The organism is Pseudomonas sp. PDM24, from assembly GCF_019218905.1.
Taxonomy (GTDB): Bacteria; Pseudomonadota; Gammaproteobacteria; order Pseudomonadales; family Pseudomonadaceae; genus Aquipseudomonas.
Window position 1 is genome coordinate 113,183 of record NZ_JAHUWR010000009.1, and the last position, 115,343, is coordinate 228,525.

The following is a 115,343-nucleotide window of genomic DNA, read 5'->3' on the forward strand; positions in this document are numbered from 1 at the left end:
GAAAGCTGAAGAGTCCGTCGAGAACGCTCGCCGTCAGGTCGCTGACCTGGTTAACGCCGACCCGCGTGAAATCGTCTGGACCTCCGGTGCCACCGAGTCCGACAACCTGGCAATCAAGGGGGCGGCGCATTTCTACGCCACCAAAGGCAAGCACCTGATCACCACCAAGATTGAGCACAAGGCTGTCCTCGACACCATGCGCCAACTGGAACGTGAAGGTTTCGAAGTGACCTACCTCGATCCTCGCGAAGATGGTCTGGTCACTCCAGAGATGGTCGAAGCTGCCCTGCGCGACGACACTATCCTGGTGTCGATCATGCACGTGAACAACGAAATCGGCACCATCAACGACATCGCTGCCATCGGCGAACTGTGCCGCTCCAAGGGCATTCTGTTCCACGTCGACGCCGCTCAGTCCACCGGCAAGGTCGAGATCGACCTGTCGAAGCTGAAAGTCGACATGATGTCGTTCTCTGCCCACAAAACCTACGGCCCTAAAGGCATCGGCGCGCTGTACGTCAGCCGCAAGCCGCGTGTTCGCATCGAAGCGACCATGCACGGCGGCGGTCACGAGCGCGGCATGCGTTCCGGCACCCTGGCGACCCACCAGATCGTCGGCATGGGCGAAGCTTTCCGTGTGGCCAAGGAAGACATGGCTGCCGAGAACGTACGCATCAAAGCCCTGAGCGACCGCTTCTTCAAGCAGGTCGAAGGCCTGGAAGAGCTGTACGTCAACGGCAGCATGACCGCCCGCGTACCGCATAACCTGAACCTGAGCTTCAACTACGTTGAGGGCGAGTCGCTGATCATGGCGCTCAAGGATCTGGCGGTTTCGTCCGGTTCGGCCTGCACCTCGGCATCGCTTGAGCCTTCGTACGTACTGCGCGCCCTGGGCCGCAACGACGAACTGGCACACAGTTCGATTCGCTTCACCTTCGGCCGTTTCACCACCGAAGAAGAAATCGACTACGCCGCGCAGAAAGTCTGCGAGGCCGTTACCAAGCTGCGCACTCTCTCGCCGCTGTGGGACATGTACAAAGATGGCGTCGACATTTCGAAAATCGAGTGGGCGGCGCACTGATATTCAAGTCGCCGCAACCGGGCCCTGCCAATCCACGATTTGCAGGGCTTCAAGAGCGACTCCTGATGAGTGAGGATTAAGAATCATGGCTTACAGCGAAAAGGTCATCGACCACTACGAGAACCCGCGCAACGTCGGCAAGATGAACGCGGAAGATCCTGATGTCGGCACCGGCATGGTCGGCGCTCCGGCGTGCGGCGACGTGATGCGCTTGCAGATCAAGGTCAACGAACAAGGCATCATCGAAGACGCCAAGTTCAAGACCTACGGTTGCGGTTCGGCGATCGCCTCCAGCTCCCTGGCGACCGAGTGGATGAAAGGCAAGACTCTGGATGAAGCAGAGACCATCAAGAACACTCAGCTGGCCGAAGAACTGGCGCTGCCGCCAGTGAAAATTCACTGCTCCGTACTTGCTGAAGACGCTATCAAAGCGGCCGTTCGCGACTACAAGCAGAAGAAAGGCTTGATCTGACTTTCAAGATTTGGCGACGAGTAAGGAGTCACCGATGGCTATCAGCATGACAGAAGCGGCTGCTCAACACGTGCGACGCTCCCTCAACGGGCGCGGCAAAGGTGAAGGGATTCGCCTGGGTGTTCGCACCACAGGCTGTTCCGGCCTTGCCTACGTGCTGGAGTTTGTCGACGAGGTGGTTGCAGAGGATCAGGTGTTCGAAAGTCACGGCGAGAAAGTGATCATCGACCCGAAAAGCCTGGCCTACCTGGACGGCACCGAACTCGATTTCGTCAAGGAAGGGTTGAACGAAGGCTTCAAGTTCAACAATCCCAACGTGCGCGGTGAATGTGGCTGCGGCGAAAGCTTCAACATCTGAGGCTGCGCGTGGGTACTCCTTGTCATTTCGCTTTATTTGAGCTGAAACCGAGCTTCCGTCTGGATCTCGATCAGTTGGCCACGCGCTACCGTGAGTTGGCGCGCGGTGTTCATCCGGACCGCTTTGCTGACGCTTCCGAGCGTGAGCAGCGGCTGGCGCTCGAGCAATCCGCGAGCCTCAACGAGGCCTACCAGACGCTCAAAAGTCCCCCCAAACGCGCGCGATACCTGCTCGCCATGGGTGGTCGCGAGCTGCCGCTGGAGGTCACGGTGCATGATCCGGAGTTTCTTCTGCAGCAGATGGAGTTGCGTGAAGAACTCGAAGACCTGCAAGACAGCGCCGACCTGGCGGGTGTTGCAGTGTTCAAGCGTCGCCTGAAAACCGCGCAGGATGAACTGAACGAAAGCTTCGCAGCCTGTTGGGATGATGCAGCGCAACGTGAACAGGCCGAACGCCTGATGCGGCGCATGCAGTTCCTCGACAAGCTCACCTACGAAGTGCGCCAGTTAGAAGAGCGCCTCGACGATTAACCCAGTGCCGCTCCGGTCGCACGCCTGATATACAGATAAGTCCTGATCACGATGGCCCTACTGCAGATCGCCGAACCCGGCCAAAGTCCTCAACCGCACCAGCGTCGTCTGGCTGTGGGGATCGACTTGGGCACTACCAATTCGCTGGTCGCTGCGTTGCGCAGTGGTCTTTCCGAGCCTCTGGCCGACGCGCAAGGGCAGGTCATTCTGCCGTCTGCCGTGCGCTATCACGCCGATCGCGTCGAAGTCGGCGAGTCGGCCAAACTGGCCGCCGCGTCCGATCCTTTGAACACGGTGCTGTCGGTCAAGCGCTTGATGGGTCGTGGTTTGTCCGACGTCAAGCAATTGGGCGATCAACTGCCGTACCGTTTTGTCGACGGCGAGTCGCACATGCCGTTCATCGACACGGTGCAAGGTCCGAAAAGCCCGGTCGAAGTCTCCGCCGATATCCTCAAGGTGCTGCGTCAGCGCGCTGAAGCGACCTTGGGTGGCGAGCTGGTTGGCGCGGTGATCACCGTTCCAGCCTATTTCGATGATGCTCAGCGTCAAGCCACCAAGGATGCGGCCAAGCTGGCCGGTCTGAACGTGCTGCGTCTGCTCAATGAGCCAACCGCCGCCGCTGTCGCCTACGGTCTGGATCAGCACGCCGAAGGCTTGGTCGCGATTTATGACCTGGGCGGCGGTACGTTCGATATTTCGATTCTGCGCCTGACCGGCGGTGTGTTTGAAGTGCTGGCCACCGGCGGCGACAGCGCCCTGGGTGGCGATGACTTTGACCATGCTATCGCTGGCTGGATCATCGAGAGCGCCGGTCTGTCGGCCGACCTCGATCCGGGTACGCAACGTAATCTGCTGCAAACCGCGTGCGCAGCCAAAGAAGCCCTGACCAATTGCTCGTCCGTCGAAGTCGCTTATGGCGACTGGAAGGCCGAGCTGACCCGAGACGCCTTCAATGCGTTGATCGAGCCGATGGTTGCTCGCAGCTTGAAAGCCTGCCGTCGCGCGGTGCGTGATTCCGGTATCGAGCTGGAAGACGTACACGCTGTGGTCATGGTCGGCGGCTCGACGCGTGTGCCTCGCGTCCGCGAAGCTGTTGCGCAGGCCTTCGGTCGCGAGCCGTTGACCGAAATCGATCCGGATCAAGTCGTGGCCATCGGTGCCGCGATTCAGGCCGATACCCTGGCCGGCAACAAGCGTGACGGCGGCGAACTGCTGTTGCTCGACGTGATTCCGTTGTCCCTGGGGCTGGAAACCATGGGCGGTCTGATGGAGAAGGTGATTCCGCGCAACACCACCATCCCCGTCGCCCGGGCCCAGGACTTCACCACGTATAAAGATGGCCAGTCGGCCATGGCTATCCACGTATTGCAGGGTGAGCGCGAGCTGATCAGCGATTGCCGCTCCCTGGCCCGTTTCGAATTGCGCGGTATTCCGGCGATGGTGGCCGGTGCGGCGAAGATTCGCGTGACCTTCCAGGTCGACGCCGACGGTCTGCTCAGTGTCTCGGCCCGCGAATTGGGTTCGGGCGTCGAAGCCAGCATCCAGGTCAAACCGTCCTACGGCCTGACCGACGGCGAAATTGCCAAAATGCTTAAAGATTCGTTCCAGCACGCCAACGATGACAAGGTCGCTCGGGTATTGCGTGAGCAGCAGGTCGATGCCCAGCGCCTGATCGAGGCGGTGCAGGGCGCTCTGGAAGTTGACGGCGAACGCCTGCTCGACGCCGAAGAGCGCATGGTCATCGAATTGCAGATGCAGGAACTGACCGAATTGATGAAAGGCACCGATGGTTACGCCATCGAGCAGCAGACCAAGCGTCTGTCGCAAGTGACCGATGCCTTTGCTGCCCGCCGCCTGGACTCTACGGTGAAAGCCGCTCTGGCGGGGCGCAACCTGAATGAAATCGAGGATAACTGATGCCGCAGGTCATTTTTCTGCCACACGAGAAGTTCTGCCCGGAAGGCATGGTTGTAGAGGCTGAGCCTGGTATTTCCATTCTCGAACTGGCCCATGAACATCATATCGAGATGGAAAGCGCCTGTGGCGGCGTCTGCGCCTGCACCACTTGTCACTGCATCGTTCGCGAAGGTTTCGATTCGCTGGAAGAGGCCGATGAGCTGGAAGAAGACTTTCTTGATCGGGCATGGGGTCTGGAGGCGCAATCTCGTCTAGCCTGTCAGGCGATCGTCGGGACAGAAGACCTGACCATCGAGATTCCGAAATATTCGCTCAACCATGCAGCCGAAGCGCCGCACTGATTCAAGGAACCGACATGAGTCTGAAATGGGTTGATGTGCTTGAAATCGCGATCCAGCTGGCTGAGTCCAGGCCGGAAGTGGATCCGCGTTATGTGAACTTCGTCGATCTGCACCAATGGGTGCTGGCATTGCCGGAGTTCAGTGATGATCCGACCCGCGGTGGCGAGAAGGTGCTTGAAGCCATTCAGGCCGCCTGGATCGAAGAAGCAGACTGATTCTGCACCGTACGTCGTTAGGCAATACCAAAGAACCCGCGTATAATTCGCGGGTTTAATTTTTCGCAAATTACCGTTTCTGGAGTTACACCATGGCTGTTCAACGTACTTTCTCCATCATCAAGCCTGACGCTGTTGCAAAAAACGTTATCGGCGAGATCACCACTCGTTTCGAAAAAGCTGGCCTGCGCGTTGTAGCTTCGAAACTGAAGCAACTGTCCAAAGCTGAAGCTGAAGGCTTCTACGCTGAGCACAGCGCTCGTGGTTTCTTCAACGACCTGGTTGCTTTCATGATCTCCGGTCCGGTTGTCGTTCAGGTTCTGGAAGGCGAAAACGCTATCGCTCTGAACCGTGAGCTGATGGGCGCTACCAACCCTAAAGAAGCTGCTGCCGGCACCATCCGTGCTGACTTCGCTGATTCCATCGACGCCAACGCTGTACACGGTTCGGACTCCGAAGCCGCTGCTGCTCGCGAAATCTCGTACTTCTTCGCAGCTACTGAAGTAACCACTCGCTAAGCATTGGCTTAAGAGTGAAGGTGAATCCATGACTACATCGACTGTAAAAACCAACCTGCTGGGTCTGACTCAACAGGAAATGGAAAAATTCTTCGACTCAATCGGGGAGAAGCGTTTCCGTGCCGGTCAGGTAATGAAATGGATTCACCACCTTGGCGTTGATGATTTCGACGCCATGACGAACGTCAGCAAGGCCTTGCGCGACAAGCTCAAGGCCATTGCTGAAGTCCGCGGCCCCGAAGTGGTCAGCGAGGACATCTCCACCGATGGCACCCGTAAATGGGTAGTACGCGTGGCGTCCGGTAGCTGCGTCGAGACCGTGTACATTCCCCAGGGCAAACGCGGCACTCTGTGCGTTTCGTCCCAGGCAGGCTGTGCCCTGGATTGCAGTTTCTGCTCCACCGGCAAGCAAGGTTTCAACAGCAACCTCACCGCCGCCGAAGTGATCGGTCAGGTGTGGATTGCCAATAAATCGTTCGGCAGCATCCCGGCGACCGCCGACCGTGCCATCACCAACGTGGTGATGATGGGCATGGGTGAGCCGCTGCTGAACTTCGACAACGTCGTGGCCGCCATGCATCTGATGATGGATGACCTGGGCTACGGGATATCCAAGCGCCGTGTGACCCTGTCGACTTCGGGTGTGGTGCCGATGATCGATGAGCTGTCCAAGCACATCGACGTGTCCCTGGCGTTGTCGCTGCACGCACCGAATGACGCATTGCGTAACCAATTGGTGCCGATCAACAAGAAATATCCGCTTAAGATGCTGCTCGAGTCGTGCCAGCGCTACATGTCGTCCCTGGGCGAAAAGCGCGTGCTGACCATCGAGTACACCTTGCTCAAGGACATCAACGACAAGGTTGAACACGCCGTTGAGATGATTGAGCTACTCAAGAACATCCCGTGCAAGATCAACCTGATTCCGTTCAACCCGTTCCCGCATTCCGGTTACGAGCGTCCGAGCAACAATGCGATTCGTCGTTTCCAGGATCAGCTTCACCATGCAGGCTTCAACGTCACCGTACGCACCACCCGCGGTGAAGACATCGATGCCGCGTGTGGCCAATTGGTAGGGCAGGTGCTGGATCGCACCCGTCGCAGCGAACGTTATATCGCCGTGCGCGAGTTGAGCGCCGAAAACGATATCGCAACGAACGCCGCGAACAATAATTAAGAGAGGATCTCTATGTCCCTGCGCTTCGCGCTGCTTGTGCTGTTGGCCAGCCTCTGTGCTGGTTGTGTCCTGTCGGGCGATTTCAACCCGATGAAGACCAGCAAGGGCCGTGATGAAGCGCGTGCTGCCTACGTGCAGCTGGGCTTGGGTTATTTGCAACAGGGCATGACCGAGCGCGCCAAAGTCCCGTTGAAGAAGGCTTTGGATCTGGATAGCTCGGATCCTGACGCCAATGCTGCCCTGGGGCTGGTGTTCCAGGCTGAGATGGAGCCGGAACTGGCCGATCAGCATTTTCGCAAGGCGCTGTCTTCTCGTCCCGCCGATGCGCGAATCCTGAACAACTACGGCAGTTTTCTTTTCGAAGAGAAACGTTACAAAGAAGCGTATGAACGCTTCGAACAGGCCGCCGCCGATACTTTGTATCCTGAGCGTTCACGGGTTTTCGAAAACCTGGGCATGACTGCTTCAAAGCTAGGCCAGCGTGATCTGGCCCGCCAGCAACTGGAAAAAGCCCTGCGTCTGAATCGCCAACAGCCACGTGCATTGCTGGAAATGGCTGAGTTGTCTTACGAAGACAGGCATTATGTGCCCGCGCGTGACTATTACGACCGTTTTAGCCTGCTTACCGAGCAAAATGCACGTAGTCTATTGCTCGGCGTTCGGCTGGCAAAAGTGTTCGAAGATCGCGACAAGGCCGCCAGTTTCGGCCTGCAATTAAAACGACTCTATCCCGGTACGCCGGAATATCAGCAATACCTGTCGGAGCAATGATGAAAGCGGCGCATCCCGAAGTTGTAGCAGCGAATCGCGTTAACCCCGGTGAGACTTTGCGCCAGGCCCGCGAAAGCAATGGCTGGTCGCTGGCCGAAGTGGCCCTCAAGCTCAACCTCACCGTCAATTCCCTGAGCAATCTGGAAGCCGGCGCTTTCGACAAGCTGCCTGGTCACACCTTTGCTCGTGGCTATATTCGCGCGTATGCCAAATTGCTCGGCATGGACCAAACCGTTCTGGTCCAGCAGTTCGACCAATCCACCGGCACCGACTCCCATGGCAGCAACGTCCACAGCCTGGGGCGTATCGAAGAGCCGGTTCGGGTTTCCCACACCATTTTGCGAATTGTCAGCCTGCTGTTGCTGCTTGCGGTGATTGGCGGTGGTTTTATCTGGTGGCAGGATCAAACTTCACTGCGTACCAAAGACCTGATTGGCCTGGCGCCGGAACACGTTGAAGTCGAAGGCGCTGACGGCACCACCCAGATCCATCCACTGGACGAGCCGGAAGATCAGGCCGTTGCACAAGGTCAGGCTGAAGGGGAAACACCGCTTGCGCTGCCTCAGGCCGAGACTTCGACCGAGGAGCCAGTCAGTGCCGAAACGAGCGCACCGGTTCCAGCGCCAGTCGCTTCAGCAGTAGCGCCTGCGGCTGCGGCCCACAGCACTGCTCCGGTTGTCGCGACACCGGCGACACCGGCCCCGGCTGTTCCCGCTGTACCGGCACCGGTTATCTCTGCTCCAATTGCTCCGACCGCCTCGGCTCCAGCTCCGGCAGCTCCGGCAGCTCCGGTGGCCGGCCAAGGCCAGGTTCAACTGCAATTCACCGCCGATTGCTGGACGCAAGTGACCGATGGCACCGGCAAGGTGCTGTTGAGTGGTCTGAAGCGTAAAGGCGAAAATGTTTCCGTTAGCGGCAAGCCGCCCTTTTCCGTGCGTCTGGGCTTCGCCCGTGGTGCGCAGGTCAGCTACAACGGGCAGGTGGTTGATGTCGCTCCGTTCACCAGTGGCGAGACTGCTCGCCTGAAGTTGGGTCAATAGTCATGCACGGCGAATCTCCAATCAAACGTCGCGAATCCCGCAAGATCTGGGTCGGCAACGTGCCCGTGGGCGGCGATGCGCCTATCGCTGTGCAGAGCATGACCAACAGCGACACCAATGACGTGGCCGCTACCGTGGCCCAGATCAATCGTCTGGAAGCCGCTGGCGTCGATATCGTGCGGGTTTCCGTGCCGGACATGGACGCCGCAGAAGCCTTCGGCAAGATCAAGCAATTGGTCAAAGTGCCGTTGGTGGCCGACATCCATTTCGACTACAAGATCGCTTTGCGCGTCGCCGAACTGGGCGTGGATTGCCTGCGGATCAACCCGGGCAACATCGGTCGTGAAGACCGCGTGCGTGCGGTGGTCGATGCCGCCCGTGATCGCGGGATTCCGATCCGCATCGGCGTCAACGCCGGTTCCCTGGAAAAAGACCTGCAAAAGAAATATGGCGAGCCGACGCCCGCTGCGCTGGTCGAGTCCGCCTTGCGTCACGTCGAACACCTCGAACGCCTGAATTTCCAGGACTTCAAGGTCAGCGTGAAAGCCTCCGACGTGTTCATGGCCGTCGCCGCCTACCGCTTGCTGGCCAAGGAAATCGTTCAGCCGCTGCACCTGGGCATCACTGAAGCCGGTGGTTTGCGCTCAGGCACAGTGAAATCCGCCGTGGGCCTCGGTATGCTGCTCGCCGAAGGGATTGGCGATACTATTCGCATCTCGTTGGCGGCCGACCCGGTCGAGGAAGTGAAAGTCGGCTACGACATTCTCAAATCCCTGCACCTGCGTTCCCGTGGCATTAACTTCATCGCTTGCCCGAGCTGCTCGCGGCAGAACTTCGATGTGGTCAAAACCATGAACGAGCTGGAAGGGCGCCTCGAAGACCTGCTGGTGCCGCTGGATGTCGCGGTAATCGGTTGCGTGGTCAACGGACCGGGCGAAGCCAAGGAAGCCCATATCGGCTTGACCGGCGGCACGCCAAACCTGATTTACATCGACGGCAAGCCGGCGCAGAAACTGACTAATGACAATCTGGTGGATGAGCTTGAACGCTTGATCCGTCAGAAAGCGGCCGAAAAGGTCGAAGCCGACGCAGCGGTAATCGCTCGCGGCTGAGCCTGACTAAAGAGCCGAACGAATTTAAGGATTTATAGTGAGCAAGTCTCTGCAAGCCATTCGTGGCATGAACGACATCCTGCCCGAACAGACTCCCCTGTGGCGTCATTTCGAAGGCACCGTCTCGCGTTTGCTGGATAACTACGGTTACAAGCAGATCCGCATGCCGATCGTCGAGTTCACCGAGCTGTTCAAGCGCTCCATCGGTGAAGTGACCGACATCGTCGAAAAAGAGATGTACACCTTCGAAGATCGCAACGGCGATTCCCTGACCCTGCGCCCTGAAGGCACAGCGGCCTGCGTGCGTGCGGTGCTCGAGCACGGCATCACCGGCGGCGGTCAGGTGCAGAAGCTCTGGTACATCGGCCCGATGTTCCGTCACGAACGTCCACAGAAAGGTCGTTATCGCCAGTTCCACCAGATCGGTTGCGAAGTCTTCAACCTCGACGGTCCGGACATCGACGCCGAGCTGATCGTGCTGACCTGGCGCCTGTGGGGCGAGCTGGGTATCCGTGATGCGGTCAAGCTCGAACTCAACAGCCTGGGCACCAGCGAGTCCCGTGGTCGTTATCGTGAAGCACTGGTCGACTACCTGTCCGCTCGCCTGGATCAACTGGACGAAGACAGCCAGCGCCGTCTGAAGACCAACCCGCTGCGGGTTCTGGATACCAAGAATCCCGACACTCAAGCGGCGTTGGCCGACGCGCCAAAAATGGCCGACTACCTCGACGAAGAATCCCGCGTGCACTTCGAGGGCCTCAAGGCTCGCCTGGACGCCGCCGGCATTCCTTATGTGATCAACCCGAAGCTGGTTCGCGGGCTGGATTACTACAGCAAGACCGTTTTCGAATGGGTCACCGACAAGTTGGGCGCCCAGGGCACCGTATGTGCCGGTGGTCGTTACGACGGTCTGGTGGAGCAGATGGGCGGCAAGCCGACCACGGGCGTTGGCTTCGCCATGGGCATCGAGCGTCTGGTGCTGCTGCTTGAAACCCTGGAGCAGATTCCCGAAGAAATCTCCCGTCAGGTCGATGTCTACCTCTGCGCCTTCGGTGAAGCCGCCGAGCTGGCCGGCTTGGCCCTGAGCGAGCGTGTTCGTGATCAATTGCCCAACCTGCGCCTGCAAGTCAATGCCGGCGCCGGAAGCTTCAAAAGCCAGTTCAAGAAAGCCGACAAGAGCGGTGCGCTGTACGCATTGATCCTAGGTGACGACGAAATGGCCCAGCAAGTGGTAGGTTTCAAACCCCTGCGTGGCCAGGGCGAACAACAAAGCATTGCCTGGGATGCGCTTGCTGCACACCTGGCCACCTGCGTCGTGCAGGGTTGAAGCTGTCAAACAGCCGATTTAGCGATTAAGGAGTATTGGGGTGTCGAGTACCGAAGACGAACATCTGGCGGAGTTGAAGGACTGGTGGACACGCAACGGCAAGCCCCTGGTCACTGGCGGCCTGTTGGCGCTGGTCATCGTATTCGGCTGGCAGGCCTTTCAGAAGTATCAGAGCAATCAGTCGCAAGGCGCCTCGATTCTCTATCAGCAATTGCTCGAAACCACGCTGACGCCTGACGGCAAGCCTGATGCTGCACGTGTTTCGGATCTGGCCGGCAAGCTCAACAGCGAGTTCGGCGGCACCGCTTACGCGCAATACGGCAGCCTGTTCGTGGCGAAAGTTGCAGTCGACAGCGGCAAGCTGGACGACGCAGCCAGCGAGCTGAAAGCCATTGTTGCCAAACCGGCCAACCCGGCACTCGGCGAAATTGCCCGTCAGCGTCTGGCGCAGGTGCTGGCCGCGCAGAACAAGGTCGATGAAGCCCTGAAACTGCTCGAAGGCGATGCCGACAAAGCCTTCCTGGCCACTCGCGAAGAACTCAAAGGCGACCTGCTGGTGCAGCTGGGTCGTACCGACGAAGCGAACACTGCGTATCAAAAAGCCAAGGCGGCACTGTCGGATGAAGCGGCGGTCGGTGGCCTACAAATCAAGCTGGACGACCTGGCCAAAGGGGATGCGTGACGTGATTCGTTGGAAACATGCAGCATTGCTGGCTCTGGCCATATTGGCCGCGGGTTGCAGCAGCAACAGCAAAAAAGAATTGCCTCCGGCTGAGTTGACCGACTTCAAAGAAGAAGTGGTTCTGCAAAAGCAGTGGAGTCGTTCGATCGGTGACGGTCAGGGCGAAACCTACAACATGCTGGTTCCGGCGATCGATGGCGATACCATCTATGCCGCCGACGTCACCGGTGTGGTGATGGCGATGGATCGCAGCAATGGCGACGTCAAATGGAAGAAAGATCTCGAACTGCCTGTCTCCGGCGCCGTTGGCGTGGGTTACGGTCTGGTCATGATCGGCACGCTCAAGGGTGAAATCGTTGCCCTGGATGCCAGCAGCGGTGAAGAAAAATGGCGCGCTCGCGTGACCAGTGAAGTGCTCGCGCCGCCGGCCACCAACGGTGACGTTGTTGTGGTTCAGACCCAGGATGACCGTCTGATCGGTCTGGATGCCGCTACCGGCAACCAGCGCTGGTTGTATGACAGCACGCCAGCGGTTCTGACCCTGCGCGGCACCAGCGCACCGATCGTCACCAACCGCCTCGCGGTGGCTGGCCTGTCGACTGGTAAAGTGGTCGCCCTGGACGTTTCCAACGGCGTGCCGGTGTGGGAGCAGCGCGTAGCGATTCCACAAGGTCGGTCGGAGCTGGAGCGTGTGGTCGATATCGACGGTGGCTTGCTGCTGTCCGGCGGTACGCTGTATGTCGCCAGCTACCAGGGGCGCGTCGCGGCACTGGATCTGGAAAGCGGTCGTCAGCTCTGGCAGCGTGATGCTTCCAGCTATGCCGGCGTTGCTCAGGGTTTTGGCAGCGTCTACGTGAGCCTGTCTGCGGGCACCGTTGAAGGCGTTGACGAACGTTCCACCACTGCCTTGTGGAGCAACGATTCGCTGGCCCGCCGTCAATTGTCGGCTCCGGAAGTATTCTCCAGCTATGTTGCAGTCGGTGATATGGAAGGTTACCTGCACCTGCTGAGTCAGGTGGACGGTCGTTTCGTCGGCCGCGAGCGCATCGACAGCGACGGCCTGCGTGCCCGTCCGCTGGTGGTGGGTGACACGATTTATCTGTATGGCAACAGCGGCAAACTGGAAGCCCTGACCATCAAGTAAGAACTATGCTTGGGGTTAACCCCCCAGGCGGCTTCACCTGTGGGAGCGGGCTTGCTCGCGAAGGGCGTCAACGATGACGCGTACAGCCTGAATAAACGCGGTGCTGCTACGTTTTTTCGCGAGCAAGCCCGCTCCCACAGTGCTGCCCCGAGCACCAGCCGCTGCCTCGCAGCGGCTTTTGTATTTTCTGAAATAACGAAGTGGAGAGCCGCATGGTTCCCGTAATCGCCCTGGTGGGCCGACCGAACGTCGGCAAGTCCACCTTGTTCAACCGCCTGACCAGGACTCGCGACGCCATCGTCGGCGACTTGTCCGGTCTGACCCGTGATCGCCAGTACGGTGAGGCCAAGTGGCAAGGGCGTTCCTACATTCTGGTCGACACCGGCGGTATCTCCGGTGACGAGCACGGTATGGACGAAAAAATGGCCGAGCAGTCGCTGCTGGCCATTGAAGAAGCGGATGTCGTTCTATTCCTGGTAGATGCCAAGGCCGGTTTCACCGCGGCCGACCAGATGATCGCCGAGCACTTGCGCAAGCGTAACAAGCGTTCCTACGTGGTCGCCAACAAGGTCGACAACATCGACCCTGAAATGGCCCGCGCCGAATTCGCCCCGTTGGGCATGGGCCACGCGATCCCGATCGCCGGCGCTCATGGTCGTGGCATCACCCAGATGCTGGAAATCGCCCTGAGCGACTTCCCGAAAGACGACGAAGAGCCGGAAGAAGGCGAAGAAGAGATCGTTGCCGAAGGTGAGGAAGCCAAGCGCATTCCTGGCCCAAGCGAAAAAGACGGTATCAAGATCGCCATCATCGGCCGCCCGAACGTTGGCAAGTCGACCCTGGTCAACCGCATGCTCGGTGAAGACCGGGTTATCGTTTATGACCAGCCCGGCACCACCCGCGACAGCATCTACATCCCGTTCGAACGTAACGACGAGAAGTACACGCTGATCGATACCGCCGGTGTGCGCAAGCGCGGCAAGATCCACGAAGAAGTTGAAAAGTTCTCCGTGGTCAAAACCCTGCAAGCGATCAAAGACGCCAACGTGGTGATCTTCGTGATGGACGCCCGCGAAGGCGTGGTGGACCACGACCTCAACCTGCTGGGCTTTGCCCTTGAAGCCGGTCGTGCGCTGGTTATTGCGATCAACAAGTGGGACGGCATGACGCCGAGCGAGCGCGACTTCGTGAAGGTCGAGCTGCAACGTCGACTGTTCTTCGTCGACTTCGCCGATATCCACTTCATCTCGGCCCTGCACGGCACTGGCGTAGGCAACCTCTACGCGTCGGTACAGAACTCGTTCAAGTCCGCGGTCACCCGCTGGCCGACCAACCGCCTGACCCAGATTCTGGAAGATGCGGTCGGCGAGCACGCGCCACCGATGGTCAACAACCGCCGGATCAAGCTGCGTTACGCCCACTTGGGTGGTGCCAACCCGCCGATCATCGTGATTCACGGTAACCAGATCGAGAAGGTGCCGAAGTCTTACGTGCGTTACCTGGAAAACACCTATCGTCGTGTCTTGAAGCTGGTCGGTACGCCGATCCGTATCGAGTTCAAGGGCGGCGAGAACCCGTACGAAGGTAACAAGAACTCGCTCACCGACCGCCAGGTCAACAAGAAGCGTCGGATGATGTCGCACCACAAGAAAGCCGACAAAAAGCGCCGCGACAAGCGCTGATTTGAGGCTGCCTGGCTTCCGTAGGAGCGAGGCTTGCCCGCGAAAGCCACACCGCGGTGTGCCAGGTAGAACGCATTATCGTTCTTCGCGGGCAAGCCTCGCTCCTACGGGACCGGGTTCGAAAAAGGGCGCTTAAGGCGCCCTTTTTTTATGGGCGCCGTTTGGGCTATTCTCGAGCTCTCCCGTGCCGTCGTAGAGCCGGGTGTAGAGCCAGGGAATCACCGATGATCACCAGTAAGCTGCCGAATGTCGGCATCACTATCTTCACGCAGATGTCCCAGCTTGCGGCGCAAACCGGGGCGATCAATCTGTCTCAGGGGTTTCCCGATTTTGACGGCCCGCAAGCCCTGCGTGATGCAGTCGGTCGGCACATCGCCAGTGGCCACAACCAGTATTCGCCGATGACTGGCTTGCCGGTGTTGCGTCAGCAGATTGCGGCGAAGATCGTTCGCAGCTACGGCGCCCATGTCGATGCCGACAGCGAAGTGACGGTCACGCCCGGCGCGACACAGGCGATCTTCTGCGCCATTCAGGCGGTGATCCACAGCGGTGACGAAGTCATCGTGTTTGATCCGGCCTACGACAGTTATGAACCTTCGGTGGAGCTGGCCGGTGGCCGTTGCGTGCATGTGCAACTGGGCCTCAACGATTTCAGCATCGACTTCCAGAAGCTTGCCAATGCGTTAAGCCCGCGTACGCGGATGATCATTCTTAACAGCCCGCACAACCCCAGCGGCGCGTTGATCAGTCGTGCCGAGCTGGATCAACTGGCGGCGTTGATTCGCGACCGCGATATCTATGTGATCAGCGACGAGGTCTACGAACACCTGGTATTCGATGGCGTATCTCACGTCAGCGTACTGGCCCACGAAGAGCTCTATCAGCGCGCATTCGTGGTCAGTTCGTTCGGCAAGACCTACCACGTCACCGGCTGGAAAACCGGTTATGTCGTGGCACCTCCAGCCCTCACCGCGGAGCTGCGCAAGGTTCACCAATACGTCAGTTTCTGCGGCGTGACGCCACTGCAATACGCGTTGGCCGATTACATGGCCGAGCATCCGGAGCACGTCGAAGAGTTGCCGGGCTTCTATCAGGCCAAGCGCGATCTGTTCTGCGATCTGCTGTCGCCGTCGCGCTTCAGTTTCACCCGCGTGGCCGGTACTTACTTCCAGTTGGTCGATTACTCGCAGATTCGCCCGGACCTCAATGACGTCGAGATGGCGCTGTGGATGACCCGCGAACATGGCGTCGCGAGCATCCCGATCTCGGTGTTCTACCAGACGCCACCCGAAGGCCAGCGCCTGGTGCGTCTGTGCTTTGCCAAACGCGAGGAGACCCTGCGTGAAGCAGCGGCAAAACTATGCGTGATCTGAGTGCTCTGCCCAATCTGAATGTCGCGCTGATCCAGACCACCCTGGCCTGGCATGATCGTCAGGCCAATCTGGAGCATTTCGAGCCTTTGCTGGAACAGGCTCGCGGCGCTGACCTGATCATCCTGCCGGAGATGTTCACCACCGGTTTCTCCATGGAATCGGAAACCCTCGCCGAGCCGGAAAATGGCCCCACCAGTAAATGGCTGCGGGTTCAGGCGGCGAAACTGGATGCGGTGATCACCGGCAGCATCATCGTCCAGGTGGCTGATGGCAGTCATCGCAACCGTTTGTTGTGGGCGCGACCGGACGGGGAGGTGTGGCATTACGACAAGCGTCACCTGTTCCGCATGGCGGGCGAGCACAACCATTTCACCCCGGGCGAGCGTCAGGTGCAGTTCGAATTGAAGGGCTGGCGAGTGCGGCCGTTGATTTGCTACGACTTGCGTTTCCCGGTCTGGAGCCGCGACCCTCAAGACACCGACTTGTTGCTGTACACCGCCAATTGGCCGGGCGCCCGGCGCCAGCACTGGAACCGTTTGCTACCGGCACGGGCGATTGAAAACCTCTGCTATGTGGCGGCGGTGAACCGCATCGGTACCGATGGCAAAGGCTTTGCGTATACCGGTGACAGTCAGGTGCTGGATTTTCAGGGTGAAACGTTGCTTGGCGCAGGCGATGCTGATGGTGTGTTCAAGGTCGTTCTGGACGCGGCGGAACTGGCGGCTTATCGCACGCGGTTTCCGGCAAATCTGGATGCGGATACCTTCGAGTTCACCTGAGACTTTCGCTGTCTGACCGTTCGTCTTCGCGAGCAAGCCCGCTCCCACACTTGATCGGTGTGAACACATATTTTGTGTACACCAAAAATCCACTGTGGGAGCGGGCTTGCTCGCGAAGAGGCCAGAAAAGGCAACACAAAAATCCCAAGCAAACAAAAAGGCCCCGAGGTTCTCACCCCGGGGCCTTTTGCATTGCAGCGCTGACTTACGCCGCTTTCGCTTCCGGCTGGCTCAGGGAGCGGTTCAGCGCGCTGAACAGGGCCTTGAAGCTGGCGGTGGTGATGTTTTCATCGATGCCGACGCCGTGCACCGCACGCTCGCCGTTTACGCGCAGTTCAATGTAGGCCGCAGCCTTGGCATTGGTGCCCGCGCCGATGGCGTGTTCGTTGTAGTCCATGATTTCCACCGGGATCGGCAGACCGGCCACCAGCGCTTCCAGAGCGCCGTTGCCCTTGCCACGCCAGTGCAGGTTGGTTTCGCCCTGGCCTTTGCTGGAGACTTCCACTTCCACCGCGCTGTGACCGTTTTCTTCCTGCAAGCGATGGCTGACCAGCGCGTACGGGGTGTTGGCCTGCAAGTACTCGCTGTGCAGCAACGCGTGGATCTGCTGGGCCGTCATTTCAAGGCCCAGGCGATCGGTTTCACGCTGCACGACCTGGCTGAACTCGATCTGCATGCGGCGCGGCAAGTTGATGCCGTATTCCTGTTCCAGCAGGTAAGCGATACCGCCTTTGCCCGACTGGCTGTTGACGCGAATCACCGCCTCGTAGCTGCGGCCGATGTCGGCCGGGTCGATCGGCAAGTACGGCACTTCCCACAGGGCGTCCGGTTGCTGCTGGGCGAAGCCCTTGCGGATCGCATCCTGGTGCGAGCCGGAGAAGGCGGTGTGAACCAGATCGCCGACATACGGGTGACGTGGGTGCACAGGAATCTGGTTGCACTCTTCGACGACTTTGCGCACGCCATCGATGTCAGAGAAGTCCAGCTCAGGGTCGACGCCCTGGGTGTAGAGGTTCAATGCCACGGTCACCAGATCGACGTTACCGGTCCGCTCGCCGTTGCCGAACAGGCAGCCTTCGACACGGTCGGCACCGGCCATCAGGCCCAGCTCGGTGGCGGCTACGCCAGTGCCACGGTCGTTGTGGGTGTGCAGGCTGATGATCACGCTGTCACGACGGTTGATGTGGCGGCCGAACCATTCGATCTGGTCGGCATAGATGTTCGGGGTGGCGCATTCGACGGTGGCAGGCAGGTTGAGGATCACCTTGTGCTCAGGCGTCGGGTTCCAGACTTCGATGACTGCGTCGCAGACTTCTTTGGCGAACTCGAGCTCGGTGGCGCTGAAGGTTTCTGGCGAGTACTCGAAAGTCCACTCGGTTTCCGGCTGCTGGGTGGCGTATTTGACGAACAGCTTGGCGGCGTTTACGGCGATGGCCTTGACCCCGTCCTTGTCCTGATTAAAGACAATGCGGCGGAAGGAAGGGGAGGTCGCGTTGTACAGGTGAACGATGGCTTTCTTGGCACCGCGCAGGGATTCGAAGGTGCGTGCGATCAAGTCTTCACGGCCCTGGGTCAGCACCTGGATGGTGGTGTCGTCCGGGATGTGGCCGTCTTCGATCAGCGTACGCACGAAGTCGAAGTCGGTTTGCGAAGCGGCCGGGAACGAGGCTTCGATTTCTTTCACGCCGACTTGCACCAGGGTCTTCCAGAAACGCAGCTTCTTGACCGCGTCCATCGGCTCGATCAGCGACTGGTTGCCGTCACGAAGGTCCGAGCTGCACCAGATCGGCGCGGCGGTGATGGTCTTCGATGGCCAGGTGCGGTCCGGGATATCGATGGTCGGGAACGCGCGGTATTTCGAAGACGGGTCTTTGAGCATGCTCATCGGGAAATCCTTATTGTGTGGGCCGAAAAAAGGCGGCCTGCCGGTGGATCAAAAGTTGGGATAAAGCGTAAGACGAGGCACCGCGATTCAGCCTGGCAGTCGTGCACTGACGAGGCACAGGCTGCGGTGCTGGCGAAGCTGAATGAGGGTGTGAGAGGTTTTCATGCCTTCAACCCTAACCGCGGGAGGAAAGGATGGCAAGCAGTCGAAAAAAATTGAGAGGAATACTCGAAAAGTCGTATTTATTGAGATTTTGTTGCGGTGAATGGCAGAGATTGTATTGATGTTTGCGCGAGGTTTGAGCGATGCGCAATTGAAGGTTGGCGGTTGCAGTTCACCCGGCGCAGCTATTCTTGAAACCTCAACCAGGCGACCAGGAGGCAGGAGTTGGCAATGAGGCGGAATAAGTGGGGCCAATGAGGCCGCCTTCGCGAGCAAGCCCGCTCCCACATTTGATCGGTGTGAACACATGTTCTGTGCATGCCGAAAATCTAATGTGGGAGCGGGCTTGCCCGCGAAGAGGCCGGTAGCCTCAACAACTATTTAAGGCTGAAACGCCCCAATAAAAATCGCCGGATCCACCCGCGCATCGTTCAGGCTGATGTTCCAGTGCATATGCGGCCCGGTCGCGCGCCCTGTAGCGCCGACTTTGCCGACCACGTCACCGCGCGCCAATTGCTGGCCGACCTTCACATCGATCTTCGACATATGACAGAACATGCTGATAAAGCCCTGGCCGTGGTCGACGAATACCGTATTGCCATTGAAGAAGTAGTTACCGATCAGGATCACCTTGCCGGCGGCCGGGGTTTTGATCGGCGTACCGGCGGGCACTGCGAAGTCGAGGCCCGCGTGGGGATTGCGTTCTTCACCATTGAAAAAGCGGCGCACGCCGAACTTGCTCGACAGCGGCCCATTGACCGGTTTGTCCAGCAGCAGATTGCTCGGGGTGTTCGGGCTGAAGCTGCGGTAGGCCTGGATCTGCTCCGCCAGTTCGCCCTCGATGCGCTTGAGATTCTCCGGGTTCGGATTGACCTGCTGGGTATTTTTCAGAGTGATGTGCTGTTCCGGGTATTTCTTGCTGGCAACGATGAAGTTCAGGTTACGACCGCCGCTGCTGATTTGTTGTGTACCCGGTTTTACAGTCAGCGGCACGCCGACGATGGCCAGCCAGTTGTTCTGTTCCTTGACCACCAATACCGGTTTGCCTTGATAACTGGCTTTGGGTGCCTGGGCGAAGGCGCCCAAATCCACCACCGCCACGCCACCCGGCACCGGTTTGTTCAACAGGCGGGTGATGTAACTGTCGGCGTGGGCGTTAAAGGTCAGGCACAGCAACAGCAGCGGAGCTAAAAAACGCGGCATGGATCAATCCAGTAAAGAAAGGGTGACAGGCGTCAGGTGATTGTCTTCGACTCGTACTTGCAGTTCGCCTTCACCCAATTTGGCTTTCAGGCGCTGGCCAGTGTGGGTTTGCGCGGCGCTGCGAATCGCATTGCCGCGCTCGTCCAGCAGAATGCTGTAGCCACGAGCGAGGGTCGCCAAGGGGCTGACCACGTGCAGCGTCTGCATCTGACTTTGCAGTTGCAGGCGGCGAGACTTGAGCCCTTCACGCATGGCCCGGGGCAGACGCTCGGCGAGGCTGTCGAGGCGTTGGCGAAGCATCGCCAATTGTCGCCCCGGATGTTGCCCGGCGAGGCGGGTTTCCAGGCGGATCAGGCGTTCGCGACGGGTATTGAGGCTGCGTTCGAACGCACGGCGCATGCGCATGTCCAGATCATCCAGACGTTGTGCCTGCTGACGCAGTCGTTCGCCGGGATGGCGCAGTCGGCGTGAAATACCTTCCAGGCGCAGCCGATCGCGCATCAGGCGGTCACGCATGCGCATTACCAGGCGCCGGTGCAGGCTTTCGACGCGTCGCACCAGATCGCTGGAGTCCGGCGCGAGCAGTTCGGCCGCGGCGGACGGTGTCGGGGCGCGGACATCGGCGACGAAGTCACTGATCGAGACGTCGGTTTCGTGGCCGACGGCGCTGACAATCGGCGTCACGCAGGCATCCACGGCGCGGGCTACGGCTTCTTCGTTGAAACACCAGAGGTCTTCCAGCGAACCGCCGCCACGGGCCAGGATCAACGCGTCGAAACCGCGGGCATCCGCCAGTTTCAGTGCACGGACAATCTGTGCGGTGGCTTCGCGGCCTTGCACGGCGGTGGGGATCAGCGTCAGTTGGATCTGCGGCGCGCGGCGGCGGAACACACTGATAATGTCGCGGATCACCGCGCCGGTGGGCGAGCTGATGATGCCGATGCGTTGTGGGTGCGCCGGCAACGGCACTTTGCGTTCGGCGCTGAACAGGCCTTCAGCGCTGAGCTTTTCCTTCAAGGCATCGAAGGCCAGGCGCAGGGCGCCATCACCGGCCGGCTCCACGGTGTCGAGGATCAGTTGGTAGTCACCACGGCCTTCAAACAGCGAAACCTTGCCGCGAACCTTGACCGCCAAGCCGTCCTTCAACGCCTGGCGAACCCGCACGGCGTTCTGTCGAAACAGCGCGCAACGCACTTGGGCGCCGCTGTCTTTGAGGGTGAAATACACATGGCCGGACGCCGGGCGGGCGAGGTTGGAAATTTCGCCTTCGACCCAGATGTTGCTGAACACGTCTTCGAGCAACACCCGCGCGCGGCCGTTGAGCTGGCTGACAGTCAGGACTTCCCGGTCCAGGCCGAGTCTTGCAAAGGGATCTTTAATCATGGGGCGCAGTTTAAAGGCATTCGGCAAACAATCTCCATGCTCCACGCAAATCCCTTTTGTGGGAGCGGGCTTGCTCGCGAAAGCGGTTTAACATTCAACATTAATGTCGACTGTCACGCCGCCTTCGCGAGCAAGCCCGCTCCCACAGGGATTTGTGCAGGTATTGATAAATTGCTGGACCAGCGCCGTGGGATTTTGCCGGCAGGCGAGGGCGACGGTGCTGTGGCAGTCCGGGTCGGCCAAGGGCAGAAAGTGGATATCCGGCGGCGCGATGTCCTGCATCGATTCCGGTAACAGCGCGATGCCGAACCCGGCCTGGATCAATTGCAGTTGCGTGGTTTTGCGTGACACCACTCGAGCCGCCTGGGGAAAGAACCCCTGGCGCATGCACAACTCGGCGGACAAATAGCTCAGGCCGCCACGCTGTGGATGAGGGATGGAAATAAACGCTTCATTCTTCAACTGCGCCAGATCGATGCCTTGCGCGGACTTATCCACAGCCAGCCGATGATTCGGTGGCACCGCCAGCAACAAGCGCTCGCTGTACAGCGGAACAATCTGCACCCCTTCACGCTGACGCAGCACCGGCAGGCGCAACAGACCCACATCGAGACGACCTTCGGCCAATTCTTCCAGTTGCGCCTCGGAGGACAGCTTGACGATGTCCATGGACACGCCAGCGTGCCGATCCAGATAGTCGCTGATGCCTCGCAACAGCCGACCGCTCATAGGCACAGTGCTGGAGTGACTCAGGCGCAACACGCCCAGTTGACCGCTGCCCACTTGGGTGGCCATCTCGCTGGCCTTGGTCAGTTCGTTCAGCAGGTTTCTGGCCCGAGGCAAAAAAGCTTCACCTGCCGCCGTCAAACGGGGCTGGCGCGCGGTGCGTTCGAACAGCGGCGTTTGCAGCCGGGTTTCCATGTCCTTGATCTGCCGGCTCAGGGCGGATTGAGCAATAAATAGTCGTTCGGCCGCAGCGCTGAAGCTGCCGCTCTCGGCGATTTCCACGAAGTAACGCAATTGGCGGGTTGAAAGCACAAGGTATGCCTTTTCGAGATGGGTAGTGGACGTTGAAGATATTAGTCGCAACGCTGGGTGCTGGCTAAAGTCATCGCAGGAATAAAAAGGAAGCCGTATCGATGAATGTGCTGGAGTTGTTGAACCAATGGCCGTGGGGTTCGGTGGATTGGCTGGTGATTGGATTAGGCGTTGCCTTGGCCTACATCGTGTTCGGCATCGCCGGTTTTGGTACCGCCCTGGTGGCCGGCCCGATTCTGATCCTGTTCATGCCGCTGTCGAAAATCGTGCCGCTGCTGGTGTTGCTGGATTTCGTCGCGGCGTTCGGCAATCTGCTGCCCTCGCGACGGGATGTGGCGAGGCCCGAATTGTTGCGACTGCTGCCGTGCATGGCGGCGGGCTGCACGTTGGGGGTTATTTTCCTGCTGAACCTGAAGTCTGATGTGTTGCTGCTGTTGATGGGGCTGTTTATCAGCACCTATGCGATTTACAGCCTGTGGATTAAAACCCGTCCGGCGCAATTGTCCGCCGGGTGGGCGGTGCCGATGGGCACCGTGGGCGGGATGTTCGGGGCGCTGTTTGGCAGTGGCGGCTTCTTATATGCAATCTATCTGAACAGTCGCTTGTCCAAGGATGCGGCCCGGGCAACCCAGAGTGCCCTGATCAGTTGCAGCACTGTGGTGCGTTTGAGTCTGTTTGCCATCGCCGGTGTGTATGCCGAGCTACCCTTGTTGGTATTGGCGCTGTGTTTGTTGCCGGCGATGGCGCTGGGGTTGTGGATCGGCCGGCGGTTGACCATGAAATTGTCCCGCGAAGCATTCGTGCGGCTGGTGACCTGGCTGGTGCTGGCCAGCGGGATTGCCTTGATCGGGCGTTATTTGAGTACTTGACCGGATTTCGTCAGGGATTAAGCTGCCGGCCGCCCTGACGCTATCGCGGGCAAGCCTCGCTCCTACAAGGGATTGGTGTCGTTCCATAAATTTCCCTGTAGGAGCGAGGCTTGCCCGCGAAGGCGTCATCCGGCACGCCGTAGAAATATCCATTTGACGCAGTAGGCTTGCACCATGAATTCCCAAAGCATCATCGTCCCGAAAATCTCCACCCTGCCGGTACACGAACCCCGGGCCCGGGCGGTCGTGCGTTGGCTGGTGCGCAAGAACATCATTAAAGAAGAGCTGACCACCTGTGGTCGCACCGGCAATCGCATGGCCCACGCCATCGCCGACGGAGCCCGCGCCGTGGTCCTGCACCCTGACGCGCTGCCGTTCGGCGAGCCGGTCAATGGCCTGGAAATCATCACCAAACGCTGCATCTACACACCGGCCAAGGGGTTCCTCGAAGAAGCCGGCTGCGCCGAGTGCCGCAAGGAGATCGGCGAAGCATTGTTCGAAAGCCTGGAAGAGTGGATGCCGGGGCGCACCGATAACTTCACGTGCCCTGAGTGCGGACATGAAGATGACATCAACGGGTTTCTGTTCTTGCAGGAATGCGGCTTTTCCAACCTGGGTTTCATCTTCAACAACTGGCTCGAGGCCGGGTTCAAGCAAAGCTTCATCGACGAATTTGCCGATTGGCTGGATCAACCCGTGAGCTGGGTCAAAGTCGAACTTTAAACCTGCGCCGGTCCCGTACTGTAGGAGCGAGGCTTGCCCGCGAAGGCATCGACTCGGTGTATCTGCTGTACCGCGGCGATGCCTTCGCGGGCAAGCCTCGCTCCTACGGGATTTGTGTGCCAAAACCTCCGTCGATCACCGCGTCGATAATAGACAGAGTTTTACATTGAACCCGAGGGGGTGTCTGACTATAATGGCGCGCTTCCATTTTCCCGCTCGGGAGCCCCCGCGATGCTGCGTATCAGCCAAGAAGCTCTGACCTTCGACGACATTCTTTTAGTGCCCGGTTATTCCGAGGTTCTTCCTAACGAAGTCAGTCTCAAGACCCGCCTTACCCGTGGCATCGAGCTGAATATTCCACTGGTTTCTGCTGCCATGGACACCGTTACTGAAGCCCGCTTGGCAATTGCCATGGCTCAGGAAGGTGGCATCGGCATCATCCACAAGAACATGACCATCGAGCAGCAAGCTGCCGAAGTGCGTAAGGTCAAGCGGTACGAGGCCGGCGTGGTCAAGGACCCGATCACCATCGAGGCTGACGCCACGGTTCGTGAACTGTTCGAACTCACCCGCCTGCACAACATCTCCGGCGTACCGGTACTGCACGATGGCGACCTGGTCGGCATCGTCACTTCCCGTGACGTGCGTTTCGAAAACCGCATGGACGCCTCCGTCCGTGAAGTGATGACGCCTAAAGAGCGTCTGGTCACGGTCAAGGAAGGCGCCAACAAGAACGATGTGCGCGAACTGCTGCACAAGCACCGCATCGAGCGTGTGCTGATCGTCGACGACAAATTCGCCCTCAAAGGCATGATGACCGTCAACGACATCGAAAAAGCCAAGGCTTACCCGCTGGCCAGCAAGGACGATCAAGGTCGTCTGCGCGTTGGCGCTGCAGTCGGTACCGGTAAAGACACCGGTGACCGCGTAGCTGCCCTGGTTCACGCTGGCGTTGACGTGGTAGTGGTCGACACTGCTCACGGTCACTCCAAGGGCGTGATCGACCGCGTTCGCTGGGTCAAGCAGAACTTCCCTGAAGTGCAGGTCATCGGCGGCAACATCGCCACCGGCGCTGCCGCCAAGGCCCTGGCCGAAGCCGGCGCTGACGCAGTCAAGGTCGGTATCGGCCCTGGCTCGATCTGCACCACCCGTATCGTCGCCGGTGTCGGCGTCCCGCAAATCAGTGCCATCGCCAACGTCGCCGCTGCCCTCGAAGGCACTGGCGTTCCGTTGATCGCCGACGGCGGCATCCGGTTCTCCGGTGACCTGTCCAAGGCCATCGTTGCCGGTGCTTCCTGCGTGATGATGGGCTCGATGTTCGCCGGTACCGAAGAAGCGCCAGGCGAGATCGAACTGTTCCAGGGCCGTTCGTACAAGGCTTACCGTGGTATGGGTTCGCTGGGCGCCATGTCCCAGGCTCAAGGTTCCTCCGACCGTTACTTCCAGGACTCCTCGGCAGGCGCCGAGAAACTGGTTCCGGAAGGCATCGAAGGGCGTGTTCCGTACAAGGGCACCCTGAGCGCCATCATCCATCAACTGATGGGCGGCCTGCGTTCTTCCATGGGCTACACCGGTAGCGCCGATATCGAAGAAATGCGCACCAAGCCTGAGTTCGTGCGGATCACCGGCGCTGGCATGGCCGAGTCCCACGTTCACGACGTGCAAATCACTAAAGAAGCGCCAAACTACCGCGTAGGTTGAGGCTTCCAGCAAATCGTTAAGCAACCGGGGCTGTTCTATTCAGCCCCGAGTTGTTTCTGAATCACGACTGTTTCTGAATTATCTAGACGAGACTGAATCATGGCCCTCGACATTCACGCTCACCGCATCCTGATCCTCGACTTCGGTTCCCAGTACACCCAGCTGATCGCTCGCCGCGTGCGTGAAATCGGCGTGTACTGCGAACTGCATCCGTTCGACATGGACGACGAAGCGATTCGCGAATTCGCTCCAAAAGGCGTCATTCTCGCCGGCGGCCCCGAGTCCGTGCACGTAGCCGACAGCCCGCGCTGCCCGCAAGCGGTGTTTGACCTGGGCGTACCGGTCTTCGGTATCTGCTACGGCATGCAAACCATGGCTGAACAGCTGGGTGGCAAGGTCGAAGGTTCCGAGCTGCGTGAGTTCGGTTATGCCCGCGTTGACGTGGTCGGCAAGAGCCGTCTGCTCGATGGCATCGAAGACCATATCGACGCCGATGGCCTGTTCGGCCTCGACGTGTGGATGAGCCACGGTGACAAGGTCACCAAGATGCCGGAAGACTTCCACATCCTGGCCAGCACCCCGAGCTGCCCGATTGCCGGCATGTTCAACGATGCTCGCGGCTACTACGGCGTGCAATTCCACCCGGAAGTGACCCACACCAAGCAGGGCGGTCGCATCCTCTCGCGCTTCATCCTCGACATCTGCGGCTGCGAAGCCCTGTGGACACCTTCGAAGATTGCTGAAGATGCTATCGCCCAGGTCCGCGCCCAGGTTGGCACCGACAACGTATTGCTCGGCCTGTCCGGCGGCGTTGACTCCTCGGTGGTTGCCGCGCTGCTGCACAAGGCTATCGGCGACCAATTGACCTGCGTCTTCGTCGACAACGGCCTGCTGCGCCTGCACGAAGGCGAGCAAGTGATGGCCATGTTCGCCGAGAACATGGGCGTCAAGGTGATTCGCGCCAACGCTGAAGACCAGTTCCTCGACAATCTGGCAGGCGAAAGCGACCCAGAGAAGAAGCGCAAGATCATCGGCCGTACCTTCATCGACGTGTTTGATGCCCAGTCCAACAAACTGGATAACATCAAGTACCTCGCCCAAGGCACCATTTACCCGGACGTGATCGAGTCGGCTGGCGCCAAAAGCGGCAAGGCTCACGTGATCAAGTCGCACCACAACGTGGGCGGCCTGCCGGAAGAAATGAACCTCAAGCTGGTTGAACCCCTGCGCGAGCTGTTCAAGGACGAAGTCCGTCGTCTGGGCCTGGAACTGGGCCTGCCGTACGACATGGTCTACCGTCACCCGTTCCCGGGCCCGGGCCTGGGTGTGCGGATCCTCGGTGAAGTGAAGAAGGAATACGCCGACCTGCTGCGTCGCGCCGACCACATCTTCATCGAAGAACTGCGCAAAGCTGACTGGTACCACAAGGTCAGCCAGGCATTCGTGGTGTTCCAGCCGGTGAAATCGGTGGGCGTGGTGGGCGATGGCCGTCGTTACGCCTGGGTCGTGGCCCTGCGTGCCGTGGAAACCATCGACTTCATGACCGCACGTTGGGCGCATCTGCCTTACGAACTGCTGGAAACTGTTTCCGGCCGGATCATCAATGAAATCGAAGGCATCTCCCGCGTCACTTACGACGTGTCGAGCAAGCCGCCGGCGACGATTGAGTGGGAGTGATGCCCCCGGCCTCAGGGCCGATCGGCTGAAACAAAAAACGCCTGGTGCTTATGTACCAGGCGTTTTTTTTTGAGTTTTTCATAGTGCTCTGGAGCGAACAGCCACTCAGTCATGCTGACTGGATTTTTGTTTTTGGTTGGAAAGCACCGAAGCAAGAGCCGTTGTTCTCAATAGATCGCAAAGGCTGGCGTAGGTGTTAGAGAAACTGTGATCGAATCAAATCCGTATCGAACGGCGTTATCCCTTGCTCAGGTGCAAACACCGCCTGTGCCTGCTGCGGCGAAGCCACTCGTTCCCCGCGTGCTCGAACATGCAAGTCGAACAGAGTTTCCAAATCCGGCCGTGGTGTATGCACCAAAGCCCGCAGCATCAACGATACCCCACTGAGGTTGTTCCCGACGTTGTTCCACCGCGGAGATGAAGTGAGCCCCAGATCGGCCCAAATCATGCGTCGTTCCTGCAAATCCATCACGAAGGGCAGACAGATCACTGTGTCGGATGCGATATCGACACGGTCGAATACGGATCGCGGCTCGAATACTTCACCCGACGCCGTGTCGGCGCGGGCCATCCAGCCAGCGAAGCATTCTGGAAGATCGCAGTACGGCTGCTCGGTGAATGAGTTGATAGACGTGACGACATAGCGGATACCCTTCTCGACGAGGACATCAAGGTCGAGGTCGATGAACTCCGAAGCCCCGTCGGGCGCGTCGACGATGTCGCCGCTGTGGTAGCCGCCGAAACCCTTCAAGTTGTAGTACGCGACCGTTTGTGTGAACACGAAGTTGGCGTCGAAAAATGCGGCGGACAAGTCGATGTCCGTGCGCCCGGTGCCATTCTTCCACCACAGGAACAGGCGAATGAAACGTGTATCAGGCATAGGCAACCGACTGCCTCGCACCAGCGTACGTAGCGACTTCGATGAGGCACGCTGCGCCAGCGGCACCTTGTATTCGCGTAATGCTGGATCGATGAAACAGCGGCCTAGTGGCGGCAGCGATGCAAAACGCATTACAAGCGCGCTTTCGCAGATTCGGGCTGCGCGAGCCAACACTTCGGGTGTGAGAGGTTCGCGGCGATCCTTGATGCCATAGACCTTGGCGAATGCACCTTTCGGGGTAAAGGCCCGCAGGGGCAGGGGGCGTGGAGCGCGTACCTGGGCCAGCAACTGCAGCAGGACAGGTGAGGACACTTGTGTCGCAACAGCCTCGAATGCGTCGAGAACCGACTCGGGGTCCGTCGCGCGCCGCAGGGTCACGTCCAGCCGTCGTGCGAACTCACCGGGACGGCTCTGTAGTATGGGCATAAGCGTGGCGATGTCGCGCTGGGCAAGCAGTGTTTCGACACGTGAACCAAATGTGGCTGGCGCCTCGTTGCGACGCGCTGCCGTGATGGCCGCTAGCGCTCGTGGGTACTTGTCGGCGTAGTCGCCCGGATGCAGTACTTCAGCCAGACGCTTCCAGCGCTCGGCATGGCGCATCACGTCTTCTGCGGCGTTGGGTATGTGGTCGAGCAGGCGTAACAGCAGGCGGCGGACCGAGCGCTTCATCGCTGTGAAACGTGTCGAAGCTGTCGTCAGTGACACGTCTCCTCCATTCAGCGCGACCGCGAGTCGTAGCACATCAGTCGCCGTTTCGACGTTGCGCTCCAGGAATGCGTCCACCCGTGCATCGCCGGCTACATGCAGGATAAGTGCGCCGCCAACCTGTGCACGGATCTCCCGGAAAGGGATAGCCTCGGGCAGCAGACGGAACACATCGCTTTTGTACTCTCGGACAAACCAGACGACATCAGCAGTTTCCTCTTCGGAAAGTGAGGTGCGCGATGAAACCAGCGGCTCGAGCAGTGACTCGAACTCAGGGATGCTTCCCGGTTCAATAACCCAGGGTATGAAGTTGCCTTCAAGCAGTGGAGGTCGGGATTCTTCAGTCGGTGGTAAACGCCGAAGCGTGAGGTAATGCATGACGGCGTTAAGGTACAACTCCGCCTCTGTGGCCGTCAGAACCTGCTCTGGAAAGTCAGGATAAAACGGCCGGTGGTGCACATGAGCGCCACTCCTCCGCCGAAGGACTCCGACAATGCCATGCAACCAGTGCTTGAGTTCTGTCGCTGACAACATGCCGATTTGCTCAATCAGAGGCTCTGATAGTACACATCGGAACGCCGCGACTTCCCGGACAGCCGACGCGACCTGAGCGCGCGTGGCACCGCCAGTGCCCATCGGAACGTGAACTTTGCTACGGCGACGCAGGAACAGCTCCTGATTCATGCTTGATTTTCTCCTTTGGCCGCCGTCGTGAGCGAGCTGCAGCATCGTGTCTACTGCCGATATAAAAACGCCTGCAAGAAGCAGGCGCGGTGTGGAGAGCGAAACCCCTAGGTCATAGGAGGTTTAGAAGGAAGGTGTTCCATAGCCACGAAGGCATTCTACGGGAGGTTGTTTCTGTTTGTCAGGTTGCTGCAAACCTCAACGGTAACAAGCTGCTTCGCCAGAAGAATAGGGGCTGATGAGCGACAAGTCGCTTGTCCATCGTCCAGACAAGTGGCGGCGTTATTGGTCAAGTGTGCCTTCAAGGTCGGCAAAGTTCCCAGTCCCGACTGCTGCCGGATCTGCGATGGAGAGAAGCGTCGACCGCATCCAGGCGGGAGCTTGGACCGCGGTAGATGCGAGCGTCTTTTTATCGTTGGGGGAAAGATGAGGTGCCGCGATCTGTGCAAGCTCGGCCGCGCGCGCCGGCCCAATATGACGAAGCGCCTGGACGACGGCCTCGGCCAAGCTGCCCGGAGCAATCAAATGCTTATCCGCCCGCGTGGTCGTTGCCACCGTGCGCGGCGATGAACATGGCGACGGCCGACCGGCAATAGGATTCGACTTCATTGTCGTCCTCTGCTCTCGCCTCATCGAAGCGCGCGATAATCAGGAGATCGGATCCTTTGAAAAGTGCGGCAAACAAGCGGGCGGACTGGAGAGGATCGGGCACGTTCAGAACCGCCTTCGCGTGCAACTGACGCAACAGGGCCTCGATTTGGGCGATGACATAGGCGGGGCCAGCTTCGTATTGGCGCTTGCTTAACGACTTTTGATTCGTCTTGTCGGCCATGATCATGGCTTCGACACTACGGACGTCCGGGCTCAACAGCGTGCGAAGCAGGGTTGATCCCACCGCCATGAGCTGATCTTCGGCCGAACCGTCGAAGCCTTCAAAAAGGGCCTGTGGTGCAAACTGCTGGCAGTGGGCCGCGATGGCCGCGCTGAACAGCGCCTCCTTGTTCTCGAAGTGCCTATAGATGCTTAGCTTGGATATCTTCGCCCGCTGGGCGACCTTGTCCATGGTCGTCGCTTGAAAACCCAATTCCACAAAAAGTTCGCACGCGGCGTCGACTATCGTTTGGCCAAGCGCCTCGTTGGCGGGGCGGCCGCGCCGGGCCTGGTTGTTTTCGGTCATAAAAATTCCAGTACTTGACAGTATTCTAATTCTTGAATTAGGGTACTTCAAAGTATCTTAAAAGTGCAAGCCAATCTCCCTTCATCTATAACACGGAGCCTATCACCATGAATGACGTCATCATCATCGGCGGCAGCTTTGCCGGTCTTGCCGCAGCCCTGCAGCTCGGCCGTGCCCGCCGAAAGGTCACCGTTCTCGATACCGGCCTGCCGCGCAATCGCTTCGCCGACCACTCGCATGGCCTGCTCGGCCACGACCACAAGCCACCGCTGGAGATCCTGGCCGAGGCGCGGCAGCAGCTGGCGCGCTATCCCACGGTCAGGCTGGTCACTGCCCGGGCCGAGAGCCTCTCCGGCGCCATCGACGATTTCTCCGTCCTCACTGGCGATGGCGAAAGCCTCAGGGCGCGCCGCCTGATCCTGAGCTATGGCGTCGCCGACCAGATGCCTGAACTTCCCGGCTTTGCCGAAGGCTGGGGCAGCTCCATCGTGCCCTGCCCCTATTGCGACGGCTTTGAAGTTGCCGGCCGGCATTGGGGCCTCGTCTGGTCCGGCCCGCCGTCGCACAACTACGTCAGGCTGTACCACGATTGGACCGACACATTGACGGTCTTCGCCAATGGTCACGACATTCCACCCGACATCCGGGCCGATCTGGCGCGCCGCGGCATCCCTGTCGTCGATGGCCGGATCACCGAAATCGACCATGACGAGAGCCATAACGCCACCGTCAGGCTCGACGCCGGCCCCCCTGTCGCGGTCGACATCCTGTTCGCGCATCCGCGCAACAAGCCGTCCGCGCGCCTGCATGAATCGCTGGGCCTCGCCACGGTCGATACGCCCCTGGGCATCGCCCTCAAGGTCGACGAACGCCGCGAAACCAGCATGCCCGGCGTCTACGCCGCGGGCGACCTAGCAAACCCCCTCATGGCCTCGGTCACCCTGGCAACATCGCACGGCGCGACGGCGGGTATCTCCGCTCAGCAATCGATGCTGGTTTGAGAGCACAGATTCCCTTCTCCGGTTGCGTCGTCGCTTTCGAAGAGGTTGGCGTAGATCGGCGCGGTGAAGGACGGATCGTCGAGTTTGACGCAATGGTAGGAGGGGTTGTCCTTCGAGGTCCGGCGCCAGGCGGCACCGATCTCGGTCTGGTGCCTTATCGCTGCTGGAGGCGGGTTTAGAACGAATCAAAACGAGGAGATGTATCATGACAGAGCAAAATGCCTATCAGGTCGCCGACTGGAATGGCCAAAGCGGAGAGTACTGGGTCGCCAACCAGGCCCGGCTCGACGCCATGTTTGCGGTGTTCGGCCAGGCCGCGATCGAAGCCGCCGCGCCCACGACGGGTGAGCGCGTGCTGGACGTCGGCTGCGGCGCGGGGGCGTCGAGTCTGGCTCTGGCCGCCCGCGTCGGCGCGGGCGGCCATGTGCTGGGCGTGGACATATCCGAACCGCTGATCGGCCGAGCGTGCGCGCTTGCGCCACAGGACACGCCGGCCCGGTTCCGGGTAGCCGACGCCAGCAGCGCCGAGCTGCCCGAGGGCGCGTTCGACATCCTGTTCTCGCGTTTCGGAGTGATGTTCTTCGACGATCCGACAGGGGCGTTCGCCCATATGCGACGCGCGCTCCGGCCGGGCGGGCGGGTCGCTTTCGTCTGCTGGCGCGGCGTGGCCGAGAACGATTGGGTGCGCCTGCCGATGGGCGCGATCAAGGGCATCGTCCCGCCGACCGCACCGCCCGATCCCGAAGCACCCGGCCCATTCTCGTTCGGCGATCGGGGGCGCGTGGCACGCATCCTGACAGCGGCCGGCTTCACCGATATCGCTATCGCGCCCTTCGATGCTTCTATCCCGTTCGGCGAGGGCGGGACGCGGGACGCGGCGATCGACGACGCGGTGAAGATGGCGTTCGAGGGCGGCCCGCTGTCGCTTGTGCTCGCGGATCAGCCCGACGACATCCGCGCCCGTGCCTGGGCCGCGGTTCGTGCCGCCTTCGCGGGCTTCCCCGGCGAGCGGTCGGTGATGATCGACGGCGCGGCGTGGATCGTCATGGCACGCAATCCGGCAAGCTGACAGGGATTAAAGGGGAAATGCCCCCGCTCGGAAGCTTGTCACGCCGACGGACATGAAGGACAAGTCGACCTTCCGCTATTTCCATTCTGTGGCCACTGCCCGCGTCGATCATGCAACGTCGAAGGACAAGGAGATCGCCCAAAATGTGTTGCGTCAGCTCGATGCATTACCTCCTTGCGCGGATACGGCATTTCACGCCTACTGCAAAGGGCACAATGGCAGGCAGGAGCAGGCGGGAAATTTCGAGCGATCTCGACTGTAACTGATCGTCCCTAACACCTGAAAGGCCCCGTGAACGCGAGTTCACGGGGCCTTTTGCGTTTCAGCGCCGGGCGACGTCTGAGAAGTAGAACTTATCCAGCGTATGCCGCGACTCGGTGTACTCGAATTGCCGGCCATCCTGCAAAAACGTCTGGTTACTGACCACGATCACATGGCTCTGGCCGTCGAGATCCAGGTGTTGCTGGTCATCTTTGCTACGGGGCACCGCTTCGATGGTGCGCTGGGCGTAGGCGATTTGCAGTTGCAGGGTCTGCTCGATGAAGGCGTAGATCGAATGCTCGGCGATGTCGCGGGACAGACCGGGAATCACGTCGCTGACGAAATGGTTGATGTCGAGGATCACCCGTTTGCCATCAATCCGCCGCACGCGTTTGATCCGCGTGATCAGGCTGCCTTCTTCGGCCTTGATGTGTTCGAGCAGTGGGCCTTCGAGGGGGATCTGGGTGAATTCGACCACCTCGGTGCTGACGTCATTGCCCAGTCGAGGGTAGGTTTCCTGGAAGCTGACGATACCGCCGAGCTGGAATTCGATCGGGTTGGTCGACAGCACGAAGGTGCCTTTGCCGTGGACTTTCTGGGCGAAACCACGTTCCTGCAATTGCTCGATGGCCTTGCGCACGGTGCCGCGGCTGGCCTGGTAGCTGTCCATCAGTTCGGTTTCGGACGGCAATCGGGCGCCGCGTTCCAGACGTTCGGTCGTGATGCTGGCAAGCAGATCGCTGTAGATCTGGTTGTATTTACTCATGGGGATGGCTCTGTGCCGCGCTGTGCTCAAGGTTTTGAACCTTAAGGGCAGGGTAGGGGTTTGTCCATGCGGGTTTAGGTTTCTTTGACTTTTGAGGTAGGAAATATCGCCGCTTGTCGGGTTCAGGATAAACAAAACCAAACTCGTCTGTACGAGTTGTTGCAATAACTCGTACAGACGAGTACTTTTCGCTTCGGCGTGCTGCCAATAACAAAAAACTACAGTGGAAGAACAAGCATGAGCCACGACTATCCGAATATCGTCACTGAGCTGCTGCACAGCCTCGGCGGCAGCGATAACCTCGAGCAGGCCGCGCATTGCGTCACACGGCTGCGCCTGGCCCTCAAGGACCCGAGCCTGGTCAATAGCGCCACGCTGAACCAGATCGATCTGGTCAAAGGTTCGTTCTTTACCGGTGGCCTGTTCCAGGTGGTGATCGGCCCCGGCGAAGTGGAAAAGGTCTACGCCGAGCTGCGCCGGCAAACCGGTCTCGCCGCCTCGACCATCGCCGACGTCAAACAGAAAAGCGCCGACAAGATCCACCCGATGCAGCGATTGGTGCGGGTGTTTTCCGACGTGTTCATGCCGATCCTTCCGGCGCTGATCATTGCCGGCCTGCTGATGGGCATCAACAACCTGATTGGCGCCAAGGGCATGTTCATCGAGGGCAAGACCCTGCTGGACGCCTACCCCAAGCTTGACGGGCTTTGGAGCCTGATCAACCTGATGGCCAACACCTCGTTCGTGTTTCTCCCTGCGTTGGTGGGCTGGTCGGCGGCCAAGCGCTTTGGCGGCAGCGAAATCCTTGGCATCGTGCTCGGCCTGATGCTGGTGCACCCGGATCTGCTCAATGCCTGGAACTACGGCAAAGCGGTGGCTGGGCTTGAGGGGCAGAGCCTGCCGTACTTCGACATCCTTGGTATGTTTCAGATCGAGAAGGTCGGTTATCAGGGGCAAATCCTGCCGATCCTGATGGCGGCCTATGTGATGAGCGTCATCGAAAAGTGGCTGCGGGCGCGGGTGCCTAATGCGGTGCAATTGCTGGTAGTGCCGATCACCACCATTGTCGTCACCGGTGTGCTGGCGCTGGCAGTGATTGGTCCGGTGACCCGCCATCTGGGGATTCTCATCACCGAAGGCGTGGTGACCCTGTTCGACCTGGCGCCCATGGTTGGCGGCGCGATTTTCGGCCTGCTCTACGCACCGCTGGTGATCACCGGCATGCACCACATGTTTCTCGCGGTCGATTTGCAACTGATCTCGACCCAGGGGGGCACCTTCATCTGGCCGATGATCGTCATGTCCAACCTCGCCCAGGGCAGCGCGGCACTGGCGGTGTTCTATATGACCCGCAGTGTGCGGGACAAAAGCATGGCCTCGACTTCAGCGATTTCCGCTTACTTCGGCATCACCGAGCCGGCCATGTTCGGGGTCAACCTGCGCTACAAATTTCCGTTCTATGCGGCCCTGATCGGCTCGGCGCTGGGCAGCATTTTCCTGTCGCTGAACAAGGTCCAGGCTTCGGCGATCGGCGTTGGCGGGTTGCCCGGTTTCATCTCGATCATCCCCCAGTTCATTCCGATGTTCGTGGTCGGGATGGTGATTGCCATGGTCGTGCCGTTTGTTCTGACCTGCGGGTTGAGCATGAGGATTGTCCGGCCCGGGTATCGGGTTGCCTGACAGATCGCATTCGCGAGCAAGCCCGCTCCCACAGTTGACCGCATTCCAATGTGGGAGCGGGCTTGCCCGCGAAGAGGCCCCCAAGGCCAGTACAAAACTTACTGAAGGAATCCCGCCATGCAAGACTGGCAACGTTCGGTGATCTACCAGATCTACCCGAAGAGTTTTCACAGCCACGCCGGCAACCCCACGGGTGATTTGCTCGGCGTCGTGGCCAAGCTCGATTACCTGCACTGGTTGGGTGTCGATTGCCTGTGGATCACGCCGTTCCTGCGTTCGCCCCAGCGCGACAACGGTTATGACATCAGCGACTACTACGCCATCGATCCAAGCTACGGGACCATGGCCGACTGCGAGTTGCTGATCGCCGAGGCCGGCAAGCGCGGGATCAAATTGATGCTCGACATCGTGGTCAATCACACCTCGATCGAACACACCTGGTTTCAGCAGGCCCGCAGCAGCCTCGATAACCCTTACCGCGATTTCTACATCTGGCGCGACCAGCCGAACAATTGGGAATCCAAGTTCGGCGGTTCGGCCTGGGAGTACGAGGCCCAGACCGGTCAGTACTACCTGCACCTGTTCGACCACACGCAGGCCGACCTGAACTGGGACAACCCCCAGGTGCGTGCCGAAGTGTTCAAGATGATGCGTTTCTGGCGCGACAAAGGCGTGGGCGGTTTCCGTCTGGACGTGATCAACCTGATCTCCAAACCGGCGGACTTCCCCGAGGACAACAGCGACGGTCGGCGCTTCTACACCGACGGCCCGAACGTCCACGAATACCTGCAGCAGATGCACCGTGAAGTGTTCGAAGGCCATGACCTGATCAACGTCGGCGAGATGTCGTCCACCAGTCTGGAACACTGCATTCGCTATTCGCGGCCGGAGTCGAAAGAGCTGTCGATGACTTTCAATTTCCATCACTTGAAAGTTGATTACCCGAACCTGCAGAAGTGGGTTCGCGCCGATTTCGACTTCCTCGCACTCAAGCGCATTCTCTCCGACTGGCAGACCGGCATGCAGGCCGGCGGCGGCTGGAACGCGCTGTTCTGGTGTAACCACGACCAGCCGCGTGTGGTCTCACGTTTTGGTCACGACGGTGAGCATCGGGTGGTGTCGGCGAAGATGCTCGGCACGGCGCTGCATTTCCTGCAGGGCACGCCGTTCGTGTATCAAGGCGAAGAACTGGGCATGACCAATCCGGGGTTCGATCACATCGATCAGTACCGCGACGTCGAAACCCTGAACATCTTCCGGCTCAAGCGTGAAGCCGGTAGCAGCGACGTCGACAACATGGCGGCGATCATGCAGAAGTCCCGGGACAATGGCCGCACGCCGATGCACTGGAGCCCCGAGCCAAATGCCGGTTTCAGCACGGTCGAACCCTGGATCGGCGTGCCGGCCAACGTGGCGCAAATTAACGTCGCCCACCAACTCGACGATCCGGATTCGGTGCTGCATCACTATCGACAGTTGATTGCGCTGCGTCGCAGTGAAACGTTGATGTCCGACGGCGTGTATCGGCAGTTATTGCCTGAGCACACGAAAATCTGGGCGTATGTGCGTGAAGGCCATGGCGAGCGTTTGCTGGTGCTGAACAACTTCTATGGCGCGCCGTGCGAAGTCGAGCTGCCGCCAGAAGTGATCAACGAATCGATGGTGCAATCTCTGGTCATCAGCAACTACCCGGACTGCCCGCCGCGCAATCGGCAGGTGTTTCTACGGCCCTATGAGTCGTTCGTTCTGCGCCTGACTGACCACTAAAAAACACTAATTAAAAAAACACGCAGAACACTGCGCGGGGGAGTTTTGCGCGCTGATTTTGCTGCTTCGCACAATAAAAATAATGAGGTGGTTCTTGAAAACAACAATAAATCGCAGCCTTGTAGCGGCGGGCGTGTGTCTGGCATTACCGTTATCGGCCCATGCGCTGGAGTTCGCCGGCTATGTGCGTAGCGGTGTCGGCACCTCGGTCAACAGCAGTTCGCAGTCATGTTTTCAATTGCCGGGTGCGCAGTCGAAATACCGCCTCGGCAACGAATGCGAACAGTATGCGGAGCTGGAGTTGCGTCAGGATCTGTTCACGCTGGACGACGGCTCGGTGCTCAGTGTCGACGGCATGGCCTCGCTGTATAACCAGTACGACCGCAGCCTGACGTTCAACGGCGACAACGGCTCGGTGCGCATGCCGCAGTTGTATGCGCAATGGTCGAACATGCCCAGCCTCAATGGCGGTTCACTGTGGGCCGGTCGGCGTTACTACAAACGGAACGATATCCATATTTCCGACTTCTACTACTGGAACCAGAGCGCCACCGGCGGCGGTATCGAAGATGTGCTGATCGGTGATCTGAAGTACAGCTACGCCTTCTCGCGCAAGGACAACCTGTACCAGAAGGACTACATCAACCGTCACGATTTCAACGTCGCCGGCTTCGATACCAATCCCGGCGGTGAGCTGGAATTCGGCCTGAGTTACATCGACAAACCCGACAGCCGCGACGCTCACCGCGGTTGGGCAATTACCACCCAGCATGTGCAGAAGGGCTTTCTGGGTGGCAAGAATAAACTGGCCTTTCAGTACGGCGAAGGCCCCGGCACCGGGTTGGGCTATACCGGTAACGTGAGGCTGGACGACAGCAGCAAAAGCTACCGGGTGGTGGAGTTCTTCGACTGGCAAGTGACGCCACGTTTCGGCGGGCAGGTCGAAGCGGTCTACCAGAAAGACATTCGCCCGGACGGCGCCGACCAGAACTGGATTTCCCTTGGGATTCGCCCGGCCTATGCGATCACCGAGCAGTTCAAACTGGTGACCGAGTTGGGTCACGATCAGGTTGAAGCCACGGGTGGGACGCGCAAGCTGAGCAAGTTCACCTTCGCCCCGACGTGGTCGCCCAAGGGCCCGGATTTCTGGGCGCGCCCCGAGGTGCGTCTGTATTACACCTATGCCAGCTGGAACGAGGCGGCCAAACGGGCGGCCAATGAACTGGCGGCGGGTTCGGCGTTGTCCGACACCGGCGCCTTCGGCACGGCGCGACACGGTTCGAACGTCGGATTGCAGGTCGAGTATTGGTGGAAATAAGCGATGCTGTCGGAGCCTCGCGCTCCATCAGCACTTCAAAGAACAAAACAGCAGGTGACGTCATGGCCACACCCCAACAATTGCAACTGCTGGCACCCTTGTCCGGCGTGCTGATGCCGCTGGATCAGGTGCCCGATCAGGTGTTTTCCAGTCGCGTGATCGGCGACGGTCTGTGCATCGATCCGACTTCGCAAACCTTGTGCGCACCGCTGGCCGGCGTGATCAGCAATGTGCAGGTCAGTGGGCATGCCGTCAGCATCACCGACGACAATGGCGTGCAGGTGCTGATGCACATCGGCCTCGATACCGTGAACCTGGCCGGCAAGGGTTTCACCCGATTGGTGGAGGAAGGTCAGCGGGTAATAGTGGGGCAGGCACTGATCGAGTTCGATGCCGATTACATCGCCTTGAACGCCCGCAGTTTGTTGACCTTGATGCTGGTGGTCAGCGGTGAGCCGTTCACCTGGCTGGCGCCCGAAACGGGTGTGGTGGAAAGTGGTCAGCCGCTGCTGAGGCTGCGTCCATCCGAAGTGGCGGCCGATGAGGGGATTGCGCAGGAGGGCGAAGCGCTGTTTTCCAAACCGGTGACGCTGCCCAACACCAACGGTTTGCATGCTCGCCCCGCAGCAGTGTTTGCCCAGGCAGCGAAAGGCTTTGCGGCGAGCATTTGCCTGCATAAACAGCAGGACAGCGCGAACGCCAAATCCCTGGTGGCGATCATGGCGTTGCAGACCGCCCATGGTGACGTCCTGCAGGTCAGCGCGGCGGGCGCGGATGCCGAAGTGGCGATCAAGACGCTGGCCGAGTTGTTGGCCGCCGGTTGTGGAGAAGCCGTGACGGTGATGGCAGAGGTTGAGACAGTTGCCGCGCAGGCCTCATCGCTAACGGTGCTGCGCGGCGTCTGTGCATCGCCGGGGTCGGCGTTTGGCCAGGTGGTGCAGATTGCCGAGCAGACCCTGGAGGTGAGCGAGTCAGGCGTCAGCCCTCAGGTTGAGCGCGAACACCTGTCCCGAGCGCTGGCCAAGGCGGTTCTGGCCTTGCAGCAGTTGCGAGACAAGGCCACGGGTGACGCCCAGGCAGACATCTTCAAGGCTCATCAGGAACTGCTCGAAGACCCTGGCCTGCTGGATCAGGCACTGGCACTGATCGATGCAGGCAAAAGCGCCGGTTTCGCCTGGCGTGCGGCCACCGAGTCGACGGCCACCTTGTTCAAAAAACTGGGCAATGCCTTGCTGGCCGAACGGGCAGCGGATTTGGCCGACGTCGGTCAACGGGTACTCAAGCTGATTCTCGGCGTAGAAGATCGTGCAATGGAGTTGCCGGACGGGGCGATTCTGATTGCCGAGCAACTGACGCCCTCCCAAACGGCTGGCCTGGATACGCGCAAGGTGCTCGGGTTCGCCACGGTCGGTGGTGGCGCCACCAGCCACGTGGCGATTCTCGCGCGGGCCTTCGGTTTGCCGGCGATCTGCGGCTTGCCGGTTCAGGTGCTGACACTGATCAATGGCACCCGGGTGTTGCTCGATGCCGACAAGGGCGAACTGCAGCTCGATCCCGAGCTGGCTGCCATTGAGCAGTTGCAAGCCAATCGTCAGCTGCAAAAGAAACGCCAACAATACGAGCTGGAAAATGCAGGACTGGCCGCCTGTACCCGAGATGGGCATCATGTTGAAATCACCGCCAATATCGCGTCCCTGGCCGAAGCCGAACAGGCCATGGCGCTGGGGGGCGAGGGCGTCGGTCTATTGCGTTCGGAGTTTCTTTATCTGGATCGCAACCACGCGCCAAGCCATGACGAACAGGCATCCATCTACAGCGCCATTGCCCGCGCATTGGGGCCAGCGCGTAACCTGGTAGTGCGCACCCTGGATGTCGGCGGTGACAAACCCTTGGCCTATGTGCCGATGGAGCGCGAAACCAACCCGTTCCTGGGCATGCGCGGGATTCGTTTGTGCCTGGAGCGTCCGCAACTGTTGCGTGATCAGTTCAAGGCGATCCTGAGCAGCGCCGGGCTGGCTCGCCTGCACATCATGCTGCCGATGGTCACGCAATTGTCGGAACTGCGGCTGGCTCGCCAACTGCTGGAAGAAGAAGCGCTGGCATTGGGCCTGACTGAACTGCCGAAACTGGGGATCATGATCGAAGTACCCGCTGCGGCGCTGATGGCTGACCTGTTTGCGTCCGAAGTGGATTTCTTCTCCATCGGCACCAACGACCTGACCCAGTACACCCTGGCCATGGACCGTGATCACCCACGGCTGGCCAGTCAGGCTGACAGTTTTCATCCCTCGGTATTGCGCTTGATCGCCACCACCGTGAAAGCCGCCCATGCCCATGGCAAATGGGTCGGGGTGTGCGGCGCCCTGGCTTCGGAAAAACTGGCGGTGCCGCTGTTGCTGGGGCTTGGGGTGGATGAGTTGTCGGTGAGCGTGCCGTTGATTCCAGCGATCAAAGCGGCGGTTCGCGAAGTGGACCTGCTGGACTGCCAAGCCATCGCCCAGCAAGTGCTGGGGCTGGAGAGTGCCGAGCAAGTGCGCGAGGCATTGCGGCTGCACCATGAGGCGACGGTCGATACTTCACTGATTCTGGAGAACTGAGCATGTTCGAGAAAATGCAGCGGGCGTTTTGGAAAGCGTTGACGCCGGACCTGGTAGTGGATGAGCCGAAAGTGGAGGCTCAGCCGGTTGGCGGTTTGGCCGCGAATATCGTCGCCGCGCTTGGCGGAATGGATAATCTCAAATCGCAACAGCCAGTGGCGCTGACCCGTGTGCGGGTGGAATTGCGGGATGTGGCGCGGATGGACCGGCAGGCTTTGACGGTGGCAGGGGTGCCGGGGGTGATGATGCTGGAGGATGGAGTGGTTCATCTGATCGCCGGTCTGCAGCCATAACCGGACCTTTGTGGTGAGGGGGCTTGTCGGACCGCCGCATCGCCCCGCTGGGTCGCAACGCGGCCCCTCTTCCGACGCAGCCCCCGTAGGAGCTGCCGAAGGCTGCGATCTTTTGATCTTGCCCTTGTGGCGAGGGGGCTCGCCCCCGTTCGACTGCGCAGCAGTCGCCAAACCAAACACCGCGGTATGTCTGACAAAACCGGATTGCTGGTTTTGGGGCTGCTGCGCAACCCAACGGGGGCAAGCCCCCTCGCCACAAAAAGCCGCGCGACGCTACTCCGAAGGCCGAGCCCGCAACCGCCGCCCAATCACATCCAGCACATCACAGCCATCGCGCAACGGAATGGCGCAAAGCAAGGCAAAGTCGCTGAGAATGAAGGATTCGCACTCGACTGAACCGCGCATCGACATGTTCTCAAGCACCTGAGTGACGGCACGAATTCGATAGCCGGCAGCGTCATACAAAACATCGAGCGGCGCGTGGGTATCGACGAATAGGGTCGGCATGTCGGTGCAGTTGCCGGTGAGTGCCATGAAGCGGTTGTCGGGGTGGGGAATTGGGTTTTCGTAGGGTGGATCGGGGTGAAGACTTTTCATTTTTAAACCTCTGGTAGAAGTGGAGCTACCATCGGCCTTCCTACAGGCTTGGGTGGCAGCTATACGCGGGGTAGGAATATCGAGACCAGAGAACTCGACCACACCGAAGCGTGCCCGCGCACAGCCGCCGCAACTGATCTTACGGACACATGTTGATGGCCGCAATTCAGGTGTCGACGCCAAAGCGTCCTCTCTAGTCTTGAAGGGTTCCTACACCCTGCCACTGAATTTTCAGTGACCACCAGAGACTATCGATGGAACGCATTTCACACCAGTTCATGGAAACTGCTACGAGTTGAAGGAAACTTCCGACGACCTTGCCCAGAAATTTCACCGTCCTGTAAGACTGCCTTCGCGGGCAAGCCTCGCTCCTACGGAATCGAGGCAGACCGCTAAATATGAGAACGACTTTAATCCTGTAGGAGCGAGGCTTGCCCGCGATTGAGCGCGAAGCGGTCATAAAATCTATCTGCCTCAGAGATAACAGGCCTTACCTGGCGCAGAAAATAAGGCGCGGGGACTTTGCGGGGGATCGAGCAGGAAAGAAGTCGGGAAAGGTGGAAATGGATGTAGGGCGATTCGCTGATTGGCGGCGACTAAGTCACGTTCAGCGAAGCGGCCCTAAATTCTGTAATCGCATTGCATCAGGCACATCGCGCGAGCCCCAGAAGATCGCAGCCTTCGGCAGCTCCTACAGGGTGTACGCCGATCAAATGTGAGCTGCCGAAGGCTGCGATCTTTTAAAGGGTTCACCACCGGCTGTGACCATCCGCCGCGCTGCCCTTACTGTTTCTCAACCGCAGGTGTATCGTATTCGCCTTTTGCAGGCTCCGCGCCTGTGGCTGATACGTGAGGTAGTTGAGTTCATGTCCTTTACCCGTCGACAAATACTCGGTGGTCTGGCCGGTCTTGTGGTGGTTGGCGTGGGGGCTGGTGGCGCGTCGCGTTACTGGCTGGGCAAAATGGCCGATGCAGACGCCGGCCATGACTACGAGCTGATCGCCGCACCACTGGACGTCGAACTGGTGGCCGGGCACAAGACCCCGGCCTGGGCGTTTGGCCCGTCGGCGCCGGGCACCGAGTTGCGTGTTCGTCAGGGCGAATGGTTGCGGGTGCGCTTCATCAACCATTTGCCAGTCGCCACCACCATCCACTGGCACGGCATCCGCCTGCCGCTGGAAATGGACGGCGTGCCGTACGTCTCGCAATTGCCGGTGCTGCCGGGCGAGTACTTCGACTACAAATTCCGCGTGCCCGACGCCGGTAGCTACTGGTATCACCCGCACGTGAACAGCAGCGAAGAACTCGGTCGCGGATTGGTCGGCCCGCTGATCATTGAAGAGCGCGAGCCCACCGGTTTCAAATACGAAAAGACCTTGAGCCTCAAGAGCTGGCACGTCGATGAAGAGGGCGCTTTCGTCGCGTTCAGCATTCCTCGCGAAGCGGCCCGTGGCGGCACGGCGGGGGGCTTGTCGACCATCAATGGCGTCTCGCAAGCGGTGATCGACTTGCCTGCCGGGCAGATCACTCGCGTACGGTTGCTCAACCTCGACAATACGCTGACGTACCGCCTCAACATCCCCGGCGTCGAAGCGCAGATCTATGCGCTGGATGGCAATCCCATCGAACCACGCCCATTGGGCAAGGAATACTGGCTGGGGCCTGGCATGCGCATTTGCCTGGCGATCAAGGCACCGCCGGCCGGTGAAGAATTGTCCCTGCGCAACGGCCCGGTACGCCTGGGCACCTTTCGCTCAGTGGCCAATACCGACGCGCCGACCGCGTGGCCGCCGGCGCTGCCCGCCAACCCGGTGGCCGAGCCGGACCTGGCCAATGCCGAGAAACTCAACTTCAATTTTGAATGGGTAGGCTCGGTGTCGGTCAATGTCGAAAACGGCAAGCCGCCAAGCCTGTGGCAGATCAACGGCAAGGCCTGGGACATCACCGACAAGACCTGCGCCGATCGACCGATTGCCAAGCTCGAAAAGGGCAAAAGCTATATTTTCGAATTGAAGAACATGACTCAGTATCAGCACCCGATTCACCTGCACGGCATGAGCTTTAAAGTCATCGCCTCGAACCGGCACAAGGTCATCCCGTACTTCACCGACACCTACCTGTTGGGCAAGAACGAGCGTGCGCAAGTGGCGTTGGTGGCGGATAACCCCGGGGTCTGGATGTTCCACTGCCATGTGATCGACCACATGGAAACCGGCCTGATGGCCGCCATCGAGGTGGCGTGATGCGTCAGATTCGCCCCGCAGCGATTATCGACCGCAGCCGTGATCGTGATTTCATGCGCGAAGCCCTGGCCCTGGCCGCTCAAGGCGCGGCGCTGGGTGAAGTGCCGGTGGGCGCGGTGCTGGTGCAGGACGGTGAAATCATCGGGCGCGGTTTCAATTGCCCGATCAGCGGCAACGACCCCAGTGCCCATGCCGAGATGGTCGCGATCCGCGCTGCCGCCCAGGCCGCCAGCAATTATCGCCTGCCGGGCAGTACGCTCTACGTGACCCTGGAGCCGTGCAGCATGTGCGCCGGGCTGATCGTGCATTCGCGGATTGCGCGGGTGGTGTATGGCGCGCTGGAACCCAAGGCCGGGATTGTGCAGAGCCAGGGTCAGTTCTTTACCCAAGGCTTTTTGAATCACCGGGTGTTGTATGAGGGCGGGGTGTTGGCGGAGGAGTGTGGCGCGGTGTTGAGCGATTTTTTCAAGGCCAGAAGAGCCAAGCCAGCAGACTAAAACACCAATCCAGTGTGGGAGCGGGCTTGCTCGCGAATGCGGTGGGTCAGTCAACATCTGTGTTGAATGTTAGTCCGTATTCGCGAGCAAGCCCGCTCCCACATTTTGATCTCCATGGTGAGGGAGATCGGTGTTTTACTTGCGGGCGACGATCACTGCGCGCATCGGCGCCGGCAGCCCTTCGATGGTTTTGCTGTGATCCTGCGGATCAAGGAAATCGCTCAACGACTGATACTTCATCCACTCCGTCCCGCGTTGTTCCTCGACCGTGGTGACGCTCACATCCACGCAACGCACATCGCTGAAGCCTGCGCGGCGCAGCCACAGTTCCAGCGCCGGCACCGATGGCAGGAACCACACGTTACGCATCTGCGCGTAACGGTCTTCCGGCACCAGCACCTGCTGTTGATCGCCTTCGATCACCAGCGTCTCCAGCACCAGTTCACCGCCCTTGACCAGGCAATCCTTCAGCGCCAGCAAATGCTCGATCGGCGAGCGGCGGTGGTAGAACACGCCCATGGAAAACACGGTGTCGAAGCCTTCCAGGTTGGGAGGGAGATCCTCAAAGGGAAACGGCAAGTGCCAGGCATTGGGCTCGGACAGGTAACGCTGCACGGCCTGGAACTGGCAGAAGAACAGCCAGTTCGGGTCAACACCAATCACACTGTCGGCCCCGGCGCCGAGCATGCGCCACATGTAATAACCGTTGCCGCAGCCGACATCGAGGATGCGTTTGCCTTTCAAATCCAGATGTGGCGCGACTCGCGACCATTTCCAGTCCGAGCGCCATTCGGTGTCGACATGCACGCCGAACAAGTCGAACGGGCCTTTGCGCCAGGGCGATAAACCCATCAGTGCGGTGCGCATTTGTGCGCGGGTCTCAACGTCGCAATCAGTGTCCAGTTTCAAGCCATTCAACAAATCGACTTCGCTCGGTTGAATCTTCGGCAACGCGTCCAGCGCGCTCTGCCAACGTTCCAGGTCGCCGTGACCTTTTTCCATTTTCTTGTCGAGTTGCGCTTGCAGGGTGTTGGCCCATTCGGCCAGCGGAGTACCGGCCAGACGGCGGGCGAGGGGGGACAGATCAATCATGGCAAGGCAATCAACGAGGCAAAGTTAAGACACTGGAACCACGGCACGACTTTCGAGAACCCGGCGGCCAGCAGGCGTTCGCGGTGTTCTTCGAGGCTGTCGGGCTTCATGACGTTTTCGATGGCGCTGCGCTTCTGGGCGATTTCCAGTTCGCTGTAGCCGTTGGCGCGTTTGAAGGCCACGTGCAGGTCGGTGAGCAGCGCGTGTTCTTCGGGGTCGTTGAAGCGCAGCTTCTCCGAGAGAATCAGCGCGCCACCGGGCAACAACGACTGGCGGATGCGCGCGAGCAACGCGGTGCGCTGGTCCGGGGCAATGAATTGCAGGGTGAAGTTCAGCGCCACCACCGAAGCTGGCTGGAATTCCAGGGCAAGGATATCGCCCTCGATCACTTCCACCGGCAGCAACTCCTGGAACATCGAGTCCTGGCCGTTGAGGTACTCACGGCAACGCTCGACCATGGCTGCGGAGTTATCCACAGCGATGACGCGGCAGCCGTCGGTGCGCACGTGACGGCGCAGGGCCTGGGTTACTGCGCCCAACGACGAGCCCAGGTCGTAGAGCACGCTGTTGGGCTGGGCGAACTGCGCGGCAAGCACGCCGAGGTTTTCCACGATGGTCGGATAACCCGGCACCGAGCGCTTGATCATGTCCGGGAACACCCGCACCACGTCCTCGTTAAAGGCGAAGTCAGGCACCTGGGCCAAAGGCTGGGCGAAAAGACGATCGGATTCTTTGCTCACGGCGGTTCCAGCGGCATGGGTGGAAAAGGCTGGCATTTTAGCCAAATTGACGGGGGGATGCGCGGGTTGTCTGATAAAGCGTGGGGAATTTGCGAAGGGAGAAAAATGGGGCCTTGGTTGCAGAGGGCATTTGGAAAAGGCAAATGAATGACCAGGCCGAAAAGCGGGACTTGGTCATTCATTGTCTAGAGCGAGATCATAAAGTACGCATGAAAACGTTGAATTCGGCTTTGCCAACGATATGCAGCTGTTCGGTCCTGCTGTCTTTGCCTTTGAAGTCAAAGGTGATGAGGTAGCGCAATGCCGTGGAGTTGTTCTCGACTACTTCGACTGTAACAGTGCCGCTTTCGGGTTTGTAAGTGTAAAAAGTCGCAAGGTCATCGCTAGCTCCAGATTCATAATAATGTAATGTGTCAAATGGAAAGTTTGAGTCTGTGGGTGAATAGGTGCCGGACTGAATATCCTTGGAATAAATAAAAAACATCCCTTTTTTGGAGTTGTTAAAGCCGTTTTCATAAGAACGACCGATAAAAGCAATCAAGTTGCTGTTAATGTCTTTATCGAACTGGATATTTTGAGTATGAAGCTTTACGCGGCCTGAAACCGTGGCTTCAATATCGCAGTTGACGCTGATAAAGGGATCTAGAGAAAGTGTCGAGTTTTTGCTTTTAAAAAGACTCATGATTTTCTTCCTTGGTTTACGTTCGGGGTTGGATAACGCCACTGAATAGTAAGTAGGCTGGAAAATCTGAGCTACTGTCGAATCTGATAGGTTTTTATAATGTTTCGGGATCACTCGTCGATAATATGGTTATAAAACTGGCTTAGTTGCTATTTGTCTTTATTGAAAGCCGACGCTGTTATACCCCACTGCCCCAGCCAATAGCTGAGAATGATCACGTATGGCGCGGCGGCAAATGGTGATACGAAACGGTTAATGCCAATCACGCTGTCAGAAAACACAAACGCCAGCGCGCCCGCTGCCGCCAGCAGCGCCGAGCGTTTGGGCACGTCGGTGCCGAGTCGGGCCAGGGCGCGCCAGAGCATCGCGCTGATGGCCAGGCCATAAACGATTACCGGGACCAGTAACGGACCCAAACCATTGGAAATCAGAATCCCCAGCAGTACCGCGCCGACGCTCAACGCGAGGATCAACGGCAACAGCGCCAGACGCCGGCAATCGCTCAAATAAGCCTTCAGATACGCCAGATGCGCGACCAAAAACGCCCCAAGGCCAAACACGAACAAATCCCCCGGCCATGCCAGCAACACGTCGCCGATCAGGGAGAAAATCAGCCCCAGGCTGATCCAGCGTCGATAGTCGCTGGGCGGCGCATCATGCAACCAGCCGAGCAGGGCCAGCACCGGCAACGGTTTGACCAGCAAGCACAGCAACGCGGCATGCACGCTGAGGCCATAAAGAAAGGTCACCGCGCCCATCAGCGCCAGAATCAGCCAGCCCACGATCAGTTAACCGCAATGGCGCAGTCGAAGGTTTTCACCGCCGGTACTTCTGGTGCCCATGGTTGTGAATACGTCAGCCGCAACCGACCAGTGCCGGTGGCAAAGGCCTGGAAGCGCCAGGTAGAGAGGCCGGCGCTGCCGACAATCCCGGCGTCTTCCGGGTTGCTATAGACCTCGGGGCTGAGCGCGCGCAACACGCCACCGGCCGAATCCTGGATCGTCCAGCGGTAACCCGTAGTCGGGTTGCTGGGCAGGGTCAGGATCAGGTTTTGCCCGTTGTTCAGTTGCACCGGGCATTCGCTTTGTTTTTCCACGGTCACGTTGTGTTTCGGTTGCGTGGCGCAAGCGCTCAGCAGGGCAAGGGCGAGCGGGATCAACAGGCGGGTGGGGGACATAAGTCAGCGGCTCCGGCATTCACGACGAACGGCGAGCATAACTGAAGATGAGACAAAGTGTGACAATCCGAGAATGGGGGTGTCAGGGCTGACGCCTTCGCGGGCAAGCCTCGCTCCTACGGGGGTTGTGCGTTGTTCGCATTTTTTGTGAACGACGCAAAACACTGTAGGAGCGAGGCTTGCCCGCGAAAGCAATCGCACAGGCACTACATAACTATCAGAACAATATCTTCGCCACATCCGCAAAGCGCTTGGCAAAGTGCACGGTAATCCCTTCCTTCAGATAATCCGGCAGTTCTTCAAAGCTTCCACGATTAGGCTCGGGCAGGATCAACTCGAAAATCTTCTGCCGCCGCGCCGCGATGACTTTCTCACGCACCCCGCCAATCGGCAGGACATGCCCGGTCAGCGTCAGTTCGCCAGTCATGGCCACACCTTTTTTCGGTGGCTGATTGCGGGCCAGGGACAGCAGGGCGCTGGCCATGGTCACGCCGGCGCTCGGGCCGTCTTTCGGCGTGGCGCCTTCCGGTACGTGGAGGTGAACGAAGGCTTCGTCGAAGAACGTTGGATCACCGCCAAATTGCTTCAGATGGGAGCTGACGTAGCTGTAGGCGATTTCTGCCGACTCTTTCATCACTTCCCCCAGTTGCCCGGTGAGTTTGAAGCCACGGTTGAGGGTGTGAATGCGCGTGGCTTCGATCGGCAGGGTCGCGCCGCCCATGCTGGTCCAGGCCAGCCCGGTGATCACGCCGATGCCGGACAGCACTTGTTCGTTGCGGAACACCGGTCGGCCGAGTGAGGCTTCCAGATCTTTCGGCCCGAGCTTGATCACCGCTTTCGGTTCGTCGATCAGCTTCATCACGGCTTTGCGCACCAGTTTGCCCAGGTTTTTTTCCAGCTGGCGCACCCCGGCTTCACGGGCGTAGCCATCGATCAAGGCTTTCAATGCGTTGTCGCTGATGCTCAGGCTACCCTTGGACACGCCGGCTTTCTCAAGCTGTTTCGGCCACAGGTGACGCTTGGCGATCGCGACTTTCTCTTCGGTGATGTAGCCCGACAGGCGAATCACTTCCATCCGGTCCAGCAACGGGCCGGGAATCGAATCCAGAGTGTTGGCGGTGCAGACGAACAGCACTTTCGACAGGTCCAGGCGCAAATCCAGGTAGTGGTCGAGGAATTCGACGTTCTGTTCCGGATCGAGGGTTTCCAGCAGCGCGGAGGCGGGGTCGCCCTGGTAGCTCTGGCCCATTTTGTCGATCTCGTCGAGCATGATCACCGGGTTCATCACTTCGACGTCTTTCAACGCGTGGACGAGTTTGCCCGGTTGCGCGCCGATGTAGGTGCGGCGGTGGCCCTTGATCTCGGCTTCGTCGCGCATGCCGCCGACGCTGAAGCGATAGAACGGCCGGCCCAGGGTTTCGGCGATGGACTTGCCGACGCTGGTCTTGCCCACGCCCGGCGGGCCCACCAGCAACACGATAGAGCCGCTGATCTCGCCTTTATAGGCACCGACCGCGAGAAATTCGAGGATGCGGTCCTTGATGTCATCAAGGCCGGCGTGGTGTTTGTCCAACACCTTGCGCGCGTGTTTGAGGTCGAGTTTGTCCTCGCCGTACACGCCCCACGGCACTGAGGTCGCCCAGTCGAGGTAGTTGCGGGTCACCGCGTATTCCGGTGAACCGGTCTCGAGGACCGACAGCTTGTTCATTTCCTCTTCAATGCGTTTCTGCGCCTGAGGCGGCAACACCTTGCCCGTCAGACGTTGCTCGAACTGCTCGATGTCGGCGCTGCGATCATCCTTGGTCAGCCCCAGTTCTTGCTGGATGACCTTGAGTTGTTCCTTGAGAAAGAACTCGCGCTGATGCTCGCCGATCTTGCGGTTCACTTCGGCGGAGATTTCTTTCTGCAGGCGCGCGACTTCGACTTCCTTGCGCAGCATCGGCAGGACTTTTTCCATGCGCTTGAGCATCGGCACGCAGTCGAGCACTTCTTGCAGCTCGCTGCCAGTGGCCGAGGTCAGGGCGGCGGCGAAGTCGGTCAGCGGTGACGGGTCGTTGGGGCTGAAGCGGTTGAGGTAGTTCTTCAGCTCTTCGCTGTACAGGGGGTTGAGCGGCAGCAGTTCCTTGATCGCGTTGATCAGCGCCATGCCGTAGGCCTTGACCTCATCAGTCGGCTCAGTGGGCTGGTGCGGGTATTCGACTTCCACCAGGTACGGTGGGCGATGGTGTTTGAGCCAAGCTTTGATGCGCACCCGGCTCAGACCTTGGGCGACGAATTGCAGTTTGCCGTTTTCGCGACTGGCGTGGTGGACTTTGACCAGGGTGCCGTATTCCGGCAGGGCTTTGGTGTCGAAGTGGCGCGGGTCTTCCTGGGGAGTGTCCATGAAGAACAGGGCCAGGGAATGGTGGTCGGATTGGCTGACCAGTTCGAGGGTTTCGGCCCACGGTTCTTCGTTGACGATCACCGGCAATACTTGCGCCGGGAAGAAAGGCCGGTTGTGGATCGGGATGATGTAGACCTTGTCCGGCAGGTTCTGGCCAGGCAGGGCGAGGCCTTTACCGGTGGAGTGGTGTTCGACGTTGTCTGTTTCGGTGTATTCGCTCGTGTCTTCGGGGAATTCTTGCTGGTCGGTCATGGGGCACCTGCGCAATAGGGTATGGGTCTTAGATGGGGCAGGTGGGGGGTGGTTTCAATGGGCCTGGATATTTCAGCTTGTGTGTTCAGGGTTTTGACAGGTGTTTGGACTTGGCGGCCTTTGGGCCGACCATGCTTTGGTTGGGTTGTGTACATATCCGTTGCTGCGGTAACGGCGGCTTATGGTTTCGCCCTTACGGCGAGGCACTTTTGGCAAACGCCCCAAAAGTACCCAAAAGGTCTCGCCCCAAGCGTCCGGCCCCTCGCTGAGGCTCGGCGTTCCTTCGTTCCGGTATCCATCTGGGGGCATCGCCCTACGGTCTGCTTCGCTACGACCTACATGCGATGGGTTCGACTGCGTCGAACGGCGCTGCGCGCCAATCCCCAGATGAACACCGGAACGAGGCCTCCCGAAGGGGCGGGTGGATCAAGATCAAAAGCTGCAGGCGAGCTAACGCTCGGCCTGTTGAGTGGTGAGGGGCGGGTGTACGCCGCTCCACTGTGGGAGCGGGCTTGCTCGCGAAGGTGGCCTGACAGCCGCCCAATCTCTCGCAGACATACGCCGACCCACTTGTAGGAGCGAGGCTTGCCCGCGAAGACGGCCTGACAGCCGACCAATTCCTTGCAGATATACACGATTCAATTGTGGGAGCGAGCCTGCTCGCGATGGCGGCGTGTCAGGCGACATCAATGTTGAATATCAGGCCGTCTTCGCGGGCAAGCCTCGCTCCTACAGGGGGATTAGCTGTGTGGCGCAGGTTTTGGTATGGCAACGTTATCCAGCATCCGGTTCACCGCCAGTTCTGCCAGCATGACGATCTGTTGAATCGCCATCACCGTGTGCCGGTGCGGCCCTTCCAGATAGCCCGCAATATCACTCGCCATCACACTGGCCTGGGCCAACGATTCACAGGTGTGGGCCAACAGGTCTTCGTCTTTGATATCCGGCGCAACCATGTACATCGTGCTCGGCTTGCGGGTCACGGGGGCTTTGAGGGCAGAGGGGTTGAGGTAGTGATCGAGCGCGCGGTTAGCGGCGTCGTGGAGTTTTTTTGAATCGTTGGATTCGTAGGGCGAAACGTTGTCGGTTTCTGGGAGATTCGGTGTTTCTTTGAACATGATGAAGCTCCAAGTAAGTAATGGAGCTGCCACTGATCGCCGCGACGCGATGGGGGGTGGCAGCTGTACGCAGGTTCGCGGACCGAGCTACTTGGAAACTCGGCATACCCGAAGGTATCCCGCGCACAGCCACCATGAGACCAAACGACAGGAACGTCGATTGGGGCCGGTGATTATGCACCAAGTAAGCTAATTCAGGCCGCGACGCCCGGTCGCTGATTTGCAGCGACCCCCAAAGCCTATCCATGCCACTTCCGAGCGACAACTGTCAAAACCTGTCGGAAAGTTCTCAAAAAATCACCACGTCTGTAGGACATGCGCGGATATCTCTGACTACCACAATCAGCTGTAGGAGCGAACTGTGGCGAGGGGGCTTGCCCCCGTTTGAGTGCGTAGCACTCACCAGATCTTTGGTTCATCAGCGGTTTTGGGGCTACTTCGTAGCCCCACGGGGGCAAGCCCCCTCGCCACAGTTCGCTCCTACAGGGATTTTGGGGGTGTTGGGATTGCAGCGCTGTCTAGTCCTGAAACAGGTGTAAACCTATTTCAGGACGGGACACGCCCACAAAAAAAGGCGACCCCCTCACAGGCGTCGCCTTTGCTTTAACTGCCGCTACCGCTTATTCCGACAGTTTGTACGCAATCACATAGTCACCCTGTTTGGTGCCCAGCGATCCGTGACCGCCCGCAACAACGAGCACGTATTGCTTGCCGTCTTTGCCGGTGTAGGTCATCGGTGTGGTTTGCGCGCCTGCTGGCAGGCGGCCTTCCCACAGTTGCTTGCCGTTTTTCACGTCGTAGGCGCGCAGGTACTGGTCGAGGGTGCCGCTCAGGAAGGCCACGCCACTGGCAGTGGTGAAGGTCCCGCCCAGGCTCGGTACACCCATGCTCAGAGGAATTGGAACCGGCGAGCTGTCGCGCACGGTGCCGTTCTTGTGCATCCAGATGGTTTTGTTGGTGGTCAAATCGACCGCCGCCACGTAACCCCATGCCGGTGCCTGGCACGGCAAGCCCATTGGCGACAACAGGGCTTCGAGGATCACGCCGTAAGGCGCGCCTTTGTTGGGCTGCACGCCTTCGGTTTCGCTGACGCGAGGGCCTTGTTTGGCGATTTCGGCGGCCGGGATCAGTTTCGATTTGAACGCCATGTAGCTCGGGTTCACGAAAGCAATCTGACGCACCGGGTCAACCGAGATGCCGCCCCAGTCGAACACGCCGAAGTTACCGGGATAAACGATCGAGCCTTGCAGCGACGGCGGAGTGAACATGCCGTCGTAGCGCAGGGATTTGAAGTCGATCCGGCACAGCATCTGATCGAACGGGGTCACGCCCCACATGTCGCGTTCCTTGAGGGTCGGCGGCACGAAGTTCAGGTCGGACATCGGTTGGGTCGGCGAAGTGTAGTCGCCTTCCACAGCGCCTTGCGGCACCGGGATTTCCTTGATCGGCACGATCGGCTGACCATTGCTGCGGTCCAGCACGTAGATGCTGCCTTGCTTGGTGGACGCGAGCACTGCCGGTTTCACACCGTCTGCGGTTTTCAGGTCCATCAGGGTTGGCTGGCCACCGACGTCCATGTCCCACAGGTCATGGTGGGTGAACTGGAAGTGCCAGCGCACCTTGCCGGTGGCGATGTCCAGCGCGGTCAGGCCGGCGGCGTGCAGTTCCGATTCAGGGGTGCGTGCGCCACCGAACTGATCCGGGGTCTGGTTGCCCATCGGCAGGTAGATCATGCCGAGTTTTTCGTCGACGCTGAAGATGGACCACATGTTCGGCGAGTTGCGGGTGTAGACCTTGCCTTCGGCAATCGGCGTGGTGTCGTCCGGGTTGCCGCTGTCCCAGTTCCACACCAGTTTGCCGGTGTGCACGTCGAATGCGCGGATCACGCCGCTTGGTTCGTCGATGGAAACGTTGTCGGTCACGTGGCCGCCAATCACCACCAGGTCTTTGGTGACCGCCGGTGGAGAGGTGGAGTAATAACCGCCGGCGGTGAATTCACCGATGTTGGTCGTCAGGTCAACCTGGCCACCGTTGCCGAAGTCTTCGCACATTTTGCCGGTGTCGGCGTTCAGGGCGATCAGGCGGGTGTCGGCGGTCGGCAGGAAGATCCGGCGCGGGCAGACGCTGGCCACTGGCGCGTTGGCAGTGCCGGTCGGGCTCTGCTCGGAAGCATAGGCGGCGTCATCGTGATAGGTCACGCCACGGCAGGTCATGTGCGCCCAACCCTTGAAGTTCGCCGCGTTCTGCGTGGAGAGCTTCGGATCGAAACGCCAGAGTTCCTTGCCGGTGTCCGGGTCCAGCGCGATCACCTGGCTGTGCGGCGTGCAGACATAGAGCATGCCGTTGGCTTTGAGCGGGGTGTTTTCGGCGGTGGTTTCGCCCGGGTCGTTCGGGCCAGGCAGGTCGCCGGTGCGGTAGGTCCAGGCGGGCACCAGTTTGTTGACGTTCTGCGGCGTGATCTGCGCCAGAGGCGAGTAGCGATCGCCATGGGCGCTGCGGCCGTAAGAGTTCCAGTCGCCATCGGGCATGGCCGGGGCGGTGTTGCTCATGCCAGGCACGGCGTCACGATCCAGTTCGCCTTTGATTTCACCGGGGTTGGTGAACAGGCTGGCCAGCGCAGCGATACCGGCGATGACCACGGCAGCGCTCAGCACGCCGGTGCCGACCGGGTTGAACTCGCCGGTACGCAACGGGCGACGGAACCATGGCAGCAGCATGACGATACCGAGGGCAAAGAGCAGCGCCAGACGTGGCACCAGTTGCCACCAGTCCAGGCCGACTTCCCACAGTGCCCAGACCGTACTGGCGAACAGCACCACCGCGTACAGGCTCAGCGCCGCATAACGGTCGGCAAGCAGCAGCCCACCGGTCAGCATCAGGCCGATACCGGCCAGCAGGTAATACAGCGAGCCGCCGAGCATGCTCAGCTTGATCCCCCCGGCCAGCAAGGCCAGGCCCATTAGTAGAAGCACGATACCGAGCAGGCTCGGCAGCAGACGGCTTCGACTGAAAGCACCATCAGCGCTCATAGTGTGGTTCTCCGTGACGTTTTAAGTAGTCCCGCGCAAGTTCACTGTAGATGACGATCTGGCGCGGGCAGGGTTCATATAAAAAACGGTTGGACGCCGCATTCCCTTGTAGGAGCGAGGCTTGCCCGCGAAGACGGATTAACATTCAACAAAAGATGCTGATTAATAGATCGCCTTCGCGGGCAAGCCTCGCTCCTACAAGGATTTGTGGTGATTCTTAGAACGACGACTGGATCTTGATCCCGCCAATCAGCGCGTCATCGACCTTGTCCACGCCACCGGGGTGGCGGATGTATTGCAGGTTCGGGCGCACGGTCAGCCAGTTCGTGACGTGCACGCCGTAATAGAGCTCGCTGCTGTATTCGGTGTCTTGCGGTGGCAGGAACGATGGGTCGTCGTAGTCGAAGACGGCGCGGGCCTGATTGGTAGCCTCGGCGTTCTTGCGAAAGGCCGGGTTGACGTGGACACGGGCCAGGGCAAAACCGATGTCGTCCCGGGCGCGGGCATCGAACAAACCTTTATAGACGACGCCGGCCTGGACGTAGTTGTCGATGGCGTTGGTTTTCTTGTCGTGCATCGTGCCATTGGCGAACACGCTCAGGCCCCGAGAGTGGTCACTGGCGCGGCTGGTCAGCTGCTGCTGAATACCGAGCCATACGCCGTGCTTGCTCGATGCGCTGCGATAAGCCTCGCCGCTGAGGGCTGCTGGCTGGCCGTTGCTGTCCTTGTAGACATCGGTGGCCTTGGCATTGCTGTAGTAATAACCGGCACGGTATTCACCCGGCAGGCCATTGAATTTCGGAGTCCAGACCAGCTCCACCGGCAGGATCGCGCCCTGTGTGCCGCTGCCGCTGAGCTTGAAACCATTATCGCGATCAAGGTTGGACGGGTTTTGCTCGTAAGCCCCGACCTGCGCGTACAACTGCGGCGTCAGGTGATATTTGACGCGCATCGCCCACTGGCTGACCGGCCAGTTGTACCAGATGTCGCCCACCCAGTTGCCGACCTGGGAACCGCAGAACGCCAGGTTCTGGAAGTCGCAGGGGAAGCTGTTGAAGTCTTCGCCCTCGCCGAAGCGACCAACCTTGATGTCGAGCTTCTGATCGAAGAATTTCTGCTGATACCACATCTGCGTCAGGCGCCAGGTCTGGCCGCGACCCCAGACTTCCTGAGCCGAGGTGAAACCGCCGACCCGCGGATCGTTGATTCGGTCGTTGCTGATGTTGTTGCCGTTGCGCTCGGTGATGGTCAGCTGAAATTCAGCGTCGTCCCAGCCCAAAATTTTCTGCAAGTCCAGATGAGTGCCAAAGCCGAACTGGTCGCTGTAGCGAGCGGTGCGGTCATGGTCATAGCCACCGTGCAGGTTGCTGCCCATTTCACCGGTGTAATCGACCTTGAAGTCGTAGCCCTTTTCCGAAAGTTCGGTACGCGTGCCGTTCCAGTCACCGAGCATCCACGGTGAATCGCTATCGAAGGCCGGCGCAGCCTGGATGCAGGTGGCGAGACCCAACGCGGTGAATCCGCCCATCAGGATGAGGGCTTTTCGATTGGCCACAGAGAGTAAGACAGCGCTGTCTCGCGGAGTTTGAAAATCAGGCATAGAGAAGGAGTTCTTGGTTTTTTTCTAAGGGGTGAACTGAACGCAGCGGGAATGCAGCAGGGGAGAAGCGTTTCAGCTGGACGGGCGTAAGGATAATGTTCTGTTACACATAGAGAAAGGGCTTTTACTGACATGGATCATTTCGGATTTCGTAACAGTCGGTTGCGACCGGTCGCCGCAGTGCCAGGTGGTGCCAAAAAAAAGGCGGACTCAAGCGTCCGCCCCCTTATGTTTCAGTGCCGTTAATTCAACAGATAGACCGGGAAACACTCACACAAATGCATCACCCGTCGACGGACATTGTCCAGCAGCGCCGCATTGGTCGGTTGCTCAAGCAGGTCGGCAATCAGGTTGGCCACTTCGGCACACTCGGCTTCGCCAAAGCCCCGCGTGGTCAGGGCGGGTGTGCCAATGCGAATGCCGCTGGTGATCGCAGGTTTTTGCGGATCGTCGGGGATCGCGTTCTTGTTCAAGGTGATGTGGGCGCTCTCGAGCAACGCCTCGGCATCTTTTCCGGTGATGTTCTTCGTGCGCAGATCGAGCAGGAACATGTGGCAATCGGTGCCACCTGACACCACCCGCACGCCTCGTCGAGTAAGGATGTTCGCCATGGTCCTGGCGTTGTCGATGACGCGTTGCTGATAGTGCTTGAACTCATTACCGAGGGCTTCGTTGAACGCTACGGCCTTGGCGGCGATGACGTGCATCAGAGGTCCACCCTGATAGACCGGGAATATCGTCTTGTCGAGCAACGCCGCATGTTCGCGTTTAGCCAGAATCAGACCGCCCCGTGGGCCGCGCAGCGTTTTATGAGTGGTCGAGGTGACGAAGTCGGCAATGCCGACCGGCGAGGGGTACAGGCCGGCTGCGATGAGTCCGGCGTAGTGCGCCATGTCGACCATCAGGTATGCCCCGATTTCATCGCATATTTTGCGAAAACGCTGGAAGTCGATGGTTCTGGAATACGCCGAGGCACCGGCAATGATCATTTTCGGCCGGTGTTCCCGGGCCAGGGCTTCCATCTCGGCGTAGTCGAGGGTTTCGCTGTGTTTTTCCAGGCCGTAAGAGTACGCGTTGTAGAACTTGCCGGAGAAGTTTACCGAGGCGCCATGGGTCAAGTGGCCGCCATCGGCCAGGGACATTCCCAGAATCGTGTCGCCAGGGTTGAGCACAGCGAGAAACACGGCCTGATTGGCCTGGGAACCGGAGTGCGGCTGGACGTTGGCATATTCGCTGCCAAACAGTTTGCAGGCACGTTCGATGGCGAGGCTTTCGATCTCGTCGACCACCTTGCAGCCGCCGTAATAGCGCTTGCCCGGGTAGCCTTCGGCGTACTTATTGGTCAGCACCGAACCTTGGGCTTCCAGCACTTCTTCGCTGACGTAGTTTTCCGAGGCGATCAGTTCCAGGTGGGTTTCCTGGCGGTTGCGTTCGCGGCCGATCAGGCGCGCGAGGGTAGGGTCTAAACTCTTCAGGCTCATGGAGTCTTCCTTTCAATAAGTGCTTCGGCCAAGGGGGCTGGTGCGTGATACGGCAACAGCCCTCGCTGGCCGTTACCGCGCGCATGCCCTTGAGACTATTGCGCCGCCGACCTCGATGAAGTCGTAACGAGCGGTCATGGTCGGCTGCCCTCGGCCACGGTGCTGGCTTTGCTTTCTCGGGTGTAGGTCAGTACGAAATGTGCCACGAGCCCGAAGATCAGCCCCCAGAATGCAGCGGCCAGCCCCAGGAAACTCATGCCCGAGGCGGTGACCAGGAAGGTGATCAGCGCCGCTTCACGTTGTTTCTCGTCAGCCATGGCGCCGGTCAGCCCGGCGCTGATCGCCCCGAACAGGGCCAGGCCGGCGAGCGAGGCGATCAGCTCTTTGGGCAAGGCAGAAAACACCGAAGCCAGGGTCGCGCCGAAGGTGCCCATCAGAATGTAGAACACCCCGCAGGCGATCCCGGCGATGTAACGCTTGTCGCGATCTTCATGGGCTTCGCGGCCGGTGCAGATAGCGGCGGTGATGGCCGCAAGGTTAAAGCCATGGGAGCCGAAGGGCGCCATCAAAACTGAACCGATGGCCGTGACCGAAATGATCGAGCGCGCGGGGGTGTTGTAGCCCGAGGTGCGCAACACCGCCATGCCCGGCACGTACTGCCCGGTCAGGGTGACGAGGGCCAGCGGCAGGCCGATATTGATGATCGCGTGCCAGCTCCACTGCGGGGCGATAAAGATAGGGTGGGCGACATCGATGGTGATCGAACCTGTGTTGAGTTCACCGAACGAGGCGGCCACGGCGCAGCCGACAATCAATACCGACAGGATGGCGTAGCGCGGTGAAAAGCGTTTGAAGATCAGGTACGCCGCGATCATTGACAGCACCAGGCTCGGCTGCAGCTTGATCGAGGTGAAGAGTTCGGCGCCGAAACGAAACAGGATGCCGGCGAGCATGGCGGCGGCGATGGCTTTTGGCAGGCGACTCATCAGTTTGTCGAACGCACCGGACAGGCCGACCACCGCGATAATCACCGAAGCCACCACATAGGCGCCGATGGCCTCGGGCAGGGAGACCGTGGGCAGCATCGACACCAGCAACGCCGCGCCTGGTGTCGACCAAGCCGTAATCACCGGAACCCGCAAACGCCAGCTCAATAACAGACCGGTAATGCCGCTGCCGATGGAAATCGCCCAGATCCAGGACGACACTTGATCATTGGGCAGGTGTGCCTCCCGGGCCGCCTGAAACACGATGATCAGCGGGCCGGCATAGGAAATGATCACGGCGATGAAGCCTGCAATGACCGCTGACAGGGATAGATCCTTTCTGAGTGTGTCCATGATGTCTCGACTTGGCGTGGCGGGCACGCGGTGATTCAGAATTGAGATTGAGTCGATTGACTCGATTCGAGATGAGTGTATTTGAATGAATTGAGTTGATTCAATAGGCGAGAAGGTTGTTACGAGATGTTTTTTTGCTATCAAGGGGTATTTGTCAGATTTTTTCCAAATAACTATTTGATTTATAAATAAATATTGCTGTTGAAAAATATTTTTTATGAAAAATGATTTTCGATTAAATCGCCGAATCAATCGACTCAATTTATTAGTTGCCTAACCACCATGTGATATGCTCGGATATTCATCATTTCTACGATGGTAGTGATCATTCATGTGGGTTCCTCAGCTAAGCGAGTTCAGCCAGCCGATGTATTTGTCGATTGCCGACGCGTTGGCGCGCGATATCAGCAACGGCGTGCTGAACGAAGGTGATCGTCTGCCGACTCTGCGGGAGCTGGCCAACACGCTGAATGTCACGCCCGGTACCATCAGCCGTGCCTATAGCGAAGCCCATCGGCGGCGTCTGGTGCAGGGGGAAGTGGGGCGTGGCACTTATGTACTCAACCAGAAGCAGTTGGAATTGCCGGCCAGCAACAGTGCCGTCTCGCTGAATCTTGGGCAGTCTGAATTACTGGATCTTTCGATCATCAAGCCTTACAGCGAAACCCTGGAATACTGGTTGCGCGGAGCATTGGTGGACATGGCCAAAAGCACGGATTTTGCCCATGCCCTCGATTACGCACCCGATGGCGGTCATCCGGCTCATCGCGAGGCGGGCGCGCAATGGCTGCGCCATTCGTTGCCCGATGCGCAATGGCAGCAAGTGGTGATCACCGCCGGCGCACAGCATGGTTTGATGGTCGCGATGAGTGCGCTGACCAACGCCGGTGATCTGGTGCTCTGCGAGGCGCTGTGCTACCCCGGCATCATTTCCCTTGCCCATGGGCTGGAACGACGTCTGCGTGGCGTGCCAATGGACGATGAAGGGATCATTCCCGAAGCGTTACGCGAACTGTGCCAGCGTGAGAAACCGGCGATGCTGGTCTGCGTGGCGACCTGTCAGAACCCGACGGCCGCAATCATGTCGCAAAAACGTCGGGCGCAGATCGCGGCATTGGCCGATGAGTTCGACTTCATCATTCTGGACGATGACATCTACGGTTTTCTGGCCACAGACCCGTCGATCAAACCGCTGTCGGCGTTTGCCCCGGATCGTTCGGTGTACCTGACCAGTCTGTCGAAGTCGGTCATGCCGGCCTTGCGGATTGGCTATCTCTATAGCCCGCCGAAACTGCTGTCACGCCTGACCTCCATGGTACGCAGCAGCGTCTGGATGCCGTCGCCATTGACCGCTCAGTTGGCCAGTAATGTGATCACGCAGGGGTTGGATAAAAAGCTGATCCGTATTCAGCGCAACGAAGCCGCCGGGCGGCAGGCGATTGCTCAGGAAATCTTCGCCAATTTCGAGCTCAAGACCCAGCCGTATTCCTACCACGTCTGGTTGACGTTGCCCGAACCCTGGACCAGTGACGAATTCACCATGCTGGCCCGTGCCAACGGTGTGCTGGTCCTCAGTGGCACCCAGTTCCAGGCCGAACGTAGCGGCATTACCCGCTGCGTGCGATTGGTGTTGATGTCGCCCACCAGCCAGGACGAATTGAGGTTTGCCCTGACCAAGCTGGCCAGTCTGATCGATTCGGACCCGCGTCGTTATTACTGAGTCCTGGCAGTATCTCCTGACGTTTGCCCCTCAGATGATGGCCAACTCGCCTACAGTTAATTCAGCATCTGACGAATGCCTCTGTCCGGAGCTCTTCCACCGGGCGAAAGCCTCCGCTAAGGTGCGCGGCTTCCCATCCTTTCATCGCTCGAAGGCCCGGCATGACCGAACAGAACACCAACCCCCTGCACGGCGTGACGCTGGAGCAAATCCTCAACGCCCTGGTTGAGCACTACGAATGGTCGGGGCTGGCCGAGCGTATCGATATTCGCTGCTTCAAGAGTGACCCGAGCATCAAGTCGAGCCTTACATTCCTGCGCAAAACCCCATGGGCGCGGGAGAAGGTCGAACGCCTGTACGTGAAGCTGATGCGCACCAAGCGACCGGTCTGAGCATGGTCATACCCTCGACCGCGAGGCGTCGTTGTGTTGCCGTGGCGGCGATTCTGGGCTGGGCGGGTTTGAGCATTCAGATGTACCTGATTCTCTATGCCCGCTGGAGTATCGCGGCCAGTCTGCTGGGTGGGCTGGTGAGTTTTTTCAGTTTCTTCACCGTGCTGACCAACACGCTGGTGGCGGTGGTGCTGACCTGTGAACTGACGTCCCGCGAATCCGCTGCGCGCCGCTGGTTTTTACAGCCGTGGGTTAGCAGTGCAATTGCGGTGAGCATCGCCGTGGTCGGTTTGGCGTACAGCCTGTTACTGCGTCATTTATGGCATCCCGAAGGCTGGCAATGGCTGGCCGACGAGCTGATGCATGACGTCATGCCGCTGCTGTTTCTGGTTTATTGGTGGTTCTGTGTGCCCAAAGGTACGTTGCGCCTGCGGCACATTGCGCTGTGGATGATCTATCCGCTGGTGTACTTCGGCTATGCGTTATGGCGCGGGCATCTGCTGGCGGTTTATCCCTATCCGTTCATTGATGTGGACAAGCTGGGTTATCCACAGGTGTTTGTGAATGCAGGGGGATTGTTTGTGGGGTTTGTGCTGATTGCGCTGGTGGTGATTGGGTTGGATCGGTGGCGAGCCACTACACGCACTTTGTAGCAGCTGGCGTAGCCTGCGTTCGGCTGCGCAGCAGTCGTAAAGTCAGACAACGTATAGCATCAGGTAAATCGAGTGCTCAGGTTCTACGACTGCTTCGCAGCCGAACGCAGGCTGCGCCAGCTGCTACGGATCGCGGGATGACTGAGCTCCTCGCCACAATATGAATTGCTGTTATTCCTCGTCACTGTCATCCAGTCGCCAGTAGCCGACCGCTTTGACGAATTGCTCATCCAGCCCATGCTCATCGAGCAATACCCGGCGGATCTGCCGCGACACTTTGGACTCAGTTGCCACCCACGCATATAGATTGCCATCGGGCACCTTGATCTGTTGCACGGTGGTCAGCAGGTTGTTTTTGCCTCCCTCACGCAGCACCCAGGTCACATCGACCTGGGCGGCGCTTTCCAGGCGTTGTTGTTCGGCGCCATTTTCCACTTCCACGATCACCAGCGCACGTCGATTGGCAGCCAGGCCTTCGAGCCGGCGGGCGATGGCGGGCAAGGCGGTTTCGTCGCCAATCAGCAGGTAGCTGTCGAAGATGTCCGGCACGATCATCGAGCCCCGCGGCCCGCCGATGTGCAGGAACTGGCCAGGTTTGGCCTGCTCGGCCCACGTCGAGGCAGGGCCATCGCCGTGCAGCACGAAGTCGATGTCCAGTTCCAGGGTGTCGAGGTCGTAGCGGCGCGGGGTGTAGTCACGCATTTCGGGCAACGGGCCGTTGTCTTTGCCGGCGCCCAGCACCAGGTTTTCCAGCGCTGCCTCTTGCTCGGCATTTTGCGGGAACAGCAGTTTTACATGGTCGTCCGTTCCGAGGCTGACGAAGCCTGCCAGCTCAGGACCACCCAGCGTAATCCTGCGCATACGCGGCGTCAGGTCGACCACTCGCAACACTTTCAGGCGACGGCGTTTGAGCTCATGCATGACGCGGTGAATGGATTGGGATTGGGATTGCAGGATCACGTCAGTCATTCGGCTTTCTCCTGAACAGGTTGAACAGCGGGGCCATCGACGATGGCCTTGGCGGTGTTGTTGAGCAGGTCGCGCACTCGCAGGATTTCTTCCGGGCTCCAGCGACCATGGTGCATTTGCAAGGCATGGCGCAGGTTGTGCACCGCTTCGTGAATTTCGGCGGGGCGGTCATGGCCGCGCAATGAGCGCTTGCTGACTTCGATGCGCATGCGCACGCCGTCCAGGGCAATCGCTTGTTCACTTAAAGACAGACGTCCGGCGTCGGTGATGCTGTAGCGTTTTTTTCCGCCTTCGGCATCGCCCAGGATCATTTCGCTTTCTTCAAGGAAGGTCAGGGTTGGGTAGATCACACCGGGGCTGGGGCTGTAGGCGCCGTCGAACATGCTTTCGATCTGGCGGATAAGGTCATAGCCATGGCACGGCTGCTCGGCGATCAGTGCCAGCAGCAGCAATTTCAGGTCGCCGGGGGCGAATACCCGTGGGCCGCGCCCACCACGTTCGCGGCCAGGGCCGGGGCGTTTCTCGAAGCCGTCGCGGCCTTCGCCGTGTTCGCGGTGGGGGGAATGATGGTCTCTCATTTTTGCTTGCTCTCGTCGTGTTTAGATACAACGTAAGATATATCTTAAAGCCGGAGCAAGCGCTTCAGACCAACGGCGCCTCTGTGCTCGGGACGAAAAAACAATCCGACGAGGAAAAAACACAAAGGAATTCATATTCTCGCGCCTGTTAATTACAGAGAATTAGTGTTAACTCTCTAATACGTGGACATTAACCTTTAATTTCAGGGAGTGTGGTACTTGTCTTACGGAAATTGCACGGTATTGCACAAGTAAGGCAGGTCGTGTTTTGCATGATTTGTAGTCCGTCTCTTACAGTCACTGTTTGATTATTTCAATATGTCGGGTTTTTTCACGCTGCAGCCATGTCCATTTGGCTACACGCTCATCAGAAGTTGCCTGCTTACTTTCGGGAGGGATTGCTTGATGATCTTCCGGCATTGAAAGTTCAACAAAACCTCTGACGGTTATATGGCCGATCACAGGCTTTCGGACTTCAATGAGCCAATCCTTAGATAAAAAGACAGGTATTAGATGATGTTCAAGAAAATTGCGATGACTGCTCCACTGGCCATTCTGGCACTCAGTTCTTCTGTGGTTTTTGCCGCAGGGGAAGCACGGCATTCCATCAGTCTGATCGCCACCGTTCCGGAAAACGGTTTCTACGTGGTTCCTGTCGATCCAGACCTGGTCAATAAGGATCAGGACATGAGCCCAGGCGTAGGCGGTAATACTCTGACGCCAATTACCGGCTTTTTCGATGTGCGCAACAACAACGGTTCGGTTCACGCCAGTGTAGAAGGGACACCACGTCTCTACGGTGGGGCCAACACGATTGATCTGGTCGTAGCGTTCAACGGCATTGCCCTCACCAATACGCCGCAAATGGTTGTCGGTGAACAGGAGTCGGATGTTAACTATCGCGCACCGATCCGCATCAGCGCGGTGGGCTCCAACCACCCGGCGGGCGATTACACCGGCGCCGTTGCCATCGTTTATGACGCTGTTCCGCCTGTTGCACTCTAAGCGTCACGCAAGACCCTGAAACGCTTACTTGTCCAAGTAACGCAACCGGTCGGTAAGTATTTTTTTACCGGCCGGGCTTTAATCTATTGGTAATTAGAGTACGTGTTCATGTTCCCGATGACGCCCATCGCGGCTGCGCTTGCGTTGCTGCTTTGTAGTAGTGCATTTGCAGCGCCCGCCACTGTTGCTAATACGCCGAGAAGTTTGTTGTCTCAGGCCAAAGGTTTGCCGGCGGACTTCGAAGAACACTTCTTTGATGTTCCGTTAGCGGTTCGGGTTGAACTTGATCAACAGCCATTGGGTGAGGCGATGATTATATTGTCTCGCGATGATCGCATTACCTTACTTGAATTCACCGACACCAGTGACAGTAACATTGGTGCCGTCGAACGTGATGCCTGGGCAACTTACCTGAAGTCGGGCGTGGCCCTTGGCGCCTGCACGGGTGCGTGTCCGGAACAACTGCAGGCGATCCACTACAACCTGCAAAATTCATTGGTGTCCATCGGTACTGAAAACGCCGAACGCGACACCGAAGCCAAGCGCTATTACGACCAGCCCGAGGGCGGCAGCAGTGGCTTGATCGTGCGCAATCAGCTCAACCTTAATGGTGGGCAGGAACAGGATCTGGGCGGCCGTTTTGGCCTGGAGGCCAGTGGCAGCCTGGGCAATTGGAGCCAGACATTCAACATGCAGCTGGCCCGTCTCGGTGGGCCCGATGACAAGCTTTATCACGCCATTCATGAACTCCATACCCAGCGTGAATTGCAAGGCAGCTTCTTTCGCCTGGGCTTCTTTACCCCCAATTCCGAAGGCCTGACCCGCCAGCCGCGCACTTTCGGCACCAGCCCCGATACTGCGATGGGCATGATGTTCGGCAGTTCCGACAGCCTGGCGATCGATACCCCGAAACCGAGCGTCTATCCGATCTACGTCACTGCCAACCGGCAGGCTTCGGTGGAAATTTTCCGCGACGGTTTGCTGATCAATACCCAATCGGTGCCGGCCGGCTTGCAAACCCTCGACACCCGGCCGTTGCCCGGTGGCATTTACGAAGTGGAAGTACGCCTGATCGAAGACGGTCAAATCACCTCGACGACCCAGGAGCTGGTGTACAAGCCGAACAACTGGCGCAACGTCGATGAGCGTTGGCGCTACAACCTGTTTGCCGGGCAGGAACGCAAACTGTTCAGCAACTGGGATCAACAGACCAGTGGTGATGCCACGGCGGGCGCGTCGATCAACTACCTGCTGCACCCCAGGGCCATTCTCGGACTGTCGTTGCGTCAGGTACGCGAAAAACTGCAATACGGCAGCTCCATCGACTGGACCCTGGCCAACAGCCTCAGCGTTTACGCCAACGTGTATCAGACCGAAGACCATGGCACCGGGGTCGATCTGCAAGGCTTGTACAACTATGGCTCTGGCAGCCTGGTGGTCAGTCATAACCGCAGCTGGCTCGACACCACTTACACCTATGACACCCTGCCCGACGGCACCCGGGTGCGCCAACAAAATGTGTTCACCGGCCAAACCAGCAATTCATCCCTGGCGCTGAGCCACCGCATCAGTCGCAAAAGCTCGGTCAACGCGCGGGTGTCCCACAGCGAAGGCAATGTCGAAGGCGTTGGCGTGGACCTGGGATGGACGCAGCGCGGCGAGCTGTTTGGCAGCGATGCCAGTTGGCGCCTGTCGCTGTTCGATCGTCCCGGTAGCTACAGCAGCGGCAATGATCGTAATCGCGGCGTCGACCTGAGTGTCAACGTCGCGCTGGGGGCACCGGGGCAACAACTATCCGGCAGCATCGGTTCGCGCACGGCGCGCGATGGCAGCCGTGACAACAACGCCTCCCTGGGTTACCGCAAAGACCTGCAGGACCACATATTGCAGAGCGTTTCGGTGACGGCACTCACCGACACCTATGGCGTCGGCGTGTCGAGCCTGGCGAACTTTAGTACCGACACGATCCGGGGCGACGGGTTTGTGCAGCGCTCGTCCTACAACGGCAACTTTACCGGTGGCCTGAACCTGGACAGCACGGTTGCCATCGGCGCCCAGCAGATGGTGATGACCAGCCAGCCTCAGGGGCGGGGCGCCGGGATGATCGTCGATGTCGAGTCCGATATCGACGGCATCGCCTTGCGTGCAGACGACCTCAGCGGCGGCAGCGCCGCCTTGCGCCCGGGGCGCAATTTCATCCCCATCACCGCCTACAAAAACAGCTCGGTGAGTTTCGACTTCGAAGGCAATCACGTCCCGGCGGCGACCATCGAGCCGGCGCGCACCCGTTATCACCTGAACAAGGGCGGGGTGGAGTACCGCAAGGTGCGCGTGATGAAAACCCTGACCGTGCTCGGTCGTTTGCTCGACCCACAAGGCCGTCCCCTCAAGGGCCATCACGTGATCAACCACGCCAGCCGCGGGGTGAGTGAAGTGGACGGGTTCTTCTCCATGGAAATGAACGCCGGCTCGCCGACCCTGCAAGTGCGTTACGCCGATCAGTTGCTGTGCCAGTTCCGACTCGATACCGGCAAGTACCGCAGTGAAAACGACGTGCTGATGATCGGTGACCTGCGCTGCAGCCCGGACACCTTGGCGGACGCCACCCACATGACTGAGAAGGCGGGATGATCGACATGAGTGTCTTCAACAGGCTTGAAAAAAAACTGCGTAGCGGGGCATTGCTGACGGTGCTGTATGGGTTGTGTTCGTTACCGGCGGGTGCGGCGGTGTTGAACATCAATGCGTCGTTCGCCCCGGATTCGGCTGCCCCCCATAGGAATGAATTCAAGAATCAAACCCCGTCTCAAGGTTTCTGCACCCAAGTCCCTCAGGCATGTGAGCCGGAAGGTCTGTTCAGTCTGATCGCGCCGATTACCTTTACGGCCAATGCACCGATCCGCGCCAACCATGCGGATCCACGTCAGGGAGGAATGGCCAAAGTACCGTCGGAGTGGCGGGACGTGCAGGTCACCCATTCGTCCGGTGAGACCCATATTGTCAAGATCCGGATTGCTGGCATCGGTCACGAATCGGCAATACCGGTGCCGATCTCTGAGTTGACGGGGCAGGATGGGTTGCGCGGTTGGGACAGTCTGTGGCAGGGAGGCGGATGGATTTATGCGCCGTCCCCTTGTCAGGGTGTCGGTTGGGCCACCGCCGGGACTCGTGGTTACAACAGCTTCTGGAAAGTCCCCCGGGGCGCGGGCGTCTGCGCCAAACAGGCCCTACTCGAAATCCCTTTGTCCTTTCGCTACCTGTACTTCGTGTTCGGTTACCAGCTGATAACCCCTAATCCGTTAAGCATGCAGAGCGGTCAATACACCGGTTCGATCACCTTCAGCGTCGGGCCAGGTCAGGATTTCGACATGGGCGATGTCATGCAGCCCGACGACTCGACATTGACCTTGAACTTCAATCTCGACGTACAGCACACCCTCAAAGTCGACATTCCTCCCGGCGGCAACAAGGTCGAACTGGTACCGGAAGGCGGCTGGCAAAACTGGCTGCAAAACGGGCGCAAACCGGTGCGGCTGTTCCGGGACCAGACCTTCAATATCTCCGCGTCGTCGCGGTTCAAGATGGAGCTGAGTTGCTTCATCACCGGAACTAACAATTGCATGATTGTCGACCTGGTTTCAGGGCGTACCGCGGAGGTGCAGATATCAATCAGCTTGCCCAATGGTCTGACGGACCTTGTGGGGGAACCGGTCAAGCGCAGGCGTTTTTATCCTGGCTCGCATAGGGCCCAACAGTTTCAACCTGCCTTCTATGTCGATCGGGCTCCCGGCGTTTTGCACTTCGAAATCGATTCCTTTTACGTGAACTCAATGCTGCAAAGCGGCCGTGCGGCCACCTATTCCGGGACGGTCACGGTGATCTGGGATTCGGAAGTCTGATGGGCTGTTTATCGAGTTATCGAGCCAGCGTTGTATTCAATGTCATGAGGTTCAAGGTTATGAAGCGTCTGTTTGCACTGGTAAGTCTGGGCGGGTTTTCCCTGGCCGTTCAGGCGGGACCCAATATCAATGTCGGGACGGTTTACGACTATCTGGATGGCGATAAAAGTACCTACCTGAAACGGGTGTTCAATGGCGGCGACAGCACGGCTTTCGTCAAGGTCAACATTCTGGAAATCATCTACGACGCCGATGGCACGCCCCGTGAAGTGCCGGTCAAGAGCAAGGCCGACGCCAGCGCCCGCGACGGATTGATGGCCAGCCCCGCGCGGCTGATCGTACCGGCCAATGGCATGCAAGGTTCGCGTCTGTTGTACATGGGCGAACGTGACACCGAACGCTATTTCCGCGTGCGCTTCGTGCCCGTGGTGCCGGAAAAGGAAGACGAATTCGCCGTTTCCGAGGAAGAACGCGACACCTACAAAAAGAACCTGTCGGCGGGGGTCAACGTGATGGCCGGTTTTGGCACGGTGTTCTTCGTGCGGCCGAAAAACACCCGTTATGACAGCGTGATCGATGATGGTCCGGGCACTTACAGCATTCGCAACAACGGCAACACCGTGGTGGTGGTCGATGAGTTCAAGAACTGCTCGCTGAAGGTCGAGACCGAATGCGAGCCGACCACCAAGCACCACATCCTCGCGGGAAAGAGTTTTCAGTTCGAGAAAAAACCCGGTCGTGAGTACCGTTTCCAGCTGATTGAAGGCCAGGCCAAAAAGACCATGCGCATTGCCAGCCGGTAGCACCGACCCGTGTTGCTGCGGTTTTCTTTGATGAACAGGTACCAGACATGATCAAGCAATGGGCTTTCGCGGCATCGTTGAGTGCCGCGACGCTGATGAGCTCCCAGGTGTTCGCGGCGCGGGAAGAACATGAGTTCGAAATTTCGGTGAACATCCCCACCTTGGCGTTTTACGTGATACCGGCGGAAACGGACTGGATTCATCGCGAGCAGAGATTGCCGTGGAATCCTCATACGTCAACCTTGGGCGGTTTGCGCAAGTATTTCGACGTCAAGCACGACACCAGCGCGATTGAAGCGCGGCTGGAGACCGAACCTTATATCTCCAACGGCAACGATGCCGAGAATATATACCTGCGCGTCAGCTTCAACGGTCAGGAGCTGAGTCACGACGCTCAGCCCCGGCAAGTGGTCTCGGCACAGGAGGCCATGGCAGGCAGTCGGGTGCGGTTGGACATCGAGCCGACAATCCCCACTGGAGGTTATAAACCGGGCAGTTACTACGGCAACGTGCTGTTGGTGTTCAGTGCCGTGGCGCCCTGAGCCCGTTAAAAAAACGTCCTCCATCCCATGACAGGGAGTCATGAGCGAAGATGAAATCAGTGAAGGTTTGTAAAACCCTCCTCCAGGGCAGCGCGGGGTGGGTGATGTTGTGTGCATTAACCGTTGAATCGGTGATCGGCGCGACCATGGACATCAGCGCTTCGTTCAGGCCGGATCCGTCCAAACCCCATGAAAACAAGTTCACCAATGACACCCCGGTGAGCGGACATTGCGCACATCAACCTGAATTCTGCAAGGAGCAGGGGTTGTTCTCATTGCTTGTCCCCATCGAGTTTCAGTCCATCGCTCCCATCCTGGCCGGGCATGCCGATCGCCGCAAAGGGGCGATGTTCAAAGTGCCGGCCGATTGGCGACGGCTCACGATCAGAAAGGCCGACGGTCAGCCAGAGACATCGGAGGTCGAAGTTCGTATTGTTTCTATCGGTGGCCGTTACATTCTTCCCGATACGGCGCAGAACCTGGTCGGTGAAGGCTCACCATCCAATGATAATTCGGTCTGGCACCGCCGTTTATGGGGAGGGACTGACTGGACATGGGCACCACCTGCGCCCTGCATGGGCTCTGGTGGCGGCATGTACGTGCAGCCAACCTGGCGCACTTTTTTCTGGCTGACGCCCACATCGGGCGAGTGTGCTGCAATTGCGGGATATCGAATCGAGACGTTCAGGTATGACCAGATGCAAATCGGTTATGAATTGAGAACACCCGATCCGCTGCATATGTCTTCCGGAATTTTTATCGGCGATTTGACCTACAGCGTCGGCCCCGGCATGGACTTCGACATGGGCGATATCATGCACCCCAGCGACTCTACCCTGACATTGAGTTTTACCCTCAACGTTGAACATACGCTCAAGGTCGATATCCCACCGGGCGGTAACAAAGTCGTGCTGGAGCCGGCCGGCGGGTGGCAAAACTGGCTGCAACACGGACGAAAACCGGTACGTCTGTTCCGCGACCAGGTCTTCAATATCTCGGCGTCATCACGGTTCAAGATGCAAATCGACTGCGAAATCCCCGGCCTGTATGACTGCATGATTCGCGACCCCGTTTCGCAGCGTGCCGTCCTGGTGGAACTCAGCGTCACCCTGCCCGATGGCTTGACCGATCTCGCTGGCGTACCGGTCAAGCGCCGTCGTCTGGTACGTGTAGGTCAGGAGGAGCAGCAAAAATACCAGGCCCTGAATTATGTGAACAATCGGCCGGGCATCCTGCACTTTGAAGTCGCGAGCGAATACATGGATTACATGCTGCAACCTGGTGTCGCCGCCCGCTATACCGGGAACATCGTCGTGATCTGGGATTCGGAAATATGAAAGCCTTGGGCTAGTGCCGGTAAGTTAAGACATTTGAGCGACGAAAATCCTGTGGGAGCGTGGCTTGCCCGCGAAGAATGCACCGCGGTTTTTCAGGTGCTACGCGTCATCGTTCTTCGCGGGCAAGCCACGCTCCCACAGGTTCTGCGTCTTGACTTACCGGCTGACTGTTTGCCTCCAGGTACAGCATCTGGCAATGGTCGAAACGTTCAGGGCGTTATCAATGACCTGCCATTCTCAATGCCATTCGGGTCAGGCGTCGCGCCAGCTCCTTTTCGTCGTCGAAAAGGTCGTTGATCAATCGGTTGTACACCTCATCGGTCATTTCCTTGCCAGTGAACACAACCGACTCGGGCACCGACAGCTGTCGGGCAAGGTCTTTGAGTTTTTCCGCGAGCTGATTTTTGTATTCATCCGTGCGGTGCCGGGTATGAGCCCGTTCGTTTTGCGTCTGCCGCAAGTCCGCCAGTAACCCGGCCTTGACCACCGCGTACAGCTCGGTGTTTTCCTCAAATGCTCGCGGGTGCGTCGCGCGCAGGTATTCAACCCAGAAGCGTTGCTCCAGCATCTGGTTCACCAGCCCGTCACCGTACTCCAGTGACAGCACCGCGCCGTAGGCGTGATCGATCATGCTCTCACTCACGCCGGCAACCGGCCGGTGAAGCATGCTTCGCGATTGCCAGGGCAGGTCCAGCCGTCGGGCCAGACCGGTCTGGTAGGCAAGATAGACCTCGACTTCATCCGGTGTGAGGCCGCTGGCCATCCGTTCCTGCATGTCCGCACGGGCAATCTCGTTCACATGATCCAGACGCGCCGCACTCCGGGCCAGGGTCACCAGTTGACGTTCGAGCATCTGCGGCGAGGTGCTCAATGACCTGGCTTCCGAGGCCAGCACTTCCAGCCCCATGTTGTTGAACAATTGAGCGCCGGCATCGGCGCAGTTAACGGGTGAGCTGGCCATGGTGAAGAGCCTGTTCCTGAGCTCGGCATCCATGTCGGCGGCATCGATCATTCGCCATACACGCTTGGCCAGATCGGTTCGAAACTCGCCTCCAGCTCGATAATCAGCAGACTGGGTAAGGCCGCGAATCACCGTGAAGAATCCCGCCGAGTCCGGTTCATCGGCCAGATCACCCCAGGCCTCGCCACGGTATCGGCCAAGCCCGGGGGAGGGCGTCCACCATTCGCTGTCGTCAGTTACAGGCCAGAAGACCAGATCGTTGTCGGTGGCAGGTGGATAGGCATGTCGGGGGCTGAGCCCCACGGACCTCCTGAGGTTTTCGTAGGCCAACCGGTTCACGTCGCTGAGCGCTTGCGCGTTGAGCCGGGTGCGCGCGACCACAAAGGCATCGTTCGAGCCCGGGATCACATCGGGAATACGCGCCAGCGGGTTGTCCTGCAAGTCGAGGAAAAAACCGCGCGGTCGAGGTTTGCCGAAGGTGCCTTGGGGCCAGGTGTCGATGCCGGTGTCACGCAGGCTGACGATCATCAGGCCGGGCATGTGTCCGATGTCCGGTAGCGCGCCCAAGGGGTTGTGATCCAGCCTGAGGGTTTTCAGGTAGGTCAGGCGGCTGAGTTGTTCAACGCTTTGCGCTGTCAGGCGGATGTGGTTGTTGTTCAGGCGCAGGGTCGACAAAACGTGCATAGCGGTGATGCCCTGGGGTATTTCAGTCAGTTGACAGCCTCTGGCGCTTAATTCGTCCAGGTGCGCAAAGTCCTTCAACAGACCGCCCGGTTCGCTGGAGAAACGCGTGTTGTCCAGATTCAATACCGAGACCTTGTCGAGAAACCGCTTGAGATCGGGCTTCTGTTTCCACCAGGTCTCAAGATTGACACTGCTCAGTTCCACCGATAAATCGAGACGATAACCGCCGTGGGGATGCAGGCTGCGTTCGTCGAACACCAGGCTTCGACGTTCGAAACACTCGATCAGCCGTTCGGCGATGTGGCGCCCGCCGCCGTCGCGGAAACCCTGGGGGTCAGGCCCCCAGATGTCGGGTTGCTGATAGCGCCACTGATTGAGGGTGACGCGCAGGTCGTCGAGTTCATCCTCAAGCGCCGAAAGGGTGGTCAGGGGGTCACCTTGCGCGGTCAAGGCCTCGACAAATCTCGTGGCCTCCTCAGCGCTGAAGGTCGGGTAAAGGTCGCGAACCCGCCGATCCAGTGAGGCGGAACCGTCCTTGCTCAGCCCCCCACCCTGTAACAGCAGTGTGGTGATCCGGTCACGCTGCGAGCGAATCGGTATTTCGGCGAGCGCGGTTCTGCGGACTTCAGGGGTGACGAGGATTTGCTTGAACCAGTGTTTGAGCGCCTTGCCCTGGCCGAGCTGGAAACCCAAGGCGTTGCGCTGATCCTGCGGCATTGCGCGCAGCAACGACTCATAGAGGCTGCTGGCTCCGTAAAGGCGATTGTCCTCGTCGAACACTTCGTATTTGTTGCGCACGCCGCTGCTGACGAGCGTCCTGACCCGGGTGGCAGATTGCGCGCCAACGCTGCAGCGCAAGCGACCGTGCGGGAAGCCGTCGCGGATGTCGACACGCAGGTCGGTGAATACGTCGCTGTGCAGTCTCAGCGTATTCAGGACCAGACGCTCGGTGTCCGCGGTTAACCCCGAATGCCCATAAAGGCTCTCGGTTGCCCGGACCGCGCGCACTTCGAAATTCAGTTCGCGGGCCTGATTTTTTATACGCAACGGAAGGCGTTTTTCGCTGAGCATCTTGAAACGTTCCGCGCCCGTGGCGTTGGCCAGCAGTGTTTGGCTGATGCTTGAGGGCAGTTCGGGAAACGCGTCTCTAAGCAGCCGCACTTGCGGATCGCGGGTTTTTTCCCGGGCGCGATACGTCCGTTTGGCCAACCTGTCCATGTCGCCTTCGACAAAGTCGGCCAGTTGATCGCGCAAGGCTTGTGCCCGATGCACCGGTGGCACGTCGGGGCCGAGCATGACGGCGAGTTCGGGCTCATCCAGAAACGCCACCACGCGTTCGGGCAACTGCCCGGCCATGACGTCCGCCAGGCTGATGCTGAGGATGTCCGATGGCAAGGCCTCGGGATTGCCATAGAGGCGGTCTTGCGCCGAAGCACTGGTTTGATGAAGCACGCGCAGGGCCTTGTCTTCAGGCCAGCCGGGCAGCTCAGTCACAGTTTGCTCGAACCAGGCCGAAGCCGGATCAGGCGTCAGCGGCAGACCACTGCGAATCTGTTCTTCCAGCCGGGCGACATCTTCATACGCCTCGAAGCGTTTCAGCGCATCGGCCAGCAGCGGCGGTGGCGCGTCAGACTCGACGTACATCCGTCGCAACGCATCGTGGTCGGTGCCGCTGATGGTGCGGATCTGCTCCAGTTCGCCGTCGCTAAAGCGCTCGACCGAATGCCCGAGCCGGCGCATCAGTTGGCGTTCACTCCAGGCTCTGGGCTGTTCGCCTTCATGTACGAAGGCACCCAGGCCATTGTGTGTCACCTGCGGCCGATAAGCGTCCGGCCGCCGGGGATGAATCACCCGCATCCGGCCGGAGGGTTCTCGCTCGACCTCAAGCAGTTTGCCCTCGTGGGGCAGAATGGATTTGCCTTGATGCCGGTGCAGCCCCCAGGCATCCGGTGTCGAATCGGCGGGCAATGACAGGTTGTGCTGTTGATAGGCAGTGAGATCGGGATGCCACAGGCGTTGGCTGCCGTCAGGCAATTGCACCGGTTTCATCGCGTTGATGAACGGTGAGGAGAGGGATTTGCCCAGCTCGGCGGCGCCGGCGAAGATACCGAACTGAACCAGGTTTTCGACAATGCCCAATACATGCCCGGCCGCTTCGGTGGTCTGTCCTTCAGCCCAGTCCACAACGCCTTCGAACACCTCGTCCGTCAGTTGGTAAGCGGTGTACGCCAGCATCAGCTCGCCGAGCACCGGCACGAACGGCGTGACCACGAACAGGGCCACATTGAAAATGTCCGAGAGCATCTTCTCCAGGTTATCCCACCAGGCCCAACGCGCCATGCGGTCGGCATCCTGGGTGGAGATCGCGAGGTCGCGGGCATCGTTGACGATCTTGTTGAGCCTGATCCGGAACAGGTATTGCCAAAGGTCGTCGTGGGCCGGGTCGGGCGAGCGGTTTTGATAGTCATCGGTGATCGCCTGGACGCTGAAACTCAGGTTGGGATTGTCCACCGGCGTATCCCTCCAGACGGGGCCGCCGGCCTGCCGATCACGTTGATGCCATTTCACCGTGCTCAGGCGTTGATTGAGACTGGCGAAGAAATGCCCTCGCTCTTTGTGGGGCACGAACTGGCTGAAGAACTGTTGATAAACGAACCCACCCGATGACTGTCCGTCGGCGGGTTTTTCTTCCCGCAACTGGCGAGTCAGTTCGGCCATGAACTCGGCGGGCGAGGGGTATTCCTTGAGTGGGTGTTGGTTGTCGTGTGGCACATAGGCGATCAGGCGACCGGGAGAGCCACCCGGTCCCGGGTCGGTTGTGATCAACAGAATGCCCGCCAGCACCGTTTCCATCATGGCCAGGTTGTAGTAGCTCACGGGCTTGCCGTCCAGCCTCAAATCCTGTCGGCCATGGACCAGATCGAGGATGAGTCGATGGGCGTGCGCATCAATGTGTTTGTTCAGCAGTGCCAAATGTGCCGCTGCTTTCAACGCGGCTTTTTGGCTGGCAATGACCGCCGTGCGCACGTTGTTGGCGACCCGGGAGCTGCCGAATCCAAGGGCCTGACGCAGGGCCTGCTGGTAGCGGGCGCCGATGTCCAGATCTCGGCAGATGGCCTTGAACGCTTGGGCGGTAAGCGGAGCTCCCGTGATCCTGTGGTTGATGTGCAGCGTTTTCATCTGTCCGCGCGGGTCCGGCGCGTCAAGAAAAGCAAAGTCCGAAAATGTTTCGTCATCCGAGAAATTGTGCAGGGCCGCGTTCAGCAACGAGACTGTCCGAACCTTCGTGCCACCCTTGAAATCGTGCACCCACCATGGGCGGCCGACGGCGGCGTAAAGCCGCAGGTAGGTGTTCCTGACATCAATATCGCCGTAGTGCTCGCTGAGCGCATTTTTCAACAGGGGGTCGGCAAACGCATAAACATCGGTCAGGTTATCAAGCAGGGCGTCCACGGCGTTCTGGGTAGTCCAGTGCTCGGATATCGCCTCTTTGAGCTGATGGTGAGCTGAGCGGGCATGGGTTTTGAACGGAGCGAAGTCGCGCTGGGCAGCCTTTAATGCGCGAGCGTTGACAGGGGAAATGTCGGTGATCCAGGCGGGCAGCGCCTGCGCGATCCAGGTGTCATTAATGCCGTCCTGGTTTTTTTTGGTGTTGCGGCGTCTTTGATCAATCCTTGATAAATTCGTCATGTGCTAACCGTCTAAAGCTGTAATCAGGCTCTTCAGGTTAGGCAGGTGCTGCGGTCGAAAAAAGCTCAAATACAGGGTTGGATTGCCCCGAAAGACGCCTCAATCCAACTATAAACAAAGAGCGAAAAATACAGGAATACCACCCTTTAACGTGCAGATGTGCCCAGTGCAGCCGCGGCTTGAGTGACGACCGGTAATCCCGTCCCGGCATAGCACAACGTATGGGTGCCCGGTTGCAGATAAGGCGACAGGATCGGCGCCATGCCCTTGAGCACTTGCGCGGGCAACGCCGAGGTGAATTTGAAATTCTCCGCCGAGCGACCGGGGACATAGGCGGTGAGGGTGCCGAAATGCTTGTCGCCGACAAAGAACACGAAAGTTGCCGTGCGGTTGATCGATTTGGAACTGAGAATCCGCCCGCCGGAACCGATGGCTTCAATGCGGTTGTCGCCGGTGCCGGTCTTGCCGCCCATGGCCAACGGGCTGCCATCGGCCAGTTTGAAGCTGCCGGCCAGGCGTTTGGCGGTGCCGGCGTCCACCACTTGTGAGAGGGCTTCGCGCATCGCGGCGGCCACTTCCGAAGGCATCACTCGTTTGCCGACCACCGGATTGTTGATCAGGCGGGTTTCATAGGGCGTATCTGCCGCGAAGTGCAGGCTGTCGATCCGCAATGTCGGCATCCGCACACCATCGTTGAGAATGGTGCCGATCAACTCGGCCAACGCAGCGGGGCGATCGCCCGAGCTGCCGATAGCGGTGGCCAGCGATGGCACCAGGTGATCGAACGGATAGCCGACTTTCTGCCAGCGCTGGTGAATGTCGAGGAACGCTTCAATCTCCAGCATGGTGCGGATGCGGCTGTCACGGGCGCCCTTGTGACGGCTTTTGAACAGCCAGCTGTAGACTTCCTGGCGTTCGAACTGGCTGGCTTTGACGATCTGGCTGAACTTGGCATCGGGGTTATTCAGCAAGTAGCCGATCAGCCACAGATCCAGCGGGTGGACTTTGGCGATGAAGCCTTGATCCGGCAGGTCGTAGCTGCCAGGGCCGTAACTCAGGTAGAGGCGTTCGAGGCGTTCATCGGTCAGTTTTTCTTGAAGCTTGGCGCCTTTGAGGTGCGAGCGTACGAAGGTGTTGAAGCTTTCCTGGTCGGCCTGGGGGAATAGATAACGATGCACGGCGGCCATGCGAATCGGCGTCGGGCGCATGCCGTCGAGAAAGGTCTCGAGCCGCGCCTGGGTGTCCTTGTTGCGGTATTTCTTCCAGAACTTCAGCAGGAATGAGGTGCCTTCTCTGTCGGCGAATGAGGCCAGGTATTCCTGACGTCGCGGGTCGCGATCGTCCTTGAGCAATTCGGCGCTGCTGTTAGGGCCCGCGTAGGTGCTGTAGCGCACCAGGTCACGCATCAGCCGAATGAACGGCAGGTTGATCGATTCGCGCAGAGCATCGCGCAGGGTCGGCAGGCGGCCGTTGTCTTCCTTGCGGAAGTTGACGAATGTGTGCAGTCCGCCGCCAGTGAAAAAGGCCTCGCCAGGGCTGGCGGAATATTTGCGATCCAGCGCGGCGCCGAGCATTTTCGGCAGGCTGCGGTCGGTGTTCTGAATCATGTAATCGACGGCCCAGCGGGTCAGGCGATCCGGGTCGGCGACTTCGGTTTTCTTCAGTTCGGCGACGCTCATGCTGGCGTAGCGATCGTGCAGTTCGGCCATGATCTGCAGGTAGGTGGTGAGCACGCGCATTTTTGCGGTGGAGCCCAATTCCAGCTTGCTGCCTTCATTGATGTCGAATGGCTGGTCGGTGCTGTCGGTTTGCACCCGCACGCGCGAACCGTCCGGCGTCAATTCGAACAGGGTGAAGCTATAGCGCACCTGCGCGGTGTTGGTGGGGGTGAGCAGGCGTTCGCCGATCAGGCCGATTTCCGCTGCATAAGCTGGATCGGCCAGATGCTTGAGGTATGCGGTGGCCTGGGTTTGCAGCTCGCCTTGCAAGGTACTGGTGGCGGACAGGTCGAGGCGGTCGAGGTCATACAGCGGACGATTGAGCAAACCGGCCAGGCGGCTGCGCGCCACACTGATGCCTTTATTGGTTTCGATGGGCTGAATGGTGGGCTGGGTGGCCCAGTCGCGGTAAGTCACTTTACTGGCCAATGCCGCCGTGGCGAGTGGCGCATCGATCACGCCGTTTTGAGACAGCAGACGAATATGGCTGTCGGTGAGGCTGGCCAATTCATCACGGCCCTTGGTCAAGTAATGGGAAGGGCGGCGCTGAGCAATCATCAGTGACAGCATTTCGCGCAGGGCCAAGCCTTTTTCCGACAGACTTTTCGGATCGGTGTCGGTGCTGGCCAGCTGTTCATTGGCCTTGTTGAAGTCGGCGCCGTACCAGACTCGCAGGCCTTCGGCCATGCCATGCACTTCACCGTGGCCCGGTACCGCCGACAGCGGAACACTGTTGAGGTAGTCGCGAATCACGTTTTGTCGCGCCTGGAGGGTTTCCGGCCCCGCCTGATAAGCGCGCACGCTGGCGGAAATCATCTGGCGGATTTTTTCCGCGCCCGACATCGTCAATCCATCGGGCGAATGGCGATATTTCTCAAGTTGCGTGGCCAGCGTACTGCCGCCCGCCGACTGCCCGGGCAGGCTCAACAGCTTGGCTACCTGGGACCACGCCGCCTTGCCGAACCGCGGCCAGTCCACGGCGGGGTTGGCCAGAGGCTGACGGGGATCGAGCAAAAAACGGTTTTCAATAAACAGCAAGCTGCTGACCACGACCGGCGGGATCGCGGCAAAGCTTGAATAGAGTTGCTGGGGGTACTTGAACTGGTACAGCGGGGCCGCGCGGCAATCGGTGATTGACAGCCCAGCCTGGATTTTTTCGGCATAGGGCACAAAAAAACCCTTGTCGGTGTAATTCATCAGTGCTGGGGAGAAGCGGGTTTGTGCCGCTATGACGTAATCGCGTTTGAGCAGTCGCGGTAGAAATTCATCCATGGTGCTGTAACCCAAACGCTGATCGAACGGGCCTGCGCCAGGGTAGCGAATCGCATCGCTGGGTCCGGGTTGCAGCTCGTACTTCAGCGAGGCTGCGTATTTGCTGATTTCCCGGGCCTGAAACTTGGAGGTGCGCATTTCCTTGGCCGCGGCGAGGCCCAGGACAATCAGGATAATCAGCAACAGCAACCAGAAAGCCCCCCAGCCGTGCCGGGAGCGACGGGGTTTCTCAGGTAAAGGCGCTTCATCCACTCGTTCAGTCGGAACCACGGTTTTACTCGAATCGGTTTGCCACAAAGCGCCCATAGTCGACTGATCCATTCACGCAGATTGATCGGACTTGCTTGAAGCTTAGACGGTGGTTGGCGTTGGTGAAAAAATTGTGAATAACCAAATATCGGGTACGCACCATTCCTTGTGGCTTGTGGCTTGTGGCGAGGGAGCTTGCTCCCGCTGGGCTGCGAAGCGGCCCCAATCCTTACCCTCACGGTTTGTCTGATAAATACCATTCGCCGGTTTTGCGACTGCTTCGCAGCCGAGCGGGAGCAAGCTCCCTCGCCACAGGGACGGTGATGTCGTCTGTAATGGCCGAGCTAGACGCATCAAAGAGCTAAATTCTGTCTAGGTAGGGGCATGACGATGCACCATTGCTGTGCAATACTCGGCACCGTTTCAGTGGCGAATAATCCTGCATAAGTCAGGTAATGCCCCTCCGTAAACCCCGCTTTTGCCGAGAGTTATGGCTGAATGTTGTGGTTTATAGAGTGAAAAACCCTACTGGAAGCTTTTTATACTGCATGCCCGCTGATCTTGCAGGTTTTGGTCCTGCAAGACGTGTCTGCCCATGAAGCAGGCTCGGTTTCAACAGGCACTGGTTTATCGGTCGGTGCTTCGACACTCGGTGGTCACATCCAATAACAAGACGAGGTTGTACCTATGCCAGTCGGCAATCACCTGCCTCACGGCGAGACCGCTCAGGGCGGCCCGCTTAAACGCGAACTAGGCGAACGGCATATTCGCTTGATGGCGCTCGGTGCCTGTATCGGTGTCGGCCTGTTCCTGGGTTCGGCCAAGGCCATCGAAATGGCCGGCCCGGCCATCATGCTCTCTTACATCATCGGCGGTCTGGCGATCCTGGTGATCATGCGCGCCCTCGGCGAGATGGCGGTGCACAACCCGGTCGCCGGCTCGTTCAGCCGTTATGCCCAAGACTATCTCGGCCCGTTGGCAGGTTTTCTGACCGGCTGGAACTACTGGTTCCTGTGGCTGGTGACTTGCGTCGCGGAAATCACTGCGGTGGCGGTGTACATGGGCGTCTGGTTTCCCGACGTGCCGCGCTGGATCTGGGCATTGGCGGCGTTGATCAGCATGGGCTCGATCAACCTGATCGCGGTGAAAGCCTTCGGTGAGTTCGAGTTCTGGTTCGCCCTGATCAAGATTGTCACCATCATTGCGATGGTGGTCGGCGGCATCGGCGTGATCGCATTCGGTTTCGGCAACGACGGTGTGGCGCTAGGGATTTCCAATCTCTGGGCCCACGGCGGCTTCATGCCCAACGGCGTGCAAGGCGTGTTGATGTCTCTGCAAATGGTGATGTTCGCCTACCTCGGCGTCGAGATGATCGGCCTGACCGCCGGTGAAGCCAAGAACCCGCAGAAGACCATCCCCAATGCGATCGGCTCGGTGTTCTGGCGGATTCTGCTGTTCTACGTCGGCGCCTTGTTCGTGATCCTGTCGATCTACCCGTGGAACGAAATCGGCACCCAGGGCAGCCCGTTTGTGATGACCTTCGAGCGTCTGGGCATCAAGACCGCCGCCGGCATCATCAACTTCGTGGTGATCACCGCTGCACTGTCGTCCTGCAACGGCGGCATCTTCAGCACCGGGCGCATGCTCTACAGCCTGGCGCAGAACGGCCAGGCTCCGGCCGGCTTCGCCAAGACCTCGAACAACGGCGTGCCGCGTCGCGCGCTGCTGCTGTCGATCGGTGCCTTGCTGCTGGGCGTGTTGCTTAACTATCTGGTGCCAGAGAAAGTCTTCGTCTGGGTCACCGCGATTGCCACATTCGGCGCGATCTGGACCTGGGTGATGATCCTGCTGGCCCAGCTCAAGTTCCGCCAAGGCCTGAGCGCCAGCGAACGTGCCGGCCTGAAATACCGCATGTGGCTGTACCCGGTCAGTTCTTACCTGGCGCTGGCATTTCTGGTGCTGGTGGTCGGCCTGATGGCGTACTTCCCGGACACTCGCGTGGCGCTGTATGTCGGGCCTGCTTTCCTGGTGCTGCTGACGGTGTTGTTCTACGTGTTCAAGCTGCAACCGACCAATGTGTCGCAAGGTGCGGTGCGTTCGGCTTCGTAAGTTGTAACGCCAGAAATGCAAAAGCCCCGGTCTGAATGATCGGGGCTTTTGATCTTAAGCTACCGACACCACCATAGACCGATTCAACCGCTTGTTGAAATCCAGCCAGGCCCCCAGCAGCACCATCAGCCCGACCCCCAACATTGCGCTGAATACCTGCATCGCCAGTGCATTCGCGCCCAAGGCGTTGAGCATGTCCGCCAATGGCGCCAGCAACACGCCAAAACAAAACACTTCCAACGAATAACGACCCATGCGGCAGCTTTGTTGCGCCAGCCAATGTTGCGTCCAGCCGTTGTCGGGCAACAACCTGGCGGTGACGTAGGCGAGGGCGAGGAAATGCAGCAGGCGTGCCGGCGAGAGGTGGGTCTTGCTGATCGGATAGAGCCATTCGCCGAGTGTCTGGGGCATGAAGGCGTCATGCACGGTCGGCCACTTCCACGACACCGCGATCAGCCCGGTTACCATCAGATAGGTCAGCGCTGCGATAAAAACCGGCTGCCGGGTCAGCGGCCGAGGTTGCGGCGCCCGAGGCCTTTGCCCGTGAATCGCCGTCGCGCCACCGAGAATAAACAACAGTTGCCAGGCCATCGGATTGAAAAACCACACGCCACCGTCGGTGCCCGCCAGGTTCCATTGAAGCCATGGCGCCAGCAGATACACCACCACCGACAACCCCACCACGTATTCAGGCTTGCGCAGCAGCATCGGCAGCACCAGCGGCAGGCCGAGCAGCAACAAAATATACAGTGGCAGCGGGTCCATCAGGTTCGGCTTGAAGCGCAGCAACAACTCATCCATCAACGCCTGCTGCGGATTGCTGAGGAAATACTGCAAGCCCATTTCCTGCACCAGATCACGGGTTTCAACATGGCTGTTGGCGAAAAACACGATACCCATCAGCAGTGCCAGCAAAAAGATATGCACCACATACAGCACCCAGGCGCGTCGCAGGATTTTTACCGTGGCGACCATGAAACCGTCGCGCCGGGCGATTTTGCCGTAGGCCAGCACGGCCGCGTACCCGGCCAGGAACACGAAAATCTCTGCCGCATCGCGGAACCCGAAATTACGCACCGTGAACTGCGCGAGCGGGTTCTGTGGCACGTGATCCCAGAAGATGAAGATCAAGGCCAGGCCGCGAAAAAAGTCGATTCGGTGATCGCGTTCAAACGTCATGATGGCGGGCTTCTGAACGGGTTGAGTAGGAGCGAGCGGCGCGCAGGGTGGCGTGATTCGCCGCCAATTGCAAAAGGCTGGATATTACCGAATGTCTCAGGGGGCTATAGCGAACGATCGGGATGGCGTGTCCGTCGGTCTGCCGGGCAGTTCGCGCACCAGAACGCCCCCTGATGGCGGTCTGCCGAACATCTACACTTCGATTTTCAGGAGTGTGAAACGTGAAAGTTTCGCTGATTGTTCCGGTATTCAATGAAGAGCAGGCGATCAGTCTGTTCCATCAGGCGGTGCGTCGCGAATTGAAACTTGACCCGTGTGAGGTCGAGATCGTGTTCATCAACGACGGCAGTACCGACCGGACGGCTGAGCAGGCCAAGGCGCTGGCACAGGTCGATGAACAGGTGTTGCTGATCAACTTCTCGCGCAATTTCGGCAAGGAACCGGCGTTGTTTGCCGGCCTGGAATACGCCACCGGCGATGCAGTGATCCCCATGGACGTGGACCTGCAGGATCCGATCAGCGTCATCCCGCAGTTGATTGCCGAGTGGCAAAAGGGCGCCGATGTGGTGCTCGCCAAACGCCGAAATCGTGACAGTGACAGTTATTTGAAACGCCACAGCGCATCGCTCTTCTATCATTTGTTGAACAGGATTTCCTACACCCGGATCGAAGAAAACGTCGGGGATTTCCGGCTCATGGACCGCAAGGTGGTCAATGTGATTCGCGCGCTTCCCGAGCATCAGTTGTTCATGAAGGGCGTTCTGTCCTGGGCCGGATTCACCACCGCGGTGGTGGAGTACGAGCGGGCTCGGCGAGTGGCAGGACGCAGCAAGTTCAATGGCTGGAAGCTGTGGAACCTGGCGCTGGAAGGCATTACCTCGTTCAGCACGGTGCCGTTGCGATTGTGGACTTACATCGGTGGCGGCATTTCGATCTTCGCGGTGCTGTATGCGGTGTACATGGTGCTGGACAAGATTTTCTTCGGCAACAATGTCCCCGGTTACCCCTCGCTGATGACGGCCATTCTGTTTCTTGGCGGCGTCCAATTGATCGGTATCGGCATCCTCGGCGAGTATGTCGGCCGCATCTATATCGAAGCCAAGCATCGACCCCGTTATGTGGTCAAAGACGTCATTGGCGGCAAAGACCGGACCGGGCTTTAGCATGGGCAGGCTGAGCGACTTTTTCAGCAAAGAGCTCGGGCGTCGTCGGGTCTGGCTGTTTTTTTTGATCGCGACGCTGGTGTATGTCATTCCGCTGATCCTCGCGGACTATCCCTACATCGATGACAACTGGCGCTCGCTGTCGGCCGGTACGGCCTGGGCGGGGCAGGGGCGATTGTTCACCGAGCTGTTCTACAACCTGCTGACGTTCAGCGATGGCGCACCGAACATCTTTCCATTGCCGCTGCTGATCGCCACGCTGGCCATGGCTTTTGCGTTGACCAGCCTGACCTTCCATTACTACCCACGGCCGACAATATCCTGCTGCCTGGTGCTGTTGCCGCTCTGGTACAACCCGTTCTTCCTGCAGAACCTGTCTTATCAATACGACGGGCCGGCCAATGCCTTGAGTCTGGTGGCAGTGATCTACGCGATCACTTTTCGTCATCCCTCGCGCATTCTGCAATGGCTGGTGCCGGCCTTCCTGATTGCGCTGGCGCTGGGGTTCTATCAGGTGAGCCTGAATGTTTTTCTGGGCCTGTGTTGCCTGGAACTGCTCAGGGGCGCGAATGACAAATGGGCATGGCGGCAGTGGTACGAGTTGATCGGCTGGAAAATCGCCCAGGCAGGGCTCGGCGGGTTGATCTATAGCGTCACGGCTTATCCGTACATGAACCAGGATCGCGCCTTGCTGCTGAACTGGGCGGCGGCGCCCTTGCTGCAACTTGAAATCAACATCGGCCGGGTGCTGGAAAAAGTCGCGCTGCTGTTTCACGGTGGATTCGCTTGGGTGTTCGCTGCGCTGCTGTTGTGTGCACTGGCGGGCAGCGTGCGGCTGGCCCGGAACGTGATGGAACGCCACGACACCGGGCTGAGAAAAATCATGATGGGCCTGGCGTGCGTGCTGACGGTACCGGTCGTGACTTTACTGGTGTCGGGTGCTGCGCTGTTTTTCCGCGACTTCAATGAAGGCGCCAGAACCTTGATGGGTTTCGCGGTGTTGCTGGTGCTGGTGTTCTATTTGAGCCATCTGGCGCTGGCACCCATCCATGAGCGGCTGCCGCTGCTGTTGGCGGTGCCTCTGTTGGCCATGCTTTCGTTGTCTTACGCCTATGGCCGCGTGCTGACGGCGCAGAACACTTTTGCGTCCAGCGCGTTGTTTTCCCTGGGGCATGACATCGCGGCCCATCGGCAATTGCACGAGGCCAAGCGTATTTATCTGGCGGTGAGTTATTCCGATCACTGGCTGGTGGGGGCCGCGGGGTCGTTCAAGCAGATGCCGGTCTTGCATTATCTGCTGAACATCAACTTCTTCATGCTGGCTGAAAACCTGCCGAAGGCGGGCATCACCAATGTGGTCGCGGAGAGGGAGCGGCGCAACGCGACCCTGGCCGGTTACCAGGGTTACCCACCACGGGTGGAGAGCAAGTTCTATCGCATCTATCTGCTGGGCGATTACGGTTTCATCGTCATGAAAGAGCCGACCCCGATCATCACGCTGCAGTGGTGAGCCTGATGATTACCTCTTCGATCCCTCCCGAAAGCTTTCCATCCCGGATGGCCGACAGGGCAGGTCTGGTGGCGGTGATCGTCCTCGCGTTGTTCGCAAGGTTTCACTCCATCACCGTGCCGGTCATCTGGTACGACGAGGCCTACAGTATCTTGCTGGCCGAAGGCTCGCCTGCGTATATCTGGGCTACGACGGCACGGGATGTTCATCCGCCGCTTTACTATGTCTTGCTGCATTTGTGGATGTTGCTGTTCGGCAATGGCGTGTTGGCTGCGCGATCCCTGAGTGCGCTGGCGGATGTCGGCACGCTGTTGCTGTGCATTAAATTGATGAGTCAGGTGACGACGCGAAAGGCGACCTGGATAGCCGCCGTGTTGTTGGCGTTGCTGCCGATGTCGGTGCGTTATAGCCAGGAAGTGCGAATGTACACCTTGCTCGGCTTTTGGCTGATGGGCGCGACCGTGGCGCTGGTGTACTGGATCAAGGCACCGGATCAAAAGCGTTATCCGTTTTTTTACGTGCTGCTGATGTCGGCTGCTTTCTATACGCACTACTTCGCCGCACTGTGCGTGCTGGTGCATTGGCTTTGTTGGTGGCGAGCGCGGGAGGGCGGTCGGCCCAGGGCAATACCGATTCGTGCGTGGGTCGTGGCCAACAGCGCAATCGTTGTGCTGTACCTGCCGTGGATTCCTCATTTCATCGATCAATTGCTGCGAATGGACGGGCTCGAGTGGATACCGCCGCTCACCTGGCAAACAGCGCTGACCTTCGTTTGGCAATTGGTGATGATGGGGGATTCGGCCAGTTATTCATCCCTATGGCGTGTGATGCCCTCGGTGTTGATCGTTGTTTGCGCCGCTGCAGTGCTGCTCAAGGCTCGTCATGAGCGGCCTTTCAGCGTCTTGCTGGTGGGCTATTTCTTTGTGCCGGTACTGACCGTTTTTCTGGTGTCGCTGATCGTGCCGGTTTTCAATGCCAGATACCTGGTGTTCGCTGTCGCCGCGTTGCCCCTTATCGTTGCGCTCGCGTTGGACGCCTTCAGCCAACGCCATGCCGTTCTCGCCGCTGTCGCCATGGCGTTGGTTTTATTGGCAGAAGTACACGGGCTTTCGGCGGTCTATGCGCAAACCGATGAGATGAACGGGACGAGCATTCGCAAGGACGCAAGACTGGACGCCGTGGTCGCAGGGCTTGGCCGCGAAGTACGTCCGGGTGACGAGATCGTTGTGGATAATCTGTATTGGTATTTGCCGTTTACGTACTACAACTCGACCGGTATTCAGCCGAGGTTATACGCTTTCAAACCACCGACAGGCACCCTTTGGGGAACCGCCGAATACGGTGGTTGGGCACTCATCCCCCGTCACCTGCATTCGATTCTCTTCGACGATTTTTCAACCTTGCAACTGAATGCCAAGCGGATCTGGTGGGTCACGGGCGACGCTCGTCCTGAACACGACGCCTTGTTTCCCAAACACTGGAAGCAGGTGCTGATGCTAAAGGAAGGGGATAGCGAAGCCCGTTTGTTTATCCGGGGGGAAGCGGCAACCCCCCCTTGAGGTTGACGTCAGAACGCATCCATCAGCACAACAATACAATCCTTCGCCTGGTAACCATTGATCTGCGGCACCAGACGCCGAAAATGCTCAGACTGGCAATGAGCATCCAGCGCCGCCTTATTCGGCCATTGTTCGACAAAGATAAAGTGCCCCGGGTCTTTTTGATCGATGAACAGATCGTAAGCAATGCAATCAGGTTCCAGTCGAGTCTTCTCGACCAGTTCGGCGTACCACGGGCGAACGGTTTCAATGTATTCGGGTTTGATGAAATCTTGAGCGATTACTTTCAGCATGGGGTTCTTTCTTGGTGCATGGGTATTGGAACAGCCAGGTAGGAGCTGCCGACGTGTTTATGCTGGCCAGGATTGGCGCACCGGTAACTCGACCCGAAAGGTGCTACCCACCCCGACTTCGCTACGAACCGAAATATCGCCCTGGTGTTTTTTCACGATGCCATAGGACAGGGACAACCCGAGCCCTGTCCCCTGGCCCACCGGTTTGGTGGTGTAGAACGGGTCGAATATTTTCTGCAGGTTGTCCGGCTCGATACCTATGCCCGTGTCCGCGACCTCGATCGACACCGTTTCACCTTCAAGCCCGGTGCGTAGCGTGATGGTGCCCCGTTCCGGTCCCATTGCCTGGGACGCGTTGACGATCAGGTTCATGATCACCTGATTGATTTGCGACGGCAGGCATTCGATATCGGGCAGCTGTTGAAACTCCTTCACCACATCGGCCTTGTACTTGAGTTCATTGGCAACGATGTTCAAGGTCGACTCGATGCCTTGTTGCAGATTGGCCCACTGCCATTCCTGATTGGAGTCCACGCGGGAGAAGTCCTTCAGGTCTTTGACGATCTGCCCGACGCGGCCGATGCCTTCCTTGGACTCCTTGATCAGCAGCGGAATGTCTTCGCGCAGAAAGTCCAGTTCCACCCGTTCACGCAACTTGCCGAGTTGCTCGATGACCTCGCTTGAGCCAATGGCGTTTTCCGCCTCCCGATAGGCATCGAGCATGTCCTGCAGTTGTTTGAAGTAGCCATCGAGGGCGCCGAGGTTGGAGGAAATGAAGCCGATGGGGTTATTGATTTCGTGGGCGACGCCCGCCGCCAGTTGCCCCAGCGAAGCGAGTTTTTCCGACTGCACCAATTGGGATTCAAGCTGTTTACGCTCGTCGATTTCCCGCTGCAACGCCTCGCTGGCCTGCTTGAACTGGTCCGTGCGTTGATCCACCAGATGCTCCAGATGGCTCATTTGAATAGACGCCCGCTCGGTCATCTCCCATTTGGTGAGCAGGGTGTTGGCCATTTGCTGGACTTCAATGTTGTCGAACGGTTTTTTCAGAATCAGCAGGCGATCATGGGCATGCAAGCGTTCCAGCAGTTCATCCCAGGAATAGTCGGAATAGGCGGTACACACCACCACTTGCAGTAACGGATCTTTCTGCCACAGGTGTTCGATGGTCTGCGCGCCGTCCCAACCCTCGGGCATGCGCATGTCGACGAAGGCCAGCGCATAGGGGCGGTTTTCCTGTAATGCCTGGATGAGTTTGCCTAGCCCCTCCTGACCGCCATAGGCCGAATCCAGCTCGAACAGCAGGTTGGTGGATTTCGCTTCGCTGCCGAACAGCGCGGCCTCCATTTCGTCCAGCTCTGCATGCTGCGCTGATGTCGGGGTGAGGATCTTGCGAAAATCTTCATGGATGGACGGTGTGTCGTCGATCAGCAGAATGCGTCGGTTTGAAAGATCGCTCATGCTTCCTCCATGACGGGTTTCAACGGGATCTGCAAAGTGAACAGTGCACCTTTGCCCGGTCCGTCGCTGTGGGCGGTGAGATGGCCGTTCATCTCGATGGCGGCCAGGGCACAGCTGTGCAGGCCGAAGCCGTGACCTTCCTTGCGGGTGGTAAAGCCATGGGCAAAGATCCGCGTCATGTTCTCCGGCGCGATGCCTTCGCCGTCATCCTTGACGCTGATTTGCAGGATCGTGTCCTCGACGACTTTCACCCCAAGGGTCATTTGCCGCGGGCGATTGCTGAGGTCAGTCATGGCGTATTTGGCGTTGCTGATCAGGTTGATCAGGATCAGCAACAACCGGTGTTTGTCGCCCATCACTTGCGGTACGTCGCCGTACTCCTTGACCACCGTGACGTGATGCCGGGTCAGGGCGCCGGCGTTCATCCGCAGGGCATCTTCCAGCAGTTCGTTGATGTGCAACGGTTCCATCAGGCTGTTGGCACCCGCGTAGGATTGCTGGGTGGCGACGATGTCCTTGATGTGATCGACGCTTTTGCTCAGTTGCCCGAGTTCGTCGGCCATGCCTTGTTGCTCAAGGGCAATGGCATCCACCAGTTGGTTCAGGTAACCGGGCAGCAGTTTTCCTTTCTCGTCCTGGGTCAGGAAGGAGCCCAGGTCGTCTTGATGCGCGTTGATCAGCTGCATCGCCTTGCCCAGTCCCTGGGTCTTGCTGTTACGCAGCTTGCGGGTGACCAGATCGGCCGAGATGTTCACGCTGTTGAGCACGTTGCCGACGTTGTGCAGCACGTTAGTGGCGATTTCAGCCATGCCGGCCTGGCGAGCGGTGTCGAGCAGTTCGCTCTGGGTATCCTTGAGTTCGCGGGTGCGCTCCTCGACCCGTTGTTCGAGTACGTCGTTGGCAGTTTGCAGTTCCTTGTTGACCCGATGGGTCTCCCCGAAGCTGCGCATCAGCCGAACTGCCAGGTACACCAGCACCATCACCAGCAGCGTCGAAAATACCAGCATGTAGAGGTGGTAGCGCCGATTGGCTGCATCGGTTTGCTGCTGATCCTTGTTCAGCAGCGCAGTCATGTCGTCCAGCCGTGCGGCCACGGGAACGGCTTCGATATTTTCCAGCAGCCGATTGACCACGGGTTGTTCCCGCAGGATCAGCGCAATGTGATTGCTCAAGACATCGATCGGGCTATGAAACTGCTCCGGTAATCGTTCCTTGTTCACCCGCAGTTTGTTCAGCCCGACCAGGATATCGGCCGCTTTGTCGTCGGAGGTGACCTGGGCGAACTCCAGGCTGCTGAGCAGCAAGTCGTAGGTGTCGGTGGCGATGTTCTGTAGTTGCAGTTTGTCTTCGTCGAGCAGTTGGGTCAGCGGTTCCTGAATGTCGTCTTCGGCGGTGGGCAAAAACGCCAGTGAGTTACGCAGCACCGCGTTGTGCGATTTGAACTGCTCCACCAGCCGGGTTTTTTCCTGAATGGCGGCGTGGTAAGCCTCATGGCTGGCACGCCAGATCGGCGAGTCATTGCGACCATGACTGGACTCCATGGTCTCGAACTGCTGCCACAGGAGTGTCATCTCGGTCAGCGGTGCAACCAGCGGGTCGTAGTTGTGGCTGATGGCAATCCTGGCCTTGAGAATCTCGGTTTCCCACTGCGCGTTGAACTGTTTGATCCGGCCAATCAGGTCCCGGGACTCGGCGTACGTCGAGGTCTGGTCGGAGCTTGATTTGAGGTACAGAAACAGCAGTGTCGAGGCCAGCAACACGGCCACGCCACTGAGCAACAAGAGGTTGCGACGGTGGTACGTTTTCATAAGGATTTGCCTCCCCATTCACCGGTCAGGGTCTTGAGGAATTTGATGATCAAGGTCTTGTCCTGGTCAGAGGGCACGCGACCGAGCTGGAACTTGAACATCACGTCTACCGCGTCTTCGAGGGTCTTGGCCGAACCGTCGTGAAAGTAGGGCGCGGTCACGGCGACGTTGCGCAGGCTCGGAACCTTGAACACGTTGCGGTCTTCTTCGGCCTTGGTGACCAGATAGCGGCCCAGATCGGCTTCGGTGGGGTTGCCCCGGACCTCAAAGTAATCACCCATGACCCCGAATTTCTGGAACATGTTGCCGCCGATATTGACCCCCTGATGGCAGGCAATGCAGCCGTAGTCCTTGAAGCGCTGGTAACCGTACTTCTCCTCGGTCGTCAGAATCTCGGTATTGCCCAGCAGATATTGGTCGAAACGCGAGTTGGCGCTGATCAGCGTGCGCTCATAGGTGGCCAGGGCTCTTTGCACATTGTTCATGGTCACGCCGTCCGGGTAGGCCTTGGCGAATGCGCTTTTGTAAGTAGGGTCGGCGGTCAGTGTCTGAACGACATGCTCCCAGTGACTGCCCATTTCACTGGGGCTCTGCACCACTTCGTGGGCTTGCGTTTCCAGGGTATCGGCGCGGCCGTTCCAGAACTGCCGGAAATTCAGACTTGCGTTGAACACGCTGGGGGTGTTGATCGTCAAGGGGGCGCCGTTGAAGCCGATGGAAAACGCCAGGGCGTCGGCGCCTCCGTTTTCCAGACGATGGCAACTGGCGCAGGACAGGGTGTTGTTGACCGACAGGCGTGGTTCGTTGAACAACCGACGACCGAGTTCGACTTGCAAGGGATTCTGCTCGGGCACCGTGGGCAAGGGTTTGAGCGGTTCGTCCAGCGGTGCGCCGTTGGCTATCAGACAACATCCGAGTAGAGGCGCTAGAAGCAGGTAGTAGAAGGGGCTCGACATCTTATGATTCCTTGGCGCAGGGGGCCTGGGTGTCGTTGCACATCATTCATTTGGGGCTGGATGGAGCGGACTGCACAGACGTCAGGTATTGCACGAAGGCCTCCGGCTCCACGGCTTTGCTGAAGTAATAACCCTGGCCTTCCTCGCATTGGAGGGCCTTGAGAAAATTCAATTGTTCGAGGGTTTCCACCCCTTCGGCAATGACGGTCAGTTTGAGGCTCTTGCCCAGGCTGATGATGGCGCTGACCAGGGCCGCGTCATTGCTGTCACGGCTCAGGCCACGAATGAATGACTGGTCGATTTTCAACACATCGATGGGAAACCGTTGCAGGTAACTCAGGCTCGAATAGCCGGTACCGAAGTCATCGATAGCCAGCCGTACGCCCAATGCCTTGAGCCGATTCAGCGCGAGCATCGTGGCATCGACGTTCTGCATCAATACGCCTTCGGTAATTTCCAGCTCCAGCAAGGTGGGGTCCATACCGGTTTGCTTGAGTATCTGTTCGATCCCTTTGACAAAGTCCCGCTGACGGAAGTCGATGGCCGACACGTTCACCGACATGCAGAGTTTCGGCAGACCTTTCGCCTGCCAGGCGCAGGCTTGTTGACAGGCCTGGGCGAGCACCCATTTGCTCAACGGTACGATCAAGCCGCTGTCCTCGGCCACACCGATAAAATCTGTCGGGTAAACCCAGCCTTGCCCCGGCTTTTGCCAGCGGATCAATGCCTCGGCGCCGACCACCTTGCCACTGCCCAAGTCAAGTTTGGGCTGGTAGTGCAGGACAAATTCGTTGCGTTCCAGCGCCAGGCGAATACCCGACTCGATGCTCTGCTGTTCCCGGGCGCGCTGGTTCATCTCATCGATGAAAAAGCTGAAATCGTTCGGGCCGCTTTCCTTGACGTTGCGCATCGCGGTTTCGGCTTTTTTGATCAGCGCGATGGCATCGAAACCGTCCTCGGGATAGATGCTGATGCCCAGGCTGGCCGTCACGCTCAGGTCGTGGCCGGCAATGTGTTGAGGCGCGCGTATGGCGTTCAAGAGCTTTTCGGCGATGCCCTTGGTCTGTTGGGGGTGATGGATGTCAGCCAGGATCACCACAAACTCATCGGAGCCGTAACGGAACACCGAGTCGGATGCGCGCACGCAGGCCACCAGATTGTGCCCGACACGTTTGAGCATCTCGTCACCGGTCGGGTGACCCAAGGCATTGTTGATGCGCTTGAAGCGATCGAGCCCCAGAAACATCACCGCCAGTTGTTTGTCATGGCGTCGCGACAGGGCCAGTGACTGGTTCAGCCGGTCGCCCAGCAAGGTGCTGTTGGGCAATTCGGTCAATACGTCGTACTGCAACAAGTGCGACACCTTGAGCAGCTCATGGACCCGGGCCTCGATGGTTTGCTCCAGTGTTTGCACTTTCATGGCCGCGTCCTGCGCCATCTGCCACTTCCAGGTCAAGGCGCTGGCCATCTGGCGGATTTCCAGGCTGTCGAAAGGTTTTTTCAGCACCAGCAACTGATCGCCGAACTCCAGTCGCTCGGCCATGGCTTCCCAGGTGTAATCGGAGAAGGCCGTGCACAGCGCGATTTGCAAGTGAGGATCAGCCTTCCAGAGCCGTTCGATGGTTTCCAGGCCATCCCAGCCCGGGGGCATGCGCATGTCGGTGAACGCCATGGCGTAAGGGCGACCTTGTGCCTGGGCGCGCTTGACCAGTTCGAGTGCTTCTTCGCCCTGGTAGGCGGAGTCGAGCTGAAATACCAGTCGTGCCGACTGCGGGCTGCCGAACAGCGCGGCTTCAGTGCCGGCGAGGGTTTGTTCATCGTCGGTATCGGGGCCGAGAATCTTGCGAAAGTCCTGATGGATCGAAGGTGTGTCGTCGATGATCAGGATGCGCCGGTTAGCCTGGACGAACGGAGTTTTCATTCCTTGTCCTCCGTGGCACGCGGCGGGTCATCCGGCATCGCTGCGGTTGCGTGGCTGGCACGCAGGATGCTCCCGGCCTTCAGCAACTCGGCAGCCTGTTGGCTGCTGACCGCTTGGCTGAAGTAGTGACCCTGGGCGTTCATGGGTGAGCCGGTGGCCATCAGCGAACTGCGTTGTTCCTGGGTTTCTACGCCCTCGGCGATAATGCCGATCCCTACATCGCGGGCGAAGTTGATGATGGCCCGCAACGTCGTCGCGCTGGCCGGGTCGCGTGCGGCCATGTCGATGAAGGTCTGGGCGAGCTTCAGGTGATTGACCTGATAAGTCTTGAGGTAATCGAACGAGGAGTATTCGGTGCCGAAGTCGTCGATGGCGATTTTCACCCCCAGCTCACGCAGGCGCGGCAGTACATCGTTATGCGTCCACTTGGTCTGGGCCAGGGTCGCCTCGGTGACATCGAAGCGCAGGTCCCACGGGCACAGTTCCCAACGCGCGGTGGTGCGCAATACGTCATAGATCAGCTCGGGACCACTCTTGAGTTGAGCCAGGGACAGTTTTATCGCCACCACCGGTGGCGCCATGCCTTCGTCACGCCACTGACGCATTTGCCGACAGGCGCGCTCCAGCACCCAGTGACCGAGGGCGATGATGGTGCCGGTCTTTTCCGCCGCGGGTAAAAACGCCTGGGCTTCCAGCAACCCGCGCTGAGGGTGGTTCCAGCTGACTTGTGCTTCCATGCCGAGGATCTTGCCACTGCTCAGGTCCACTTCCGGCCAGTAACGCAGTTCGAGTTCGTCGTGTTCGATGGCCGTTTTCAAGTCGTTGGCGATGGTCATGCGCTCGACCACTTCCTGATTGATCTCCTCGGAATGGAAGTGGTACTGGTTGCGGCCTTTTTCCTTGGAGCGATACAGCGCCATGTCGGCCTGGGTCAACAGGCTGTCGGCACTGAGGCTGATCGGCGCATAGCTGCTGATGCCGATGCTGACCGAAACCCGCACATCATTGCCGGCCAGGGAGTAGGGCAGCACCAGTGCGTCGCGGACCTTGGCGGCCAGGGCCGCTGATTGGGTCGGATCGCCGACGTCCAGTTGCAGTATCGCGAACTCGTCGCCACCCAGTCGGGCGACCACATCGTTTTCGCGCACGCAGTTTTTTATGCGCCCGGCGACCTCTTGCAACAGCAGGTCGCCCACCGGATGGCCCAGGGTGTCGTTGATCCGTTTGAAATGATCCAGGTCCAGGTAAAACATGGCGAACGGTGTGGCCCCGCGCCGGGCGGCGGCGAATGCCTGGTGCAGCCGCTCGATCAGCGTCGCGCGGTTGGCCAGCCCGGTCAGCCCGTCGGTGCGGGCCAGCAGGGCGATTTTTTCCTCGGCCAGTTTGCGTTCGGTGATGTCGATGATGATGCCTTCGACTTCCAGCAAGCGGCCTTCATCATCGCGCACCGGGATATAGCGGTTTTCGACCCAGCGCCAGTCCCCGTCACCGGTGCGCATCCGAAACTCGATGGAAGCACCTGACGCATGGCGGTCCAGTACCCTGGCCATCGCCGTATCGACTTTTGCCTGATCGTCAGGATGGATCAGCTCCTGCGCCCAATTGGCCGACGCCACCAGGGCCGCCGCGATGTGGCCGTATTTGGTGATGTTGTGGGAGATGTACATCAACGGGAACGACGGTTCGCCCCGCAGCCGATACAAAATGGTCGGGCTGTTCTGCACGATGATGTTGGCGTCGGACAATTCCCGGGTGCGCTCTTCGACCGCGTGCTCCAGCAAGGACATCTTCAGCGCCGCGTCTTCGGTCATTTGCCACTTGGCGGTCAATGCGCTGGCCATCTGACGGATCTCGATGGCATCGAAGGGTTTTTTCAGGATAAGCAGGCGATCGCCCAGTTCCAGACGCTCGGCGATGTCTTCCCAGGAATAGTCGGAATACGCGGTGCAGAGCGCCACCTGCAGCTTGGGATCGACTTGCCACAAGCGTTCGATGGTTTCCAGACCGTCCCAGCCCGGCGGCATGCGCATGTCGATAAAGGCCATCGCGTAGGGCGAGTCATTCGCCAGTGCGCTCTCGACCTTGTCCAGCGCTTCGCGGCCCTGAAACGCGGAATCGATGACGAAACTTTGCAACGATACCGACGCAGGGGTACCGAACAGGGCGTTTTCGGCGCTGATCAGGCTGTCGTCTTCGATCGATGGCGGGCTGAGAATCTTGGCAAAATCCTCATGGATCGACGCGGTGTCATCGACAATGAGAATCCGACGATTAATGCGCGCAAGCAGCGTGTTCACTGACATGCGCCTGTACCGACAGCAGGTTGGTGCAATGAGTTCATAGAGGGTATCCCTTCCCTGATCGCAGGATGAAGCGGGTATCGTTTGGATCCGAGTGATCTGAGCATAGTCGCCCGGCCAGAAATTCGCCCGGTTGACTGAGACGAATCATTTCCGGGGTCGGGCTGAAAATCATCTAGCCTGTAGGTCAGGCTCGGGAACGCCAGGACATTCGCCCCGCGCGCGACATAAAGACACACGTTTCACTTGAGGTAATGCCATGGAAGAGCAACTCCCCACGACAGTGACCGATAAACCCAAATTACTACTGGTCGACGATGAGGAGTCGATTCTCAATAGTCTGCGCCGTCTGCTGCGCGGTCAGCCCTACGAGGTACTGCTGGCCACCAGCGGTGCCCAGGCGCTGGAGATCATGGCGCAGCAACCGATCGATCTGGTGATGAGTGACGCGCGCATGCCCAATATGGACGGCGCCACGCTGCTGGCTCATGTCCATCAGCGTTACCCCGACACTCTCCGGATCATGCTGACCGGTTATGCCGATCCGTCGGCCATTATCAAAGCCATCAATGAAGGGCAGATTCATCGTTACATCAGCAAACCCTGGCACGATGAGGAAATGCTGCTGACCCTTCGACAATCACTTGCCTATCAGCATTCCGAGCGTGAACGCTTGCGTCTGGTGCAGGAGACGTGGGATCAGAACGAGAAACTGAAGCTGCTCAACGCCACCCTGGAAAAACACGTCGCGGCCCGCACCAGCGAGCTGCAGCAGACCGCCGACATGCTGGACCTGGCCTACGAAGAGCTCAAGCGCAGCTATGTCACGGGCACCGAGGTGTTTTCGTTGCTGGCCAACCTGCGCCTGCCGCCCGCCAAACAGACCAACCGGCAGATCATCGAACTGGTGCGGGTGTACTGCAAACTGCATGGCCTGGACGAAGGCAGCAGTCGTGACCTGACCATGGCCGCGGCGCTTTACAACATCGGGAAGTTGAGCTGGACCGACAGCATGATGAGCACGCCCTCGGACCTGCTGCATCACAATGACCGCGAGCGCTATCGAGGTTATCCGAAGCAGAGTGAGTCGCTGCTGATGACGCTCGACCCAATGAAGGATGCCGCTCGGCTGATCCTGCATCACCAGGAGCGTTGGGACGGCAGCGGTTTTCCGGATCGGCTCAAGGGCGAAGCGATTCCGTTCGGTTCGCGGTTGCTGAAACTGGCGGTGGATTTCATCGAGTTGCAGCGCGGGCTGATCCTCGAACGGCAGATGAACAGCGATGAAGCCCTGGTGTACATCCGCCAGTACGCCGGTCGCCTCTACGACCCGGAACTGGTGGAGGATTTCATTCAGGTTTGCGCCACTTATCTGAGCGACGTGACGCTGGCCGATCCGACGGTCAAGGTGCTGACCACCCGGGATCTGGCGGCGGGCATGATCCTGGCGCGCAATCTCAATGCCGACAACGGCATGCTGCTGCTCAATGCCGGCAAGGTGTTGAATGGGCCGCTGGTGGAGAAGTTGATCGCTTTCGAGGCGATGGAAGGTGCCAGGTACAGCATTTTTGTGAAAGTGCCGGAGGAAGTGGAGGGCGCGCTTCTCGAGACGAGCTGAGCTTCCCAGCCCTGTAGGAGCGAGGCTTGCCCGCGAAGAATGCACCGCGGTTTTTCAGGTATTACGCGTCATCGTTCTTCGCGGGCAAGCCTCGCTCCTACAGGGGGCAGCAGATGTTTTTTCGGCGTGACGAAGAACCGGCGCGCATGTGATCCTTGCGTCTTTTACCCAAGGCCAATGACGATCCATGACACTTCCATCCGCCGCTTCGCCCCGCCTCATCCGCATCGCCGCAGCCCTGCTGATCAGCCCCGACGGTCGCACCCTGCTGGTGCGCAAGCGCGGTACCCAGGCGTTCATGCAGCCGGGAGGCAAGATCGAGGCCCATGAGCAACCGGTCCATGCCCTCGCTCGGGAGCTGGAAGAGGAACTGGGACTGGTCATCGATCCGGCCCATGCCGCCTACCTGGGGCAATTCTCGGCACCGGCCGCCAATGAGCCGGGTTATGTCGTACAGGCCGAACTCTTTCAGCTGACCATCGACTCACACGTTTCCCCAGCGGCGGAAATCGAAGAAGTGCGCTGGATCGATCCTGCTACCGACGGCGATGTCATGCTGGCGCCATTGACACGGGACCAGATATTGCCGTTTTATCGAGCCTCACTGAACGAAACCGCTTGATCGTCCAAGGACGGAGGATGCCCATGATCCCGCTTCAAGATTTGCTGATTTTCGCCGCCGCGGCGCTGCTGATGGTACTCACGCCCGGGCCAAACATGATCTACCTGATCTCTCGTTCAATCTGCCAGGGGCGCAAGGCCGGAGTGACTTCGCTGCTCGGCGTGGTCGCGGGGTTTTTAGTGCACCTGTTCGCGGCCGCTGCGGGTTTGACCGCGGTGTTCGTGGCAGTGCCGATGGCCTATGAAGTGTTGAAGTGGGCCGGTGCGTTGTACCTGTTGTGGCTGGCCTGGCAGGCGGTCAAGCCCGGTGCGCGTTCGCCGTTCGAGGCGCAGCAGTTGCCGGCGGACTCGTCCCGCAAGCTGATTACCATGGGCTTTCTCACCAGCGCGCTGAACCCGAAAATCGCGGTGTTTTACCTGTCGGTGTTTCCGCAGTTCATTACCCCTGAGCACGGTTCCGTGTTCACCCAGAGCATCATCCTCGGCCTGACCCAGATCAGCGTGAGCTTCAGCGTCAATCTGCTGATCGCGCTGTTTGCCGCGGGCATCGCGTCCTGGTTCGTCAACAACCCGAACTGGTTGGCGATGCAGCGTTACTTCATGGGCTTCGTGCTATCCGGGCTGGCGGTGCGCTTGATGCTCGAGCAGCGGCGGGCCTGAGCATGTGGATTCAACGGCTTGATGCCAGCCACGCCCTGGATTACCGGGCGCTGATGCTTGAGGCCTATGACTTGCATCCCCAGGCGTTCACGTCCAGCGTGCGCGAGCGCGCGGTAATGCCGTTGAGTTGGTGGGAATCGCGCCTGACCGGCAAGCTGGACGTAGTGTTCGGGGCGTTCGAGAAGGGTGAGCTGGTGGGCATCGTCGGCCTGGCCTTCGAGCCGCGGGAAAAGGCCAGGCACAAGGCGACGTTGTTCGGCATGTACGTTTCAGGGGCGGTTCGGCAGCGCGGGCTCGGTTATCAGCTGGTTCAGGCTGCGTTAGCTGAAGCCCAGGCTCACCAGGGCCTGAAGCTGATCCAGCTGACCGTTACCGCTGGCAACGAAGCCGCCTTCAAGCTGTATCAGCGTTGCGGCTTCGTGCAGTTCGGCCTTGAGCCGCTGGCAGTTCGGGTGGGCGAGGACTACTTCGACAAAATCCACATGTGGCGCGAGCTCTGAAACCACCCCGATCCCTTGTAGGAGCGAGGCTTGCCCGCGAAGACGGTTTCACATTCGGAACTGCTGTGGGCTGACACACCGCTTTCGCGGGCAAGCCTCGCTCCTACAGGAGATAGGTCGCTCTATCGGACAGCACTAACCCCATCCAGCGTCGAAAACGACGTGTCCTTGGCCGTCAGCAAAAAGTCGCGCATGTAGGGTGCATCCAGCATGTCGGCGCGAATGCCGGCGTAGAGCGTTGCGAACAAGCCTTTTTCCCCCAGCCGTTTAGCCTTCACGTAGCCCCGTGAACTGTATTCATGCAGCGCCCAATGAGGCATGCCGCAGACGCCGCGACCGCTGGCCACCAGTTGCATCATCATCACCGTCAGTTCCGAGGTGCGCACCTGGGCCGGTTCGATGTCGGCTGGTTCCAGGAAGCGGGTGAAGATGTCCAGCCGATCGCGCTCCACCGGGTAGGTGATCAAGGTTTCCGTCAGCAGATCTTCGGGCACGATGTACGGCTTGCTCGCCAGGCGGTGCTGGTTAGCCACCGCAAGCATGGCTTCGTAGGTGAACAACGGCACGTAAGTGATCCCGACCAGTTCCAGCGGGTCGGAGGTCACCACCAGGTCCAGATCGCCTCGGGCCAGCGCCGGCAGCGGGGCGAAGGAGAAACCCGAGGCCAGGTCCAGCTCGACTTCCGGCCAGGCATCGCGGAACTGGTCGATGGTCGGCATCAGCCACTGAAAGCAACTGTGGCACTCGATCGCCATGTGCAAACGCCCCGCAGTGCCGCCGGCCAGCCGCGCAATGTCACGCTCGGCGCCGCGCAGCAGCGGCAGGGTGGCGTCGGCCAGTTGCAGCAGGCGCAAGCCGGCACTGGTGAAGCGCACCGGTTTGGTCTTGCGCACGAACAACGGCATGCCCATGCGCTCTTCCAGTTCCTTGAACTGGTGGGACAGCGCCGACTGGGTCAGGTGCAGGCGGTCGGCCGCATCCACCAGGCTGTCGGCTTCGCGCAAGGCGTGCAGGGTTTTCAGGTGACGGATTTCAAGCACCGGGGGCTCCATGAGGAAAACTTGTGATCAACACGAAAAGGTTGAGTTTGTCTCATGTTGGGTGAGCTGTCGACAATAGCACCATGTTTTATAGCGTCCTTTATAGAGAGAGCTCTTACCATGGCCTTGGCCCACACACTTGGTTTTCCGCGCATCGGCGCTGACCGCGAACTGAAAAAAGCCCTCGAATCCTACTGGAAGGGTGATCTTGACCAGGACGCATTGAAAAGCGTCGGCCGCCAATTGCGCGCCACCCACTGGCAATTGCAGAAAGACGCCGGCATCGACCTGCTGCCCGTAGGCGACTTCGCTTGGTACGACCAGGTGCTGACTCACTCACTGACCTTCGGCGTGATCCCGGAGCGTTTTGACAGTGCCAAAGATAAACGTGGCCTGCCGACCCTCGACACCCTGTTCGCCATGGCCCGTGGTGCTACCGCAGCCTGCTGCGGCGGTGAACATACCCAGGCGCAATACGCCCAAGAACTGACCAAATGGTTCGACACCAACTATCACTACCTGGTCCCGGAATTCACCGCTGATCAACAGTTCAAACTGAGCTGGGAACAGCTGTTCGACGAAGTCGACGAAGCCAAAGCCCTGGGCCACAACGTCAAACCGGTGATCATCGGCCCGTTGACTTACCTCTGGCTGGGCAAGGCCAAAGGCAATGACTTCGACAAGCTCGACCTGCTGGAGCGCCTGCTGCCAATCTACGGCGAAATCCTCGGTCGCCTCGCTGCCCAAGGCGTGGAGTGGGTGCAGATCGACGAACCGATCCTGACCCTTGACCTGCCACAAGCCTGGAAAAACGCCTTCGAACGCGCCTATCACATCCTTCAATACTCGCCGCTGAAAAAACTCGTAGCGACTTATTTCAGTGGTCTGGAAGACAACCTCGGCCTGGCTGTCAGCCTGCCAGTGCAAGGCTTGCACATCGACGCGGTGCGCGCGCCGGAGCAACTTGGCCAGATGCTGGATCGTCTGCCGACTTACAAGATTCTCTCGGTGGGTCTGGTGAACGGTCGCAACGTCTGGCGCTGCGAGCTGGAGCAAGTGCTGGCGCAACTGCAGCCAGCTCAGGAGCGTTTTGGCGATAACTTGTGGGTCAGCAGTTCCTGCTCGCTACTGCACAGCCCGGTGGACCTGGACCGTGAAGACACACTCGACCCTGAACTGAAAAGCTGGCTGGCGTTTGCCGTGCAGAAGTGCGGTGAAATCGCCGTGCTGCGTGATGCTCTCAACGACCCGCAAGCGCCGAGGGTGCAAGCCGCCCTGGCCGAAAGCCGCGCCATTGCGGCCAGTCGCGCTCAGTCTCCGCGTATCCACAAAGCGGATGTTCAGGCCCGAATCAGCGCCATCGGCGCAGCGGACAGCCAGCGTCACTCGCCGTTTGCCAAGCGCATCGAACAACAACAGGCACGGCTGAAACTGCCGGCGTTCCCGACCACCACCATCGGCTCGTTCCCACAGACCGCATCGATCCGTCTGGCGCGCCAGGCCTTCAAGCAAGGCAAGCTGTCGGCCAACGATTACACCGATGCCATGCACAGCGAAATCCGCCACGCCGTGCAAATCCAGGAACGCCTGGGCCTGGACGTGCTGGTGCACGGTGAAGCCGAGCGCAACGACATGGTCGAGTACTTTGCCGAACAACTGGACGGCTACTTGTTCACCCGGTTCGGCTGGGTCCAGAGCTACGGCTCGCGCTGCGTCAAACCGGCGATCATCTACGGCGATCTAAGCCGTCCGAAACCGATGACGGTCGACTGGATCACCTATGCCCAGAGCCTCACCGACAAAGTCATGAAAGGCATGCTCACCGGTCCCGTCACCATGCTGATGTGGTCATTCCCGCGCGAAGACGTCTCGCGCAAAATTCAGGCGCAGCAACTGGCCCTGGCCTTGCGCGATGAAGTGGTGGATCTGGAAAACGCCGGCATCAAGATCGTGCAGATCGACGAAGCCGCGTTCCGTGAAGGGCTGCCACTGCGCCGGGCGCAATGGCAGGAATACCTCGACTGGGCGGTGGAAGCCTTCCGCCTGAGTGCATCGGGCGTGCGTGACGAAACCCAGATTCACACCCACATGTGCTACAGCGAATTCAACGACGTGATCCAGTCCATCGCCGCCATGGACGCCGACGTGATCACCATCGAAACCTCGCGCTCGGACATGGAATTGCTGGAAGCCTTCGAAGCGTTCGACTACCCCAACGACATCGGCCCGGGCGTCTACGACATCCACTCGCCACGGGTGCCGGACACGGCCGAGATGGTCAAGTTGATGAGCAAAGCCGTGAAGCGCATTCCGGCCGAACGCTTGTGGGTCAACCCCGATTGCGGTTTGAAAACCCGCGCCTGGCCGGAAACCGAAGCAGCGCTGGTAAACATGGTTGCGGCAGCACGGCAGTTGCGTAGCCAGCTGGCGTGAAGCGTCAGGAAGGAGCGGGGTAATCCCCAATGCCAGTCAGTTAATGCGCGGAACCTGTGGGAGCGGGCTTGCTCGCGAAAGCGGTGTATCAGGCAACATCAATGTTGACTGTGCCGCCGTCTTCGCGAGCAAGTCGAATCGTCGCACCGCCGCTCCCACATGGATTGCGCCTTAACTGACTGGCATTGGGGGTAATCCCGCTCCTTTTTTTCATCAGAGGTTTTCGAAGTGTGGCAGCGCGGCAGATTGTTTGCCGATATCGGCGTAAGGCAGGTCGGCGTTGTCCGCGTGGGTGAGAAACCGATGTTCCGGTAATTTCAAGTGGGCTTTCTCGAATGCGCCGAATGCAGGTGCGGCCTTGTTGTAATGGAAGTGGGCGTACCACAGCACTTTCGCTGGTGTTTGCGTCAAGTCCCAGACTTCGTATTCCTGCATATAGTCAATTCGACCATTCGAGCGTTTGCCCAGGTTTTTGATCGGGCTGGTTTTACGGATATCTACCACGTGGTGCGTGACGAGGTCGTCGAGCATGCCATCGGTTGGTTTTTTAATCAGCAGCGACTGACGGGTTCGCAGTGCGCGACCGGTGGCAATCAATTCGGTGGCCTTGTCGCGTAGCTGCTGGACAAGGGCATTGCCTGGGGCAATGTCCTCGATGCCAAGAGCGCGGCGTGTGAGTTCATTCGCCTCACTGACCATCATGTGCTCGAGGTCCACCGGGAGCATGTCTTGATCCGCGTAGGCTTGAACCCTGGCCTGGTAGGTTGCTTGCGATTGCAATCGGTGTCGGGCATCTGCCACTAACGGTTCAAGTTCTCTGCGAATGGAGTGAGATGGCTGTGGCTGTGGGTTCAAGAGGCGGAATTTGCCGTTGCTCCCTTGTTCCCAGATCTCCATGTACCCACTTCGTCCCGTCAGGATGTATTGCCGCTTTTGTGTAGTCGTTTCCCAGCGCTCCACCCCGATCAACAATTGGTCGCCTTCAGTGGTGAACACTTTTTTGTTGCTGCGCCCTGGAATAGTCGGGGCAGGCAAATCAAGCGCCTTGCGCGCTCTCTCGGCCATTTTCGCGATGCCGTCCATCAATGACGGCACGTCATCCAGATGAAAATGCTGAGGATAGCTGGCAGTCCAGGCATTCATGTCCCGACGAAATTGACTGTAGTACTCGATGCACTCTTGAAGGATCTGGTTACGCTGAGCCTTGGTAACATTGACTTCCGGCAGACTGAACTGGGTGAACAGGGCGCGGTCGACTTGGGCTCTTTTCACTTGCGCCTGGCTTTGGAGCCAGAACCAGGACACATCGTTGGCGGTGTCATAGCGTGTCACCATTTCCAGCAAGTTACCGGTTCTCAAGTAAAGGAGATTTGCCTCGCTGAGACGCCCGTTCAGCATTGTGACTTCCTGGGTCAGTTGGGCTTTGTGTGCCTTGACGGTAATTTTCTCGTACCAATAGTTAAGGTCCCCCATTTGGGCCTTGATGGTGTCGAGTTCTTTAATCGTTTCCAGCCGCAGCTTCCGGATATCCCCCAGCACCCGCAGCCGGTCGGAGAGCGCTGTAGCGGGCAATGTGTCAAGGCTCTCTATCAGCGCATCAATGCTGTTCAGCAGGGGATCGATTCGATGATTGGCAAAGAACAATTGTTGCTTGTACCTGTCGGTCAGTAACGCCGCGTCATCGCTTTGGATTTGCACAAGCGCGCGCTTTTTGTTGCCGTGGCTGAGTGGAAACAGATCTGCCAGCGTCTGGTAGTGCTGTTTGGCTAACTCGATATCGGCGATGCAGGCTGTCTCAGCTTCGCGCATCAGCGCCTTGGGACGCTCTAGATTGGCGTTGTAGGCTTGCAGGGCGGCTTTGGTGCGCTTTACCTGGGTATCGAATTGCAAGGCGAGTCTGTCGGCCTCTACGGTCAATGCATGATGGCGACGATAAGCATGGTCGCTCCACCAGCGAGGCAACCGTTCGCGCAGAGCCTGAGGCCATACCGGATCAAGCGTATCCGCCAGGTGCCCAAGCATGTTGCCGCCACCGAGTCCCCCGCCTTCGAACGTAACGCCATAAACGCCGAAATAAGTATCCCAGTGGCCTGCTTCATCGAGCGCGATGGGCTGTTTGTATGTTTTTTGACTATTGCCGCTCAAGCGCCAGTTGCGTGAATCCTTGCTGCGCTCGACCTGGAAAATCCGTCCCTGGCGCACGATAAAATCACCCTCGGCATGGCGGTAGATATTGCGATAGGTCCCCTGGGTTGCCGGCTGCAGTCCCGACAGGGAGACTGGCTGCTCATACTCGTAACCGGCGAAGCGTTCGGCCACATGCCGGGCCTGACGCATCGAGGGCACCTGTATCGCGGCCGCCGTTGTGCCCAACTTATGCAGCTGGCGCGCGCGCGTGACGGAGCGGGCTGTCCGGGAAAGCGCCGAGGTTGCAACTTCACCGGGGAGCAGATCCATGGCCGCGTCAATCAATGACAACAGCACCGATTCGACCTCCGCCAGGCCGTCACCCACGTCTGCGCGTAAAAAGGCCGCCACCGCCTGATTCGCGGCGATCCAGACATCGTAGAGTGAGATAGCGGTCCCGACGAAAGGCACCAGTCCAAAAGCCATTTTTATGTAGTTGAAGGCGCGCGGGCCTTTCAGTGCGTAACGCTCCATGTACAGCGCGTCGTTGGCGCGGGAGGTGCCGCGATGAGTTTCGATCAGGCGACCCATATGAGCATTGACCAGGTGGGCCGCCAACGAGGTGGTCGCCGGCCAGCGCAAGCCGACTCCGATCAACGCGTCGAAGTGTTTAAGCATGCTCTGCTTGATGCGGATTTCGTGGGCTCGTACGTCGCCCTGTAAGGCCCGGCCAGCCAGGTAGCCGACCCATTTGTCATGCAGACAGAGGTTGAACAGGGCTTTGCGAGCGGTTTCCAGGCTGTCGTAACGGCGCAGGAATTGGCCATCGGGGCTGTCGGGCAGGTATAGCAGGGTGACCCCGCTGACCTGTTCCTCGATGAAGTTCACGCCAGACAGAGTCACGGGGCCTTCATTGGGTGTGTCCTTGCCACCCACGCTCAAGTGGGCCGGCAGCAATACGATGCGCTTGCCATCGGTGCGCCAGGCTTGGGGAGTGTCGGCGTCGATGGCGATGTTCAGGACTTGCAGGTCGTTTTGGTCGATCTGCTTTTGCAAGAGGGCGGTCTCACCCTGCAATTTGAGCATCAGAGCCCAGGGCTCGATCAGGCTCTCGCGGCGATGCTCTTTGCTGAAGACGGACTCGGTGGCCGCCCCTGTGAACGCGTCGCGGATCAGCGTTTCGTATGCCTTGGGCAAGTCGAGTTCCGGCAGGACCCTCATCAGATAATCACGGGTGATGCCGCTTTTCAGGGCCTGGGCTTCTGACGTGTTCGCCGCAGTAACCTCCACCTGCATGAAGCTCAATCGCAGGGAAAGGGGTTCCAGGTTCATCGACGGTGTGTTGTCTATATTGTGTTGGGCCAGGTCCTCGAGGGACATCCTGCTACGCGTCACACTTGGAATCAGCACGAGTTTTTGCGGGGTTCCTGGCGCTCCGGGAGCGGCATCGAGATGCTTTGCCCATTTCACCGAATCGGGCAAGTCGAGCTTCACCTCGAAACGGCCCTTGATCGAGAAATCCTTGCGCAGACGGGCATGCAAGTGTTTGCGGGTGAAGTCGTCACGGGGTTCCAGGGCGACTGTTAGCAGTTCGTGGCTGCGTTGCATCGCCGTGATGTACGCCTCGATCAGTCGCTTGAGCCTGATACGGTCAGCCTCGGTCAGTGCACTGAGCCAATTCGGCAGGTTGGAGGCGAGGGTATTGCTGAGGTCTTGCTCCTGCAGGTGGGCGAAAGCAAGGTTCCTGGCGGCATGCACCGGAACCTGCAACGTGGCGCGGGCGTGTTTACGCAAGATTTCCAGTTGTTCGGCACGCTGCGCGGCCTTGGCCGGCTCGGCGTGACGCTGGCGTAGCGCGCCGGCCTGTTCTTCAAAGTCGCTGGTCAGTTGGTTCAGCCCGTACGTCAGCGCGTCGCCAGGAATTTTATTCAGCTGCAATGTCAGTGCATTGCCCTGCTGATGAATCTGCAATACCTGGCGTTCAAGCTCACGACGGTTGGCGAATCGTTGCAGACCACCGCCGGTGCCAGACCAGTAGAGCAGCACGCTGTGCGGCGAATTGGCATCGGCCAGCGCATCCGCTCGGGTGACGATAAATGCGCCGTTGAGTTCCTGGGCGGTGACCGTGGTTTTGTCACCGCTCTGTTCGGTCATCGATAAGGTCAGGCTGGCCGCGACCGGGTCCGGACCTGGATTGTCGGGAGTGTCCAGCAAGGCTTTGAGCAGGCTGCACTCCTCGTCACTGAGTTGTTTAAGCGCCAGTTGGAGCCTGGCTTCTGCGTGCAGACCGGCCTTATGGGCGCTGTGCAGGTCGGTGAACGCCTGCTGGAACGTGACCACATCTAATGGGCGCGATCGATAAAGCAATGCAGAGGCGGCCTTGTCTGCGGCTTCTTCGGCGGTTTCCAACGCTCTGAGCGAGTCCTTGAACGGTTGCAGGCCCTGGCCATCTCCTACCTCTGCCACCAATGTTTCGAGCGCATCGCGCTGCTTGTTCAGCGCGGCCCGGCGCAGTGACAAGGGGATGTCCGCATATAGGCTGCCAAACAGTGGCTGTTCACCGGCCACAGTGTCGCCATCGGCGGTTTCCAGCTTGGGGGGTGAGGCGAGAATGGCAGTCTTGCCGCGCTCTTGGTCAACCTGGTCAGCCAGGGCGAGGGATTGCGCACCGTGCTCCGCCAACCCGGGCTTGTCGCGGGTTGCGTGGCGTAACGCGCTGACCTGAGCCGGCTGGCAGGCCGCAAACAGGTCGCTTGCGCCCACGCCCATGGGGTCGGTTTTGGCGGTGTATTCAAAGCGAACGTTATCGGTGGGCAAGCCGGGCGGGACGAGTGCCTGTCGGAGAAGCCAGGCCTCCATGTCGCTGCGTTGACTGAAAAGTTGAATTGCGACGGGCCGGCAAGGCAGATACAGCCATTGACTGCCGCTGGCCGCCTCGCCTGTGGTGATGACCCATGCGCCTGGGAGTTCGACTCTGCTGAGGTTGCTCAATACCAGGACCAATTGCTCGGTATGGACAGGCTGGCCGTCCAGCGTCAGAGCACCGAGGGGCGGATCGATGATCAACAACAGGGGTTTGAGCTGTTCCGCCGTCAGGGTTCTCTGGGCGAATGCCAGTTGAAGGCTCGCTTCGAAATGCTGACGGTAAAGTTGTATTGCCCGTTGTTTGCGCGATACCGCAGTGTTGGGGGCACGCGTGTTCCAGTAGGTTGCCCAGCGCTCGCGGTGCGACTGTTCGGGGTTGAGTGTCTTGAGTCGTTCGAGCAATTGCAGTGGCGTCAGGTTCGACAGGGGATGAGTCTGACTCAGACCGGTCACGTGACAGCGCTCATCGAGCGTCGTCTCCAGTGTCGGGTGTTGCAGGACGAAGGCGCAGGCATTGATGAAGCTGACAAACCGTTGCGGATGCTCCTGCGTGGCGACGAAGAGCAAGCCAGCTTGTGGTCCCGCCAGATCTAGTTTCTGTTTCAACAGTTGAGTGAGCGTGTCACGCATTCCCGGACTGGCGGCAAGAAGCTCGCGCAAGCCCTCGCTGCTTTCGCGCCAGCGTGCCGAAGCATGCAGAAACAGGCTTTCGTCGTAGAGAGGTGGCAGCGCGGATGGGGTAGGTATGAGGATCGGTGCCGGGTTGGGGAGGTCGAAAAGAAGTCTATCGGTCATATCAACATGGCTCGTTGCGAGGAGCGGCGGTTCCACTCCATTTGCGAGCCATTTAAGGAAAGTTCTCGGGGACGGTGGCGGTAAATAGTTATCGCATCAGAGGCGGATGTGATCTAACGCACCTCATGCAATCGAACTGTCGTGATGACCGCTCGGCAATCTTCATCAAACTGTCACGTAACTGTGGCAGCGCGCTTGAACAAACTTCATCAGACTCGCGCTCTACTGGAGTTCTGCGTTTCGGTGTTTTTCATGCGTGCTTTATTGTTATCGGCGGCCACATTTCTGGCCGCTTTATTGTTCAGCTTGTCGTCCCTGGCGGCTTCGCGGTGCGATGTCAATGTTCCGACCGAGCGGGTCGATCTGGAGCAGGTGAGCCTGGCCTACCAGAGCATTGGCCGTGCCTCGGACCCTGCGTTGTTGCTGGTGATGGGCCTGGGCGGGCAGTTGATTCACTGGCCGGACGAGGTGGTGGTTGCGCTGTGTCAGCAGGGGTTTCGGGTCATCCGCTATGACAATCGCGATGTCGGCCTCTCCACTTGGCGGCAGGCGCCGGTCGATGCCAACCTGACGTTCGAAGTGCTGCGCTACAAACTCGGCTTGCCGGTATCGGCGCCGTATACCCTGACCGACATGGCAGACGATGCGTTTGGGTTGATGGATGCCTTGCACGTCGAGCAATTCCACGTACTGGGCGCCAGCATGGGCGGGATGATCGCTCAGCATATGGCGGCCATGGCACCGCAGCGTGTCGAGAGCCTGACCTTGCTGATGACCAGCTCGGGTGCCGAAGGTTTGCCGGCGCCGAGTGCGGCGCTGGTGCAGTTACTCGCGCGACGTGGTGCGCCGAATCGTGACGTGGCGCTGGAGCAACAGGCCGACTTGCTGGCGGCACTGGGTAGCCCGGCGGTGAGCGATGACCGGCAGGCGTTGTTGCAGCAGGCGGCGCAGTCTTATGACCGGGCGTTCAACCCGGAGGGCGTGAAGCGCCAGATCATGGCAATCCTCGCTGAACGGAGCCGCGTGGCGTTGCTTAACCAACTGCGAGTGCCGACGCTGGTGGTTCACGGCACCGCCGATCCGTTGTTGCCAGTGATGCACGGCGTACACCTGGCGGCGCACATTCGCGGCAGTCAGTTGAAGCTGATCCCGGGGTTGGCCCATCGTTTTCAGGAGGCGTTCAAGGCGCCGTTGCTGGCGGCGGTGTTGCCGTATTTGCAGGCCCACCGCGAAGACACCTCGCATTGGGCACAAATCGATCCAGTGGCCGAACACAATCTTCTGTAACACCCAAATCCAAACTGTGGGAGCGGGCTTGCTCGCGAAGGCGGTGTATCAGTCAAAGCAGATGTCGACTGACACACCGTCTTCGCGAGCAAGCCCGCTCCCACATTTGAGCTTCTGTGTTAGTGGAACCTCATTGGTCAGTCAGGTCGCCAATTACGTTGGAACGAAGTTATCCAGCATCCGGTTCACCGCCAGTTCACCCAGCATGACGGAGTTCTGAATGCCGAGCACGGTGTTGCGTTGCGGGCCGTTCAGCTGCCCCGCGAAATCACTCAACATCACGCTCGCCGCCGCCAGCGATTCGCAGGCGTTGACCAGCAGGGTTTCGTCATTGGCGTCGGGGGCGACCAAGTAAAGGGTGCTGGGTTTGCGTGGGGTGTCTTTGGGAATGACCGGTTTGAGGTAGTAATCGAGGGCGCGGTCGGCGGCTTCGTTGAGCTTTTTGGAGCCCGGGGTTTCGTACGGGGAAATGTCGTCGGTTTCCGGTGGGTTTGGAGTGATTTTGAACATTGAACTGGTACTCCTGTTAGTAGAGCTGCAACTCATCTCGCTACTAAACGGAATGGGGAGGCAGCTGTGCGCAAGTTAGTAGACCGGCCACCAGTCAAAACCGGCGCGCCCGAGGGCACCATGCGCACAGCCACCATCAAGTGCAGGCGAATGCCTGACTGTATTTCATACCTGTAAACGATGTCTCCGGTTTAAAACGTAAAGGATGTCTCCGGTTTCTACCCGAGCAAGCCCGCTCCCACAGGGGGAACACTGCAATAGCTGCTACCCCGGTGCCTGCAAGTGTATCGTTCGAAATCCACTGAGAACCGCCGAATCGAAAAATATATCAATGTGCCACTACGGTTTTTGCCGACGCTGCCGACATAGGCAACATCGTTAATAATCATAGGGACTTGATCCATGACTCTTCACGCTCTACGCACTTGGGCGGCACTGACATTGCTCGCCTGCCTGGCCCTCACTGGCTGTGCTCACGTGCAACCTCCCGTACCGCTGGACCATCAATTCTGGGATGCCAAGGAGCCGACTATTGGCGTGGCGATCACCGTGGTGCCGGAACCGGTGCTGGCGTTGACCGGCAATCAGGGGATTCTCGATTACGCCATCAACAAGGGCGTTAACAACAAGCTCAGTGACAACGTCGAAAAATGGCAAGTGGGCGACCTCAATACCTTGCCCGATGTCCTTGTCGCCAAGCTGCAGGCCAAGGGTTACAAAGCCAAGCGGATCAACGAGCCGTTCGACCTGAAGATGTATAAGGAAACCAGTTTCCGCGAAGGTTACATGACGCGGGACATGACCCCGGTCAAGGCCGCCTACGGCGTCGATCGTCTGCTGCTGGTGAATGTTTACGCCACCGGCGCTACCCGCAGCTACTACAGCATCGTGCCGACCAGCGTGCCGATGGCGCAGGTGGGCGGGCAGGGCATGGTGATCGATCTGGCAGACAACAAACTGCTGTGGTTCAAACCCTTTGTCGCTACGCAAGCCGCCCAGGGCGAGTGGGACGAGCCGACCTATACCAACCTGTCCAACGCGTTCTATCAGGCTGTGGACAATAGCCGTCAGCAAATGATTACCCCGTTCGCGCAATGAAGCGTCTGCCCATCGTGGCCGGTGCGCTGGCCCTGCTGATGCTGACGGGGTGTGCGCAAAAACCGGCTCCCGAGGCCGGTTTCAAGGACCAGAGTGCCTTGCCTTACGTCCAGGCCCACGGGCTTAAAGTCGATGTGCAGTTGCCGCCATCCTTTGTGGGGGCCAGCACCGTGATCGACTCCCAGGCGGCTTTGAAGGCTGCGTCGTCGAGTCATAATCTGGTGGCGAGTTCGGGCAATACTGCCGGGCTTGCCGGCCTGTTGGTCGCCAGCCTGATCAACACCCAAATGGGCAGCGGCAGCTTGCAGCACGATGCGGAAAAAACCGCGCTCAAGGAGGCGCGACCGATGGCCGACTTACTTGCAGGCGTTCCGTTGCAGGAGCGTCTGCAAAAGCGCTATCAACAGGCTTCGCAAGTGGCCGGGTTCAAGCAGGGAGAAGGGCAGGTCACCGCGCGCCTGGTGATTGAGCCCAAACTGATGCTTACTCCCGATCGCGGAAGTTTCGTGCTGATCAATCAGGTGCAAGTCCAGGACATTGCCGGTTCGGCGCTGTATCGCATGCGGATCGAAGTGGTCAGCCAGCCGATTCGGCGCTGCGGCAAGCAGTGCATCGACGACGGCAGCCTCGATCTGGCGAAGGTCACGGCGGTGCTCGACGAGTGTATCGACGAATCGATGCGCGTTTTGTCCACCGACCTGATGCAGCCGGCACCGCCAGCGGCAGCCCAGGAAACCTTGCGATATGTGCTTGATGGCCAGCGAGTGGTCGAGCGTGGTTATCAACTGGCCAACAACGGTAACTATTGGCGTTATCGCAACCTCTACGGGGCGGTGAAGTCAGTGCCGGTGCCGTTTGAAGATGCGTTGACACAAGCGCAGTTGCAGAAGGTTTACGGTCAGTAATGCCCAATGCGCTTTTCTGTAGGAGCCAGGCTTGCCGGCGAAGGCGCTCTCAAGGACGCCTTCGCCGGCAAGCCTGGCTCCTACAGGGAATTGTGGTCAGGATTGAAAGCGCACCCACACCGTCACCAGCACCGTTGCCGCCATCAACCACGCCACCGCCGCCACCGCCAATGAAGCCTCCAGCCGCATCCGGTCGACCATCACATACAAGGTCGCCAGGTAGACGAAGTACGGAATGATCGACCACATGCCAAACACGATGGTGGTTTTCAGATCATCCAGCGAACGCCCCTTGCCGACGATGTAATGAGCGATCAGCGCAAAGGTCGGAAACAGCGGCACCAGGCCGGCGATGTAATAGTTTTTGGTCTTGGCCAACATGGCGAGGATCACTACCACCGCCGCGCCCAGGGTTGCTTTGAATATCAGGTCCATCAGTGGCTCAACCCGTATTTCTTCACTTTGTCGAACAGCGTGGTCTTGGCCATCCCCAGTTCCTGGCTGGCCTGGGTCAGGTTGCCGCCGCTGCGCTGCAAGGCGTCGCTGAGCAGGTTGCGTTCGAAGGCTTCCACCGCTTCGGCGAAGGCCAGGCCCTGGTTGCTGCCGCTGGCGCCGGTTTTTTTGAAGGCCGGCAGGCCCAATGCGAAACGCTCGGCGACGTTGCGCAATTCGCGCACGTTGCCTGGCCAGTCGTGGCTCATCAGGTTCGACAGGGTCTGGTTGTCCAGTTCCGGCACCGCGCGGTCGAAGCGCAAAGATGACTGCTGCAGGAAGTGTTCGAACAATTGCAGGATGTCTTCGCGGCGTTCGCGCAGCGGCGGCAGTTCCAGGGTTACCACGTTCAGGCGGTAATACAGGTCGCTGCGAAACTCGCCGGCCTTGCTCGATTGATCCAGATCGGACTTGGTCGCGGCGATCACCCGGCAATCCACCGCCACGCTCTGGTTCGAGCCGAGGCGTTCAAGAGTGCGTTCCTGCAACACCCGCAGCAGTTTGATCTGCAACGGCAGCGGCATGCTTTCCACTTCATCGAGGAACAGCGTGCCGCCGTCGGCGTGCTCGATCTTGCCGATCCGACGCTTGCCGGCACCGGTGAAGGCGTTGGCCTCGTGACCGAAAATTTCACTTTCGAACAGGTTCTCCGGCAGGCCACCGCAGTTCAGCGCGACGAACTGTTTGGTGTGCCGACGGCTGAAGTCGTGCAGGCAGCGTGCAACCAATTCTTTACCGGTACCGGTCTCGCCTTCGATCAGCACGTTGGCCGAGGTATCGGCGACGTTGGCGATCAGTTCTCGCAGGTTCTGCATGGCCGGCGAGCGCCCGATGATCCGGCCTTCGAGGGAGTCGCGCTCGAACAGCTGTCGACGTAACGACGACACTTCTCGCGCCAGGCTGCGTTGCTCCAGCGCACGGCGGGCGACGTCCACCAGACGTTCCGGGGAGAAGGGTTTCTCCATGAAGTCGTAGGCGCCTTTCTGCATCGCGCCAACGGCCATGGAGATGTCGCCATGGCCGGTAATCAGCACCACCGGCAGGCTGCGATCGCGGGCCTTGAGCCGGGTCAGCAGTTCCAGGCCATCGATGCCCGGCAGGCGGATGTCGCTGATGACGATGCCGGCGAAGTTATCGCCGACCCGTTCCAGCGCTTCTTCGGCGCTGCCGACGCCCACGCAGGGAATGTCTTCCAGGGTCAGCGCCTGTTGGCAGCCGAGCAGGACATGGGGGTCGTCTTCGACGATCAGCACACTAAGGTCGTTGTTCATATTGGCTCGGCGGGAGTGGGGCTTACCAACGGTAAACTGAGAACGAAGGTGGTACCACCACTGGCCGGGTGTTCGACACCCAGATGCCCGCCAGTGGCGGCGGCCAGGCTGGCGGAAAGCGTCAGGCCGAGGCCCAGGCCTTGTTCGCCCGGTTTGGTGGTGAAGAACGGTTCGAACAGATGCTTGCGCGCTTCGGCATCGATGCCGTGGCCGTTGTCGCGTACCCGCAGACGATACTTGCCATCGAACTCCTCGCCTTCGAGCCACAACGCCGGCAGGGGCTGCGACTGCATGGCGTCGAGCGCGTTGCCGATCAGGTTGACCAGAATCTGCTCCAGACGGGTCTGGTCGATCTGCACCTGTACGTCTTCAAGGTCGCGGTGCAATTGCAGGTGCGCGCTTTCCATCCGGCCGCCCAGCAATTGCAGGGCGGCGTCTACAGCCTTGCCAAAACTGGCCTGGCCCTTGTCATCACCGCGCCGGGCGAAGGAGCGCAGGCTGGCGGTGATCCGGCCCATGCGGTCGATCAGTTCATTGATGGTCTTGAGGTTGGTGCTGGCCACATCCAGCTGACCGCGTTCCAGAAAGCGCACGGTATTGCCGGACAAGGTCCGCAAGGCGGCCAGCGGCTGGTTCAATTCGTGGGCGATGCTGGTGGACATCTGGCCGATGGCCGCCAGTTTGCCGGCCTGGACCAGTTCATCCTGGGCGCGGCGCAACGTCTCTTCCGCCTGCCGGCGTTCACGGATCTGACCCTTGAGTCGTTCGTTGCTGGCACGCAGGTCGGTGGTGCGTTCGGTA

At 59.2% G+C, this 115,343-nt stretch carries 91 protein-coding genes and 1 pseudogene (2 of these 92 running past the window's edge); 54 read left to right on the plus strand and 38 right to left on the minus strand.

Annotation, left to right across the window (positions count from 1 at the left end; genetic code table 11):
- The 18 genes from KW837_RS25405 to KW837_RS25490 all read left to right on the plus strand — a co-directional run.
- Window positions 1-1,081, plus strand: the 3' portion of a protein-coding gene (locus KW837_RS25405; protein WP_192345539.1) for an IscS subfamily cysteine desulfurase. 134 nt of this gene lie to the left of the window's left edge; only the last 1,081 of its 1,215 coding nucleotides appear in the window; its start codon lies off the left edge, out of view; the stop codon is at window positions 1,079-1,081.
- 85 nt (window positions 1,082-1,166) lie between these two features.
- Window positions 1,167-1,553: a Fe-S cluster assembly scaffold IscU gene (gene iscU, locus KW837_RS25410; protein WP_007929523.1), complete on the plus strand. Its 387-nt coding sequence runs from the start codon at window positions 1,167-1,169 to the stop codon at window positions 1,551-1,553.
- Between the two features lie 34 nt (window positions 1,554-1,587).
- A complete protein-coding gene (gene iscA, locus KW837_RS25415) occupies window positions 1,588-1,911 on the plus strand; it encodes an iron-sulfur cluster assembly protein IscA (protein WP_007903589.1) in 324 nt (107 codons plus the stop codon).
- An 8-nt stretch (window positions 1,912-1,919) separates the two neighbouring features.
- Window positions 1,920-2,441 carry a co-chaperone HscB gene (gene hscB, locus KW837_RS25420; protein WP_008070981.1) on the plus strand — a complete coding sequence of 174 codons (522 nt, stop codon included), beginning with the start codon at window positions 1,920-1,922 and terminating at the stop codon, window positions 2,439-2,441.
- A gap of 51 nt (window positions 2,442-2,492) precedes the next feature.
- Window positions 2,493-4,358: a Fe-S protein assembly chaperone HscA gene (hscA, locus tag KW837_RS25425; RefSeq protein WP_218398953.1), complete on the plus strand. Its 1,866-nt coding sequence runs from the start codon at window positions 2,493-2,495 to the stop codon at window positions 4,356-4,358.
- A complete protein-coding gene (fdx, locus tag KW837_RS25430) occupies window positions 4,358-4,699 on the plus strand; it encodes an ISC system 2Fe-2S type ferredoxin (RefSeq protein WP_007903596.1) in 342 nt (113 codons plus the stop codon). Before hscA ends, fdx begins: the two co-directional genes overlap by 1 nt.
- 14 nt (window positions 4,700-4,713) lie before the next feature.
- The gene (gene iscX / locus KW837_RS25435) at window positions 4,714-4,914 is read left to right on the plus strand and encodes a Fe-S cluster assembly protein IscX (RefSeq protein ID WP_007903597.1); all 201 of its coding nucleotides are present in this window, start codon (window positions 4,714-4,716) and stop codon (window positions 4,912-4,914) included.
- 92 nt (window positions 4,915-5,006) lie between these two features.
- The gene (gene ndk, locus KW837_RS25440) at window positions 5,007-5,432 is read left to right on the plus strand and encodes a nucleoside-diphosphate kinase (RefSeq protein WP_007903599.1); all 426 of its coding nucleotides are present in this window, start codon (window positions 5,007-5,009) and stop codon (window positions 5,430-5,432) included.
- A 28-nt stretch (window positions 5,433-5,460) separates the two neighbouring features.
- Window positions 5,461-6,609, plus strand: a complete 1,149-nt coding sequence (rlmN, locus tag KW837_RS25445; RefSeq protein ID WP_007903600.1) for a 23S rRNA (adenine(2503)-C(2))-methyltransferase RlmN — start codon at window positions 5,461-5,463, stop codon at window positions 6,607-6,609.
- Window positions 6,610-6,621: 12 nt separating this feature from the next.
- A complete protein-coding gene (gene pilW / locus KW837_RS25450) occupies window positions 6,622-7,380 on the plus strand; it encodes a type IV pilus biogenesis/stability protein PilW (protein ID WP_007903601.1) in 759 nt (252 codons plus the stop codon).
- Window positions 7,380-8,420 carry a RodZ family helix-turn-helix domain-containing protein gene (locus tag KW837_RS25455; RefSeq protein WP_123494402.1) on the plus strand — a complete coding sequence of 347 codons (1,041 nt, stop codon included), beginning with the start codon at window positions 7,380-7,382 and terminating at the stop codon, window positions 8,418-8,420. The genes pilW and KW837_RS25455 overlap by 1 nt, the downstream gene beginning before the upstream one ends.
- 2 nt (window positions 8,421-8,422) lie before the next feature.
- Complete coding sequence (gene ispG, locus KW837_RS25460) at window positions 8,423-9,532, plus strand: flavodoxin-dependent (E)-4-hydroxy-3-methylbut-2-enyl-diphosphate synthase (RefSeq protein ID WP_008070966.1); 1,110 nt, start codon at window positions 8,423-8,425, stop codon at window positions 9,530-9,532.
- 37 nt (window positions 9,533-9,569) lie between these two features.
- Window positions 9,570-10,859 carry a histidine--tRNA ligase gene (gene hisS / locus KW837_RS25465; RefSeq protein WP_007903604.1) on the plus strand — a complete coding sequence of 430 codons (1,290 nt, stop codon included), beginning with the start codon at window positions 9,570-9,572 and terminating at the stop codon, window positions 10,857-10,859.
- Window positions 10,860-10,899: 40 nt separating this feature from the next.
- On the plus strand, window positions 10,900-11,541 hold the full coding sequence (locus KW837_RS25470) for a tetratricopeptide repeat protein (protein ID WP_007903605.1): 642 nt from the start codon (window positions 10,900-10,902) through the stop codon (window positions 11,539-11,541).
- Window positions 11,534-12,685 (plus strand): outer membrane protein assembly factor BamB, encoded by a 1,152-nt coding sequence (bamB, locus tag KW837_RS25475; protein ID WP_032830306.1) that lies wholly within the window; start codon window positions 11,534-11,536, stop codon window positions 12,683-12,685. Before KW837_RS25470 ends, bamB begins: the two co-directional genes overlap by 8 nt.
- A gap of 212 nt (window positions 12,686-12,897) precedes the next feature.
- Complete coding sequence (gene der, locus KW837_RS25480) at window positions 12,898-14,367, plus strand: ribosome biogenesis GTPase Der (RefSeq protein ID WP_008070964.1); 1,470 nt, start codon at window positions 12,898-12,900, stop codon at window positions 14,365-14,367.
- 224 nt (window positions 14,368-14,591) lie between these two features.
- Window positions 14,592-15,740 carry a pyridoxal phosphate-dependent aminotransferase gene (locus KW837_RS25485; RefSeq protein ID WP_218398954.1) on the plus strand — a complete coding sequence of 383 codons (1,149 nt, stop codon included), beginning with the start codon at window positions 14,592-14,594 and terminating at the stop codon, window positions 15,738-15,740.
- Window positions 15,728-16,519 (plus strand): amidohydrolase, encoded by a 792-nt coding sequence (locus tag KW837_RS25490; RefSeq protein WP_123494398.1) that lies wholly within the window; start codon window positions 15,728-15,730, stop codon window positions 16,517-16,519. Before KW837_RS25485 ends, KW837_RS25490 begins: the two co-directional genes overlap by 13 nt.
- A gap of 205 nt (window positions 16,520-16,724) precedes the next feature.
- On the opposite strand, the gene leuA is transcribed toward KW837_RS25490, so the two are convergent.
- The 4 genes from leuA to KW837_RS25510 form a co-directional block, all read right to left on the minus strand.
- Window positions 16,725-18,404 carry a 2-isopropylmalate synthase gene (gene leuA, locus KW837_RS25495; RefSeq protein WP_218398955.1) on the minus strand — a complete coding sequence of 560 codons (1,680 nt, stop codon included), beginning with the start codon at window positions 18,402-18,404 and terminating at the stop codon, window positions 16,725-16,727.
- Between the two features lie 543 nt (window positions 18,405-18,947).
- Window positions 18,948-19,769 carry a peptidoglycan DD-metalloendopeptidase family protein gene (locus KW837_RS25500; RefSeq protein ID WP_218398956.1) on the minus strand — a complete coding sequence of 274 codons (822 nt, stop codon included), beginning with the start codon at window positions 19,767-19,769 and terminating at the stop codon, window positions 18,948-18,950.
- A gap of 3 nt (window positions 19,770-19,772) precedes the next feature.
- Entirely contained in the window at window positions 19,773-21,152 is a 1,380-nt protein-coding gene (gene xseA, locus KW837_RS25505; protein ID WP_218398957.1) for an exodeoxyribonuclease VII large subunit, read from the minus strand.
- An 87-nt stretch (window positions 21,153-21,239) separates the two neighbouring features.
- Window positions 21,240-22,190 (minus strand): LysR family transcriptional regulator, encoded by a 951-nt coding sequence (locus KW837_RS25510; protein ID WP_218398958.1) that lies wholly within the window; start codon window positions 22,188-22,190, stop codon window positions 21,240-21,242.
- A gap of 101 nt (window positions 22,191-22,291) precedes the next feature.
- Between KW837_RS25510 and KW837_RS25515 the strand changes: the two genes are divergently transcribed.
- The 4 genes from KW837_RS25515 (at window position 22,292) to guaA (ending at window position 27,160) form a co-directional block, all read left to right on the plus strand.
- On the plus strand, window positions 22,292-23,059 hold the full coding sequence (locus tag KW837_RS25515; protein ID WP_218398959.1) for a sulfite exporter TauE/SafE family protein: 768 nt from the start codon (window positions 22,292-22,294) through the stop codon (window positions 23,057-23,059).
- A gap of 174 nt (window positions 23,060-23,233) precedes the next feature.
- A complete protein-coding gene (locus tag KW837_RS25520) occupies window positions 23,234-23,782 on the plus strand; it encodes a sugar ABC transporter ATPase (protein WP_123358101.1) in 549 nt (182 codons plus the stop codon).
- A 231-nt stretch (window positions 23,783-24,013) separates the two neighbouring features.
- Entirely contained in the window at window positions 24,014-25,483 is a 1,470-nt protein-coding gene (gene guaB, locus KW837_RS25525) for an IMP dehydrogenase (RefSeq protein ID WP_008070940.1), read from the plus strand.
- A gap of 99 nt (window positions 25,484-25,582) precedes the next feature.
- A complete protein-coding gene (gene guaA, locus KW837_RS25530; RefSeq protein WP_007903619.1) occupies window positions 25,583-27,160 on the plus strand; it encodes a glutamine-hydrolyzing GMP synthase in 1,578 nt (525 codons plus the stop codon).
- 196 nt (window positions 27,161-27,356) lie between these two features.
- Here guaA and KW837_RS25535 read toward each other — a convergent pair whose 3' ends face one another.
- Window positions 27,357-29,429: a TerD family protein gene (locus KW837_RS25535; RefSeq protein ID WP_218398960.1), complete on the minus strand. Its 2,073-nt coding sequence runs from the start codon at window positions 29,427-29,429 to the stop codon at window positions 27,357-27,359.
- A 529-nt stretch (window positions 29,430-29,958) separates the two neighbouring features.
- Window positions 29,959-30,606, minus strand: a complete 648-nt coding sequence (locus KW837_RS25540; RefSeq protein WP_218398961.1) for a TetR/AcrR family transcriptional regulator — start codon at window positions 30,604-30,606, stop codon at window positions 29,959-29,961.
- A gap of 107 nt (window positions 30,607-30,713) precedes the next feature.
- Between KW837_RS25540 and KW837_RS25545 the strand changes: the two genes are divergently transcribed.
- Entirely contained in the window at window positions 30,714-31,607 is an 894-nt protein-coding gene (locus KW837_RS25545) for an NAD(P)/FAD-dependent oxidoreductase (RefSeq protein WP_218398962.1), read from the plus strand.
- On the opposite strand, the gene KW837_RS28955 is transcribed toward KW837_RS25545, so the two are convergent.
- Entirely contained in the window at window positions 31,586-31,765 is a 180-nt protein-coding gene (locus KW837_RS28955) for a DUF736 family protein (RefSeq protein WP_218399026.1), read from the minus strand. The genes KW837_RS25545 and KW837_RS28955 overlap by 22 nt on opposite strands.
- Before the next feature lie 47 nt (window positions 31,766-31,812).
- On the opposite strand from KW837_RS28955, the gene KW837_RS25555 reads away from it, so the two are divergent.
- Window positions 31,813-32,676 carry a class I SAM-dependent methyltransferase gene (locus KW837_RS25555; protein WP_218398963.1) on the plus strand — a complete coding sequence of 288 codons (864 nt, stop codon included), beginning with the start codon at window positions 31,813-31,815 and terminating at the stop codon, window positions 32,674-32,676.
- A 52-nt stretch (window positions 32,677-32,728) separates the two neighbouring features.
- Window positions 32,729-32,938, plus strand: coding sequence for a hypothetical protein (locus tag KW837_RS25560; protein WP_218398964.1), 210 nt, complete (start codon window positions 32,729-32,731; stop codon window positions 32,936-32,938).
- Window positions 32,939-32,998: 60 nt separating this feature from the next.
- Here KW837_RS25560 and treR read toward each other — a convergent pair whose 3' ends face one another.
- Window positions 32,999-33,703, minus strand: a complete 705-nt coding sequence (treR, locus tag KW837_RS25565) for a trehalose operon repressor (RefSeq protein ID WP_019647781.1) — start codon at window positions 33,701-33,703, stop codon at window positions 32,999-33,001.
- 237 nt (window positions 33,704-33,940) lie between these two features.
- Between treR and treP the strand changes: the two genes are divergently transcribed.
- From treP to KW837_RS25590, 5 genes are all read left to right on the plus strand, one after another.
- A complete protein-coding gene (gene treP, locus KW837_RS25570) occupies window positions 33,941-35,383 on the plus strand; it encodes a PTS system trehalose-specific EIIBC component (protein ID WP_218398965.1) in 1,443 nt (480 codons plus the stop codon).
- 117 nt (window positions 35,384-35,500) lie between these two features.
- A complete protein-coding gene (treC, locus tag KW837_RS25575; RefSeq protein WP_218398966.1) occupies window positions 35,501-37,150 on the plus strand; it encodes an alpha,alpha-phosphotrehalase in 1,650 nt (549 codons plus the stop codon).
- Window positions 37,151-37,244: 94 nt separating this feature from the next.
- Window positions 37,245-38,468, plus strand: coding sequence for a carbohydrate porin (locus KW837_RS25580; RefSeq protein ID WP_218398967.1), 1,224 nt, complete (start codon window positions 37,245-37,247; stop codon window positions 38,466-38,468).
- 62 nt (window positions 38,469-38,530) lie between these two features.
- The gene (gene ptsP / locus KW837_RS25585) at window positions 38,531-41,065 is read left to right on the plus strand and encodes a phosphoenolpyruvate--protein phosphotransferase (RefSeq protein ID WP_218398968.1); all 2,535 of its coding nucleotides are present in this window, start codon (window positions 38,531-38,533) and stop codon (window positions 41,063-41,065) included.
- A 2-nt stretch (window positions 41,066-41,067) separates the two neighbouring features.
- On the plus strand, window positions 41,068-41,358 hold the full coding sequence (locus tag KW837_RS25590) for a PTS transporter subunit EIIB (protein WP_218398969.1): 291 nt from the start codon (window positions 41,068-41,070) through the stop codon (window positions 41,356-41,358).
- Window positions 41,359-41,631: 273 nt separating this feature from the next.
- On the opposite strand, the gene KW837_RS25595 is transcribed toward KW837_RS25590, so the two are convergent.
- The gene (locus KW837_RS25595; RefSeq protein ID WP_218398970.1) at window positions 41,632-41,955 is read right to left on the minus strand and encodes a hypothetical protein; all 324 of its coding nucleotides are present in this window, start codon (window positions 41,953-41,955) and stop codon (window positions 41,632-41,634) included.
- Window positions 41,956-42,821: 866 nt separating this feature from the next.
- Between KW837_RS25595 and KW837_RS25600 the strand changes: the two genes are divergently transcribed.
- Together KW837_RS25600 and tadA are read left to right on the plus strand one after the other, a co-directional pair.
- Window positions 42,822-44,198, plus strand: coding sequence for a multicopper oxidase family protein (locus tag KW837_RS25600; RefSeq protein WP_218398971.1), 1,377 nt, complete (start codon window positions 42,822-42,824; stop codon window positions 44,196-44,198).
- On the plus strand, window positions 44,198-44,695 hold the full coding sequence (tadA, locus tag KW837_RS25605) for a tRNA adenosine(34) deaminase TadA (protein WP_192345563.1): 498 nt from the start codon (window positions 44,198-44,200) through the stop codon (window positions 44,693-44,695). The genes KW837_RS25600 and tadA overlap by 1 nt, the downstream gene beginning before the upstream one ends.
- Window positions 44,696-44,830: 135 nt before the next feature.
- Here the strand turns inward: tadA and cmoB are convergent, their stop codons facing one another.
- The 11 genes from cmoB to KW837_RS25660 form a co-directional block, all read right to left on the minus strand.
- Entirely contained in the window at window positions 44,831-45,787 is a 957-nt protein-coding gene (gene cmoB, locus KW837_RS25610; protein ID WP_123500586.1) for a tRNA 5-methoxyuridine(34)/uridine 5-oxyacetic acid(34) synthase CmoB, read from the minus strand.
- Window positions 45,784-46,563, minus strand: coding sequence for a carboxy-S-adenosyl-L-methionine synthase CmoA (gene cmoA / locus KW837_RS25615; RefSeq protein ID WP_218398972.1), 780 nt, complete (start codon window positions 46,561-46,563; stop codon window positions 45,784-45,786). The genes cmoB and cmoA overlap by 4 nt, the downstream gene beginning before the upstream one ends.
- Before the next feature lie 160 nt (window positions 46,564-46,723).
- The gene (locus KW837_RS25620; protein WP_218398973.1) at window positions 46,724-47,209 is read right to left on the minus strand and encodes a hypothetical protein; all 486 of its coding nucleotides are present in this window, start codon (window positions 47,207-47,209) and stop codon (window positions 46,724-46,726) included.
- A 149-nt stretch (window positions 47,210-47,358) separates the two neighbouring features.
- Entirely contained in the window at window positions 47,359-47,991 is a 633-nt protein-coding gene (locus tag KW837_RS25625; RefSeq protein ID WP_218398974.1) for a lysoplasmalogenase, read from the minus strand.
- A gap of 2 nt (window positions 47,992-47,993) precedes the next feature.
- Window positions 47,994-48,386, minus strand: a complete 393-nt coding sequence (locus KW837_RS25630; protein WP_218398975.1) for a protease inhibitor I42 family protein — start codon at window positions 48,384-48,386, stop codon at window positions 47,994-47,996.
- A 217-nt stretch (window positions 48,387-48,603) separates the two neighbouring features.
- Window positions 48,604-51,021 (minus strand): endopeptidase La, encoded by a 2,418-nt coding sequence (lon, locus tag KW837_RS25635; protein WP_218398976.1) that lies wholly within the window; start codon window positions 51,019-51,021, stop codon window positions 48,604-48,606.
- A 740-nt stretch (window positions 51,022-51,761) separates the two neighbouring features.
- Complete coding sequence (locus tag KW837_RS25640) at window positions 51,762-52,139, minus strand: DUF6124 family protein (protein ID WP_218398977.1); 378 nt, start codon at window positions 52,137-52,139, stop codon at window positions 51,762-51,764.
- A gap of 620 nt (window positions 52,140-52,759) precedes the next feature.
- Window positions 52,760-55,168, minus strand: coding sequence for a glucose/quinate/shikimate family membrane-bound PQQ-dependent dehydrogenase (locus KW837_RS25645; RefSeq protein WP_218398978.1), 2,409 nt, complete (start codon window positions 55,166-55,168; stop codon window positions 52,760-52,762).
- 217 nt (window positions 55,169-55,385) lie between these two features.
- Window positions 55,386-56,768 carry a carbohydrate porin gene (locus KW837_RS25650; RefSeq protein WP_218398979.1) on the minus strand — a complete coding sequence of 461 codons (1,383 nt, stop codon included), beginning with the start codon at window positions 56,766-56,768 and terminating at the stop codon, window positions 55,386-55,388.
- A gap of 242 nt (window positions 56,769-57,010) precedes the next feature.
- A complete protein-coding gene (glyA, locus tag KW837_RS25655) occupies window positions 57,011-58,249 on the minus strand; it encodes a serine hydroxymethyltransferase (RefSeq protein WP_218398980.1) in 1,239 nt (412 codons plus the stop codon).
- Window positions 58,250-58,383: 134 nt separating this feature from the next.
- A complete protein-coding gene (locus KW837_RS25660; protein ID WP_123500600.1) occupies window positions 58,384-59,589 on the minus strand; it encodes a benzoate/H(+) symporter BenE family transporter in 1,206 nt (401 codons plus the stop codon).
- A 331-nt stretch (window positions 59,590-59,920) separates the two neighbouring features.
- Between KW837_RS25660 and KW837_RS25665 the strand changes: the two genes are divergently transcribed.
- The 3 genes from KW837_RS25665 (at window position 59,921) to KW837_RS25675 (ending at window position 62,354) form a co-directional block, all read left to right on the plus strand.
- Entirely contained in the window at window positions 59,921-61,309 is a 1,389-nt protein-coding gene (locus tag KW837_RS25665; RefSeq protein ID WP_218398981.1) for a PLP-dependent aminotransferase family protein, read from the plus strand.
- A 161-nt stretch (window positions 61,310-61,470) separates the two neighbouring features.
- Window positions 61,471-61,701: a VF530 family DNA-binding protein gene (locus KW837_RS25670; protein WP_007941719.1), complete on the plus strand. Its 231-nt coding sequence runs from the start codon at window positions 61,471-61,473 to the stop codon at window positions 61,699-61,701.
- Window positions 61,702-61,703: 2 nt separating this feature from the next.
- Window positions 61,704-62,354, plus strand: coding sequence for a Pr6Pr family membrane protein (locus KW837_RS25675; RefSeq protein ID WP_218398982.1), 651 nt, complete (start codon window positions 61,704-61,706; stop codon window positions 62,352-62,354).
- 171 nt (window positions 62,355-62,525) lie between these two features.
- On the opposite strand, the gene KW837_RS25680 is transcribed toward KW837_RS25675, so the two are convergent.
- Window positions 62,526-63,323, minus strand: a complete 798-nt coding sequence (locus KW837_RS25680) for a siderophore-interacting protein (RefSeq protein WP_218398983.1) — start codon at window positions 63,321-63,323, stop codon at window positions 62,526-62,528.
- Entirely contained in the window at window positions 63,320-63,901 is a 582-nt protein-coding gene (locus KW837_RS25685; protein ID WP_008072292.1) for a PadR family transcriptional regulator, read from the minus strand. The genes KW837_RS25680 and KW837_RS25685 overlap by 4 nt, the downstream gene beginning before the upstream one ends.
- 513 nt (window positions 63,902-64,414) lie before the next feature.
- Here KW837_RS25685 and KW837_RS25690 point away from each other — a divergent pair.
- The 6 genes from KW837_RS25690 (at window position 64,415) to KW837_RS25715 (ending at window position 71,487) form a co-directional block, all read left to right on the plus strand.
- Window positions 64,415-64,906, plus strand: a complete 492-nt coding sequence (locus KW837_RS25690; protein WP_218398984.1) for a CS1 type fimbrial major subunit — start codon at window positions 64,415-64,417, stop codon at window positions 64,904-64,906.
- Window positions 64,907-65,014: 108 nt separating this feature from the next.
- Window positions 65,015-67,537, plus strand: a complete 2,523-nt coding sequence (locus KW837_RS25695; protein WP_218398985.1) for a CS1-pili formation C-terminal domain-containing protein — start codon at window positions 65,015-65,017, stop codon at window positions 67,535-67,537.
- A gap of 5 nt (window positions 67,538-67,542) precedes the next feature.
- Window positions 67,543-68,805 carry a hypothetical protein gene (locus KW837_RS25700; protein ID WP_218398986.1) on the plus strand — a complete coding sequence of 421 codons (1,263 nt, stop codon included), beginning with the start codon at window positions 67,543-67,545 and terminating at the stop codon, window positions 68,803-68,805.
- A gap of 59 nt (window positions 68,806-68,864) precedes the next feature.
- Window positions 68,865-69,608 carry a molecular chaperone gene (locus KW837_RS25705; RefSeq protein ID WP_218398987.1) on the plus strand — a complete coding sequence of 248 codons (744 nt, stop codon included), beginning with the start codon at window positions 68,865-68,867 and terminating at the stop codon, window positions 69,606-69,608.
- A gap of 47 nt (window positions 69,609-69,655) precedes the next feature.
- Complete coding sequence (locus KW837_RS25710; RefSeq protein WP_218398988.1) at window positions 69,656-70,150, plus strand: CS1 type fimbrial major subunit; 495 nt, start codon at window positions 69,656-69,658, stop codon at window positions 70,148-70,150.
- Between the two features lie 50 nt (window positions 70,151-70,200).
- A complete protein-coding gene (locus KW837_RS25715; protein WP_218398989.1) occupies window positions 70,201-71,487 on the plus strand; it encodes a hypothetical protein in 1,287 nt (428 codons plus the stop codon).
- A gap of 220 nt (window positions 71,488-71,707) precedes the next feature.
- Here KW837_RS25715 and KW837_RS29160 read toward each other — a convergent pair whose 3' ends face one another.
- Window positions 71,708-73,132, minus strand: a complete 1,425-nt coding sequence (locus tag KW837_RS29160; protein WP_371317172.1) for an NEL-type E3 ubiquitin ligase domain-containing protein — start codon at window positions 73,130-73,132, stop codon at window positions 71,708-71,710.
- A gap of 234 nt (window positions 73,133-73,366) precedes the next feature.
- Between KW837_RS29160 and KW837_RS29165 the strand changes: the two genes are divergently transcribed.
- Complete coding sequence (locus tag KW837_RS29165; protein WP_368731966.1) at window positions 73,367-73,654, plus strand: hypothetical protein; 288 nt, start codon at window positions 73,367-73,369, stop codon at window positions 73,652-73,654.
- Window positions 73,655-75,829: 2,175 nt separating this feature from the next.
- On the opposite strand, the pseudogene KW837_RS29170 reads toward KW837_RS29165, so the two are convergent.
- Together KW837_RS29170 and KW837_RS25725 are read right to left on the minus strand one after the other, a co-directional pair.
- Window positions 75,830-76,822: pseudogene (locus KW837_RS29170) on the minus strand (dermonecrotic toxin domain-containing protein); the annotation flags it as partial.
- A 146-nt stretch (window positions 76,823-76,968) separates the two neighbouring features.
- Window positions 76,969-80,118, minus strand: coding sequence for a transglycosylase domain-containing protein (locus KW837_RS25725; RefSeq protein ID WP_218398991.1), 3,150 nt, complete (start codon window positions 80,116-80,118; stop codon window positions 76,969-76,971).
- Window positions 80,119-80,748: 630 nt separating this feature from the next.
- Here KW837_RS25725 and KW837_RS25730 point away from each other — a divergent pair.
- Window positions 80,749-82,170 (plus strand): amino acid permease, encoded by a 1,422-nt coding sequence (locus tag KW837_RS25730; protein ID WP_008072301.1) that lies wholly within the window; start codon window positions 80,749-80,751, stop codon window positions 82,168-82,170.
- 54 nt (window positions 82,171-82,224) lie between these two features.
- On the opposite strand, the gene KW837_RS25735 is transcribed toward KW837_RS25730, so the two are convergent.
- Window positions 82,225-83,349 (minus strand): OpgC family protein, encoded by a 1,125-nt coding sequence (locus tag KW837_RS25735; protein WP_218398992.1) that lies wholly within the window; start codon window positions 83,347-83,349, stop codon window positions 82,225-82,227.
- Window positions 83,350-83,570: 221 nt separating this feature from the next.
- On the opposite strand from KW837_RS25735, the gene KW837_RS25740 reads away from it, so the two are divergent.
- Genes KW837_RS25740 through KW837_RS25750 form a run of 3 tightly spaced genes read left to right on the plus strand, consistent with a single transcriptional unit; the run spans window position 83,571 to window position 87,581 of the window.
- Window positions 83,571-84,512, plus strand: coding sequence for a glycosyltransferase family 2 protein (locus tag KW837_RS25740; protein ID WP_123500628.1), 942 nt, complete (start codon window positions 83,571-83,573; stop codon window positions 84,510-84,512).
- Window position 84,513: 1 nt separating this feature from the next.
- Window positions 84,514-86,022, plus strand: coding sequence for a glucosyltransferase domain-containing protein (locus tag KW837_RS25745; RefSeq protein ID WP_218398993.1), 1,509 nt, complete (start codon window positions 84,514-84,516; stop codon window positions 86,020-86,022).
- 5 nt (window positions 86,023-86,027) lie between these two features.
- Window positions 86,028-87,581 carry a glycosyltransferase family 39 protein gene (locus KW837_RS25750; RefSeq protein ID WP_218398994.1) on the plus strand — a complete coding sequence of 518 codons (1,554 nt, stop codon included), beginning with the start codon at window positions 86,028-86,030 and terminating at the stop codon, window positions 87,579-87,581.
- Between the two features lie 8 nt (window positions 87,582-87,589).
- Here KW837_RS25750 and KW837_RS25755 read toward each other — a convergent pair whose 3' ends face one another.
- Genes KW837_RS25755 through KW837_RS25780 form a run of 6 tightly spaced genes read right to left on the minus strand, consistent with a single transcriptional unit; the run spans window position 87,590 to window position 96,323 of the window.
- Window positions 87,590-87,874: a putative quinol monooxygenase gene (locus KW837_RS25755; protein WP_007905780.1), complete on the minus strand. Its 285-nt coding sequence runs from the start codon at window positions 87,872-87,874 to the stop codon at window positions 87,590-87,592.
- Between the two features lie 57 nt (window positions 87,875-87,931).
- Entirely contained in the window at window positions 87,932-89,335 is a 1,404-nt protein-coding gene (locus KW837_RS25760; RefSeq protein ID WP_218398995.1) for an ATP-binding protein, read from the minus strand.
- Entirely contained in the window at window positions 89,332-91,143 is a 1,812-nt protein-coding gene (locus KW837_RS25765; RefSeq protein WP_218398996.1) for a DAHL domain-containing protein, read from the minus strand. The genes KW837_RS25760 and KW837_RS25765 overlap by 4 nt, the downstream gene beginning before the upstream one ends.
- Window positions 91,140-92,099 carry a cytochrome-c peroxidase gene (locus KW837_RS25770; protein ID WP_218398997.1) on the minus strand — a complete coding sequence of 320 codons (960 nt, stop codon included), beginning with the start codon at window positions 92,097-92,099 and terminating at the stop codon, window positions 91,140-91,142. Before KW837_RS25770 ends, KW837_RS25765 begins: the two co-directional genes overlap by 4 nt.
- 46 nt (window positions 92,100-92,145) lie before the next feature.
- Complete coding sequence (locus KW837_RS25775) at window positions 92,146-94,020, minus strand: bifunctional diguanylate cyclase/phosphodiesterase (protein ID WP_218398998.1); 1,875 nt, start codon at window positions 94,018-94,020, stop codon at window positions 92,146-92,148.
- Window positions 94,017-96,323, minus strand: coding sequence for an EAL domain-containing protein (locus KW837_RS25780; RefSeq protein WP_218398999.1), 2,307 nt, complete (start codon window positions 96,321-96,323; stop codon window positions 94,017-94,019). The genes KW837_RS25775 and KW837_RS25780 overlap by 4 nt, the downstream gene beginning before the upstream one ends.
- Before the next feature lie 256 nt (window positions 96,324-96,579).
- Between KW837_RS25780 and KW837_RS25785 the strand changes: the two genes are divergently transcribed.
- From KW837_RS25785 to KW837_RS25800, 4 genes are all read left to right on the plus strand, one after another.
- Window positions 96,580-97,938 (plus strand): HD domain-containing phosphohydrolase, encoded by a 1,359-nt coding sequence (locus KW837_RS25785; RefSeq protein WP_218399000.1) that lies wholly within the window; start codon window positions 96,580-96,582, stop codon window positions 97,936-97,938.
- Between the two features lie 187 nt (window positions 97,939-98,125).
- Complete coding sequence (locus tag KW837_RS25790; protein WP_218399001.1) at window positions 98,126-98,560, plus strand: NUDIX domain-containing protein; 435 nt, start codon at window positions 98,126-98,128, stop codon at window positions 98,558-98,560.
- A 23-nt stretch (window positions 98,561-98,583) separates the two neighbouring features.
- A complete protein-coding gene (locus KW837_RS25795) occupies window positions 98,584-99,219 on the plus strand; it encodes a LysE family translocator (protein ID WP_218399002.1) in 636 nt (211 codons plus the stop codon).
- Between the two features lie 2 nt (window positions 99,220-99,221).
- Window positions 99,222-99,719, plus strand: coding sequence for a GNAT family N-acetyltransferase (locus KW837_RS25800; RefSeq protein ID WP_218399003.1), 498 nt, complete (start codon window positions 99,222-99,224; stop codon window positions 99,717-99,719).
- A 122-nt stretch (window positions 99,720-99,841) separates the two neighbouring features.
- Here KW837_RS25800 and metR read toward each other — a convergent pair whose 3' ends face one another.
- Window positions 99,842-100,759, minus strand: a complete 918-nt coding sequence (gene metR, locus KW837_RS25805; RefSeq protein WP_007898547.1) for a transcriptional regulator MetR — start codon at window positions 100,757-100,759, stop codon at window positions 99,842-99,844.
- Window positions 100,760-100,879: 120 nt separating this feature from the next.
- On the opposite strand from metR, the gene metE reads away from it, so the two are divergent.
- Entirely contained in the window at window positions 100,880-103,192 is a 2,313-nt protein-coding gene (gene metE, locus KW837_RS25810) for a 5-methyltetrahydropteroyltriglutamate--homocysteine S-methyltransferase (RefSeq protein WP_218399004.1), read from the plus strand.
- 213 nt (window positions 103,193-103,405) lie between these two features.
- Here the strand turns inward: metE and KW837_RS25815 are convergent, their stop codons facing one another.
- Complete coding sequence (locus tag KW837_RS25815; protein ID WP_218399005.1) at window positions 103,406-108,979, minus strand: hypothetical protein; 5,574 nt, start codon at window positions 108,977-108,979, stop codon at window positions 103,406-103,408.
- A gap of 252 nt (window positions 108,980-109,231) precedes the next feature.
- Here KW837_RS25815 and KW837_RS25820 point away from each other — a divergent pair, with 252 nt between their 5' ends.
- On the plus strand, window positions 109,232-110,266 hold the full coding sequence (locus KW837_RS25820; protein WP_218399006.1) for an alpha/beta fold hydrolase: 1,035 nt from the start codon (window positions 109,232-109,234) through the stop codon (window positions 110,264-110,266).
- 153 nt (window positions 110,267-110,419) lie between these two features.
- Here KW837_RS25820 and KW837_RS25825 read toward each other — a convergent pair whose 3' ends face one another.
- A complete protein-coding gene (locus tag KW837_RS25825) occupies window positions 110,420-110,776 on the minus strand; it encodes a DUF6124 family protein (protein ID WP_218399007.1) in 357 nt (118 codons plus the stop codon).
- A 402-nt stretch (window positions 110,777-111,178) separates the two neighbouring features.
- On the opposite strand from KW837_RS25825, the gene KW837_RS25830 reads away from it, so the two are divergent.
- Window positions 111,179-111,874 (plus strand): hypothetical protein, encoded by a 696-nt coding sequence (locus KW837_RS25830; protein WP_192345594.1) that lies wholly within the window; start codon window positions 111,179-111,181, stop codon window positions 111,872-111,874.
- Window positions 111,871-112,779, plus strand: a complete 909-nt coding sequence (locus tag KW837_RS25835) for a hypothetical protein (RefSeq protein ID WP_218399008.1) — start codon at window positions 111,871-111,873, stop codon at window positions 112,777-112,779. Before KW837_RS25830 ends, KW837_RS25835 begins: the two co-directional genes overlap by 4 nt.
- A 96-nt stretch (window positions 112,780-112,875) precedes the next feature.
- Here KW837_RS25835 and KW837_RS25840 read toward each other — a convergent pair whose 3' ends face one another.
- The 3 genes in view from KW837_RS25840 to KW837_RS25850 are tightly spaced (at most 8 nt apart) and all read right to left on the minus strand, a layout consistent with a single transcriptional unit that may run on beyond the window.
- A complete protein-coding gene (locus KW837_RS25840) occupies window positions 112,876-113,205 on the minus strand; it encodes a GlpM family protein (protein ID WP_177318853.1) in 330 nt (109 codons plus the stop codon).
- A gap of 8 nt (window positions 113,206-113,213) precedes the next feature.
- On the minus strand, window positions 113,214-114,542 hold the full coding sequence (locus KW837_RS25845; RefSeq protein ID WP_218399009.1) for a sigma-54 dependent transcriptional regulator: 1,329 nt from the start codon (window positions 114,540-114,542) through the stop codon (window positions 113,214-113,216).
- A protein-coding gene (locus KW837_RS25850; RefSeq protein WP_192345596.1) for a sensor histidine kinase crosses the window boundary here: on the minus strand, window positions 114,539-115,343 show its 3' end. 1,097 nt of this gene lie beyond the right edge of the window; 805 of the gene's 1,902 nt are visible here — the last part of the coding sequence; its start codon lies beyond the right edge, outside the window; it ends in the stop codon at window positions 114,539-114,541. Before KW837_RS25850 ends, KW837_RS25845 begins: the two co-directional genes overlap by 4 nt.

Bases quoted from the DNA above. Each gene is read 5' to 3' on its own strand.
- iscU (WP_007929523.1), top strand. From the start codon at position 1,167: ATGGCTTACAGCGAAAAGGTCATCGACCACTACGAGAACCCGCGCAAC.
- iscA (WP_007903589.1), top strand. From the start codon at position 1,588: ATGGCTATCAGCATGACAGAAGCGGCTGCTCAACACGTGCGACGCTCC.
- hscA (WP_218398953.1), top strand. From the start codon at position 2,493: ATGGCCCTACTGCAGATCGCCGAACCCGGCCAAAGTCCTCAACCGCAC.
- fdx (WP_007903596.1), top strand. From the start codon at position 4,358: ATGCCGCAGGTCATTTTTCTGCCACACGAGAAGTTCTGCCCGGAAGGC.
- iscX (WP_007903597.1), top strand. From the start codon at position 4,714: ATGAGTCTGAAATGGGTTGATGTGCTTGAAATCGCGATCCAGCTGGCT.
- ndk (WP_007903599.1), top strand. From the start codon at position 5,007: ATGGCTGTTCAACGTACTTTCTCCATCATCAAGCCTGACGCTGTTGCA.
- rlmN (WP_007903600.1), top strand. From the start codon at position 5,461: ATGACTACATCGACTGTAAAAACCAACCTGCTGGGTCTGACTCAACAG.
- pilW (WP_007903601.1), top strand. From the start codon at position 6,622: ATGTCCCTGCGCTTCGCGCTGCTTGTGCTGTTGGCCAGCCTCTGTGCT.
- KW837_RS25455 (WP_123494402.1), top strand. From the start codon at position 7,380: ATGAAAGCGGCGCATCCCGAAGTTGTAGCAGCGAATCGCGTTAACCCC.
- ispG (WP_008070966.1), top strand. From the start codon at position 8,423: ATGCACGGCGAATCTCCAATCAAACGTCGCGAATCCCGCAAGATCTGG.
- bamB (WP_032830306.1), top strand. From the start codon at position 11,534: ATGCGTGACGTGATTCGTTGGAAACATGCAGCATTGCTGGCTCTGGCC.
- der (WP_008070964.1), top strand. From the start codon at position 12,898: ATGGTTCCCGTAATCGCCCTGGTGGGCCGACCGAACGTCGGCAAGTCC.
- KW837_RS25485 (WP_218398954.1), top strand. From the start codon at position 14,592: ATGATCACCAGTAAGCTGCCGAATGTCGGCATCACTATCTTCACGCAG.
- KW837_RS25490 (WP_123494398.1), top strand. From the start codon at position 15,728: ATGCGTGATCTGAGTGCTCTGCCCAATCTGAATGTCGCGCTGATCCAG.
- leuA (WP_218398955.1), bottom strand. From the start codon at position 18,404: ATGAGCATGCTCAAAGACCCGTCTTCGAAATACCGCGCGTTCCCGACC.
- KW837_RS25500 (WP_218398956.1), bottom strand. From the start codon at position 19,769: ATGCCGCGTTTTTTAGCTCCGCTGCTGTTGCTGTGCCTGACCTTTAAC.
- xseA (WP_218398957.1), bottom strand. From the start codon at position 21,152: ATGATTAAAGATCCCTTTGCAAGACTCGGCCTGGACCGGGAAGTCCTG.
- KW837_RS25515 (WP_218398959.1), top strand. From the start codon at position 22,292: ATGAATGTGCTGGAGTTGTTGAACCAATGGCCGTGGGGTTCGGTGGAT.
- KW837_RS25520 (WP_123358101.1), top strand. From the start codon at position 23,234: ATGAATTCCCAAAGCATCATCGTCCCGAAAATCTCCACCCTGCCGGTA.
- guaB (WP_008070940.1), top strand. From the start codon at position 24,014: ATGCTGCGTATCAGCCAAGAAGCTCTGACCTTCGACGACATTCTTTTA.
- guaA (WP_007903619.1), top strand. From the start codon at position 25,583: ATGGCCCTCGACATTCACGCTCACCGCATCCTGATCCTCGACTTCGGT.
- KW837_RS25535 (WP_218398960.1), bottom strand. From the start codon at position 29,429: ATGAATCAGGAGCTGTTCCTGCGTCGCCGTAGCAAAGTTCACGTTCCG.
- KW837_RS25540 (WP_218398961.1), bottom strand. From the start codon at position 30,606: ATGACCGAAAACAACCAGGCCCGGCGCGGCCGCCCCGCCAACGAGGCG.
- KW837_RS25545 (WP_218398962.1), top strand. From the start codon at position 30,714: ATGAATGACGTCATCATCATCGGCGGCAGCTTTGCCGGTCTTGCCGCA.
- KW837_RS25555 (WP_218398963.1), top strand. From the start codon at position 31,813: ATGACAGAGCAAAATGCCTATCAGGTCGCCGACTGGAATGGCCAAAGC.
- KW837_RS25560 (WP_218398964.1), top strand. From the start codon at position 32,729: ATGAAGGACAAGTCGACCTTCCGCTATTTCCATTCTGTGGCCACTGCC.
- treR (WP_019647781.1), bottom strand. From the start codon at position 33,703: ATGAGTAAATACAACCAGATCTACAGCGATCTGCTTGCCAGCATCACG.
- treP (WP_218398965.1), top strand. From the start codon at position 33,941: ATGAGCCACGACTATCCGAATATCGTCACTGAGCTGCTGCACAGCCTC.
- treC (WP_218398966.1), top strand. From the start codon at position 35,501: ATGCAAGACTGGCAACGTTCGGTGATCTACCAGATCTACCCGAAGAGT.
- ptsP (WP_218398968.1), top strand. From the start codon at position 38,531: ATGGCCACACCCCAACAATTGCAACTGCTGGCACCCTTGTCCGGCGTG.
- KW837_RS25590 (WP_218398969.1), top strand. From the start codon at position 41,068: ATGTTCGAGAAAATGCAGCGGGCGTTTTGGAAAGCGTTGACGCCGGAC.
- KW837_RS25595 (WP_218398970.1), bottom strand. From the start codon at position 41,955: ATGAAAAGTCTTCACCCCGATCCACCCTACGAAAACCCAATTCCCCAC.
- KW837_RS25600 (WP_218398971.1), top strand. From the start codon at position 42,822: ATGTCCTTTACCCGTCGACAAATACTCGGTGGTCTGGCCGGTCTTGTG.
- tadA (WP_192345563.1), top strand. From the start codon at position 44,198: ATGCGTCAGATTCGCCCCGCAGCGATTATCGACCGCAGCCGTGATCGT.
- cmoB (WP_123500586.1), bottom strand. From the start codon at position 45,787: ATGATTGATCTGTCCCCCCTCGCCCGCCGTCTGGCCGGTACTCCGCTG.
- cmoA (WP_218398972.1), bottom strand. From the start codon at position 46,563: ATGCCAGCCTTTTCCACCCATGCCGCTGGAACCGCCGTGAGCAAAGAA.
- KW837_RS25620 (WP_218398973.1), bottom strand. From the start codon at position 47,209: ATGAGTCTTTTTAAAAGCAAAAACTCGACACTTTCTCTAGATCCCTTT.
- KW837_RS25630 (WP_218398975.1), bottom strand. From the start codon at position 48,386: ATGTCCCCCACCCGCCTGTTGATCCCGCTCGCCCTTGCCCTGCTGAGC.
- lon (WP_218398976.1), bottom strand. From the start codon at position 51,021: ATGACCGACCAGCAAGAATTCCCCGAAGACACGAGCGAATACACCGAA.
- KW837_RS25640 (WP_218398977.1), bottom strand. From the start codon at position 52,139: ATGTTCAAAGAAACACCGAATCTCCCAGAAACCGACAACGTTTCGCCC.
- KW837_RS25645 (WP_218398978.1), bottom strand. From the start codon at position 55,168: ATGAGCGCTGATGGTGCTTTCAGTCGAAGCCGTCTGCTGCCGAGCCTG.
- KW837_RS25650 (WP_218398979.1), bottom strand. From the start codon at position 56,768: ATGCCTGATTTTCAAACTCCGCGAGACAGCGCTGTCTTACTCTCTGTG.
- glyA (WP_218398980.1), bottom strand. From the start codon at position 58,249: ATGAGCCTGAAGAGTTTAGACCCTACCCTCGCGCGCCTGATCGGCCGC.
- KW837_RS25660 (WP_123500600.1), bottom strand. From the start codon at position 59,589: ATGGACACACTCAGAAAGGATCTATCCCTGTCAGCGGTCATTGCAGGC.
- KW837_RS25665 (WP_218398981.1), top strand. From the start codon at position 59,921: ATGTGGGTTCCTCAGCTAAGCGAGTTCAGCCAGCCGATGTATTTGTCG.
- KW837_RS25670 (WP_007941719.1), top strand. From the start codon at position 61,471: ATGACCGAACAGAACACCAACCCCCTGCACGGCGTGACGCTGGAGCAA.
- KW837_RS25675 (WP_218398982.1), top strand. From the start codon at position 61,704: ATGGTCATACCCTCGACCGCGAGGCGTCGTTGTGTTGCCGTGGCGGCG.
- KW837_RS25680 (WP_218398983.1), bottom strand. From the start codon at position 63,323: ATGACTGACGTGATCCTGCAATCCCAATCCCAATCCATTCACCGCGTC.
- KW837_RS25685 (WP_008072292.1), bottom strand. From the start codon at position 63,901: ATGAGAGACCATCATTCCCCCCACCGCGAACACGGCGAAGGCCGCGAC.
- KW837_RS25690 (WP_218398984.1), top strand. From the start codon at position 64,415: ATGATGTTCAAGAAAATTGCGATGACTGCTCCACTGGCCATTCTGGCA.
- KW837_RS25695 (WP_218398985.1), top strand. From the start codon at position 65,015: ATGTTCCCGATGACGCCCATCGCGGCTGCGCTTGCGTTGCTGCTTTGT.
- KW837_RS25700 (WP_218398986.1), top strand. From the start codon at position 67,543: ATGAGTGTCTTCAACAGGCTTGAAAAAAAACTGCGTAGCGGGGCATTG.
- KW837_RS25705 (WP_218398987.1), top strand. From the start codon at position 68,865: ATGAAGCGTCTGTTTGCACTGGTAAGTCTGGGCGGGTTTTCCCTGGCC.
- KW837_RS25710 (WP_218398988.1), top strand. From the start codon at position 69,656: ATGATCAAGCAATGGGCTTTCGCGGCATCGTTGAGTGCCGCGACGCTG.
- KW837_RS25715 (WP_218398989.1), top strand. From the start codon at position 70,201: ATGAAATCAGTGAAGGTTTGTAAAACCCTCCTCCAGGGCAGCGCGGGG.
- KW837_RS29160 (WP_371317172.1), bottom strand. From the start codon at position 73,132: ATGCACGTTTTGTCGACCCTGCGCCTGAACAACAACCACATCCGCCTG.
- KW837_RS29165 (WP_368731966.1), top strand. From the start codon at position 73,367: ATGCAGGCTGCGTTCGTCGAACACCAGGCTTCGACGTTCGAAACACTC.
- KW837_RS25725 (WP_218398991.1), bottom strand. From the start codon at position 80,118: ATGGGCGCTTTGTGGCAAACCGATTCGAGTAAAACCGTGGTTCCGACT.
- KW837_RS25730 (WP_008072301.1), top strand. From the start codon at position 80,749: ATGCCAGTCGGCAATCACCTGCCTCACGGCGAGACCGCTCAGGGCGGC.
- KW837_RS25735 (WP_218398992.1), bottom strand. From the start codon at position 83,349: ATGACGTTTGAACGCGATCACCGAATCGACTTTTTTCGCGGCCTGGCC.
- KW837_RS25745 (WP_218398993.1), top strand. From the start codon at position 84,514: ATGGGCAGGCTGAGCGACTTTTTCAGCAAAGAGCTCGGGCGTCGTCGG.
- KW837_RS25750 (WP_218398994.1), top strand. From the start codon at position 86,028: ATGATTACCTCTTCGATCCCTCCCGAAAGCTTTCCATCCCGGATGGCC.
- KW837_RS25755 (WP_007905780.1), bottom strand. From the start codon at position 87,874: ATGCTGAAAGTAATCGCTCAAGATTTCATCAAACCCGAATACATTGAA.
- KW837_RS25760 (WP_218398995.1), bottom strand. From the start codon at position 89,335: ATGAGCGATCTTTCAAACCGACGCATTCTGCTGATCGACGACACACCG.
- KW837_RS25765 (WP_218398996.1), bottom strand. From the start codon at position 91,143: ATGAAAACGTACCACCGTCGCAACCTCTTGTTGCTCAGTGGCGTGGCC.
- KW837_RS25770 (WP_218398997.1), bottom strand. From the start codon at position 92,099: ATGTCGAGCCCCTTCTACTACCTGCTTCTAGCGCCTCTACTCGGATGT.
- KW837_RS25775 (WP_218398998.1), bottom strand. From the start codon at position 94,020: ATGAAAACTCCGTTCGTCCAGGCTAACCGGCGCATCCTGATCATCGAC.
- KW837_RS25780 (WP_218398999.1), bottom strand. From the start codon at position 96,323: ATGTCAGTGAACACGCTGCTTGCGCGCATTAATCGTCGGATTCTCATT.
- KW837_RS25785 (WP_218399000.1), top strand. From the start codon at position 96,580: ATGGAAGAGCAACTCCCCACGACAGTGACCGATAAACCCAAATTACTA.
- KW837_RS25790 (WP_218399001.1), top strand. From the start codon at position 98,126: ATGACACTTCCATCCGCCGCTTCGCCCCGCCTCATCCGCATCGCCGCA.
- KW837_RS25795 (WP_218399002.1), top strand. From the start codon at position 98,584: ATGATCCCGCTTCAAGATTTGCTGATTTTCGCCGCCGCGGCGCTGCTG.
- KW837_RS25800 (WP_218399003.1), top strand. From the start codon at position 99,222: ATGTGGATTCAACGGCTTGATGCCAGCCACGCCCTGGATTACCGGGCG.
- metE (WP_218399004.1), top strand. From the start codon at position 100,880: ATGGCCTTGGCCCACACACTTGGTTTTCCGCGCATCGGCGCTGACCGC.
- KW837_RS25815 (WP_218399005.1), bottom strand. From the start codon at position 108,979: ATGACCGATAGACTTCTTTTCGACCTCCCCAACCCGGCACCGATCCTC.
- KW837_RS25820 (WP_218399006.1), top strand. From the start codon at position 109,232: ATGCGTGCTTTATTGTTATCGGCGGCCACATTTCTGGCCGCTTTATTG.
- KW837_RS25825 (WP_218399007.1), bottom strand. From the start codon at position 110,776: ATGTTCAAAATCACTCCAAACCCACCGGAAACCGACGACATTTCCCCG.
- KW837_RS25830 (WP_192345594.1), top strand. From the start codon at position 111,179: ATGACTCTTCACGCTCTACGCACTTGGGCGGCACTGACATTGCTCGCC.
- KW837_RS25835 (WP_218399008.1), top strand. From the start codon at position 111,871: ATGAAGCGTCTGCCCATCGTGGCCGGTGCGCTGGCCCTGCTGATGCTG.
- KW837_RS25845 (WP_218399009.1), bottom strand. From the start codon at position 114,542: ATGAACAACGACCTTAGTGTGCTGATCGTCGAAGACGACCCCCATGTC.